The organism is Aromatoleum evansii, assembly GCF_045689615.1.
Taxonomy (GTDB): Bacteria; Pseudomonadota; Gammaproteobacteria; order Burkholderiales; family Rhodocyclaceae; genus Aromatoleum; species Aromatoleum evansii.
This window is the reverse complement of record NZ_CP141259.1, coordinates 3,864,474-3,977,526: the sequence shown is the minus strand read 5'-3', so window position 1 is coordinate 3,977,526 and position 113,053 is coordinate 3,864,474. Positions and strand designations below refer to the sequence as shown.

The following is a 113,053-nucleotide window of genomic DNA, read 5'->3' as shown; positions in this document are numbered from 1 at the left end:
GCGACGCTGGATGTGCCCGAGCCGGAGGTGATGCTGGAACTGGAGGTGCTGGAGGTCAGCCGCAACAAGTTGCTGGACCTGGGGATCGATTTTCCCGACCAGGTCGGTTACGGCCTGCTGACGCCGACGCTGCCCGCATCCAGCCAGATCGTGAATGGCGTCGTGATCTCCGGCACAACGCAGCTCGGTGGCAAGCTGCTTGACGGCAACATCGACCTGCGTCACAACCGCAACGATCTCGTACCCTTCATCGCCAACCCGGGGGCGGTGCTGCGCCTGAAGAGCGAGGACGGCGATTCGCGCATGCTCGCGAACCCGCGCATCCGCGTGCGCAACCGCGACAAGGCGAAGGTGCATATCGGCGACAAGTTGCCGGTGTTCACGACGACCTCGACGGCCAACGTCGGCGTGTCGGCCTCGGTCTCCTATCTCGACGTCGGTCTGAAGCTGGAGGTGGAGCCGTCCGTCTATCGCGACGACGAGGTCGGCATCAAGCTGAGCCTCGAGGTCAGCAGCATCGTCAAGGAGGTGCCCGGCCCCTCCAGTTCGCTCGCCTACCAGGTCGGTTCGCGCAGTGCATCCACTTCGTTGCGCCTGCGCAATGGCGAGACTCAGGTACTCGCGGGCCTGATCAACGACGAGGAACGCTCGTCGGCCCAACGCCTGCCCGGGCTGGGCAACCTGCCGATGGTCGGCAGGCTGTTCTCGGCTCAGCGCGACAGCAACAACAAGACCGAGATTGCCCTGCTGATCACGCCGCGCATCGTGCGCAACGTGCTGCCACCCGTATCGCTGTTGGCTGAAATGCCCGCAGGAACGGAGTCGAACATCGGTGCCGAGCCGCTGCGCATTGGTGCGACCGCGCCTCGCAGCCTGGGGCTGATGGGCGAGGGGCGTCCGAGCCCTGCCACGCCGGTCGCGGCGCCACGCGCGGTGGCTGAGGAGCGTGCAGAGCCGGCCGAAGGGGTGGAGGCGAAGGAGGAGCAGGCGGCGCCCGAAGTCGCGCTGATCCTGCCTGAAACGGCCCGCCGCGGCGAAACGTTCAACGCCATTGTGCGTGTGAGCGGAGCTACCGGAGCGACCGCCGCCGATGTCACGATCGCGTACGATGCCAACCGCCTCGAAGCGGACGGGGCGGTGACCCCGGGGACGGTCCAGCTGCCCGTGAGCCTCAAGGATGGCCGGGCTGATCTGGTCGTGCGCCTTCGCCCCAAGGCCGATGCTTCGGGCGTGGCGACCATGGTCGCAACCGGCATGAAGCTGCGCCGCGAGACGGGCGACGAAGACGTGGCGCTGTCGGCCGGGGGCACGGTGCGCATTGCCGAGTGAGGGGCCAGGTGACGCGCGGATTCACCCTCATCGAGCTCGTCGTGACGGTCGCCATCATCGGCATCCTCGCGGCCGGGGCAATGCCGCTTGCCGAACTCGCCGCCCAGCGTGAGCGTGAGTCCGAGTTGCGCATCGCCCTCCGCCAGATCCGCGCCGGACTCGATGCGTACAAGGCGGCCTACGTCGAGCAGCGTGTCGAGCAGCGCGTCGACGCGTCGGGCTATCCGCCCGATCTCGCAGTGCTGGTGAATGGCGTACCCGATATCACCCATCCGGCGGGCAAGCGCATCTACTTCCTGCGCCGTCTGCCGCGCGACCCCTTTCATCCTGACCCATCGGTGCCCGCGGAACAGACCTGGGGCAGGCGCAGCTATGCGAGCCCGCCCGAGGAGCCGGCCGAGGGGAAGGACGTGTATGACGTCTATTCGAAGTCGCCCCGCAGCGGACTCAATGGCGTGCCCTATCGTGAGTGGTAAGGGCGGCATGAAGAAGACAAGGATCGCTGCGGGCTTCACCCTCATCGAGTTGCTGGTGGTGCTGGCCATCATCGCAACGCTGATGTCGATCGCCGCGCCGCGCTATTTCGAGCACCTGGACCGCAGCCGTGAGGCCTCCCTGCGCCAGACGCTGTCGGTCGTGCGCGATGCAATCGATCGCTACCACGCGGACATCGGCAAGTGGCCGCCCGATCTCGACACCCTCGTGACGAAGCGTTATCTGCGAAAGCTTCCCGTTGATCCGATCACCGAGCGCAGCGATTCGTGGCAGCTCGTAGCGGCGCCGGGCGAGGAGGAGGCGGGGGTGTGGGACCTCCACAGCGGGGCCGAAGGCACAGCAAAGGACGGTACGCACTTTGCCGAGTGGTGAGAACGTGCGCGATCGTGTGCGAACGCATGGCGTGAGGGCGGGCCCCAGTGCCGCCGGGACGCGGCAGGCAGGTTATACCTACCTGCTGGTGCTGTTCATCGTCGCGGGGCTCGGCCTGCTGGTGGCGCAGACCGGACTGGTGTGGCAGCAGGCGGCGCAGCGCGAGCGCGAGGCGGAACTGCTGGTGATCGGCGTCGAGTTCTCGCGTGCGCTGGCGAGCTATGTCAAGGCCGGTGCGGATCACAGCCTGCCCGAAAGCCTGCAGCAACTGGTGGAGGATAGACGCGGGCCGGTTCTCGTCAGACACCTGCGCAGGATCTATCGCGATCCGTTCACCGCGCAACCCATCTGGGGCCTGGAAAAGGCCGGGGGGCGAATCGCGGGCGTCTATAGCCTCGCGCAGGGCGTTCCGATCAGGCAGCATGATCTGCCCAAGGAGCTCGGCGGACTCACGGGCGAAGTCAGGAGCTACGCCGAGTGGATATTCAGGCCGATCGAAGCGGACGATGGCACTGCACCGGGAGTGGCGCCCGGGGCGGGCCCCGCCGCCGCTCGTGCCGGGGGCGGCGCAGCCGTTCCGGGATCAGGCGATTAGCGCAGCACCATGTTGTCGCGGTGGATCAGTTCCGGCTCGTCGATGTAGCCGAGCAGCTGTTCGAACTCGCTGCTGGGTTTGCGCGCCACGCGACGGCATTCCGTGCTGCTGTAATTGACTAGCCCGCGGCCGATTTCCTCGCCTGACGGCGTGCGGCAGGCCACCGCCGAGCCGCGCTCGAAGTCGCCGCGCACTTCCACCACGCCAACCGACAGCAGGCTGCGCCCGCTGCGCAGCGCCGTCGCCGCGCCGTCGTCGATGACCAGGTCGCCTGCAAGCTGCAGGTGGTCGGCGAGCCACTGCTTGCGCGCCTGCAGCGGCGAGCTGGTGGCGTAGAGCAGGGTTCCCAGCGCCTCGCCCTTGCCCAGGCGCATCAGGGCGTCGGGCTCGTTGCCGCTGGCGATGCAGGTGTGTGCGCCGCTGCGGGCGGCACGCTGGGCGGCGCGGATCTTCGTGATCATGCCGCCCTTGCTGATGCCGGTGCCGGCGCCGCCGGCCATCGCCTCGTAGGCGCGGTCCTCGGCGCGTCCTTCGGAAACCAGCGTTGCGGACGGATCCTGGCGCGGGTCGGCCGTATACAGGCCCTTCTGGTCGGTGAGGATGATCAGTGCATCGGCTTCGATGAGGTTCGCGACCAGCGCGCCCAGCGTGTCGTTGTCGCCGAACTTGATCTCGTCGGTGACGATGGTGTCGTTCTCGTTGATGATCGGCACGACGCCGAGTTCGAGCAGCGTCGTCAGTGTCGAGCGGGCGTTCAGGTAACGCTTGCGGTCCGCGAGATCGTCGTGCGTGAGCAGGATCTGGGCGGTGCGGATGCCGTGGCCGGAGAATGCGTCTTCGTAGGCCTCGACGAGGCCCATCTGCCCGACTGCGGCGGCGGCCTGCAGCTTGTGCATTTCCTGCGGTCGCTTCGTCCAGCCCAGGCGCTGCATGCCCGCGGCGATGGCGCCCGAGGATACCAGCACGACCTGCTTGCCGGATTCGCGCAGGGCGGCGAACTGGCGCGCCCAGTCCGCCATCGCGACCTTGTCGAGACCGGTGCCGTTGTTGGTGACGAGGGCGCTGCCGACCTTGACCACCAGGCGGCGCGCGTTGCGGATCTTGTTTCGCATGATCTGTGACGGCAAGCGTGGGCTAACGGGGAGGAGCCGGCGCGAGGCCGGACTCGGGGTCAGTTGCCGGACTTCTCCGGCCGGTCCGCTTCATCGAGATCGTCTTCGTCCTCGTCCGCGTCGTCCTCCGCAGCGAGGATCGCCTGCAGCCTCGCCTGGTAGGCGGCCTCGGCGCGGGCCTCCGCCTCGGCGGCGAGGCGCGCCTCCTCGGCGGCGTGTTCCGCGCGCTCGGCTTCGGCCTGGGCGCGGTCGGCGTCGAGGAAGTCCTGGATCGCGAAGACCAGCGGACGGACGCCGTCGCCGGTGAGGGCGGAGATCTCGAAGTGGCGATCCACCGGGCCGTAGGCCTCGAGGAACGCGGCGATACGCTCGGCGCGCTCCTCTTCGGGGACCAGGTCCAGCTTGTTCAGGGCGAGCCAGCGCGGCTTGTTGTACAGCGACTCGTCGTACTTGCGCAATTCCTCGACGATTGCCTTGGCGTCATGGACGGGGTTGGCGTCCGGGTCGAAAGGCGCGAGGTCGACGAGGTGCAGCAGCACGCGGGTACGCTGCAGGTGGCGCAGGAACCGGTGGCCGAGGCCGGCACCTTCGGCCGCCCCCTCGATCAGGCCGGGGATGTCGGCGATGACGAAGCTGCGGTTTTCATCGGTGCGCACGACGCCCAGGTTGGGTGCGAGCGTCGTGAACGGGTAGTCGGCGACCTTCGGCTTGGCGGCCGAGACCGATCGGATGAAGGTCGACTTGCCGGCGTTGGGCATGCCCAGCAGGCCGACGTCGGCCAGCACCTTGAGTTCCAGACGCAGCATGCGGCGTTCGCCTTCCTCGCCGAGGGTGCGCTTGCGAGGCGCGCGGTTCACGCTCGACTTGAAGTGCAGGTTGCCGAGGCCACCCTTGCCACCGCGGGCGATCAGTGCGCGCTTGCCATCGACGTTGAGGTCGGCGATGAGTTCGCCGCTCTCGAAGTCGGTAATGACGGTGCCGACCGGCATGCGCAGCGTGATGTCCTCGCCGCTCTTGCCGTAGCAGTCCTTGTTGCCGCCGTTCTCGCCGCGTTGTGCGCGATGCATGCGCGTGTAGCGGTAGTCGACCAGCGTGTTGAGGTTGCGGTCGGCCACCGCGAAGATGCTGCCGCCACGGCCGCCATCGCCGCCGTCGGGGCCGCCGCGCGGGATGAATTTTTCGCGGCGGAAGGAGGCTGAACCGTTACCGCCGTCGCCGGCCATGACCTCGATGCGCGCTTCGTCAATGAACTTCATGTGCTGTGCAGTGCCGAGTTGTGCTTATGGCAAAAACAAAAAAGCCCTACCGCAAGGATAGGGCTTTTCGAACCTTGACGCCGGAACTCAGGCGGCTTCGGGCACGATCACGACCGTGCGGCGGCGCAAGGCGCCCTTCACGGTGAACTGCACGGTGCCGTCCTTCAGCGCGAACAGGGTGTGGTCCTTGCCGATGCCGACGTTCTCGCCCGGGTGGTATTCGGTGCCGCGCTGGCGAACGATGATGTTGCCTGCGAGCACGAATTGGCCGCCGTAGCGCTTCACGCCAAGTCGTTTCGATTCCGAGTCGCGGCCGTTACGGGAACTACCGCCAGCTTTTTTGTGTGCCATGACGAATTACCTCCTTGGCTCTGATCAGGCCGAGATCGCTTCGATGCGAAGCTCGGTGTAGTTCTGGCGATGGCCCTGGTGCTTCTGGTAGTGCTTGCGGCGGCGCATCTTGAAAATCTTGACTTTCTCGTGACGGCCGTGGGAAACCACGGTCGCCTTCACTGCGGCGCCGGAAACCACCGGGGTGCCGATCTTGACCGACTCGCCCTCGCCGACCATGAGAACCTGGTCGATGGTGATTTCGGAGCCCACGTCAGCCGGTATCTGTTCTACCTTGATCTTTTCGCCGGCTGCGACGCGATACTGCTTGCCGCCGGTTTTTATCACCGCGTACATGGTGTTGCTCCAGTTGATGGGTTTGCAAAGGAATCGCGCACTTTACACGAGCAGTCGAAGAATCGTCAAGAAAATCAGCGCTTAGGCGCCGACTTGCGAACCTTGCCGGGGCATCTCGCCGGGTGCGGGTATTCCCCAATACTGACATTCGCTCGAAGTGGAACTATGATTCGAATGTTGTCAGACAACTTTGAGGCGCCGGGTACATGGGGGCAAACGAGAAATCAGGGCGCGGACCGCGGCTGAGCGTCGTCGTCGCGGGCCAGCTTGAAGCCTGGATCAGCGAGCAGGGCCTCAAGGCGGGCGCGCAGTTGCCCACCGAGAAGGTCCTGTGCGAGCGCTTCGGCGTCAGCCGGGCGGTGATCCGCGAGGCCATTTCGCGCCTGAAGGCAGACGGCTGCGTGATGACTCGGCAGGGCTCGGGCGCCTACGTGGCGGCGCGGCCGGGGCAGGGCAGTTTCCGTCTGCTGCGCGGGGGTGTCAATGGCGATGCGGTGACGGAGAGCAGCCTGTCCGATCGCGAGATATCTGACATTTTCGAACTGCGCTACCTCGTCGAGGCCGGTGCGGCCGAGCTGGCGGCGCTGCGCTGCTCGCCACAGGAACTCGACCGGATGCGCGACGCGCTCGAACGCATGGCGGTCGCACTGGAGACCGGCGCGGACGCCCACACCGACGACGACGCCTTCCACGTCGCCATCGCGGCGGCGACGCACAATCCGCAGATTGAGCGTTTCCAGGCATTCATGGGACAGCAGTTTTCCGATTCGCGTGCGCCGACCTGGAACGAGGCCGGTCACCGCGCCGGGCGGGCGCGCGATTCGCAGGCCGAGCATGTGAGGATCTTCGAGGCGATCGCGGCGGGCGATCCGAACGCCGCACGTGCGGCTGCGACGGAGCATCTGGCGGGCGCGGTGCGGCGTTTCGGGCTTGACGCGCGGCGTTGGGGCGAGCTGGTGGCAATCAAGGGGAAGCGCGCGGCGGATGCGCGCAACGAGGCGTTGCACGAAGTGGAGAAGGGACGATGAACATTGCGGCGGACCCGGTGGTTCTGGGCGAGCAGGAGGCGGATTTTTCGTCCGTCGACAAGGCTCGGGTGGTGGAGGCGCTGGCGCGGGTACTGCCGGCGGGGGCGCTGATGTACGACGCCGAGGACTTGCGTCCGTACGAATGCGACGGCCTGTCGGCGTATCGCCAGATGCCGATGGTGGTGGTGCTGCCGACGACGGAGGAGCAGGTCGTCGCGGTGCTCAAGGTGTGCAGCGAGATTGGGGTGCCGGTCGTCGCGCGTGGTGCCGGTACTGGTCTGTCGGGGGGCGCGCTGCCGCACAAGTTCGGCGTGGTGCTGTCGCTGGCGCGCTTCAACCGCATCCTGCATCTGGATGCGCATGCGCGCACGGCGGTCGTGCAGCCTGGAGTGCGCAATCTTGCGATCTCGGAGGCAGCTTCGCCGCACGGCCTGTATTACGCACCCGACCCGTCGTCGCAGATCGCGTGCACGATCGGCGGCAACGTCGCCGAAAACTCGGGTGGCGTGCATTGCCTCAAGTACGGCCTGACGGTGCATAACGTGCTGCGTGTGCGCGGGGTCACCATCGACGGCGAGGTCGTGGAGATCGGCAACCATGGCCTGGATGCGCCGGGCTACGATCTGCTGGCGCTCATGATCGGTTCCGAGGGCATGCTCGCGGTCGTCACCGAAGTGACCGTCAGGCTCACGCCCAAGCCGCAGCTCGCGCAGTGCGTGCTGGCGGCCTTTGACGACGTCATCAAGGCGGGTGAGGCGGTCGCCGAGATCATCGCTGCCGGCATCATCCCCGCCGGCCTCGAGATGATGGACCAGCCCGCGACGGCGGCGGTCGAGCAGTTCGTGCATGCGGGCTATCCGCTGGACGCGAAGGCGATCCTGCTGTGCGAGTCGGACGGTACGCCCGAGGAGGTCGCTGAGGAGATCGAGCGCGTGCGTGCGGTGCTTGAGGCTAGTGGCGCGACCGAGATCCGCGTGTCGCGCGACGAGGCCGAGCGCATGAAGTTCTGGGCCGGCCGCAAGGCGGCCTTCCCCGCCGCGGGACGCATCTCGCCCGACTACTACTGCATGGACGGCACCATCCCGCGCAAGCGCCTGGGCGAGATGCTCGAGGCGATCCAGGAGATGGAGGGCAAGCACGGCCTGCGCTGCATCAACGTGTTCCATGCCGGCGACGGCAACCTGCATCCGCTCATCCTGTTCGATGCGAACCAGGAAGGCGAACTCGAGCGCGCGGAAGCCTTCGGCGCGGACATCCTCGAGCTGTCGGTCGCGCTCGGCGGCACGATCACCGGCGAGCATGGGGTCGGGATCGAGAAGATCAACCAGATGTGCAGCCAGTTCACGCGTCCGGAGCTGACGATGTTCTTCCGCGTGAAGGGCGCATTCGATGCGCGCGGGCTGCTCAATCCCGGCAAGGCGATCCCCACGCTCAACCGCTGTGCCGAGTACGGGCGTATGCGGGTGAGCAACGGGCATGTCCCGTATCCGGACATCCCCCGTTTCTGATGGATCGGGGCTGGATCCAGTTTCTTCTGGTGGTGGTGCCGGTCATGTCGCTGATCGGCTCCTGGCTCGCATTGCGGGCGATCGCCGAGCGGCAGGACCGGAAGGTGGGCGCGCCGAAGAGGCCGAAGCAGGCAGCGGGCGGCACCAAGGACAAGACAGGGAACAAGGCGGAGAGCGAATGAGCGATTTGACTGAACAGTGGCGCGAGCGCGTGCGCGCCGCCGCGGAAGCCGGAACGCCGCAGCAGGTGCGTGGCGGCGGCACGAAGGATTTCTACGGGCGCACCCCGGCCGGCGAGGTGTTCGACACCCGCGGCCATACGGGCGTGGTCAGCTACGAACCGACCGAGCTGGTCGTGACGGTGCGCGCGGGCACGCCGCTCGCGGAACTCGAGGCGCTGGTCGCCGAGCGCGGCCAGATGCTCGCGTTCGAGCCGCCGCATTTCGGTGCCGGGGCGACGGTGGGCGGTTGTGTGGCGACGGGCTTGTCCGGTCCGCGGCGCGCAACGGCCGGGGCCTTGCGCGATTTCGTCCTCGGCGTGCGCATCGTCGACGGGCGCGGCGAGGTGCTGTCCTTCGGCGGCCAGGTGATGAAGAACGTCGCCGGCTACGATGTGTCGCGTGCCATCGCCGGCAGTCTCGGGACGCTGGGCGTGATCCTCGACGTGTCGCTGAAGGTGCTGCCGCGCCCGGTTGCGGAGACCACGCTGCGCTTCGCGCTGGGCGAGAAGGAGGCGATCGAACGCCTCAACGACTGGGGCGGGCAGCCCTTGCCCGTTTCGGCGTCGTCCTGGGCCGATGGTGCTCTGCATCTGCGCCTGTCGGGTGCTGAGGCTGCCGTGCGGGCGGCCGAGCGCAAGCTCGGCGGCGAGGTGCTGGCGGACGATGTCGCCGCCGACCTGTGGCAGGACATTCGCGAGCAGACGGACGGGTACTTCGCGAACGTCGCGCCGGGCGAGGTCCTGTGGCGCCTGTCGCTGCCGAGTTCGGCCGCGCCGGTGAAGCTGGCGGGCAGGCAGCTGATCGAGTGGGGCGGTGCGCTGCGCTGGTTGCGTTCGGATGCGCCCGCGGCGACGATCCGCGATCGCGTCGCAGCACTGGGTGGGCATGCGACGGCCTTCCGCGGGTTCGACCGGGCAGGCGACGTCTTCCAGCCGGTTCCCGCGCCGGTGATGGCGATCCATCGTCGCCTCAAGCAGGCCTTCGATCCGGCGGGGATCCTCAATCCCGGCCGCCTCTACGACGGAATCTGAACATGCAGACCCAACTTGCCGATTTCATCAAGGACACGCCCGAAGGGCGCGAGGCCGAAGCGATCCTGCGCGCCTGCGTGCATTGCGGCTTCTGCACCGCCACCTGTCCGACCTACCAGCTCCTCGGCGACGAGCTCGACGGGCCGCGCGGGCGCATCTACCTGATCAAGCAGCTCCTCGAAGGCCACGATGTCACCGAGAAGACGCGCCTGCACCTGGACCGCTGCCTGACGTGCCGCTCGTGCGAGTCGACCTGTCCGTCGGGCGTGCATTACAGCCGGCTCGCCGACATCGGCCGCCACATCATCGAACAGCGCGTGCCGCGCAGCGGTGCCGAGGCGGCCAAGCGTTGGGCGCTGCGCGAGTTCGTGCCGCGTGCCGACGTGTTCGGCATCGCAATGAAGGCCGGCCGCGCGGTGCGCGGACTGCTGCCCGCAGCCCTGAAGGAGAAGGTGCCGGATGCGCGTCCCAGCGGTCCCTGGCCGAAGCCGCGCCACGCCCGGCGCATGATCGCGCTGGCCGGCTGTGCGCAGCCCGCGATGGCGCCGTCGATCAATGCCGCGACCGCGCGCGTGCTCGACGCCGTCGGCGTCTCCCTTGTCGAGCAGCCGGGGGCAGGCTGCTGCGGCGCCGTGCGCTTCCATCTCAACGACCAGGAAGGCGGGCGCGACGATGCGCGGCGCAACATCGACGCGTGGTGGCCGGCGGTCGAGCGTGGCGAGGTCGAAGCGATCGTGATGACGGCCTCGGGCTGCGGCGTGCAGGTCAAGGACTACGGGCACCTGCTCGCTCAGGATCCGGCCTATGCCGAGAAGGCTGCCAGGATCTCGGCGATGACGCGCGACGTGAGCGAGATCGTCGCGGCCGAGGGGGAAAAGCTGCAGGAGTTGCTCAGGACGCGGCGTGGCGAGGCCGTGGCGGTGGCCTTCCAGTCCCCCTGCACGTTGCAGCACGGCCAACAGATCCGCGGTGTCGTCGAGAGCCTGCTGACGACCGCCGGCTTCACGCTCACGCCCGTTCGCGACGGCCACCTGTGCTGCGGTTCGGCGGGCACCTACTCGCTGCTTCAGCCGGAACTGTCGAAACAGCTGCGCGCGAACAAGCTCGCGGCGCTGGGTGAAGGCGGCGCGACGATGATCGCTTCGGCCAATATTGGCTGCATGACCCATCTCCAGGCGGGTACCACGACGCCGGTGCGGCATTGGGTCGAACTGGTCGACAGCCGCCTCAACGGCTTCCCGCTGTAAGCGTCTGCGGCGCGCTCCGTCAGGGGCGCGCCGCCCTTGCCGAGCGGCAATGAACGTGACAGACCGTCGGAGGGGGCGATGTCCCGATTCGGGTGTGAACCTCGTCACGTGCGCATGCAAGGTGGTGCTCCGCGATCTACCGCTAAGTAGGTAGTCACTGTAATATCGGCGCAAAAGAACGAGCCTATTCGCCCATGCCAATCACAGTGGAAACCTGCGTTGCGAGCCATATCGGAGATCGGCGCGAACAGCAGGATCGTGTGGGCGTGTTTGCCCATCCGCGCGAGCGCGGGATGCTCATGGCGGTGCTTGCCGATGGCATGGGCGGGCATACCGGCGGTGCGATGGCGGCGGAGCAGGTGCTGCTCAAGGCGCGGCAAAACTTCGACGACTATTCTCCGCGCTCGGAGGATGCAGGAAGCCTGCTGAACACCATCGTCAACGACGCTCACCTGATCATCCGTCTCACGCGGCTGACGAGCGAGAAGGAGCCGCACAGCACCGCGGTCGTGTTGGTGCTGCAACCCGGCGAGATACGCTGGGCGCATTGCGGGGATTCTCGTCTGTATCACTTTCGCGATAATCGCGTGGTGGCTCGCAGCGAGGACCATTCGGTCGTCGGCGACCTGCAGCGCAAGGGACAGCTGAACGACGCCGGTGCCCGCATCCACCCCCGGCGCAATGTCCTGTTGTCCTGCCTGGGGAGCGAAAGGCCTCCCGAGGTGTGCCTGGGTCAGGCGGTGCAGCCGCAGGCCGGGGACAGTTTCCTGCTGTGCTCGGACGGCTTGTGGGGCCTGCTATCGGATGCGGAGATTTCCGCCGAAGTATGCTCGCGCCGCGCCCGCGACGCCGCCGAGGTGCTCGTCGAACGCGCGCGCAAGCGCGGGGCGGGCGCGGGCGACAACATCTCCCTCGCGCTGATCAAGCTCGTCGAGGCGCCCGCTTCACAGTCTTAGCCAGTTGCGCCGCCAGAACGCTGCGGCCATCGCGGTAGCGACCCCGCCCATCATCGCCAGTGCGATGTAGAAGCCCCGTGCGTCGGCGATCAGGGGCATCCATTCGAAATTCATGCCGAAGATGCCGCTGATGAGCGTCGCCGGCAGGAAGAGTGTCGTCAACACCGTGAGGATGCGGACCTCGACGTTCAGGCGGTTGCTGACGGCTGACAGGTAGATATCCATCAGATCGCCGAGCAGTTCGCGCACGGCATCCAGTGTCTCGATCACATGGATGGTGTGGTCGTAGACATCGCGCAGGTAGAGGCGGGTTTCCGGCTGGAAGAAGGCGCTTTCTCCGCGCAGCAGGCCGTTCAGGACCTCGCGCAGCGGCCAGATCGCCCGTCGTACCAGCTGGGTATCGTGTTTCACCAGATTGATCGTGCGCAGCAGTGTCGGGGTCGGACTGGCCAGCGCATCGTCCTCGAGCTGTTCGGCGGTGTCGCCGAGCCGGTCGACGACGATGAAATACCGGTCGATGACCGCATCGAACAGGGTGTACGCGAGGTAATCGGTGCCGCGTTTCAGCACGGGTGCCTGGGGGACGCGCAGGCGCTCACGGATCGGCTCGAAGATGCCCGTGCGTCGTTCCTGGAAGGTCAGGACGAAGTTTTCCCCCAGGACCACGCTGATCTGGTCGGAACCGAGCGTGCGCGACGCCGCGTCGTACTCAAACACGCGCAGGACGCAGTAGAGGTAGTTGCCGTAGTCCTCGATCTTCGGTCGCTGGTGCGTGTTCAGGATGTCTTCGAGCACCAGCGGATGCAAGTGGAAGCGCCGACCAATCTCGCCGAGGATCTCGGCATCCTGCAGGCCGTGCACGTTGAGCCACAGGCGCCCGTGCGCCGGCTTGTAATCGCGCGATTCGACGATGCTCGCGAAGCGTTTCTCCTCGATTCCGTTTTCGTCGTAAGCGATCAGCGTGATCTCGGGGCGATCGGTCTTCACCGCGCCGACGTGGACCAGCGAGCCCGGCGGAAGGCCCGCCTTCGCCGTCGTGATCGCCATCGTTTTGCGTCTGCGGGTGCTGTTGCGTGACGTCTTCATCGGGAATTTTCTTGCAGGAACAGGTTGCGCTGTAAATGGCAATCGGTATTATCCGTCAAGCGCCCCCTGCAAATTGCAAGGGATTTGCAGTTTGCATCAAGAAAACAGAACAGGTGATGGCGCCAGCACCTGCAGATTCAGTCGCGGATCATCGGAGAGTCGAAAACGGAAATTGCGCTGCGGAGCAGTCGGCCGCAGTGTATCTATGTCCGCCGTCGGAGTTGGCCCGCGCAAGCGTACACATTTACCAACCCAGTCTGGGAGGACAGCCAATGGCTCTGTTGATCGGAGTGCCAGCGGAAGCGATTGCCGGCGAGCGACGTTTGTCGGTCGTTCCCGATGTAGTGAAGAGATACCTTGGACTTGGTGCCAAGGTCGTGATCCAGGCCGGCGCGGGCATGCCGGCGCACCTGCGCGACGACATGTTCGGAGAGGTCCAGCTCGCCTCGAACGGCGTCGAGGTGTGCGCCGCAGCCGATGCCGTGCTGTGCGTGCAGCCCCCCTCGGCGGAGCTCATCGCGGCGATGAAGCCGGGTGCGGTGCTGCTGGGGATGCTGCAGCCTTGGTCTAGTGCGGAGCGCGCCCGACAGCTGATGGAGAAGCAGATCACCAGCTTCGCGCTGGAGTTGCTGCCGCGCATCACGCGCTCGCAGAGCATGGACGTGCTCTCCAGCCAGGGCGCAGTCGCCGGCTACGAGTGCGCGCTGATCGCGGCCGACCACAGCCCCAAGTTCTTCCCCATGCTCACCTATGCGGCCGGTACCATTCGTCCGGCCAAGGTGCTGGTGATCGGCGCAGGTGTTGCGGGCCTGCAGGCGATCGCCACCGCGCGCCGTATTGGCGCGATGGTCGAGGCCTATGACGTGCGTCCCGAGACGCGCGAACAGATCGAGTCGCTGGGCGCGAAGTTCGTCGACACGGGCGTCTCCGCGGCCGGCACCGGCGGCTATGCGCGCGAGCTCACCGACGAGGAGAAGGCGAAGCAGGCCGAGCGCCTCGCGAAAGCGGTGGCCGGATGCGACGCGCTGATCACCACCGCGGCGATTCCCGGCAAGAAGGCGCCGAGGATCATCAGCGCAGACATGGTTGCGCGCATGAAGCCGGGCGCGGTCGTCGTCGACATGGCGGCCGACTCCGGCGGCAACGTTGAAGGCACCGTCGCCGGCGAAAAGACCTGGGTGGGCGACGTGCTCGTGATCGGTCCCACCAACATCGCCAGCCGCATGCCCGTACATGCGTCCGAGATGTACGCCAAGAACCTCTACAACTTCATTTCCCCCTTCATCAAGGACGGCGAGCTCGTGCTCGACTGGGAGGACGAAGTGGTGGCCGGCTGCTGCCTCACCCACGCGGGCGAGCTGCGACACGCGGGTGTGAAGCAGGTTCTGGGACTGTAAGGGGGACGCAAACGTGGAAGGTATTACTGCGCTGTACATCTTCATGCTGGCCGCATTCACGGGATACGAAGTGATCTCGCGCGTGCCGGTGATCCTGCATACCCCGCTGATGTCGGGTTCCAACTTCGTGCATGGTGTCGTGCTTGTCGGTGCGATGGTCGTGCTCGGCCACGCCGACCCGGAGGACCCGACGCAGCTCGTCATAGGCTTCGTCGCGGTGTTCCTGGGCGCTGCCAACGCTGCCGGCGGCTACGTCGTCACCGAGCGCATGCTCGCGATGTTCAAGTCCAAGACTGGAGGTGCGCAATGAGCGGCGTGATCCAGCTGGCCTATTTCGCGGTCGCCGTGGTGTTCATCCTCGGCCTGAAGGCGATGAGCTCGCCCGTCACCGCGCGCAAGGGCATCGTATGGGCCGGCTACGCGATGATCGCGGCCACCCTCGTCACCTTCTACACCCCGGGCATGCAGAACTACGGCCTGATGATCACCGCCATCGTTACCGGCGGCGCGGTCGCGTGGTGGAGCGGCAAGGTCGTCAAGATGACCGACATGCCGCAGATGGTCGCGATCTACAACGGGATGGGTGGCGGCGCGGCGGCGGCAATCGCGGCGCTCGAGTTCGCCCGCGGCGGCACGCACGGCGTCACCGCGACGACGCTCGCGGTCCTGGGGGCGCTGATCGGCTCGGTCGCGTTCTCGGGCTCGTGCGTCGCCTTCGCCAAGCTGCAGGGCATCATGACCAAGACCTGGCGTCTGCCGCAGCAGAACCTCGTGAACATCGTGCTCGCGGGGCTCGCCGTGGTGCTCGGCCTGGCGATCATCGTCACCGAGACTCCGCCCGCCGTCATCGTCATCGCGTTCTTCGTCGTCGCGCTCGTGCTCGGCGCGATCCTGACGATGCCTATCGGCGGCGCCGACATGCCGGTCGTGATCTCGCTGCTCAACGCCTTCACGGGCCTCGCGGTCGGCTTCGAAGGCTACGTGCTCGGCAACCCGGCGCTGATCGTCGCGGGCATCGTCGTCGGCGCGTCCGGTACGCTGCTCACCCAGCTCATGGCCAAGGCGATGAACCGTCCGATCAGGAACGTCATCTTCACGCCGCTCTCGGGTGCAGCGGCAGGCGGTGGCGAGGCGATCGAAGGCACGATGAAAGAACTGTCCGCCCTCGATGCGGCCTCCGTCATGCGCTACGCGTCCAAGGTCATCATCGTCCCCGGTTACGGCATGGCGGTGGCCGGCGCGCAGCACAAGGTGTGGGAGATGGCGCAGTTGCTGGAGGAAGGCGGCGTCGACGTCGCGTTCGCGATCCATCCGGTCGCGGGTCGCATGCCCGGCCACATGAACGTGCTGCTGGCCGAGGCCGGCGTGCCCTACGACAAGATCTTCGACCTGGAGGAGATCAACGCCGACTTCCCGCAGGCGGACGTGGCGCTGGTGATCGGCGCGAACGACGTCGTGAACCCGGTCGCGCGCACCGACAAGACGAGCCCGATCTACGGCATGCCCATCCTCAACGTCGACATGGCGCACAACGTCATCGTCGTCAAACGCGGCCAGGGCGCGGGCTACTCGGGCATCGAGAACGCGCTGTTCTACAAGGACAACTGCCGCATGCTGTACGGCAGTGCGCAGCAGATCATCGGCGAGGTGATCACCCATGTGAAGGCGCTGGAGGTCTGAGCATCCTCTGGAAGCGGCCTGCGGATCCCGAAAGGGGGCAGGTCGCTTCAGTTCCCGGCGTGGCGTGCCGTAATATCGGGAACCGGTGATTGGCGAGGACTGGCCGATGCTGCGGCGTGCCCTGCTTGCGAGTTTTACCCTGCTGTTTTGCGCGGCCCTGCCCGCGCAGAGCGCGACCGCGCAAGCCGACGTGTCGCCACCGCCTGTTGCCGCAACCGATACAGCGAAACCGGATCGCTCCTTCCGCGACACCACCGGCTACCGCTATCCCGCGCTGGCGCGCACCCGGAGCGACCTTCAGAACCTCGCTTACGCGCTGCAACTGCGCGACTATTGCGCCGACGAGCGCGTGCCGGACGATTTCGTGAAGGCGCAGCTCGAGAGCTTCAGCCGCATCACTGGCCGCGCGGAAACCTGCCGCACGCTGCTCGCTTACTGACTGCCCCGCCTCAGGCGAGGAAAGCGCCGAAGGCGCCGGCGGTCATCGGCTGCCCGAAGAGCGGTCCTTGCTGCAGTCGGCAGCCGAGCGCAGACAGGAATGCTTCCTGTGCTTCGGTCTCGACGCCGCGCGCGAGCACCTCCAGACCGAGGATCCCGGCCATGCCGGCGATCGCCTCGACGATGGCCTCGCTGTCTTCGCGGATGCCCACCTCGCGCACCAGAAGGTGGTCGAGCTTCAGCGCGTTCAACGGGTAGCGCTTGAGGCGGGGAATCGACGACAGGCCACGGCCGTAATCGTCGATCGCCAGCCGTACCCCGCTTTCCGCGATGGACTGCAGCATGTCGATCAGGCGGGTGTGCTCGTCATTGAGCACACGCTCGTCGAGATCCAGTTCCAACCGCTCGGCATCCAGGCCAGACGCGCTCAGCGCGTGGTGCACGCGTTCCCCAAGGTTGCCTTGCAGCAGCTGCTCGAGCGCCACGTTCACGACGACGCGCACGTCGCGGCCTTCATGCTGCGGCCATGCCGCCGCCGCCGTGCAGGCTGCGTGCAGCACCCAGTCGCCCATGCGCACGAGCTGTCCAGCATCGCGCGCGACTCCGGCGAAGCGCTGGAAGGGAATCGTCCCGAGTTCCGGATGCTGCCAACGCAGCAAGGCTTCGCCGGCATGTACGGTGCCGTCGCGGACATCGACCAGCGGCTGGAAATGGACGTCCAACTGCCTCAGGTCGACCGCTTGGCGCAAGCGCGTCTCGAACGCCAGGAGGGGCGCCTCGGGCAGGTCGTGCATCACCACCGTGAGGCCCGGGTGGGCGGCCGCGTCGAGCGCATACGTGACGATGTCGACATCGAAGGTGGTCCCGTCGCAACGCCGGTGCTGCCAGATTCCCGGTTCGCCGGCGTGCCGGCCGTCGCCCGGCGTCGTGCGCAGCGCGCCGATCTCCATCGTGCATAGGGTTTCGCGCGAGTAGCCATATACGCGGGCCGCCGCAGCGTTGGCGGCGAGGATGCGCAGCTGCGGCCCCTCGCAGAGCAAGGTCGGCAGGGGGCTATCGACGAACATGCGTTCCAGTACGCTGTCGCCTGGCGCGGCCGGTGCATCTTCCGGTGCCGCGCCGTGTCGTGCGGGCGGCAGGAGCAGGAGACGCCAGTCCGGTTTCGGTCCGGCGAGTACGCGCGCGGTGATCTCGCCTGTGCGGCCCGGCACTTTGAGGCGTGCGATCTGTGCCGCATCCGCGGCTGGCCAGTCGATGCCGAGGCAGTCCGCAACGGCCTGCCCGATCAGGTTTCCGCGGGTGAGTCCCAATGCGCCTAGGGCTGCCGCGTTCGCAGCTGCGATGCGGTCGCGCTCGTCGATGACGATAACCGGCTGCTCCAATGCCGCCGCGAGGCGCGGCCACAGCGCATCCACTGCCGGTGCCTCGTCGAATGTGGTGCTTGCGTACGCCTCGGCGATGACGTCGGGGCTCAGGATCAACGCGTGGATGCCGGGCCGGATGCGTGCCGCGGCGACGAAGCGCAGGTCGCGATGCCGCTCGCCCGGCAAGGACACGCGCAGGCTGCCGCGCATCTCGCCTTGGATGAAGAGGCGGGCGCGTGCATCGAGGAAATCGCGTTCGGAAGGGAAGAGGTCGGCGAGAGGCTTCCCTGCAAGTTGCCGATAGTCGCGTTCGAGCAGGCGGCAGGCCGCACTGTTGGCCTCCAGTACCACCTCGTCGCCCGTGATGATCAGGCCCTCGTCGATCAGTTCGAAGAGGGCAAGGTAGAGCCCCGTCTCCGCGCCTTCGGAGAGATCCGGGATGAAGGGCTCTTCTTCGGGGTTTTCGTTACCCTGCGGGCGACGGGCTGCGTTCATGGGGGCGGTCATTCCACGTATTCGGGCGGCGTTTCGGCGTAGACCCAGAATACTCGAACGTATCGCAACGATTGCCCCGAATAGGCGGCAAGGGAACCCCCAATTCCGCCCGATTGCCGTACGATGCGCATCGGCGCGGCGCCGGGCGGCAGCCGCCCGCGCAAGGGCTTACTTGCGCCCCAGGCCGCCCAGCAGGACCGCGATCGGGCGCGCATGGCGGCGAGGCGGTGCGCCGCGCTTCTCGGCCGCGGTTTCCGTCGACTGCAGGCTTGCACTGGTCGCTGCGACGGGCGTGGTCGGTTCGTAGGGCTTGCTGAAATCGAAACCGTCGGCAGCGATCATGGATTTGCCGCGGCGGCGCGTGTCGGCGTTGCGGGAGGGGGGCGTGCTGCGGACGCTCGGTGCCGGCTCGCGTGGCGCATCTGACGTCTTCCCGGACGGGCTGCGGCGGCCCCTGCCGCGTGTTCCGGTCTCGTGGAAATCGGGCTCCGGATCGAACCCCGGCACCGCTTCCTGCGGAATCTGCAGCTTGATCAGTTTCTCGATCTCGGCGAGAAGGTGCTTCTCCTCGGCGCTCACGAGGGACACCGCGCGCCCCTGTCGACCCGCGCGACCGGTGCGGCCGATTCGGTGCACGTAATCTTCCGCCGTGTGCGGCAGTTCGAAGTTGATCACCGAAGGCAGGTCGTCGATATCCAGTCCGCGCGCGGCAACGTCGGTCGCCACCAGCACGCGCAGCTTGCCCGACTTGAACGCCTCCAGTGTCTCGGTGCGCTGTGCCTGGCCCTTGTCGCCGTGGATCGCGTCGGCAGCGATGTCGTGGCGCTCGAGGAAGTGCGCAAGCCGCCCGCATTCAATCTTCGTTGCGACGAACACCAGCGCCTGGGTGTCCGGTTCGTGGCGCAGGATGTGCGCAAGCAGGTTGCGCTTGAGGCCGGCCGACACGGGGTGCACGCGGTGCGTGATCGTCTCCGACACCATGTTGCGGCGTGCGACCTCGATCAGTTGCGGCTCCTTGAGCATCTGGTCGGCGAGTTTCTTGATCTCGTCCGAGAAGGTCGCCGAGAACAGCAGGCTCTGGCGCGAGGCCGGCAGCAGGTCGAGGATGCGGCGGATGTCCGGGATGAAGCCCATGTCCAGCATGCGGTCCGCTTCATCGAGCACCAGCATTTCGACCTGGTTCAGCACGATCGTCCTCTGCTGCACGTGGTCGAGCAGGCGTCCGGGCGTGGCGACGACGATCTCGACGCCGTTGCGCAGTTCCTGGATCTGCGGCTTCATGTCGACGCCGCCATAGATGCAGGTGCTGCGCAGCGGGACGTACTTGCTGTAGGTCTTCACCGACTCGAACACCTGCATCGCCAGTTCGCGCGTCGGCGCGAGGATCAGCGCACGCACCGGGTGGCGCGCGGGGCTGGTCGAAGTGCTGGCGTGGCGGGAAAGGCGCTGCAACAGCGGCAGCGTGAAGCCGGCGGTCTTGCCGGTACCCGTCTGCGCACCGCCCATCACGTCGCGGCCGGACAACACGACAGGGATGGCCTGCTGCTGGATCGGGGTAGGGGTGGTGTAGCCGGTGTCGGCCACAGCGCGTAACAACTCGGGATTCAACCCGAGGTCGGCGAAGCTCATAGGCGCCTATCTTCCATGGGGGCCTGTCGCGTCGGGCGCGACGCCAGAAGAGGCGACTGGAGGAACGGAGACCGGAACGCAGGGGTTCCGGAAAGGGCTCGCGCCAACCGGCAGGCCGGGTGCTTTAAAACGAGCATTATACATGCACGATCGCGCCCGTTTGTTGCGATGCAGTGAGTGGGCCGCCCCCGACGGCACGCGGCGCTCAAGTACCGCCCGGATTTTTCAGCGCCAGGTAGCAGGTGATCTCTTCGCGGTCGTGGTAGAGGTGCTTCATGCGAAGCTCGAATGGCCCGTGCGGCCCGAGGCGCTTGGCGATGATCGTGCGGCACTGCTCGACCGCCTCGAGGCGCTTCTTCATCGGCAGCTTCAGGTTGAACATCGCGCGGCGGCATCGGCCCGCGCCGATCCAGTCGGCCATCAGCGCAGCGACGCGCGTCGGCTGTTCGACCATGTCGCACACCAGCCACTCCACCGGGCGTGGCGGGCGCCATGTGAAACCGTCCGCGCGCACGTGCTCGACCAGTTCCGTGGCCATCACCGACGGTGCCATCGGGCCGTTGTCGATCGCGGTGACGCGCAGCCCCCGGTGCGCCAGCTGCCAGGTCCACCCGCCAGGTGCGGCGCCGAGGTCCACGGCGCGCAGGCCCGGACGCAGGCTCGCAGTGCGTTCCTCCTCGGTGAGCAGCGTGAAGAAGGCCTCGGCGAGCTTCAGCGTCGAGCGGCTGGCCGCTTCGCGCAGCATGCGCAGGCGCGGGATACCCATCGGCCACAGCGCCGCGCGCCCCGGCAGGGCCGCGCACAGCCAGGCCGTGTGGGCGTCGGAGAACAGCACGTGCAGCGCGGGAAGGCCCTTGGCGCGTTCGCGGAAGGTGTTGGCCTTGTCCAGCTCGCGTTGCAGCGGGGCCGTGAAGCGCTTGCAGAAGCCCGACTGCTGTTTCGCCTCGTCGGTGTCGGGCGTCTCCAGCAACAGGTCGGCGAAGCGCTGGCCGCTGGCACGCGCCGCAGCGACGATCGGCGTCGCGCGGTCGCGCTCGGGCAGGTCGGTGATGCGCGCGAACCAGGGAAGGAGCTGGCGGGCGAAGATCAGGCTGCGCCAGTCGCAGAGTTCGGCCAGTTCCGCGAAGGGCGCCGGTTCGGGCGTTTCGAACACGACGAACGCCTTGCCCGGCTGGGCACGCACGAAACCCATCAGCCCGAGTCCGGCGGCGAATTCATCGAGTTCGGCCGCGGTTTCCTTCTCGAAGCCGGAACGACAGAGTGCAAGAAGGCCGTTGGCGGCAAAGCCGGATCGCGGCGACGGGGACAGGGACATGGGGAGGGACTCGCAGCGGGAAGGCCCGCGCTGTGTGCGGTTATCGAATGGCTGCGGATGATAAGCCGCGGCGGGGGCGCCGCAAAGCGCCGGGAGGCATCCGGCGCTCGTGCGGCATGCAGGGAGTCATCACGACGCGGTCACGGCACCGCGCGCGGGCGTTTCGCCGTGCGGTCTTCCGCCGGCGCTGCGGCTGTGCCGGCATCGGCCGTGGCGCTGGCAGCGACGGCTGCCGGCATGGTTGCTGCGGGAGTTGGCGCCTGGGGGTGGGCGACCTGCGACGGGACGGTCGGCAGGTTGTTCTGCGTCATGTAGTCGTTCATCTCGCGCCAGCCTGCGAAGATGGCTGCCTTCTGCGCCTTGGCGTTGAGTGCATAGCAGTCTTCCAGCGAGCGGCCGGCGTGCCGGCACGCGCCTCCGATCGCCTTCCCCTCGGCCTCCGCCAGGGCGGCCGTCTTCTGCGGGTCGGGCAGGTCGAGCGCGTTGCTCAGCTGCTCGCAGGCGCTGAGGCTCAGGAGCAGGAGGAGAGGGGTTACACGTTGCGCGAGCATGGGCTTACCTTGTACCGGTCAAGGGGTTCTCCCCTTATAACGTCCGTGGAGGAAAAATCTTGACGCAATGTTCGAGTCCCGCCCCGGGCCGACAGGGTGGAAGGGTTTTATAATGTGTTCTTTGGAATTCTACGGTCGTTAAGGAAGCAGGGATGAAGCCTTTGGCTCGCATGTTGCGCAATGGTGTCGTGGCGGGTATTGCCGCGGTGGTGTGTGTTGGATTTCCGGTCGCTGCGCAGGCTGCGAAGGCCAAGCCTGCCAAGGCGGCCGCAGAACCGGCGGGGCCGACCGAGATCCGGCTCGTGCATCAGCTCAGCCCCGAGCGCGAAGAGGCGCTGCAGAAGATCGCAGCGCGCTTCAACGAAGGAAGCAAGGATTATCGTCTCGTCGTCAAGGCTGCGAGCTGGAGCGACACGGACGCGCCGCATATGGCGATCCTGGAGGGCAGCGCCGAAGACCAGTTCCTCGCCGACGGCAAGCCCCGCTACAAGGCCCTCTCCAGCGTGATGCGCGAAGCCGGCGTGCCGCTGCAGACGCTCAAGCCGCCCGCAATGATGGATCGCACCCTCACGGACGCAAAGGGCCAGTTGCTTGCGCTGCCAGTGGGGTTGTCGACGCCCGTCATGTACATCAACCGCAAGGAATTCCAGCGCGCGGGGCTCAATCCCGATACGCCGCCCAAGACCTGGTTCGACCTGCAGCAGGCCCTCGGCCAGCTCTTCGATGCGGGGTCGAAATGCCCCTACACCGTGTCCCAGCCCGGACGCGTCATGATCGGCAATACCAGTGCCTGGCACAACGAGCCGGTCGCGGCGCGCCAGGGAAAGGTCGAGCGCCCCGCCTTTAACGGCATGCTGCAGGTCAAGCACGTCGCGATGATGGCGAGTTGGCATCGCGCCCGCTACCTCCACACCTTTGACGCCCAGGCCGAGGCCGAGCAGCGCTTCGCGTCGGGCGAGTGTGCAGTCATTGCCGCACCGTCGTCGAGCTGGACCGATTTCCGCCGCAAGGCCGGATTCGACATCGCCATCGCGCCGTTGCCGTATCACGAGGATTTCCCGGGCGCCCCGCAGAACACCCTCGCCGACGGTGCCGCAATGTGGGTCGCGGCGGGCAAGAAGCCGGCCGAATACAAGGGCGTCGCCCGCTTTGTCGCCTTCTGGCTGCAACCGGAAAACCAGATCGCCTGGCAGCGCGAATCCGGCTATCTGCCGCTCAACCGCGCGGGCCTGTTTGCCGCCCAGAGCGACGTTCTCGGCGCAGACCTCGAGAACGTCAAGGTCGCCGTCGCGCAGCTCGGCAACAAGCCGGCGACACCGGACTCGAGCGCGTCCGGCTTCATCGGTCGCGCGCGCGTGCTGGGCATCCTCGACGAGGAGCTGAGCGCCGTGTGGGCCGACCGCAAGCCGGCCAAGGAAGCGCTGGACAACGCGGTAACGCGCGTCCAGGCGATGTTCCCGGTTTCGCGCTGAACCAGCCATGCACCGCCCGGAGTTTCCACTCCCCGCGGTGCTGGCGCACCGTTGCGGCGGAACGCTCGCGCCGGAGAACACGCTGGCCGGGCTTGCCGCCGCCGCCGCGAATGGCTGCCGCGGCGTGGAATTCGACGTGATGCTCAATGGCAGCGCGTCGCCCGTCCTGATCCACGACGAAACACTCGAGCGCACCACCAACGGCTACGGACCGGTCGCGCATACGACCGACGACGTCCTGTTCGCCCTCGATGCCGGCTCCTGGTTCGGCCCGCGCTTTGCGGGGGAGCCCGTTCCCTGTCTGGACCTCGCCGCGGCCCGCTGTCAGGCGCTGGGGCTGGCTGTGAACCTCGAGATCAAGCCGTCGCACGGAACCGACGCGGAAACGGCGGAGCGCGTCGTGCGTCGTGCGCGCACCCTGTGGGCCGCCGCGCCCGACATGGTGCTGCTGTCCTCGTTTTCCGAACCGGCGCTCGAAATCGCGGCGAAGCTCGCGCCCGGCCTGCGCCGCGGGCTGCTGGTCGAGACCGTGCCGTCCGACTGGCTCGCACGCTGCCGCCGGCTGCGCGCAGCCGCCCTGCATGTCGACCACCGTCACCTCGATGCAGCTTGCGTCGCTGCCGCGCGCGAGGCCGGACTATGGGTCGTGACCTACACGGTCAACGATCCAGTGCGGGCCGACACCCTGTTCGGTTGGGGTGTGGACTGCGTGATCAGCGACCGCCCGGATATCGTCAGGCCGCCGGGCCGGTGAGCGCCCACCTGCGCTCCGCGTGCGATTCTTGACGGCACGCCGCCCGCCCCCCTACCATCTTCCTTTTGTTCCGCCGGGCGCTTCATCTTGTCAACCAAGCAGCTCTACGCGCCGATCGCCGCCGACATGCAGGCGGTCGATGCGGTCATCCGCCAGCGTCTCCATTCCGACGTCGTCCTGATCCGCCAGGTTGCGGAGTACATCATCCACAGCGGCGGCAAGCGCATGCGTCCCGCGCTGGTACTGTTCGCCGCAGGCGCGATGGGATATCAGGGGACGAACCACCACCAGCTTGCAGCGGTCGTGGAGTTCATCCATACCGCGACCCTGCTGCACGACGACGTCGTGGACGAGTCGGAGCTGCGGCGCGGCAACAAGACTGCCAACGCAATGTTCGGCAATGCTGCTTCAGTGCTGGTTGGCGACTTCCTGTACACGCGCGCCTTCCAGATGATGGTCGGCGTCGACAACATGCGCGTGATGCAGGTGTTGGCCGATGCGACCAACATCATCGCCGAAGGTGAAGTGCTGCAACTGCTCAACTGCCACAACGCGGACGTCGAGATCGACGATTACCTGCGCGTGATCCGCTACAAGACCGCCAAGCTGTTCGAGGCCGCGACTCGCCTGGGGGCGATCCTGGGCGGTGCGGACGAAAAGACGGAAGCCTCGATCGCGGCCTTCGGCATGCACCTCGGTACGGCCTTCCAGTTGATCGACGACGTGCTCGACTATTCGTCGGACGAGGCTGCGACCGGCAAGCACCTCGGCGACGACCTGGCCGAAGGCAAGCCGACACTGCCGCTCATTCACACGATGCGGCACGGCACGCCTGAGCAGGCGGCGCTCGTGCGCAAGGCGATCGAGACCGGCGGGCGCGACGACTTCGAGGCCATCCTGGTCGCGATCCACGAATCCGGGGCGCTGGAGGAGACGCGTCGCTATGCGCGCGCCGAGGCAAAGCTGGCCACCGATGCGCTTTCTGTATTGCCCCCTTCCATTTTCAAAGAAGCGCTGCTACAATTATCGGACTTTGCAGTTGGTAGAGATCACTGACTACCGCAAAGCGTCGGGGAATAGCTCAGCCTGGTAGAGCACTGCGTTCGGGACGCAGGGGCCGGAGGTTCGAATCCTCTTTCCCCGACCAATAATTCCAGACAAGACCGCCGCTCGGCGGTCTTGTCGTTTTCGGGCCCGGAAGATGCAGGCGGGTTCGTTGCGCGTTACCATCGTCGTCAACACGGTGACGCACATTCGGAAACGCCGGTCATCCGATGGTCGGTGTGTGGAAATGACGCTCGATCAGCTTTCCCTGCTGCGGTACGGCGCTCTCGCATCGGAGTCGGGCGAGGATGGGGGGCCGTATGTCGTCCAGGTGGATGGCATGCGCGCGCTGCATTTCGAGGCGCTAACGGTGCAGAGCCAGATGCGGCTTGACGCTCCTGATGCGCTCGAGATCGACTATACGCGGGTGATGATGGGCTTCCTGCTCTTCAATCCGCAGCCGTGCGAGGTCGTGATGATTGGCCTTGGGGGCGGGTCGCTGGCGAAGTACTGTCTGCGCACCCTCCCGAATGTTCGTTTTACCGCCGTCGAGATCGATCCGCGCGTGATTGCGCTGCGCGATGCCTTCGGCGTTCCGCCAGACGGCGAGCGTTTCCGCGTGGTGTGTGCCGATGGTGCCGACTACGTCCGCGCGCGTGAACATGCTCCCGATGTGTTGCTTATCGACGGCTTCGACCGTGGTGGGCAGCCCGAACGCCTGTGTACGGCTGGCTTCTACGACGACTGTCACTCGATGCTCGCCCCCGGTGGGGTCATGGCGGTGAATCTCTGGTCTGGAGATCGGCGTTACGGACTCTACGCGTCGCGCATCCGCGAGAGCTTCGAGGATCGCTTCGTCGCGATCGGCGCCGAGCACGACAGCAACCGCATTGCGTTCGCATGCAAGGGGCGCGACTTTCCGCCGCGGCGCCGACAACTGTCGGAGCGTGCGCGAATGCTCGCCGCTCATCACGCGATTGGGATAATGTCGACGGCGCAACGCATCCAGCAGCGCCTCGAGCGTCGCGCACTTTACCGCCCCGATCTGTGGGACGATGACCGGCGGGGCGACTGAGGGCAGGGCCCGGCAGCAAATCACGCGGACCGGGCGCAAGCGAAGGAGGTCCGATCATGAGCCACAAGCATATCGCGCTGTTGCGCGCGATCTTTCAGGATCCGATCAGCGCCAACATCCATTGGCGCGAAATCGAATCGCTGCTCAATCACCTCGGAGCGACGATCGAGCCGGCGCACGGCGCGCGTTTCCGCATCGTACTCAACAAGGTCGAGGGATTTTTGCATTATCCGCACCACGGCAGCGCCTGCACGAAGCAGGACATCAAGCAGCTGCGTGAATATCTCGCCCATGCGGGGGTCAGTCCTTCGACGTACGAGCGGGACCACGGGGGCTAGTCATCGTGCTCCCGCTTTGCCCGGCGCGGGTAAAGCGCTTGCCGTCTGTCACATGTGTGTCGTGCCGTCTGGGTTATGCTGTCGGGGTCGAGCCCGGACGGTCGGGCCGGCTGTTTTCATAAATACAAAGCCCGTACCGGGCGCAATCGTTGTACCCCACATGGGGAATCAGGGGAAACTGACTGAGATGACTGAACAAACGCGCGATTATTCCGAGTTTCTCGGATACCGGCTCGAGGATCTGAAGGTGGGCATGAGCGCGGCGACCGGCCGCACCGTGACGGATGCCGATATCCTGATGTTCGCGGGAGTATCCGGCGACTGCAATCCGGCCCATCTCGATGACGAGTACGCCAAGGCCTCGATGTTCGGTGGGCGCATTGCGCATGGGATGCTGTCGGCCAGCTACATCTCTGCACTGTTCGCGAACAAGCTGCCCGGGCCGGGCTGCATCTACCTGTCGCAGACGCTCAAGTTCAAGGCGCCGGTGAAGCCGGGCGATACGGTGGTGGCGCGCGTCACGCTGAAGGAGCTGAATACGCCCAAGCGCCGTGCGATCTTCGATACGGTGTGCTCGGTGGGCGGAAGGGTGGTGCTGGAGGGGGAGGCGGAGATGCTGGTGCCCGCACGCGACTGACGCATCCGTGCCCGTCCGCGGGTCGCTGCGAAATAAAGCAAAACGGGAGGTCCGCGGTGAGCGGCCTCCCGTTTTGCATTCGGCTGTCGGCGATCAGGCGTCGCGGCGCTTGTCGCGTTCGATCAGCGCGTAGGCCGAGTGGTTGTGGATGGATTCGAAGTTCTCCGATTCGACGACGTAGCGGTCGATGCGCTTTTCCGCGTTGAGCAGGCCGGCGACGTCGCGCACCATGTCCTCGACGAACTTGGGGTTCTCGTAGGCACGCTCGGTCACGAACTTCTCGTCGGTGCGCTTGAGCAGGCCGTAGAGTTCGCACGAGGCCTGGCTTTCGACGAGCTGCACCAACTCCTCGATCCACAGGAAGTCGTTGGTCTGTGCGGTGACAGTGACGTGCGAGCGCTGGTTGTGGGCGCCGTATTCGGAGATCTTCTTCGAGCACGGGCACAGGCTCGTGACCGGCACGACGACCTTCATCTCGAACACGTACTCGCCGCCTTCGCGCATCTCCGCGAGGAAGGTGACTTCGTAGTCCATCAGGCTCTGGACGCCGGAGACCGGGGCCGTCTTGTTGATGAAGTACGGGAAGCTCATCTCGATGAGCCCGGTCTCGGCCTCGAGGCGCTTGACCATCTCGCGCAGCATCGGCTCGATGGATTCGACCGAGATCTCGCGTTCGTTGCCGTTGAGGATCTCGATGAAGCGCGACATGTGGGTTCCCTTGAAGTTGTGGGGAAGCCCGACATACATGCTGAAGGTCGCGATCGTGTGCTGCACGCCGCCGCTCTTGTCGCTGACGCGAATGGGGTGGCGAATAGACTTGATGCCAACCTTGTTGATGGCCAGCTGACGACTGTCGTTGGCGTTCTGGACGTCAGGGATGGCGTGGCTCTCGTGGGATTTCATGTCGCTTTCTCTGTTTGGTTCAGCCGGGCAATGCTACCATTTCCCGACAAATTCGCTCAGCTATTGCGCACATAGATGCGCTCAATGGCGCTCAGGATCCCCGCGGGGTGCAACCCGACCTGTTCGAACAGCTGGCTTTGGTCTCCATGATCGACGAAATGGTCCGGCAAGCCAAGCCTGAGCAGGCGGGGACGGTGGGGCAGGCTCTCGAGCACGCGCGCCACTTCGGAGCCCGCGCCGCCGATCACCGCGTTCTCCTCCAGTGTCACGATCAGTTCGTGGCTCGTGCCCAATTCTTCGATCAGCGCCGTGTCGATGGGTTTCACGAAGCGCATGTTTGCGACCGTCGCATCGAGCTCCTCGCCGACGAGGAGCGCGTTGGTCAGCAGGCTGCCGAAGGCGAGCAGGGCGACCTTCCGGCCCTGGCGGCGGATTTCGCCCTTGCCCAGCGGCAGTTCGGTCATCGTCGCCTCGGGACGCACGTTCATCCCGCTGCCGCGCGGATAGCGCACGGCCGTGGGGCCGTTGTGCCGGTAGGCGGTATAGAGCATCTGCCGGCATTCGTTCTCGTCGGACGGCGTCATCACGACCATGTTCGGGATGCAGGCGAGGTAGGACAGGTCGAAGGCGCCATGGTGCGTCGCGCCGTCTGCACCGACCACCCCCGCACGGTCGATCGCGAAGACGACGGGCAGGTTCTGCAGTGCGACGTCGTGGACGAGCTGGTCGTAGGCGCGTTGCAGGAAGGTCGAGTAGATCGCGACGACGGGCTTGAAGCCCTCGCATGCTAGGCCGGCGGCGAACGTGACAGCGTGCTGCTCGGCGATGCCGACGTCGTGGTAGCGCTCGGGGAATTCCTTGGCGAATCTCACCATGCCGGAGCCCTCGCGCATCGCCGGCGTGATGCCGATGACCTTGTCGTCACGCGCGGCGATGTCGCACAGCCAGTCGCCGAAGACCTGGGTGTAGGTGAGCTTGCCGCCGCCCTTGCCGCTCTGGATGCCGGCGCGGTGATCGAAGCTGGAGACGCCGTGATAGAGGATGGGATCGGCTTCGGCGAGCTTGTAGCCCTGGCCCTTGCGCGTGATCACGTGCAGGAACTGCAGGCCATTGAGCTTCTTGAGGTTCTGCAGCGTGGGGATCAGCGCGTCGAGGTCGTGGCCGTCGATCGGTCCGTAGTAGTGGAAGCCGAATTCCTCGAACAGGGTGCCCGGCGTGATCAGGCCCTTGACGTGTTCCTCGACCTTGCGCGCGAAGTCGAGCATGGGCGGGGCAACGCCCAGGACTTTCTCGCCGGCGCGCCGCGCGGCGTTGTAGGTGCTGCCCGACAGCATGCGCGCGAGGATCTTGGTCAGCGCGCCGACCGGCGGCGAGATCGACATCTCGTTGTCGTTGAGGATCACCAGCAGGTTCACGTCGCTGGTATCGCCGGCGTTGTTGAGCGCCTCGAAGGCCATGCCGGCCGACATCGCGCCGTCGCCGATGACCGCGATCGAGCGGCGTTCGCTGTCGCCGCGGTCGCGCGCGGCCACCGCCATGCCAAGCGCGGCAGAGATCGAGGTCGAGGAGTGCGCCGTCCCGAAGGTGTCGTACTCGCTTTCGCAGCGCCGCGGAAAGCCCGAGATGCCGCCGAACCGGCGCAGCCCGCTCATCGCTTCGCGGCGCCCGGTCAGGATCTTGTGGCCGTACGTCTGATGGCCGACGTCCCACACGATGCGGTCGTCCGGGGTGTTGAAGATGTAGTGCAGCGCGATCGTGAGCTCGACGGTGCCGAGGTTGGAGGACAGATGCCCGCCGGTCTTCGATACCGATTCGATCAGGAAGGCGCGCAACTCGGTCGCGAGGGCGTGCAGGTCGCGCCGGTCGAAGCGGCGCAGGTCGGACGGTGAGTCGATGCGGTGCAGCAGGGGGTACTGAGGCATTTTGATGTCCGGCAGGGCGGAATTCAGAATCGGCGGTGGACGATGAAACTCGCCAGTTCGTCCAGCCTTGCGGCCGCGGGGCCGAAGGATGCGATGGCGTCGCGGGCGTCGGCGAGCAGGACGTCGGCCAGCGTGCGTGCTTCGGACAGGCCGAGCAGCGTGACGTAGGTCGGCTTGTTGTGTTCCGCGTCCTTGCCGGCGGTCTTGCCCAGGGTGGCGGTGTCGGCCTGGGCGTCGAGGATGTCGTCGACGACCTGGAACAGCAGGCCGACGAGCTTGCCGTAGCGGTCGAGGCGGGCGAGTGCCTCGGGAGCGAGCGGTGCGCCCGCCTGCGCGCCCAGTAGCACCGAGGCCCGGATCAGGGCGCCGGTCTTATGGATGTGCATGAATTCGAGTTCTTCGCGCGTGAGCTGCTTGCCCACTGCGCCCAGGTCGATGGCCTGGCCGCCGGCCATGCCGCGCGAGCCCGAGGCGCGTGCGAGGAGGGTGACCATCTCGAGCTGCACGGCGGCATTGTCGCTCACGCGGTCTTCCGCGATGGCCTGGAAGGCGAGGGCCTGCAGGGCGTCGCCCACGAGCAGGGCGGTGGCTTCGTCGTATTCGACGTGCACGGTCGGCTTGCCGCGGCGCAGGACGTCGTCGTCCATGCACGGCAGGTCGTCATGGACGAGGGAGTAGGCGTGGATGAGTTCCACGGCACAGGCGAGGCGATCCAGGCGTGCGGGGGCGGCGCCGGCCAGCTGGCCCGCCGCGTGCACGAGCAGCGGACGTACGCGCTTGCCGCCGCCCAGTACGGCGTAACGCATCGCCTCGTGCAGGCGCTGCGGGGCGATGGACGCTTCGGGGAGGATGGCGCCGAGGGCGATTTCGGTGCGTTGCTGGATGGCTTCCATCCAGGCGGCGAAATGATTCCCGCTCACTCCGGACTCCTCCTGTCTTCGGGGTTGTCGAGTGGTGCGAGCGCGCCGTTCTCGAGCTGGAGCACGCGCTGCTCGGCTGCCTGCAGGGTCGCCTGGCAGTATTTCAGCAGGCCGGCGCCGCGCTGGTAGTGCTCCAGCGCCTGTTCCAGCGTGATGTTGCCGGTTTCCATTTCCTGCACGATCGATTCGAGTTCGGCGATGGCCGATTCGAAGGATTTCGGCGAGTTTGCCGTCTTTGCCATGACTCGAAGCGGGGCCAGTAAAAGGGAGAAAAGTAACCGATCGCGCTACTGGCGGTCAAATTACTTCTCGCATAAAATGATCTGCTGGTTTTTCCGAATTTCTTGACTTTTCATGGGAGGTTCGGGGGTGTCCGACCTTGCTTCCAAGGCCAAATTGTCCCCGGCGGTGTCTCAGTTGCCGGTGTCGGCGTATTTCGACGAAAGCATCTTCGAACTCGAAAAACGTCTGTTGTTCCAGGCCGGGCCGGGCTATGTCGGTCATGAACTGATGGTGCCGGAGGTCGGCAGCTATCGTTCCCTGGAGTGGCTCGACCATTCCAAGCTTCTGTTTCGTACCGGTGACGGCGTTCATCGGTTGTCGAACATCTGCCGCCATCGCCAGGCGATCATGCTCGAGGGTTCGGGCAAGGCCGACCGCATCGTCTGCCCGATCCACCGCTGGACCTACGACCAGCGGGGCGAACTGCTCGGCGCGCCGCATTTCGCCGAGAACCCCTGCCTCAATCTCAAGCGCGACGCGCTCGAAAACTGGAACGGCCTGCTCTTCGCCGGCCCGCGCTCGGCCGCAACCGATCTCGCCGGCATGAGCGTGGCCGAGCAGTACGATTTCTCCGGCTACAAACTCGATCGCGTCGAGATCCACGAGTGCAAGTACAACTGGAAGACCTTCATCGAGGTCTATCTGGAGGACTACCACGTCGTGCCCTTCCATCCTGGATTGGGCAACTTCGTGACCTGCGACGACCTGACCTGGCAGTTCGGCGACTGGTATTCGGTGCAGCGCGTGGGAATTACCTCGCTCGCGAAGCCGGGGTCGGCGACCTACCAGAAGTGGCACAAGGCGGTGCTCGATTACTACGGTGACAAGCGCCCGCAGCAAGGGGCGATCTGGCTCACTTACTATCCGAACGTGATGGTGGAGTGGTATCCGCACGTGCTGGTGGTCAGCACGCTCATTCCGCAGGAGGTGAACCGCACGACCAACGTCGTCGAGTTCTACTATCCGGAAGACATCGTGGAGTTCGAGCGCGAGTTCGTGGAGGCCGAGCAGGCGGCCTACATGGAGACGGCGATCGAGGACGACGTGATCGGCGAGCGCATGGACCGCGGCCGCTGGGCGCTGCTGCAGGAGGGGCGCAACGAGGTCGGGCCCTACCAGTCGCCGTACGAGGACGGGATGCAACACTTCCACGAGTTCTACCGCCGCATCATGGGCGAACATCTCTGACGGCGGACGGCGCTTCGCCGCGCCGTACATGATTCGCATATGAACGGGCCGCCCGCGGGCGGCCCGTTTTCTGCTCCGCGGTCAGGACCGCAATCCGCGCGCGTCTGCCACCGCATCGCCGTCGCGCAGGGTGGTGCGGCGCTCATGGCCCTTGCGCCAGCGCGCGAGCATGTCGTCGACAATGGAGTAGACGACCGGGATCACGAGCAGGCTGAGGAAGGTCGAGGTGATCAACCCGCCGATCACCGCGATCGCCATGGGGGCGCGGAAGGACGGATCGACCCCCAGGCCCAGTGCGATCGGCAGCATGCCGGCACCCATGGCAATGGTCGTCATGATGATCGGGCGGGCGCGCTTGTGGCAGGCGTCGATGACTGCATCGAAGCGGGACATGCCGTGATCGCGTCGCGCGACGATCGCATACTCGACGAGCAGGATGGAGTTCTTGCTGGTGACCCCCATCAGCATGATCAGGCCGATCAGCGAGGGCATCGAAAAGCTGCTGCCCGCGACGAGCAGGGCGACGAATGCGCCGCCCAGCGCGAGCGGCAGCGCAGCGAGGATGGTCACGGGCTGGGTGAATTCGCGGAACAGCAGGACGAGCACGAGGTAGATGCAGAGCACGCCGGTGAGCATCGCAAGGCCGAAGCTCTTGAACAGGATGCGCATCTCGTCGGCGTCACCGATGGGCAGCCAGATCACGCCCTGGGGGAGCGACCGCAGCGAGGGCAACGCCTGGACTTCGGCCTCGACCTCGCCCATCGGCCGGCTCGTGAGCTCGATGTCGAAGTTGATGTTGCGGCGGCGGTCGAAGCGGGCGATCTCGGACGGGCCACTTTCGATGCTGATGTCCGCGACATTGCCGAGCATGACGTTCCCTTGGCGTGCGGGAACCGGCAGGCGCGCGAGAAGTTCGAGATCGCCGCGCGCCGCTTCGGGCAGGCGAACGACGATGGGGATCTGGCGTTCGGAGAGGTTGAGCTTGGCGAGGCCGAAATCGTAGTCGCCGGCGGTGGCGATGCGCAGCGAATCCGAGATCGCCGCGGCGGTGACGCCGAGGTCGGCGGCACGGGCAAAATCCGGGCGCACGACGACCTCGGGACGCACGAGGCTCGCACTGGAGGTGACGTTGCCGATTCCGCGGATCGCGCGCAGGTCGCGTTCGACTTCCCGCGCCGCGCGAGACAGCACCGCCGGATCGTCGCCGATCAGCGTGAAAACGTACTTCTCGCCGCCGGCGCCGAGTCCGACGCGCACGCGCGCGCCGGGTAGACTGCGCAAGGCCTGACGCAGTTGCTCCTCGATCTGCTGCTTGGTGACGGTGCGTTCGCCGCGCGGGGTCAGGTTGATCGTGAGTGAGGCCTTGCGCACCTCGGGTGCGCCACCCACGTTGAAGGCGTCCGCGCCCGCGCTGCCGCCTCCTACCGCCGTGTAGACCTGCTTGACGTGCGGGTTCTGCGTGATGATCGCGCGGGCCTGTTCGGCCGCACGGGAGGTCTCGTTGAAGCGGCTTCCCGGCGGCAACTCGATCGACACGAGCGTCTGCGCGAGGTCGTCGGGCGGCATGAAGGCCGTGGGCAGGAGAGGAATGAGGGCGAGCGAGCCGACGAAGAAGCCGGTCGCCGCGAGCATCGTGGCCCAGCGATGGTTCAGGCACGCACGCACCCAGCCGAGGTAGGCCGTCGTGAGCCGCCCTTCGTGCGCCCTGGGCGGGACGGGGCGCAGCATGTAGGCAGACATCATGGGGGTGAGCATGCGGGCGACGAGCAGCGAAGCCATTACCGCGAGCGACGCGGTCCAGCCGAACTGCTTGAAGAACTTGCCGGAGATGCCGCTCATGAAGGCCGTCGGAAGAAACACGGCGACGAGGGTGAAGGTCGTGGCGATGACGGCGAGCCCGATCTCGTCGGCCGCTTCCATCGCCGCCTGATACGGGGTCTTGCCCATGCGCAGGTGGCGCACGATGTTCTCGATCTCGACGATGGCGTCGTCGACGAGGATGCCGATCACGAGCGACAGCGACAACAGCGTCACGACGTTGATGGTGAAGCCGAGGTATTCCATGCCGATCAGTGCGGGCAGCACGGACAGGGGCAATGCGGTTGCCGCCACGAAGGTCGCGCGCCAGTCGCGCAGGAAGAACCACACGACGATCACGGCGAGGATCGCCCCTTCGGCGAGCAGCCACAGGGAACCGTGGTAGCCCTCGCGGACCGGGTCGACGAAGTTGTAGGCCTCGCGGAAGGTGATGTCGGGATGCGCCGCGGCAAGCTCGTGGATGCGTCGGGCGACGCCTTCGGCGACCTCGATCTCGCCGGCGCCGCGTGCGCGCACGATCTCGAAACCGACGACCGGCTTGCCGTCCAGGAGCGCTGCCGAGCGCCGTTCGGCCACGGTGTCCTCGATCCTGCCGAGGCTGCCGAGGCGCACATTGCGTCCGTCGCTCAGCGCAATTTCCATGTCCGCAAGTTCCGAGGCGCTCAACGCCGTCGCCAGCGTTCTGACGGCCTGCTCGCCGCTGCCCAGATCGGCACGTCCCCCGGAGGATTCGAGCTGGATCTGCCGCAGCTGGCGGGAAATGTCGGCCACGGTGACGTTGAGCGCGAGCAGCCGGTCGGGGTCGAGTTCGAGGCGCACCTCGCGCGTGGCTCCACCGACGCGCGATACGAGGCCGACGCCCGGCACGGAGAGCAAGGCCTTCGCAACCGTGTTGTCGACGAACCACGACAGCCCTTCCTCGTCCAGGGTTGCAGAGGCGACGGTGTAGGTGACGATCGGCAGGCCGGAGAGGTTGAAGCGCTGGATGACCGGATCGCGCAGGTCGCCGGGCAGATCGGAACGTACGCGCGAGAAGGCATCGCGGACGTCATCGACGGCTTCCTGGGTAGGCTTCTCGAGCCGGAACTCGGTCGTGACCGTCGCGACCCCATCCTGGACGCGCGTGTAGATGTGCTTGACGTCCTGCAGCGTTGCGATCGAGTTCTCGATCTTGCGTGCCACCTCGGTTTCGAGTTGCGCAGGGGCCGCGCCGGGCAGGCTCGCAGTGAGCACGACCATGGGCAGGTCGATGTCCGGGAAGTTCTGCACCTTCATCCGGTCGAAAGACAGCATGCCGAGCATGCTCAGCAGGATGAACAGGAGCACGCCGGGAACCGGGTTGCGGATCGACCACGCCGAGACGTTCATCGCGGGCGCCTCACTGCTGCGGCGAGGCGGCCGGTGTGGCTGCCGCTATGTCGACCAGGTCACCGTCGTTGAGAAAACCGACGCCGCTGCGGACGAAGCGCTCGCCTTCGGCAACGCCGGCGAGGATCTCCACGCTGTCACCCCGCCGCCTGCCGGGCGTCACGCGGACCTGTGCCAGCTTGTTGTCGGGGCCGATCCGGAAGACGTAGGAGAAGCCATCGCGCAGTAACACGGCCGATTGCGGCAGGCTGAGCGCGTGGGCGAGTTCCTGGGCGACGGGGGTGATTTCGCCGGTGGCAAACATGCCCGCCTTGGCCCCGCTTTGGTCGAGATCGACGTAAACGATTCCGTTGCGCGTCTGCGGGTCGATCGATGGGGCGATGCTACGCACACGGCCGGTCACGGTTTCTCCGCCGGCGAGTTTCAGCTTGGCGGCGTCGCCGGAACGGATCTCGCCGATGTCTTCGGCCGCGACCTCGGCGCGCCACTCGAGGCGCCCCTGAAGGATGAGACGGTAGAGTTCCTGTCCCGCCTGCGGGACGGTTCCCACCGTTGCTGCGCGACCGGAGATGAGCGCATCGTCGGGCGCCAGGATGCGGGTCTGGCGGACGCGCAACTCGGCCAGCTGGACGCGTGCGGCGGCGAGCTCGATGCGCGACTTTGCGGTCTGTTCGGCCGTCAGGTATTGCGTGACCTGTTGCTCGCTCATCATGCCCGTCGGCTGGAAACGCCGCGCGCGATCGCCGTTGGCGCGTGCTTCGGCGTGCATCGCGCGAGCCTCCTGAAGTTGGGCGCGCGCCTGGGCGAGATCGGCCTGCACGACGGCGTCGTCGAGCGTCACGAGTATCTGCCCCTTGGTCACGTGATCGCCGACGTTCGCATGCACCTGCGCGATGCGCAGCCCCCCGATCTCGCTGCCGACGATCGTCTCCTGCCATGCGGCGACGTTGCCGGTTGCGGGAGTCGATCGGCTCCATGCGACGGGCTCCGGGTTCGTGACCTCGACCGTGAGGGCCGGCCGGGCAGCGGACGTCGCCGCATTGGGGGCGTTCTGCGGCACATCGGCATTCGGTGCGCTGCACGCCCCGAGGATGGCGAGCGCCATGGCCGGCACCAGTACCGTCAGCCGTTCGGAATGTTTGCGTTTCATCGCGGGAGGGGCTCCCCTGGGGCTGCTGGTCGTCACCCCGGCTCGAGCGACACGCCGGTCGTGGTGTATCCGGACGCGCGATCGGGGGCGGTTATTAACCCGGTGACCGAATACCGTCCGGGCTGAGCCCTTCGAAAGGCTCGGGGCGAACGGAGGTATTTGATTGCCGCCTTAACAGCTGCCGCACGATGCGCGATAACGGCATATTTAGCCCTCTTGTTCGCGGCTTGGCAACACGTGCGCGCAGGCGTGACGGGGCGCCGGCCCGCCCTGGCCCCTTTCCGGAGGAGCCCGGCGGGTTTGCGCTCAGGCGTCGGCCTGCAGCTCTTTCGGTAGCGGGAAGGTGACGCGCTCGGGAACGCCTTCGAGGGTGCGCACCGAGCCGCCGCCGAGGACCTTGAGACGTTCGATGACGGCGCCGACGAGCACTTCCGGGGCGGAGGCGCCGGCGGTCACGCCGATGCGTTTCCTGCCCGCGATCCAGGCCGGGTCGATGCCCTCGGCGTTGTCGATCAGATAGGCGGGCACGCCGAGCAGCTCGGCGACCTCGCGCAGGCGGTTGGAATTGGAGCTGTTGCGCGAGCCGACGACGAAGACGATGTCGACACGCGGGGCCATGAACTTGACCGCGTCCTGCCGGTTCTGCGTCGCGTAGCAGATGTCGTCCTTTTTCGGGCCGACGATCGCCGGGAAGCGTTCGCGCAGGGCCGCGACGAGGGTGGCCGCGTCATCCACCGACAGGGTGGTCTGGGTGACATAGGCGAGCTTTTCGGGGTCGGCGACCTGCAGCGTCGCGACGTCCTCGACCTTTTCGACGAGATGGATGCCGTCCTTCACCTGTCCCATCGTGCCCTCGACCTCGGGGTGGCCCTTGTGCCCGATCATGACGAGTTCGCGGCCCTGTTCGCGCATGCGGGCGACCTCGATATGCACCTTGGTGACGAGCGGGCAGGTGGCGTCGAACACGCGCAGGCCGCGCTTCTCGGCTTCCGCGCGCACCGCCTGGGGCACCCCGTGGGCGCTGAAGATGACGGTGCTGCCCGCAGGCACTTCGTCGAGTTCCTCGACGAAGACCGCGCCCTTGGCGCGCAGGTCATCCACCACGAACTTGTTGTGCACGACCTCGTGGCGCACGTAGATCGGTGCGCCGAAGCGCGCCAGTGCGCGTTCGACGATCTCGATCGCCCGTTCCACCCCGGCGCAGAAGCCACGCGGATTGGCGAGCAGGATTTCGGAATCGTTCATCTTGATCTCTGTGTGGGGTTGGGGCCGGCCGCTTGCGGCGTCAGAGGACGCCGATGACTTCGACCTCGAAGCGGATCGTCTTGCCGGCGAGCGGGTGGTTGAAGTCGACGATCGCGCGGACCGCGTCGATCTCGCGCACGAGGCCGGAGTAGCGGGTGCCATCGGGTGCGCCGAACTCCATGATCGTCATCGGTTCGATTTCCTCTTCCGGCATGTGTTCGCGCTTCACGTGCTCGACGAGTTCCGGATTGTAGGGGCCGAAGGCCTGTTCCGGCGCCAGCGTGAACTGTTGGTGGGTACCGACTTCGAGGCCTTCGAGCACGCGCTCGAGACTCGGGAGGAGGTCGCCGCAGCCGAGCTGCAGGGTCGCAGGCGTGCCCTCGAATGTGCTGATGAGCGGCTGGCCGTTTTCGAGGGCGATGCGGTAGTGCAGCGTTACGAGGCTGTTCGGTTGGACGGTCTGCGTCACGAGGGGTTCTCCGGATTGGTGTTGCTGGTGGTGCGTGGGGCGCGGAACTGCGCCCACAGCATCAGGGCGACCCCGACGGTGATCGCCGAGTCAGCCACGTTGAAGGCCGGCCAGCCGTAGCGACCGACGTGGAAGTAAAGGAAGTCGACGACGGCGCCGTGTACCAGGCGGTCTATGACATTGCCCAGTGCGCCGCCGATCAGCAGGCTGAAGGCCAGCGGCAGGAGGGTCTCGCGGTGGTGCTGGCGTAGCAGCGCAAGGAGCCAGCCGCTGACGCCGAGCGCGAGGATGACGAAGAACCAGCGCTGCCAGCCGGAGTGGTCGGCCAGGAAGCTGAACGCGGCGCCCGGGTTGAACACCAGCACGAGCTGGAAGAAGCCCGTGACCGGGATGGCCTCGCCGAAGTCGAGCTGCGACAGCACCAGCCATTTCGTCAGCTGGTCGAGGACGATCACCAGCGCCACGAGTTCCAGCCAGCCGAAGAAGCGGCGCGTCAGCGCGGGGGCGCCGCCGGCCGCTTGCGGGGCTGCGGCGGAATCACGCATGGATGCGCGTTTCCCCGGCGCCGACGAGATTGTCGTGGCAGCGGCCGCACAGTTCGGGGTGCTCGGCGTGGCTGCCGACGTCGGCGCGGAAGTGCCAGCAGCGGCCGCACTTGGCGTGCTCCGACGAGACCGCGTCGACGCCCTCCGTCGCCTCGTCCGCGGCGCGCACGAGCTCGGCGCGCGAGGTGATCAGCGCGAAGCGCAGGTCGTCGCCGAGGCTCGCCAGCGCATCGTATTTCGCGCCGCTCGCGCGCACGACGACTTCGGCCTGCAGCGAGGAGCCGATCTTGCCTTCGGTTCGCAGGCCTTCGAGGACCTTCTGCACCTTGGCGCGTTCCTCGCGGATCAGCGTCCAGCGGGCGACCAGCGCTTCGCTGTCGGCAAGCGCGGGCAGCTCGTGCCAGGTGTGCAGCATCACGCTGTCGTCCGCGCCCTGGCCGATCAGTGCCCAGATCTCCTCCGCGGTGAAGGACAGGATGGGCGCCATCATGCGGGTGAGGGCCTGGGTGATGTGCCACAGGGCGGTCTGCGCAGCACGGCGGGCGCGCGAGTCCGCTTGCGCCGTGTACAGGCGGTCCTTGAGGATGTCGAGGTAGAACGCGCCGAGGTCCTCGGCGGCGAAGTTCTGCAGTGCCTGCACGATCTTGTGGAACTCGTAGCGTCCGTAGTCGGCGGTCACCTGTTCCTGCAGGCGCTGCGTCAGCGCCAGCGCGTAGTGGTCGATGTCGAGCCACTCGGCGACCGGCACGGCGTCCTTGGCGATGTCGAAGTCGGCGGTGTTGGCGAGCAGGAAGCGCAGGGTGTTGCGCAGGCGGCGATAGACTTCGACGACGCGGTCGAGGATCTCCTTGGAAATCGTCAGCTCGCCCGAATAGTCGGTGGCGGCGACCCACAGGCGCAGGATCTCGGCGCCCAGTTTGTCGGAGACTTCCTGCGGGGCGACGACGTTGCCTTTCGACTTCGACATCTTCTTGCCTTGGCCGTCGACGACGAAGCCGTGCGTGAGCAGGCCGTCGTATGGGGCGCGGCCATCGACGGCGCAACCGGTCAGCAGTGAGGAATGGAACCAGCCGCGGTGCTGGTCGGAGCCCTCGAGGTAGAGGTCCGCCGGCCAGCGGCTGACATCGGTGTGCGAACCGCGCAGCACCGTCCAGTGGGTGGTGCCGGAGTCGAACCAGACGTCGAGGGTGTCGCGCATCTTGTCGTATTGCGCGGCCTCGGCGCCGAGGAGTTCGGCGGGGTCGAGCTTGAACCAGGCGTCGATGCCTTCCTTTTCGACGCGCTTGGCGACTTGCTCCAGGAGTTCGAGGCTCTTCGGATGCGGTTCGCCGCTTTCCTTGTCGAGGAACAGCGGAATCGGCACGCCCCAGTTGCGCTGGCGCGACACGCACCAGTCGGGACGGTTGGCGATCATCGAGTGCAGGCGGGCCTTGCCCCAGGACGGGAAGAACTGGGTGTCGTCGATTGCCTTGAGCGCGAGTTCGCGCAGCGTCGGGGCGCCGGGCTCGACGGCGTCGCGCCCGGGCAGGCGGTCCATGCCGACGAACCACTGGGTGGTCGCGCGGTAGATCACCGGCGTCTTGTGGCGCCAGCAGTGCATGTAGCTGTGCGTGAGGTTGCCCGAGGCGAACAGGCTGCCGACTTCGGCGAGCTTCTCGACGATCTTCGGGTTGGCGTCCCATACCGACAGGCCGCCGAAGAAGGGCAGGCTCTCGTGGAACACGCCGTCGCCCTGCACCGGGTTGAGGATGTCGTCGTTGCGCATGCCGTAGCGCATGCACGACTGGAAGTCGTCCAGGCCGTAGGCAGGCGCGCTATGCACGATGCCGGTACCGGCGTCGGCCGCGACGTAGTCGCCGAGGAAGACGGGCGACACACGGTCGTAGAAGGGGTGGCGGAACTGGATGCGGTCGAGCGCGACGCCGCGTGCGGCGGCGAGCACGCGGCCCTCGAGCTGGTAGCGTTCAAGGGCGGACGCGCGCAGTTCGGCGGCGAGGATGACGAGGCCCTTCGGGGTCTCGATCAGTTCGTACATCAGTTCGGGATGGACGTTGAGCGCCTGGTTCGACGGGATCGTCCACGGGGTCGTGGTCCAGATCACGATGTAGACCGGCTGCTCGGGCAGGGCGGCGAGGCCGAATGCGCGCGCGAGCTTGTCGCGCTCTCCATCGGCGAGGGGGAAGCCGACGTCGATCGCGGGCGACTTCTTGTCCTGGTATTCGACTTCCGCCTCGGCCAGGGCCGAGCCGCAGTCGAAGCACCAGTTCACGGGCTTCAGGCCCTTGAACAGGAAGCCCTTGCGGTACATCTCGCCGAGCGCGCGGATCTCGTCGGCCTCGTTGGAGAACTGCATCGTGCGGTAGGGGTTGTCCCAGTCGCCGAGCACGCCCAAGCGGATGAAGTCCTTCTTCTGACGCTCGATCTGCTCGCCGGCGTACTCGCGGCACAGCTCGCGCGCGCGGTCGGCGGGCAGGTGCTTGCCGTGCTGCTTCTCGATCTGGTGCTCGATCGGCAGGCCGTGGCAGTCCCAGCCCGGCACGTAGGGCGCGTCGAAGCCCGCCATGGTCTTCGAGCGGACGATGATGTCCTTGAGGATCTTGTTCACCGCGTGGCCGATGTGGATGTCGCCGTTCGCGTAGGGGGGGCCGTCGTGGAGGATGAACTTCGGCCGGCCGGCCGAGGCCTTGCGGATCTTCTGGTAGAGCTTCTTCTGTTGCCAGGCGGCGATCCAGCCCGGCTCCCGCTTGGCGAGGTCGCCGCGCATCGGGAAGGGGGTGTCGGGCAGGTTGAGCGTCTTGCGGTAGTCAGCCATGGTGGGTTCGGGCCTCGAAGGCAATCAGGGGCAATTGGTGGGGCAGACGGGATTTTCGGCAAACCAGGCGCGGGCATCGGCCGCGTCCTTGGCGATCTGGGCCTTGAGGGCGTCGAGCGAAGCGAACTTCGTTTCGTCGCGCAGTTTTTTCAGGAAGTGCACACGCAGGTGGGCGTCGTAGCAGTCGCGCGTCCAGTCGAAGAGGTGGACTTCGAGCGTGGGCTTGCCGGCGCCGGTCACCGACGGTCGCACGCCGATGTTGGCGACGCCCGTGACCGGGGTTTCACCAAGGCCTTCGACGCTGACCGCGAACACGCCGGCAAGCGCGGGGCGGCGGTGCTTCATCTGGATGTTGGCGGTCGGAAAGCCGAGCTGGCGGCCGATGCGGTCGCCGCGGACGACGCGTCCGGCGATGCTGTAGGGGCGTCCGAGCAGACGCGCGGCATGGGCAAGATCGCCTTCGGCGAGCGCCTCGCGCACGGCCGAGCTGGAGGCGCGTTCGCCCGCGACGTCCAGCGTGGGCATCGCCTCCACGACGAAACCCTGTTGCACGCCGCGTTGCTCGAGCAGTGCGAAGTCGCCCTGGCGGCGTGCGCCAAAGCGGAAGTCGTCGCCGATGATGAGGTGGCGCACGCCGAGACCGCACACGAGGATGTCGTCGATGAACTGGTCGGCCGTCACGGCCGCGAAGCGGGAATCGAAACGGCAGACGTGGACGCGGTCGACGCCGGCGGCGGCGAGCAGCAGCAGCTTTTCACGCAGTGATGCGAGGCGGGCGGGGGCGTCGTCCGGCGAGAAGTACTCGCGCGGATGCGGCTCGAACGTCATCACCACCGCTGGCAGCGACATTGCGCGCGCGGTGTTCATGAGCATCTGGAGCAACGCCTGATGGCCGCGATGCACGCCGTCGAAATTGCCGATGGTGAGCACCGAGGGGTGTGCGGCGTGCCCGGGAATCCCGCGAAAAACCTGCATAACCGCCTGAAAAAAGCCGTAATTATAACGGCAACGCGCCCGCTCTGGGGCGGGCGCTGAAGGTGTTTGCGGGAACGCCACGAGCGGGAAGCTGCCGCCCGTGCCGGCGTCGCGGCGATCAGTCGAGGCGTGCGACCTTGGTGCGGCCGAGCGGCGGATTTTCGCGGAAATAGGCGCGCAGGCCGCGCAGGATCGCGTTCGCCATCTTGTCCTGGTAGGCCTCGTCGTTGAGCCGCTGCTCTTCCTCGGGATTGCTGATGAACGCCGTTTCCACGAGGATGGACGGGATGTCCGGGGCCTTCAGCACGGCGAAGCCGGCCTGCTCGACGTGGGCCTTGTGCAGCTTGTTGATGTCGCCCAGCTCGCTGAGTACGGCCTTGCCGAGTTTGAGGCTGTCGTTGATCGTGGCGGTCTGCGACAGGTCGAGCAGGGTGCGCGCGAGGTGGCCGTCCTGCTTGGCGAGGTTCACGCCGCCGATGAGGTCGGCGTCGTTTTCCTTCTGAGCGAGCCAGCGTGCGGCCGAGCTCGATGCACCGCTCTCCGACAGGACGAAGACCGAGCTGCCGCGCGCGTCGGGGCGCACGAAGGCGTCGGCGTGGATCGACACGAAGAGGTCGGACTGCACGCGCCGCGCGCGCGTGACGCGCTGGCCCAGCGGCACGAAGTAGTCACCGTCGCGCGTGAGCACTGCGCGCATGTTCGGCTCGGCGTCGATCTTCTGCTTCAGGCGGCGCGCGATCGACAAGGTCACGTTCTTCTCGTAGCTGCCGCGTGCGCCGACGGCTCCCGGGTCTTCGCCGCCGTGGCCGGGGTCGAGCACGATGGTGATGAGTCGGTTGGCAGCCGGGCGTGCGGAACGCCGTGCGCCCGAAACCTGGTCGGCGTTGTCGGGGCGGGCGATCTGCGCCGGCGCGTCCGCCGCCGTCTGTGCGTCGCCCGTCTGGCCCACCGCGGCATCCATCGGCGAGGACTTCTCGATCAGCGCCAGCAGGGGATCGACCGGTGTCGTGGGGTACAGGTCCAGCACCAGGCGGTGGCCGTAGTTGCCGACCGGCGCGAGGGTGAACACCTGCGGGTTGATCTCGCTCTTCAGTTCGACGACGAGACGAACCACGCCGGGGCGGTTGCGGCCGGCGCGGATCAGCTTGATGTAGGGGTCGGACTCGAGGACCTTGGACGGCAGCGACTGCAGCACGCTGTCGAATTCGACCCCTTCGAGGTCGACCACGAGGCGGTGCGGATCGGTGACCAGCAGGTGGGTGAACTTGAGCTGCGAGTTGCCTTCGATCGTGATGCGGGTGTATTCCTCCGCCGGCCATACGCGTACCGCGAGGAGGCTGGTCGCGGCCATGCCGACCGGGCTGACGAGCAGTGCGAGCGTCGCGCCGGCGAATTTCAGCAGGTCGCGCCGCGTCACGCCGGGTGCGGCCGTCATGTCGGGTTCCCGCTCAGCTCCGAATCCAGTTTGCCTATGCATGTGCGTCCTGCCTCCGTCAGTGCCAGCGCTTCGAGGCGCCGGCCCGGGCCGGATACGGTGAGGCGGATCTCGAGGTCCGGCGCGGCGATGTAGGGCGCCGCCTTGTCCGGCCATTCCACCAGACATACCCCGTTTCCGTCGAAATATTCGTCCAGCCCTGCTTCCAGATATTCTTCTGGGACTGCGAAGCGATAAAAATCAAAGTGATATAAGTTTAATCTAGAAACAAGATAAGGTTCAATCAAGGTGTAGGTGGGACTTTTCACCTTTCCGTCGTGACCGAGGGCACGCAGCGCCCCGCGCACCAGGGTCGTCTTGCCGGCGCCGAGGTCGCCGCGCAGGTAGATGACGAGGCCCGCGCACAAGGCTTTGGCAAGGGCTGCGCCCGCGGCTGCAGTGTCGGATTCGTCGTCGAGGTGAGCCGAAAGCGGGCTGCTATCATTTGCCCGGTGATGAACGTGAATCATGATGAAATCCCTGCGGATGTCGCTCCCGACGCGTCCCTGAGCGCGCTCGTCGGGCGGATGAAGGTTTGGGCCGGCGAGCTGGGCTTCGCCGATCTGGCCGTGTCCGACGTGGATCTGTCGTCGGCCGAGCCGGGGCTCGAGGCCTGGCTGGCGGACGGTTTCCACGGAGACATGGATTATATGGCGCGGCACGGCATGATGCGGGCGCGTCCGGCGGAGCTGGTGCCGGGTACGCTGCGGGTGGTGAGCGTGCGCATGAACTACTGGCCGCGGGCGGCCGACGCGCAAGCGGCGCTGGAGGATCCGCAGCGCGCCTACGTGTCGCGCTATGCCTTGGGGCGCGATTACCACAAGCTGATGCGCAACCGCCTGCAGAAGCTCGCGGAGCGCATCGCCGCCGAGGCGCCGCACGGCTTCCGGGTGTTCGTGGATTCGGCGCCCGTGCTCGAAGTCGAACTCGCGAGCCGCTCCGGGCTCGGCTGGCGGGGCAAGCACACCCTGCTGCTGAATCGCCGCGCCGGCTCGTATTTCTTCCTCGGCGAGATCTTCACGGACCTGCCGCTGCCGATCGACGCCCCCGAGGCGCCGCATTGCGGCAGCTGCCGCGCGTGCCTCGACGCGTGTCCGACCGGTGCGATCGTCGCGCCGTACAGGGTGGATGCGCGGCGCTGCATCTCCTACCTGACGATCGAGCTCAAGGGGGCGATTCCCGAGGCGCTGCGGCCGCTGATCGGCAACCGCATTTACGGCTGCGACGACTGCCAGCTCGTGTGCCCGTGGAACCGCTTCGCGCAGCCCGGCATGGAGCCGGACTTCGCGCCGCGCCACCGGCTCGACGAGGCGAGCCTGGTCGAGCTGTTCGCCTGGAGCGAGGGCGAGTTTCGCGAGCGGACGGCGGGCAGCGCGATCCATCGCATCGGCTTCGAGCGTTGGTCGCGCAATCTTGCGGTCGCGCTGGGCAACGCAGCGGGCACGCCGCAGGTGCTGGCGGCGCTGCGGGCGCGAGCGGACGATTCTTCCGAACTGGTACGCGAGCATGTCGCCTGGGCCCTCGCGCGGCACGCGTCACGGCAGGGCTGAGCTTGCGCTAGAATCCGTTTTTGTCCTGACCTGGTTTCTGCATTGGACTCCTCCCGACCCATAGGCGTATTCGATTCCGGCATCGGCGGGCTCACCGTCGTGCGCGCCCTGATGGAGCGCCTGCCGCTCGAGCGCATCGTGTATTTCGGCGACACCGCGCGGGTGCCTTACGGCGTCAAGTCGGTTGCGACGATCGAACACTTCACCGCCCAGATCACCGAGTTCCTGCTGCAGCAGGACGTCAAGATGCTGATCGTCGCGTGCAACACGATGGCGGCGGTGGCGGCCGACGTGGTGCGCCGCCTGGCGCGCGACATTCCCGTGCTCGACGTGATCGAGGCGGGCGCGCATGCGGCGGTCGCGGAGTCTAAGGGGCGCGGCATCGGCGTGATTGGCACGCCGACGACGATCAACAGCAATGCCTACGCGCGGCGCATCCATGCCCTGGATCCCGGCGTGCGTGTGTATTCGCAGGCCTGCCCGCTGTTCGTGCCGCTGGTCGAGGAGGGCTGGCTGGATCATCCGGTGACCCGGCTGACGGCGCAGGAATACCTGAAGCCGGTGCTGGCGGAGGAGGTCGGCAGTCTTGTTCTGGGCTGCACGCACTACCCGTTGCTGAAGCCGCTGCTGCGCGATGTCGCGGGGCCGGGCGTGCGTCTGGTCGACTCCGCGATCACGACCGCGGAACTGGCCGCGGCGAAACTCAAGGAACTCGGTATCGCCAGCACGCACCCGGGGCCGGCCGTATATCGCTTCGTGGTCACCGATGTGCCGCTGCGCTTCCAGACGATCGGCGAGCGTTTCCTCGGGCGCTCCCTCGGTACCGTCGAAAAGGTCGAGTGGTAGGATGCCCGCCCCGGCGGCTCAGCGCTCGGGGCCGGTTGCGACGGGCCGCGCCGGATCGGCGCACCATTCGCTCCACGAACCGGCGTAGAGGCGCGAGCCGGTCAGCCCCGCCGATTCCATCGCCAGCAGGTTGTGGCAGGCGGTGACGCCCGAGCCGCACTGGTGCACGACGCGGTGGGCGTCGCCGCCCTTCAGCAGCGCCCCGAATTCCTCGCGCAGGATCGAAGCCTGTTTGAAGTGCCCGCGGCCGTCGAGGTTGTCGCGGAAGAAGCGGTTGATCGCACCGGGGATGTGCCCGCCGACGGGGTCGAGCGTCTCGTTCTCGCCGCGATAGCGGTCGGGGCTACGGGCGTCCAGCAGCAGCATCTCCGGGTCGTGCAGATGCCCGAGAACCCAGGCGGCATCCACGACTTCCGGACGCAGCGAGACGCGGAAGGTCGCGGGGACCGGTTCGGGGACCTTCGCGGTGAGCGCCTGGCCGGCTTCCAGCCAGGCGACCAGCCCGCCGTCGAGGACCGCCACGCAGTGGTGGCCGACCCAGCGCATCATCCACCACAGGCGCGCGGCGAACATGCCGCCGGCGTCGTCATAAGCGATGACTTGGGTTTCGTTGCCGACGCCGGCACGCGCGATGCGTTGGGCGAAGGCTTCGGGATCGGGCAGCGGATGGCGGCCATTCGTACCCGTCAGCGGGCTGGACAGGTCTTCGTCGAGGTGCAGGAAGCGCGCGCCCGGGATGTGGGCACGGGCGTAGACGTCGCGGCCGAAGTCGCGGTTGGCGAGGTCGTGGCGGCAGTCGAAGATCACCCAGTCGGGGTCGTCGATGTGCTGGGCGAGTTCGTGGGCGCCGATCAGCGTACTGTAGGACGCTGACGAGCTCGATGCGTGACTGCTCACCGTGCGGGCTCCTCGGTCGTCTCGAGCCACGCGCGCGCCTCCGCCTCGTCATCGAACACGAGCACTTCGGCTTCGACGAAGAGCTGCGAGATCCACGCGCTCCATGTCAGCCACTGGTCCTGCGTGAGTACCGCGATGCGGCGGAAGTCATGCGCATGCTTGCGCGAGAAGCGGATTTCCTCCCATGCCACGTCGAGCGTGAAACCGGCCATTTCGCGCAGATCGAAGAGCAGGCTCACCGGACCCTCGAACTGGATCTTGTAATTGACCAGTTCCTCGAACTCCTTGTAGTCCGCGAGGGTGAATTCGCCGAACACGGCAACGGCGACCAGATTGGGGCGATGGTCCGTTGTGATCATGACTGCCTCCGCATGGCGACTGGATTATGCGAACTACTATATCCCCGGGCGCCAGCCGCTTCAATCTCGACCGCGGCCGTCGGGCGCGGCGCCGGGGGGCAGTGCCTGCGGCGCCGGGCGTGAGGCGAGCGACACGGCCGCGCCGCTGGCGATGATCAGCACGACGGCGATCCAGGCGTCGAGCGGTAGGATCTCGTCCCATAACAGGACGCCGAACAGGCTGGAGAAGATCACCGTAGTGTAGGCCAGATTTGCCGCGACGATGGTCTTGCCGAAGCGGTAGGCACGGGTCATCGCGAGCTGGGCGAGTGCTCCGAACAGGCCGACTCCCGCGAGCGCAGCACCGCCCTGCAGGTCGATGGCGCTTAGCTCGCCGGACAGCGCCCACGGGATGCCGAGCAGGGTCGTGATCGCCGAGAACCAGAGCACCGTCCTCGCCTCCGGTTCGCCGGCGCGGCCGAGTTCGCGCACGTTGATGTAGGCAAGGCTGGCGACGAGACCGGAGCCGAGTCCGGCGCAGGCCCCCAGCCACTGCTCCGCCTGGAGCGTCGGCTTGAGCAACAGGATGACGCCGACAAATCCCAGCGCGACCGATGCGATCACCGGCCCGCGCAGGCGCTCGCGAAACCACAGCGCGAGCAGCAGGGCGACGAAAATCGGCGAGGTGTAATTGAGCGTGACTGCCGTCGCCAGCGGCAGGACACTGATCGCATAGAAGTAACACATCAGCGCCATGCAGCCCGACAGGGCACGGGTGATCTGCAGCCGCCAGTGCGGGGTGCGCAGCGACACCCCCTGCATGCGCGCAATGAGCGCCACGACGAGCAGGCCGACGAAGCCGCGGTAGAACACCAGCTCCCCGGTGGAGAAGGTGCCGGCCCCGAGCTTGACGCACACCCCCATGCAGGCGAAGAGCAGGCTGGCGACGATCATCCAGAGCGATTGCATGGCGGTTTGGTGCGGCGCAGCGAAAGGCGACATTGAACCACACGCGCGCCGTGCAAGCGAGCGCGGGGAGGGATGGTCAGGCGCACGGCGCCGGGGTAGGCTTGCGTCATCGCGCGTCTTTGCGGGGGTGGCATGAGCTGGCTGCTGGCGCTGGATCAGGGAACGACGAGTTCGCGGGCCATGGTGTTCGACGCCGACGGGTGCGTGCGCGGAGCTGCGCAAAAGGACTTCGCCCAGTTTTTTCCGCATCCCGGGTGGGTGGAGCATGACCCGGACGAGATCCTCGCGTCGCAACTCGATTGCACGCGTGCGGCGCTGGTCGACGCCGGCATCGCGGCGGCCGACCTCGCGGCGCTCGGCATCACCAACCAGCGCGAGACGACGATCCTGTGGGAGCGTTCCACCGGCCGGGCGCTCGCTCCCGCGATCGTGTGGCAGGACCGCCGCACCGCCGCCGCGTGCGACAGGCTGCGCGCAGACGGACACGCGGACCTGATTCGCGCGCGTACCGGTCTGGAGCTCGATGCCTACTTCTCGGCCACCAAGCTGGCCTGGCTGCTGGACAATGTGCCGGATGCGCGCAGGCGCGCGGAAGTCGGAGAACTGGCGTTCGGCACCGTGGACAGTTGGCTGGTGTGGCACCTGAGCGGCGGGGCGCTGCACGTCACTGATCCGGGCAACGCCGCACGCACGATGCTGTTCAACATCCGCAGCGGTGACTGGGACGACCAACTTCTCGCGCTTTTCGGCATTCCTCGCGCGCTGTTGCCGCGCATCGTCGACAGCAGCGGCCCGTGCGGCGAGACGCATGCCGAGGTGCTCGGGGCCGCGGTGCCGATCGCGGGCATCGCCGGCGACCAGCAGGCTGCCACCTTCGGCCAGGCGTGCTTTACGCTTGGCATGGCGAAGAACACCTACGGGACCGGTTGCTTCCTGCTCATGAACACCGGCGACGAGATCGTCGCGTCGACCAACCGACTCCTGACCACGGTCGGCTGGCGCGCCCGCGGGCGGACTCGTTATGCGCTGGAAGGCAGCATCTTCATGGGCGGGGCGATCGTGCAGTGGCTGCGCGACGGCCTCGGCCTGATCCGGCATTCGGCCGAGATCGAGGCGCTCGCGGCGAGCGTTCCGGACAGCGGCGGGGTCGTGCTCGTGCCGGCCTTCACCGGGCTGGGTGCTCCATACTGGGACGCGTATGCGCGCGGTGCGCTGTTCGGCCTGACGCGCGGCACCGGCGCCGCCCACATCGCGCGCGCAGCGTTGGAGGCAATCGCCCTGCAGACCGTCGATCTGGTCGCGGCGATGGATCGCGACGGGGCCGGTCCGTTGAAGGAGCTGCGCGTCGATGGCGGCGCGGCGGCGAACGACCTGCTGATGCAGCTGCAGGCCGATCTGCTCGGCGTGCCCGTCGTGCGGCCGCAGATGCTGGAGACGACGGCACTGGGCGCCGCCTACCTCGCCGGTCTGGGGGTCGGCGTGTGGTCGTGTGAGGACGAGGTCGCGGCGCACTGGCGCGCGGAGCGGCGGTTCGAGCCCGCGATGGACGCGGATCGGCGCGAGGCGCTGATCGCCCGCTGGCATCGCGCGGTCGGGCGTTCGCGCGGCTGGGCCGAGGCGTGAGCGCGGCGACACGCCGGGACCCGGCGGCCGGGCTGGATCGAGCGTCGCTGCTCGCGCGCCTGCGCGAGACCGGCGCGTGGGACGTGGTGGTGATCGGCGGCGGCGCCACGGGGCTGGGCTGTGCGGTCGATGCGAGTGCGCGCGGCTATCGCACACTGCTGCTCGAGGCCCATGACTTTGCGAAAGGAACCAGCTCGCGCGCCACCAAGCTGATCCACGGCGGCGTGCGCTACCTCGCGCAGGGCAATCTCCCGCTGGTGCATGAGGCGCTCGTCGAGCGCTCGCGCCTGCTCGCGAACGCGCCGCATCTCGTGCACAAGCAGCGCTTCGTCGTGCCGGCCTACCATTGGCTGGATATCCCGAAGTTCGGCACTGGCCTCGCGTTCTATGACCTGATGGCGGGCATGCACGGCATCGGCCATAGCCGCGTGCTCGACGCCGCCAGCTCCATCGTCGCGCTGCCGACGCTGCGGCCGGCGGGGCTGCGCGGGGGCATCGCGTACTGGGATGCCCGGTTCGACGACGCGCGCCTCGCGCTCGCCCTGATGCGCACCCATTTCGACCTGGGCGGCCTTGCATTGAACTATCTGCCCGTCGATGGACTGATCGTCGAGGACGGGCAGGTGAACGGCGTCCTCGCGCACGACGCAGAGACCGGCGAGGCGTTTCGCATCCCCGCGGGCGTCGTCGTCAATGCAACGGGCGTATGGGCGGACGCCATCCGCCGCGCGGAGCTGCCGCAGGCGCGTGCCTTGCTCAAGCCCAGCCAAGGGGTGCATATCGTCGTCGATGCCGGCTTCCTGCCGGGACGCGACGCATTGCTGGTGCCGGAAACGGCAGACGGGCGTGTCCTGTTCATGATTCCCTGGCAGGGCCGGGTGCTGATCGGCACCACCGATTCGCCGCGCCAGGATCTCCCCCTCGAGCCTCGACCGCTTGCCGGAGAAATCGATTTCATCCTCGATGCCGTCACGCCGTATCTTGCGCGGCCGCCGGTGCGCGCGGACATCCGCAGCGTCTTCGTCGGGCTGCGTCCGCTGATCGGCGCGGGCGACAATTCGGCAACGCGCAGCCTGTCGCGCGAGCATTGCATCGAGGTGTCGCCGGGCGGACTCGTGACGATCACCGGCGGGAAGTGGACGACCTACCGCCGCATGGCCGAGGAGACCATCGATACGGCGCAGTCGGTGGCCGGGCTGGCGCGACGACCGTGCGTCACTGCCGAGCTGCGCCTGCATGGGGGTGACGCCGGCCCAACGTCGGATTGCTACGGTTCGGCGCGCACGGCCGTTGACCTGCTGCCCGGCGCCGGACACCTCGTGCATTCGGCTTTCCGCCTGACCGAGGCCGAAGTGCGCTACGCTGCGCGCTGCGAGCTCGCGCGCGGGGTGGAGGACGTGCTGGCGCGGCGGTATCGGGCGCTGTTCCTCGATGCCGCGGAAGCCGCCGCAGCAGCGCCCGCGGTTGCGCGCCTGTTGGCAGAGGAACTGGGAAGGGATGCGGCATGGTGCGAGGGCGAGGTCGGGCGTTTCGGCGAACTCGCCCACCAATACGCCCGACCCGAAGAAAAACAAGAGGGACAGTCGCGCGGCGCAAGCTGATGCCCCGCAACGCCCCATCGAGGAGACCTGTGTGACATCCGTGCGCATCGCATCGCTGACGCTCGTCACGATGATCGCTTTCGCGGCCAATTCCGTGCTGTGCCGTCTCGCATTGCAGCACACGAGCATCGATCCCGCGAGCTTTACCGTGATACGCCTGGTGTCGGGCGCCGTGATGCTTGCGATCCTGCTGCAGTGGCGACGACAGGTTCCGGGCAAGGCTGGCAATTGGGGGTCGGCGCTTGCGCTGTTCGCCTATGCCGCGGGATTTTCCTTTGCCTATGTGTCCTTGCCGACCGGTGTGGGTGCGCTGCTGCTGTTTGCAGCGGTGCAGGCCACCATGATCCTCACCGGGATCGCACGCGGCGAGCGTCTGCGGACACAGCAGACAGCCGGCCTGCTGCTGGCCTTCGGCGGGCTGGTGTACCTGCTGTTGCCGGGGCTGAGTGCGCCGCCGCTTGGCGGGGCGCTGCTGATGATCGGGGCGGGCATCGCGTGGGGCGTGTATTCGCTGCGCGGACGCAAGACATCGGACGCCCTGGCCGCCACCGGGGGGAATTTCCTGCGCACGGTGCCGATGGCACTCGCGCTCGGAATCCTCGGGAGTGGCGAGGTACGCGTCGATGCCGACGGGGCGCTGTACGCGGTGCTGTCCGGCGCCGTGGCGTCGGGGGCCGGTTATGCCGTGTGGTATGCGGCACTGCGCGGGTTGACCGCCACCAGCGCCGCGACCGTCCAGCTCAGCGTCCCGGTGATCGCGGCCGTCGGCGGGGTGCTGTTCCTCGGCGAGGCGGTGACGCTGCGCCTCGTCCTGTCCTCGGTCGCGATCCTTGGCGGCGTCGCGATCGTGTTGCTCGCGCGCCGCGCCTGATCGTCTGACTTCAGCGGGCCGGGCCGCAGCTGATGCGCTCGGCCGAATAGACGGTGGCGTTTGCGACCGTCGCGGCGAAGCGCCGTGTGCTGCGCTCGATTCGTGCGAGCAAACGCTGCATGGTGCTCGCCGGCGGCGGCTCGAGGCGGATGCGGGCGTCGCACTCGACCTCTATGACCATCCGGCCGTCGCCGGGTACGTGGAAGCGGTCGCCCGCGCCGATCCACTTGTCCTGTGAGTATCCCTCAAGTGTCAGCCACGCATGGCCGCTGGCCAGACTCACCACCCAGTCACGCGCATCATCGATCGAGAGGATTCCGCCTGCTTGCAGATCCCATTCAGGGCGAGCATATTTCGTTTCCATGATGCCTCCTGATGCCCCACTGGAGCGACCGTTGTGGCAGCCATTGTCATTGCTGGCGGCAATCGTGAAAATCGATCTTTTCTGACATGTTTGTGAATATCGCTCACATATGGAACGTCCCGGGAAACTTCCCCCATTGCCGGCGCTGCGCGTCTTCGAGGCGGCGGCGCGCCTGTCGAGCGTGTCGCGTGCGGCCGACGAACTGTTCGTCACGCACGGCGCGGTGAGCCACCAGATCCGCACGCTCGAGGAGCATCTCGGTTTTCCGCTCTTTCATCGACAGGGACGGACGGTCGTGCTGACCCCCGCCGGGGAGGAGCTCCTGCACGCCGCAAACGCCGCCCTGCGGCAGATCGCCGAGACCGTGGCGAATCTCAGGCGACGTTCCAACCCGAACCGCCTGTCGATCAGTGTGATGCCGTCCTTTGCGAGCCGCTGGCTTACGCCGCGGATCGGTACCTTCATCGATGCCCATCCGTCGGCGGAAGTGAATATCACCGCGACCGGCGCGCTCGCCGATTTCAGCCGCGACGGCATGGATCTCAGCATCCGCTGGGGACCCGGCGGCTATGGTGGGGTCAGGAGCGAACTGTTGATGGACGACGTCCTCTTTCCGGTCGTCAGTCCCGCCCTGTGCGCGGGGCATCCGCTGCGCGTGCCGGTCGATCTCGCGGGCCTGCCGCTCTTGCGTTCGGAGGGGGAAGACTGGGCGCCCTGGTTCCGTGCTGCCGGCCTCGATTGGCCCGAGCCGGCGAGCGGCCTGATGCTCTCCGACTCCGCCCTGGTGCTTCAGGCCGCACTCGAAGGACGCGGCGTCGCGCTCGCGCGCCGCAGTCTGGCAGCGTCGGCGCTGCGTGCGGGAAAATTGTTGCGCCCCTTCGACATCGCCATCGAGGCCCGTCATGCCCCCGAGGGCATTTGTGCGAACGACTTCCCGTCCGACTTGCCGTTCGCGCAGCGCCCGCAGTGGCATTACTGGATCGTGCTCCCCGAAGGGCGGCCGGACACGCCGCTGCTTCTGGCGTTTCTCGACTGGCTGCGCGCCGAGGTTGCGGCGGACCTGGCGGCGCCCCTGATGCCGCTTCCGGCCGGGCGCGGGAGCTTCGCCTCGCTGTAGGGCACCGTCCGCTCAGGCGGCCGTGGTGTCGCGCTCCCGCGCCATGCGCGTTAGTGTGACGATCGCCTCGAGGCCGCCCTCTGTGCGATTCGCGAGCTGCACCTCGCCGCCTTGTGCCCGCAACAGGTTGCGCGCGATCGCCAGCCCCAATCCGGTGCCGCCCGTTTCCCGGCTGCGCGAGGACTCCACGCGGTAGAAGGGCTCGAAGACCTTGTCCAACTCCTGCGGCGGCAGTCCGGGGCCATCGTCGCGGATGCGAAGCTCGCATGCCGCGGGCCGGGTGTGGAGCGCGATGCGCACGCGCCCCCCGAATTTGTGCCCGTTTTCGATCAGATTCCAAAGCGCGCGGCGCAGTCCGCGGACCTGCCCGCTGCAGGGCGGCACCGGTTCGCCCTCGATTTCCACGTCCCAGCCCATGTCCTGCGCGTCGTCGCGCAATGCCGCGACCAGGGCGTTCAGGTCGATCGCTTGCTTCGCTGCACTCGTGTCCAGACTGCGCGCGTAGTCCAGTCCTTCCTTGGCCAGCGCCTGCATCGCGTCCAGGTCGCTCTGGAACTTCGTGCGCAGGGCCTCGTCCTCGATCAGCTCGGCACGCAGGCGCAGGCGCGTGATCGGGGTCTGCAGGTCGTGCGAAACCGCGGCCAGGATGCGCGTGCGCTCGGCGACATGCTGCAGGATGCGTTCCTGCATGCGGTTGAAGGCGTGCGCAGCCAGGGCCGCTTCGGCGGGGCCATCGGTTGCGAGCGGCGGACGGTTCGGATCCTCGCCCAGCGCATCGGCTGCCGCCGCCAGTCGTGTGATCGGGCGCGTCGCGATGCGCACCGCGAACCAAGTGAGCAGCGTGACACCGACGAGCAGCGCCAGCAGCGAGGTCACCAGGCTGCCGGGCGGAAGCGGCGGCGGCCGCATGCCGAACATCGGCCCCGGCATGCGGATCAGCAGCGGGGTGCCATCGCCGAGCCGCAGGCTGACAAAGGACTGGGTGCGGTGCGGATGCTCCTCGTCCGGTCGCGCGCGCGACAGCACTTCGACGTTGCGGTCGGGCAGGGCCTCGCGGATGGCTGCAGCTAGCGGTGCGGAAGCGGAACTGGCCGTCGCGTCGGAAGGCGGTGGCGCGAGGGCGAAGCGCAGGCGGCGGCGCCCCACCGCGTCGATCCAGTCTTCGCGCTGTCCCGCCGGCATGTGTTCGAGCACATCGACGGCTGCCGCGATCTCGCGTGCGACGCCCTCGAACAACACCTCGCGCGCATAGCGGTCGCGTTCGCTGAGGAACAGCGCGAGGCTCACCGCCAGCACGACCACCATCCCGCCCAGCCAGATCAGCATGAGCCGGGCGAACAGCGTGCGGGTCCAGCGGGTTTTCATGGAGCCTCGCCTTCCGGCGCGACCGGCGACACTGCACATGCCAGCACGTAGCCCTCGTTGCGCACCGTCTTGATGATCTCGGGTTCGCGCGCGTTGTCGCCCAGGCGCTGGCGCAACCGGCTTACCAGCAGGTCGATCGAGCGGTCGAAGACGTCCGCCTCTCGGCCCTGGGTCAGCTCCATCAACTGGTCGCGGTTCAGCACCCGCTGCGGATGCGACAGGAATACCGACAGGAGCCGGTACTCGGCGCCCGACAAGGGCACGACCGTGCCGTCGGTGCCGACGAGGTGACGGCCCACTGTATTCAGGCGCCAGTGGGCGAAGCCCAGTTCGGTCGCGTGCTGCACCTGTGCGGTCTCGAGATTGGGCGGCAGCGCGCGTGCGCGGCGCAGGATCGCGCGGATGCGCGCGAGCAGTTCGCGCGGGACGAAGGGCTTCGGTACATAGTCGTCCGCGCCCATCTCCAGCCCGAGGATGCGGTCCATGTCCTCCCCGCGCGCGGTCAGCATCAGGACCGGGGTGTTCGCATGAGGGCCGGCTGCGCGCAGGTTGCGGCACAGGGTCAGGCCATCCTCTCCGGGCAGCATCAGGTCCAGCACGATCAGGTCGACGCGGTGGCGGTCGAGTGCCGCCTTCATCTCGCGCCCGTCGGCGGCGGTCGTGCAGCGCAATCCCTGCTTTTCGAGGTAGTCGGCCAGCAGCGCGCGGATCTCGCGGTCGTCGTCGACGATCAGGATATGGTCGGGTGCGTTCGTCATGTTCATTAGATGGGTTCGGCAGGGCGGTCGCGCGCCCCCGGGACTTCGGGTCGATCGAATCTTACGGCCGCGTGGCCGCCGGTTTGTATCCCAGAGTATCGCCCACGGCACGCGAAACACAGCCATTCAATCCGCCTTCCTGCGGACAAATCCCGCTTACACGGCGGTGCTGAAATGACTCTGCCGCCCACAAGGGGCGAACCCCCTCACCAACCGGAGAAGGATCATGAAAACGTGGATGAAGAATTCGTTCGCCGCCGCGCTCGTCGCGACGATCGGCATGGGAGCGGGCGGCGCGTTCGCGGCGCCGTGGGGCGATTGCGACGGCCCGCGCGGTGGCATGCACCGGATGCACCGCATGGACCCGGCCGCGATGTCAGAGCAGATGACCCAACGGCTCGCGACTCTGCAGACGGCGCTTTCCCTGAAACCCGAGCAAGCGCTGGCGTGGGAGCAGTTCAAGAGCGTGATGCAGGACAAGGCGCGCAGAATGTCCGAGCATATGCAGGCGATGCGCACCCAGGAGCGTCCGAAGACCGTGCCGGAACGCATGGAGCGCATGGAATCCTTCGCGAAGGAACGCCTGGCCTCGATGCAGGATGTCCGCAAAGCCACCGAAGCCTTGTATGCCGGACTCGATACGACGCAGAAAAAGACCTTCGACGAGCAGTTCCCGATGTTCGGCCCGCGCGGGATGGGGCGAGGCGGCAAAGGCGGCATGGGACCCGGACGCATGGGGCCGGGCATGGCCCCTCAGGGTGGCGGTGCGGGCTGAGTCGCATCCGCTCGGCATGGAGCAATAGAAAAAGGCCGCGTCTTGTGGACGCGGCCTCCAGCTTTGGCGGGCCTGATGGCGGCCCGCCTATGCCCCTTTGATCAGTGGAACTGCTCTTCTTCGGTCGAGCCGGTCAGCGCCTTCACCGAGGACGAACCGCCCTGGATGACGGTGGTCACGTCGTCGAAGTAACCGGCGCCGACTTCCTGCTGGTGCGACACGAAGGTGTAGCCCTGCTCGCGAGCGGCGAATTCCTTCTCCTGGACCATCTCGACGTAGTGCTTCATGCCTTCGCCGCGAGCGTAAGCGTGCGCGAACTGGAAGGTGTTGAACCAATTGACGTGGATGCCGGCCAGCGTGATGAACTGGTACTTGTAGCCCAGCGCCGACAGCTCGTCCTGGAACTTGGCGATGGTCTTGTCGTCGAGGTTCTTCTTCCAGTTGAACGACGGCGAGCAGTTGTACGACAGCAGCTTGCCCGGGCAGGCAGCCAGCACGGCCTGCGCGAACTCGCGGGCGAAGCCGAGGTCCGGCGTGCCGGTCTCGCACCACACCAGATCGGCGTACGGGGCGTAGGCGACACCGCGGCTGATGGCCTGCTCGAGGCCGTTCTTCACGCGGTAGAAGCCTTCCTGCGTGCGCTCGCCGGTGAGGAAGGGCTTGTCGTTGGCGTCGTGGTCCGAGGTGATCAGGTTCGCGGCTTCAGCGTCGGTACGGGCCAGGATCAGGGTCGACACGCCCATCACGTCGGCGGCGAAGCGGGCCGAGATCAGCTTCTCGATCGCTTCCTGCGTCGGCACGAGCACCTTGCCGCCCATGTGGCCGCACTTCTTCACGGCAGCCAGCTGGTCTTCGAAGTGCACCCCGGCGGCGCCGGCGGCGATCATGTTCTTCATCAGCTCGAAGGCGTTCAGCACGCCGCCGAAACCGGCTTCCGCGTCAGCGACGATCGGCAGGAAGTAGTCGATGAATTCCTTGTCGCCCGGGTTGATGCCGCGCGACCACTGGATCTCGTCTGCGCGCTTGAAGGTGTTGTTGATGCGGCGAACCATGGTCGGCACCGAGTCGTAGGCGTACAGCGACTGGTCCGGGTACATGGTCTCGGAGGTGTTGCCGTCGGCGGCGACCTGCCAGCCAGACAGATACACGGCCTCGAGGCCTGCCTTGGCCTGCTGCATCGCCTGACCGGCGGTGATGGCGCCGAAGGCGTTCACATAGCCCTTCTTGGCGCCGCCGTTGACCTTCTCCCACAGCTTTTCGGCGCCGCGCTTGGCCAGGGTGTGCTCGATCGGCAGGGAGCCGCGCAGGCGGACGACATCGGCTGCGGCGTAGCCGCGCTTGATGCCTTTCCAGCGGGGGTTTTCGGCCCAGTCTTTCTCGAGGGCGGCGATTTGCTGTTCGCGGGTCAGGGTCATGACAGTTCCTTCTCGACTGATGGTTTACAAGCTGGTTTCAACTCGGCGGCACGTCCGCCCGGTGTGTCCCGGTCGGGTGAGTCCTGCCGGTACGAGGGGCGCTGAAGCGTCCTCGTGTGGAAAAAAGTATAGGGACGATCTCGCTTTGCAGCAATAAGTCTTATATAAGATATAAGAAATTATTTGCGGCAAGAAAATCAGGTATTTGCGCGTAACTTTTCACATTGTGAGAGCACGATTGGCGTTGTGAAATGAATCGCTGCTGCGACGCGCAAGATCCGCCGCGAGTTTTCCTCATGCGATGCCAGGGACGCGGGCAGGATCGCCGGGCTTGCACGCCGAACGCGCTGCGGGTCCGCGGCGGCCCGCGCGGAGCGAGAGGGAGGGGTGGGGCAGGGGTGGGCAGGGGCCGGTGCATGCACTCCGGCCCCGCGATGCTCAGAGCAGGGACGATTCCGAAACCACGACGCCGTCCTCGTCCGCGTAGACGAACTGTCCGGGCACGAAAGTGACGCCGCCGAATGTCACCGCCAGATCCTTGTCGCCGACGCCCTTCTTGATGCTCTTCTGCGGATGGGTGCCGAGCGCGAACACGCCGATGTCCATGCCGCCGATCGCCTTCGAGTCGCGAATGCAGCCATACACGATCACGCCGGCCCAGCCGTTCTTGACCCCCAGCAGGGCCAACTGGTCGCCGACCAGCGCACAGCGCATCGACGCGCCGCCGTCGATCACGAGCACGCGGTCCTTGCCCGGCCCCTCCAGCGCGGTGCGCACGAGCGAGTTGTCCTCGAAGACCTTGAGCGTCGCGATCTCGCCGCCGAAAGCGGCGCGGCCGCCGAAGCTGCGGAACATCGGGCTCACGATGCGGAGTTTCCCTTCGTGGGCGTCGCAGAGGTCGGCTGTCTGGATTTCCATGCTTGCGTTTCCTTGTTTGCTGGCGGTGGATAGGGGGTGATGACACACGCAAATTCGCGCGTGGTTCGGGGTGGGACGATAAACCAGCACGGCACACAAAAAAAGGGCGACCCGCAGGTCGCCCTTTCCGATTGCGCCGGGTTAGCGGCGTCCGGATGCTCAGACGGTGGCCGCTTCGGTCTGGTCGAAGACCAGCTTCACCTTCCCTTCGCCATCGAGATCGATCGTCACCTTGCCGCCATGCACGAGGCGTCCGAACAACAGCTCGTCGGCGAGCGCCGAGCGGATCGTGTCCTGGATCAGGCGTGCCATCGGCCGCGCGCCCATCACCGGATCGAAGCCCTCGGAGGCCAGCCAGCCCTTGAGCTCGTCGGTGAAGTGCGCCTCGACCTTCTTCTCGTGCAGTTGCGCCTCGAGCTGCATGAGGAACTTGTCGACCACGCGCAGGATGATCTCGTTGTCGAGTGGCTTGAAGGAGATCGTCGCGTCCAGCCGGTTGCGGAACTCTGGCGAGAACATGCGCTTGATCTCGCCCATCTCGTCGCCCACTTCGCGCTTGGCCGAGAAGCCGATCACCGACTTCTGCATCATCTCCGCGCCGGCGTTGGTCGTCATGATGATGATCACGTTGCGGAAGTCCGCCTGCCGGCCGTTGTTGTCGGTCAGCGTGCCGTGGTCCATCACCTGCAACAGGATGTTGAAGATGTCCGGGTGCGCCTTCTCGATCTCGTCGAGCAGGAGCACGCAGTGCGGCTTCTTCGTGATCTGCTCGGTCAGCAGGCCGCCCTGGTCGAAGCCGACGTATCCCGGCGGCGCACCGATCAGGCGACTCACCGCATGGCGCTCCATGTATTCCGACATGTCGAAGCGCACGAGCTCGATGCCCATCGTGAAGGCGAGCTGTCGCGCCACCTCGGTCTTGCCGACGCCGGTGGGGCCGGAGAACAGGAAGCTGCCGATCGGCTTGGCCGGATTGCCCAGGCCGGAGCGCGACATCTTGATCGCCTTGGCGAGCGCCTCGATCGCTGCTTCCTGACCGAACACGACGTTCTTTAGGTCGCGGTCGAGATTCTTCAGCGCGGCCTTGTCGTCGCTCGACACGGTGCGTGGCGGGATGCGCGCCATCTTCGCGACGATGTCCTCGATCTCGCCCTTGCCGATCGTCTTGCGCTGCTTCGACTTGGGCAGGATACGCTGCGCGGCGCCCGCTTCGTCGATGACGTCGATGGCCTTGTCGGGCAGCTGGCGATCATTGATGTAGCGCGCGGACAGCTCCGCAGCCGAGCTCAGCGCTGCGGTCGAGTACTTGACGCCGTGGTGCTCCTCGAAGCGGCTCTTGAGTCCCTTCAGGATCTCCACCGTTTCGGCGACCGAGGGCTCGGTCACGTCGACCTTCTGGAAGCGCCGCGACAGCGCATGGTCCTTCTCGAAGATCTGGCGGAACTCGGAATAGGTCGTCGCGCCGATGCACTTCAGCTGGCCCGACGAGAGCGCCGGCTTGAGCAGGTTGGACGCATCCAGCGTACCGCCGGACGCGGCGCCCGCGCCGATCAGCGTGTGGATCTCGTCGATGAACAGGATGGCGTTGCGCGTTTCGCGCAGCTGCTTCAGCACGGCCTTCAGGCGCTGCTCGAAATCGCCACGATACTTGGTGCCGGCGAGCAGGGCGCCCATGTCCAGTGCGTATACCTGCGCCCCTTCGAGCACTTCCGGGATGCGGCCTTCGACGATACAGCGCGCCAGGCCTTCCGCGATCGCAGTCTTGCCGACCCCAGCCTCACCGACCAGCAGGGGATTGTTCTTGCGCCGCCGGCACAGCGTCTGGATCACCCGCTCGAGCTCGCGTTCACGCCCGATGAGCGGATCGATCTTGCCGATGAGGGCCTGCTGGTTGAGGTTCTGCGTGTAGTTCTCGAGTGCGCTGTTGGCCTGCGCGCCCTCGCTTTCCTGTTCGCCCTGTTCCTGCGGCTCGCTCTTGCCCGCGGGCGGCTGCCCCTGCTGCGGGGACTTCGAGATCCCGTGCGAGATGAAATTCACTACGTCCAGCCGCGAGATGTTCTGCCGCTGCAGGAAATACACCGCGTGCGAATCCTTCTCGCCGAAGATCGCCACGAGCACGTTGGCGCCGGTCACTTCCTTCTTGCCCGATGACTGGACGTGCAGGATCGCACGCTGGATCACGCGCTGGAAGCCGAGCGTCGGTTGCGTGTCGATCTCGTCCGTGCCTTCGACCTTGGGGGTGTGCTCGTTGATGAAATTCGTCAGTTCCCGACGCAGCTCCTCGACGTTCGCTGCGCAGGCGCGCAGGACCTCGGCTGCAGAGGGGTTGTCGAGCAGCGCGAGCAGCAGGTGTTCGACGGTGATGAACTCATGCCGCTTTTGCCGGGCTTCGACAAACGCCATGTGCAGACTGACTTCAAGCTCTTGCGCGATCATTCTCAGTTTTCCTCCATCACGCATGCCAGCGGATGCTGGTGCTGACGGGCGAAGGATACGACCTGTTCCACCTTGGTCGCCGCGACGTCCTTCGCGAAGACGCCGCAGACCCCCATGCCCTCTCTGTGGACTTGGAGCATGACCCGCGTAGCCCGTTCGCGGTCCATGCCGAAAAATTTCTGCAGCACAACGATGACGAAATCCATGGGCGTGAAGTCGTCATTGAGCAACAGCACCTTGTATAGGGGCGGGGGCTTGGTGCGAGAGCGCTCCGCCTCGAGTATGTACTCGCCCTGTTTATGCGTGGCCATGCGGTCCATTCTAATCAAGTGGAGGCGGAGTGCAACAAGTCTCGGGCAGCCCCGGAAGGGCTTCCGTGCTTGTGTGGAAGTGCGCCGATGCGACAAGCGGCATATTGCGGCGCAGCGTATGGCGGGAGGCGGATAACGGCGTTGGAATAGCTGCAGACCGAGTCGAGATCGGCATTTTCAGGACGTTTCCGCCGTTGCGTTGCAGCAATTTCGCGGGTAAGAAATTGTTGACGCTGTGCTGACAAATGCGTAAAAGCAGGACGGGTGCGAGATGCAAAGTTCAATGCACTGGTTCTGTAGTCTCGGCTGCTTTCGGGGTCTCTGGCTTGGCAGTACTGGTAACGCTTCACTGAGCATTCATGCACTGAAGGGGGAGACCCCGCATCGTTTTAAGTAATCTGTTGAAGGATCAAGGCAACATGGCAACTGGTACCGTTAAGTGGTTCAATGACTCCAAGGGTTTTGGCTTCATTACTCCGGACGACGGTAGCGAAGATCTTTTCGCTCACTTCTCCGCGATCAATATGGCCGGCTTCAAGACGCTGAAGGAAGGCGAAAAAGTTTCCTTCGAAGTCACCCAGGGTCCGAAGGGTAAGCAGGCCTCTAACATCCAGAAGGCCTGATGTCCCTTTAGTCCGGAAGGCCGTACGCCGTAGCGAAAGGCCTTCAGGAAAAACAAGAGGCCGCCGGAGTGATCCGGCGGCCTCTTGTTTTGTACGCTGCGTCCCTGGAGCAGGCCGCAGCCTGCAAGGGTGCTTACTTCAGCTTCACTTCCTTGTACAGGACGTGCTTGCGTGCGACGGGGTCGTACTTGTTGAACTCGAGCTTGTTCGGGGTGGTGCGCTTGTTCTTCGAGGTCGTGTAGAAATGACCGGTACCTGCGGTCGATTCCAGCTTGATCTTTTCGCGGCCGCCTTTAGCCATTTGAATCTCCGTTCAGTTGCTGCGCTGTTCGCGCGGTGTCTCAGATTTTCTCGCCGCGGGCGCGCAGCTCGGACACGACGACGTCGATGCCCTTCTTGTCGATGGTGCGCAGTGCAGCGTTGGACACGCGCAGGCGGATCCAGCGGTTTTCAGCTTCGCTCCAGAACCGGCGGTTTTGCAGGTTCGGGAGGAAACGACGCTTGGTCTTGTTGTTGGCGTGGGAAACGTTGTTTCCCACCATCGGTGCCTTACCGGTCACTTGGCAAACGCGAGCCATATGTTGCTCCAGGGAATTCGGATTGCGGAAAACGCAGGATAATAGCCGATGTTCCCCCGAGGGGGCAAGTCTCGAGTGCGATTGCCGCGAAAGGCGGTGTCACGAGGCGGGGGTTACAGCAAGCCGCGTTCGGCGAAGGAGAGCGGGCGCGCGTGGGCGGTGACGATGAAGTGGTCGAGGACGCGCACGTCGACGAGGTCGAGCGCCTGCTTGAGGTTGCGGGTCAGCAACTCGTCGGCGGCGCTCGGTTCGCTGGCGCCGGAGGGGTGGTTGTGCGCGAGGATTACGGCCGCGGCGTTGCGCGAGAGGGCGAGTTTGACCACCTCGCGAGGGTAGACGCTGGTCTGCGTCAGGGTTCCGCGAAAGAGCTCGACGGCCTCGATCAGGCGATTGCGGGCGTCAAGCAGCAGTACGCAGAAGACCTCGTGCGGCAGGCTGCCGATGCGCAGTCGCAGCCAGTCGCGCACCGCGGACGGTGAGTCGAACACGTCGCGCGTGGCCATCTCTTCGCTCAGGGCGCGTCGCGCCAGTTCCATGACCGCCTGCAGTTGGGCATACTTCGCGAGCCCCATGCCGGGCACTGCAGCGAAATCGCCTGCTGGTGCGGCGCACAGGCGGGTGAGTGAGCCGAAGCGCTCGAGCAGGTCGCGGGCGAGATCGACGGCGCTCTTGCCGCGGACGCCGACGCGCAGGAACAGGGCGAGGAGTTCGGCGTCGGAGAGGGCCGCCGGCCCGCGTCCGAGGAGTTTTTCGCGCGGCCGTTCGTCTTCCGGCCAGTCGGTGATAGCCATGTGGGGGGGCAGTCTGTGGGTGAGCGAATAATTGTAAGGCATATGTCATGTGCGAATTGAAAGGGCGCAAGCTGGTCCTCGGCGTGACCGGTGGGGTGGCCGCCTACAAGGCGGCGGAGCTCGTGCGGCTGCTGGGCAAGGCCGGCGCGGACGTGCACGTCGTGCTGACCGAGGGCGGCGCACGCTTCGTGACGCCGGTGACCTACCAGGCGCTGTCGGGCAATCGGGTGTGGACGGACCTGTGGGATGCGCGCATGGACAACAACATGGCGCACATCGATCTCACGCGCGGTGCGGATGCGGTGCTGATCGCGCCGGCGACGGCGGATGTGATGGCCAAGCTGGTGCAGGGGCGGGCCGACGACCTGCTGAGTACGCTATGCCTCGCACGCGAGTGCCCGTTGCTGGTTGCGCCGGCGATGAACCGCCAGATGTGGGAGCACCCGGCCACCCAACGGAACGTGGCGCAGTTGGTCGCTGACGGGGTGACGGTTTTCGGGCCGGCCGCCGGCGACCAGGCGTGCGGGGAAGTGGGCATGGGGCGCATGCTGGAGCCGGAGGAGCTGCTCGAGCACGTGATCGCGTTCTTCCAGCCCAAGCTGCTCGCGGGGCGCAAGGTGGTCCTGACTGCCGGGCCGACCTTCGAGGCGATCGACCCGGTGCGCGGGATCACGAACACCAGCTCGGGCAAGATGGGCTATGCGCTGGCCCAGGCCTGCGTGCGCGCCGGTGCGGAAGTCGTGCTGGTGAGCGGCCCGACGGGGCTGCCCGTGCCGACGGGGGCGCGCCGCGAGGACGTGCGCAGCGCCCTGCAGATGCGCGATGTGGTGATGGCGGCGCTGCCGGGGGCGGACGTATTCATTGGCGTCGCGGCGGTGGCCGACTATCGTCCGGCCGAGGCTGCCGAGCACAAGGTGAAGAAGTCGTCTGCCGAGATGACGCTGCGGCTCACGCCCAATCCCGACATCCTGGCCGAGGTCGCTGCGCGCGAGAATGCGCCGTTCTGCGTCGGCTTTGCTGCGGAGAGCCGCGACCTGGATGCCTACGCGGAAGGCAAGCGGCGGGCCAAGCGCCTGCCGATGCTGGTGGGCAACCTGGTGCAGGATGGTCTGGGCAGCGACGACAACCTGGTGATCCTGTACGACGACGCGGGCCGCCATCCGCTCGAGCGCGCACCCAAGACCGAGGTCGCGCGCAGGATCGTCGAACATCTGGCCGGTCTGCTGAAGACGGCTGCCAACTGAGAGCGAAAATGCACCGAATCGACGTCAAGATCCTCGACGATCGCTTGCGCGATCACAAGCCGTCCTACGCCACGCCGGGTTCTGCCGGGCTGGACCTGCGCGCCTGCCTGAATGCGCCGGTGACGCTTCACCCGGGCGACTCCACGCTCATCCCGAGCGGCCTGGCCATTCACCTCGCCGATCCCGGGCTCGCCGCGATGGTGTTGCCGCGCTCGGGGCTCGGACACAAGCACGGGATCGTGCTGGGCAATCTGGTCGGCCTGATCGATTCCGACTACCAGGGGCAAATCTTCGTATCGGTGTGGAACCGCGGCCGCGCGAGTTTCACGCTGCAGCCGATGGAGCGTATCGCGCAACTGGTCGTGGTGCCGGTGCTGCAGGTCGGCTTCAACGTCGTCGATGAATTCCCGGAAAGCGATCGCGGCGAGGGCGGGTTCGGCAGCACCGGCAAGCATTGATGCATGCGGGGATTCCCGTCGGGGTGCATGTCCTGCTCGAACGCGAGGGCGGGATCCTGCTGATGCGCCGCGCCGGTACGGGCTTCTTCGACGGGCTCTTCAGCCTGCCCGGGGGGCACGTCGAGTCGGGCGAATCGCTGGCCCGCACCGCGGTGCGCGAGATGCGCGAGGAGCTCGGGATCGTGATCGACCCGGCGGCCTTGGCAAACATGGGCGTCGTGCATCGCCGCTCGGACACGAACCGGGTCGATTTCTTCCTTCGCGCCAAGGCGTGGTCGGGCGAGCCGCGCATTTGCGAACCGGACAAGTGCGATGCGCTGGGCTGGTTCCCGCGTGGGGGGCTGCCGGCGAATACGGTGGCCTATGTGCGCGACGCGCTGGCTGCGGGGGAAGGGCCGTGGCTGCTGGAGCTGGGCTGGCAGGCACCCGACCGGGGCGCTATCGAGAGGTAATGAGGGGCGCGCCGGCGTTTCAGGCCAGCATGTCGGCACGGATGTTCCGTGCCCACGCTTCGGCGTAGCGGCCTTCCTCTTCGCTCGCCGCCGACGACAGGCCGCCCGCGCCGGCGACGGGCAGGACGGTTCCTTGGGTGGCGTCGTAACGGTGCACGGTCGCGACGTGGATCGCGTTGCGGTCGTCGACGAAGCTGTAACAGGTGTTCAACAGCGTCGGGACGGGGTTCGGCGTACGGCCGGCGAGGAGCTCCATGATCGCGGCGGCGGCGAGCTTGGCCTGCTGGTTCGCGATGTGGCCCGACTTCGGCATGCCCGGTGCGGCGAGTACCGCGTCGCCGATGGCGTGGATGCCGGGAAGGCCGCGCACTTCCATCGTGCGCCAATCGACATCGATCCAGCGACCGTTGGTCAGGGGGATGCCTAGCGCGTCCGCGAGGCGCCCCGCGCGCATCGGGGGGACGATGTTGAGGACATCGGCGCGGATCCGGTCGAATTCGAGTTCGGCGCTCAGGGTCCGGGCGTCGACCGACAGGAGCGTGCTGTCGGGGCGATATTCGATGATGTCCTTGTATGGTCCGGCAAAGCTCGCGGCGAAGAGCGCCTTCTTGGACTGGATCTCGCTGTTGGCGTCGAGCAGGAGCAGCTTCGCGCGCGGCTTGCGGGCACGCAGATACTGTGCGACGAGGCAGGCCCGTTCGTAGGGGCCGGGCGGGCAGCGGTAGGGCGACTTCGGGACGTGCAGCGCGAACACGCCGCCTTCGGGCATTGCTTCAATCTGCCGACGCAGGAGTTCGGTCTGCGGGCCGGCCTTCCAGGCGTGGGGAATGCGCTCGAAGTTGCCGGCGAGTCCGGTAACCTCCTCGGCGAGGAAGTCCACGCCCGGAGCCAGCACGACGCGGTCGAAGCCGATAGCGCCGTTGCGTGCGAGGCGGAGTTCGCGTCGGGAGACATCCACATGGGAGACTTCGTCGAGGACGATGCGCACGCCCCAGCGTGTGCGCAGGCGTTCGTAGTCTGCGGTGAGCTCGTCGATGTTGCGCAGGCCGGCGAGGACGAGGTTGGACATCGGGCAGGAAATGAAGCGCGCTGCGCGTTCGATCAGCGTGACCTCGATCCCGCCCGCGCTCCACATGCGCAGGTACTTCGCCGTGGTTGCGCCGCCGTAGCCGCCGCCGACCACGACGACGTGCGGTGCGCCTCGGCGCGGCGGGGACGAGCACGCGCCAAGAAGGGAAGCGGCGGGTATGGTCGCCGCGAGGCCCAGTCTGCTCAGGAATCGGCGTCGGTTCATCGCTTGTCGGATGCCGGGATAGCAGGGATGGCGAGATGGTTGGCAATGAGCGCGAGCTCATGGTCGCTGTAGCCGCGCACGATCTGGTGCATGACGGTCGCGGGTGCCTCGCCGTTGCGGAAGGCCTGCAGCCGATGCAGGATCTTCGCCGCGGGCAGGCCGGCGATGCGCGGGATCGCGTTCGGCTCGGGAGTGTCGGCCGAGTGGCAGGGAGTGCAGTTGGCGGCAAGGTTGCGCGCATCGGTGGCGGCGGGGGAGGCGGCATGAGCGGTGCCGGCAAGCAGGCACAAGGCGGCGAGGGTAAACTTGCCGGTCACGGACGTTCTCCATGCGGTGGCGCGAGCGCGGACTGCGCAGTATAGCGCGCGTGTCAGGCGCCTCCGGACGACGTCCGCGGCGGTGAAAGCGAGTGGATTTTCGGGAGCAGGGATGGATAGTCGGCGCAGGGATGTGCTGAAGGCGGGCGGCGCGGTGGGGGTCTGGTCAGTGCTGGCGGCGGTCGGAATCGCAGCGCCGGCGCAGGCTTGGGATGCGAGGAACGGGGGCGTGTTCGAGGCCGCGACCCTCGACGATGCCCTGCGCGCGCTCGGCGCCCAGGATGCAGCGGAGAGCGCTGCGGTCCGCATTGCGGCGCCGGATGTGGCCGAGGACGGCCGTGCGGTGACGATTTCGGTGGCCAGCGACATTCCGCGGACGGAGCAGATCGTGATCCTGATCGAGGAGAATCCGTACAAGGTTGCGGCCAGTTTCCGCCTCTCCGGGGCGATGGCGCCGGCGATCCAGACTCGCGTCAAGATGGCGCGCTCGACGCGCGTGCATGCGCTGGTGAAGGCCGAAGGGCGCCTCTTCGTCGCACGGCGGGAGGTCACGGTGACGGTCGGGGGGTGCGGGACATGAGCGCGCCGACGCGCATCCGCGCAACGCTCAGGGACGGCGTCACGGAGTTGCGCATGCTGATGTCGCATCCGATGGAGAACGGTTTGCGCAAGGATGCCGAGGGCAAGCTCATCCCGGCGCACTTCATCACCGAGGTGGGCGTGCAGCGCAATGGCGAGATCGTGCTGGAGGCTGATTTCGGTCCTTCGGTGTCGACGAATCCCTATCTGGCCTTCAGCATCGCCGGCGGTGCGCCGGGCGACGAGATCGTCGTGAGCTGGCGCGACAACCTCGGCGGTACGCGCAGCGACACCATTCGCGTCACGTAGCTTCAGGCGGCGCTGCTGCGCTCCTGCGCCGCGTGCTGGTGGCAGAAGCGCAGCTCTTCGGGGTAAGGGAAGAAGTCCTCGACGTGACCGCTGCGGATCGACGCCTGGGTGCGCTGCCAGAAGGCCGGCGTCAGCAGGTCGCGGTGGTGTTTCAGGAAGGCCTGGCGCACGCGCGGTGCGCCTAGCAGGAAGGTCGCGAACTCCTCGGGGAAGACGTCCATCGGGCCGGCGGAGTACCACGGCTCGCTCGACATCTCCATCTCCGGATAGGGCGCCTCCGGGATATGGCGGAAGTTCATATCCGTCATGTACTCGATCTCGTCGTAGTCGTAGAACACGACCCGGCCGTAGCGCGTGACGCCGAAGTTCTTCCACAGCATGTCGCCCGGGAAGATGTTCGCCGTCGCCATCTCCCGGATCGCGTTGCCGTACTCGCGCACCGCGTCCTCGACCTGCTCGTCGCTGGAGCGCTCAAGGTAGATGTTGAGGGGGGTCATGCGGCGCTCGATGTACAGGTGCTTGATGATCACCGAATCACCTTCGATCTCGTAGGTCGTCGGCGCCAGGGTGCGCAGCTCCTCGAGCAGTTCGGGGTGGAAGCGCGCCAGCGGCAGGGCCGCGTTGGAGAACTCCAGCGTGTCGGCCATCCGGCCCACGCGGTCGACGCGCTTGACCATCAGGTACTTGCGCTTGATGGTCGCGCGGTCCGTGTTCTTCGAGGAACCGAACACGTCCTTGATGACCTTGAACACGTAGGGATACGAGGGCAGCGTGAAGACGAGCATGACCATGCCGCGGATGCCCGGCGCGATCACGAACTGGTCGTTGGAGTGGCGCAGATGGGCGATGAGGTCGCGGAAGAACATCGTCTTGCCCTGCTTGCCCAGGCCCAGCATGGTGTAGAGCTCCGAGCGGTGCTTGTTGGGCATGATCGAGCGCAGGAACTGGACGTAGCCGGACGGTACTTCCATGTCGACGAGGAAGTAGGCGCGCGACAGCGAGAACAGCACCGAGATGCGCCACGGGTCGAGCAGGATGGTGTCGATCTCGAGCCGCCCCGAGGCGTTGTGGCGCACGGCGATCGCGAAGGGATATTCCTGGTAGCCGTTGATGCCCTTGCCGATGATGTAGGCCGTCTTGTTGCGGTAGAAGGCCGAATACAGTACCTGGATCTGGCAGTTCACCTCCATGTCGGGCCATTCGCCGAGATGGCGGTGCACCGTGTGCAGGATCAGGTCGATGTCGCGGTCGAGGTCCTCGAACGGGCGCTGCCAGTCGAAGTCTTCGACGATGCGGCGCACGGTCGCGCGCAGGCCGACATCGCGCGGGTAGTAGCTGCTGTACACGGGCGGGTAGGACTCCATGTATTCGGTGGAGATGGCCGGGCGCGCGAACAGGTAGTCGTTGTTGAAGTAGGTGCGGTGAAGGATCTTGCAGCACACCGAATTGAAGAAGGTCTCGGCGAGCTCCGGCTGCTTGTGGCGAATGAGGATGCCGATGTAGTGGAGCTTGGCCTGCTGCCAGGTGTCGTCATCGACGGAATCGGCATCGAACTCCTCGTGCAGGCGGCGTACCGTCTCTTCGACGCGGTCGTCGTAGAACTGCACGCGGTCGCGCACCGCGGCGAGCTGCGCCTGCCACTCGGCCGCTTCGAAGCTCTCCTTCGCGCGCCGGGAGGTCTCGCGGAAGATGCGGTAGTGCTTGTTGAAGCCCTCGATCAGGGCTTGTGCGATCGACTGGGCAAGGACGTTTTCTCCCGTCGGAGCTTCCATGGCTACCTCGTCACGGTGATGACCGCGTGGCAACAGGACAACCGCCCTCGATTCTAGCGCGCCCGTCAATCCGCGCCATCGCCGGGCAGGAACGGCTGGTTCCGGCCCGGTGCGATGGCTCTCTGAAACATCTTTTATCTTATATAAGACCTGTTTTATCGGAATTGCGACAAACTGCTGGCGGGGCAGGTTTATAATCACCAACTGTCTTAAAAGGTCCGGGTGCGATCCCCCAGTGAAGGGGCGTACTTCGGTCGGTTCAAGGGTCGGCCTGGCTTCGCGCCATATAGAAATAATCCGGGAGAAATGCATGACAGACAAGAGTTCGACGATCATCTACACGCTCACCGACGAGGCGCCCCTGCTGGCGACCTATTCGCTGCTGCCGATCATCGAGACGTTCACGGCGCCGGCCGGTGTGACGATCCAGAAGAGCGACATCTCGGTCGCCGCCCGCGTGCTGGCTGAATTCTCGGATTGCCTGACCGACGCGCAGAAGGTTCCCGACAACCTCGCCGAACTCGGTCGCCTGACCCAGGACCCGGACACCAACATCATCAAGCTGCCGAACATCAGCGCCTCCGTCGCGCAGCTGATTGCCTGCATCAAGGAACTCCAGTCGAAGGGCTACGCGATCCCGGACTATCCGGAGAACCCGACGACCGAGGAGGAGAAGGCTCTGAAGGTCCGTTACGGCAAGTGCCTCGGTTCCGCGGTGAACCCGGTGCTGCGCGAAGGCAACTCCGATCGTCGCGCGCCTGCGGCGGTCAAGAACTACGCGAAGAAGCACCCGCACTCGATGGGCGAGTGGAAGCAGTGGTCGCAGACCCACGTCTCGCACATGGAGCACGGGGACTTCTACCACGGCGAAAAGTCGATGACGCTCGACCGCGCGCGCAACGTGAAGATGGAACTCATCACGAAGAGCGGCAAGGCCGTGGTGCTGAAGCCGAAGGTCGCGCTGCTGGACGGCGAAATCATCGATTCGATGTTCATGAGCAAGAAGGCGCTGTGCGAGTTCTACGAGCAGCAGCTCGACGACTGCCGCGAAGCTGGGATCCTGTTCTCGCTGCATGTGAAGGCGACGATGATGAAGGTCTCGCACCCGATCGTCTTCGGCCACTGCGTGAAGATCTATTACAAGGAAGCCTTCGAGAAGCACGGAAAGCTGTTCGACGAGCTGGGCATCAACGTCAATAACGGCATGGCCACGCTGTACGAGAAGATCGACACGCTGCCCGAGTCCAAGCGCGACGAGATCATCCGCGACCTGCATGCCTGCCAGGAGCATCGCCCGCGTCTGGCGATGGTCGATTCGGCCAAGGGAATCACCAACTTCCATTCGCCCAACGACATCATCGTCGACGCCTCGATGCCCGCGATGATCCGTGGCGGCGGCAAGATGTGGGGCGCCGACGGCAAGCAGTACGACTGCAAGGCGGTGATGCCGGAATCGACCTTCGCCCGCATCTATCAGGAGATGATCAACTTCTGCAAGTGGCACGGCAACTTCGACCCCGCCACGATGGGTACGGTGCCGAACGTCGGCCTGATGGCGCAGAAGGCGGAGGAGTACGGTTCGCACGACAAGACCTACGAGATCCCCGAAGCCGGTGTTGCCAACATCACCGACCTCGACACCGGTGAAGTGCTGATGTCGCAGAACGTCGAAGAGGGCGACATCTGGCGCATGTGCCAGGTGAAGGACGAACCGATCCGCGACTGGGTCAAGCTCGCGGTCACGCGCGCGCGCAACTCCGGCATGCCGGCGATCTTCTGGCTCGACCCCTACCGTCCGCACGAGAACGAACTGATCAAGAAGGTGCAGAAGTACCTGAAGGATCACGATACGAGCGGTCTGGATATCCAGATCATGTCGCAGGTGCGCGCGATGCGCTTCACCCTGGAGCGTGTGGCTCGCGGCCTCGACACCATCTCGGTGACCGGCAACATCCTGCGCGACTACCTGACCGACCTCTTCCCGATCATGGAACTGGGCACCAGCGCCAAGATGCTGTCGATCGTCCCGCTGATGGCCGGTGGCGGCATGTACGAGACCGGCGCGGGCGGTTCGGCGCCCAAGCACGTGCAGCAGCTGGTCGAGGAAAACCACCTGCGCTGGGATTCGCTGGGCGAGTTCCTCGCGCTGGCGGTGTCGCTCGAGGACATGGGTATCAAGACCGGCAACGCCAAGGCCAAGCTGCTCGCCAAGACGCTCGACGAGGCGACCGGCAAGCTGCTCGACAACGACAAGTCGCCGTCGCGCCGCACCGGCCAGATCGACAACCGCGGCAGCCACTTCTACCTCGCCATGTACTGGGCCGAGGCGCTGGCCGCGCAAAATGAGGATGCGGCGCTGAAGGCCCGCTTCGCGCCGCTGGCGAAGTCGCTGGCCGAGAACGAGCAGAAGATCGTCGCCGAACTCAGCGCGGTGCAGGGCAAGCCGGTGGATATCGGCGGCTACTACTATGCCGATCCGGCCAAGACCGAGGCGGTGATGCGTCCGAGCGCGACGCTCAACGCGGTGCTTGCTGCCGTGAATGCCTGACGTCGGCTTGCGGCGGTCACGCCCCGATCGGGCGTGGCCGGCAATGCGAAAGAACCAGCGCACTGCGCTGGTTTTTTTTCGCCTTGGTTCTCCGTGCACGCCGCGCTGCCGCTGCGGTGCATGGCCCGGATCATCCTCGCGCGGGACCGCTCCGGCATTTTTGCGCCATAATCATGCGCTGGATTGGGGCGGCAGATCCGGGTGGCAGAGCGATTCAATGCTCGGCCTGCGAGATGCCTCCCAGCTGCAAGCCAAGGGTTTTCGGCGACGAGCCGAACAGAGCGAGACACATCCACACGAAGAGGGAGTAGGCATGAGCACATCCAAGATCAAGGTTCCCGCAGGCGGCCAGAAGATCGTTCCCGGCCAGGCAGTTCCCGACCAACCGATCATCCCCTTCATCGAGGGCGACGGGATCGGCGTCGATATCACGCCGGTGATGATCAAGGTCATCGACGCGGCGGTCGCGAAGGCATACGGCGGCAAGAAAAAAATCCACTGGATGGAAGTCTACGCGGGCGAGAAATCGACCCAGCTGTACGGCCCGGACGAGTGGCTGCCGAAGGAGACTTTCGACGCGCTGAAGGAATACTCGGTCTCGATCAAGGGACCGATGACGACCCCCGTCGGCGGCGGCATTCGTTCGCTGAACGTGGCGCTGCGCCAGGAACTGGACCTGTACCAGTGCGTGCGTCCGGTGCGCTACTTCAAGGGCGTGCCCTCGCCGCTGAAGAACCCGGAGCTGACCGACATGGTTATCTACCGTGAGAACACCGAGGACATCTACGCGGGCATCGAGTGGGCGTCCGGCTCGGAGCAGGTGAAGAAGGTCATCGCCTTCCTGCAGAACGAGATGGGCGTGAAGAAGATCCGCTTCCCCGAGACCTCGGGCATCGGTATCAAGCCGGTGTCGGTGGAAGGTACGACTCGCCTCGTGCGTGCGGCGATCAGGTACGCGATCGACAACGACCGCAAGTCGGTGACCCTGGTGCACAAGGGCAACATCATGAAGTTCACGGAAGGTTTGTTCCGTGATACCGGCTACAAGGTCGCGCAGGACGAGTTCGGCGCGCAGCCGATCGACGGCGGACCGTGGTGCAAGTTCAAGAACCCGAAGACCGGCCGCGAGATCGTCATCAAGGATGCGATCGCCGACGCATTCCTGCAGCAGATCCTGCTGCGTCCGGCCGAGTACGACGTGATCGCGACCACCAACCTCAACGGCGATTACATCTCCGATGCGCTGGCAGCCCAGGTCGGCGGTATCGGCATCGCGCCGGGCGCGAACATCTCCGACCAGTACGCGTGTTTCGAGGCAACCCACGGCACTGCGCCGAAGTATGCCGGGCTCGACAAGGTCAATCCCGGCTCGCTGATCCTGTCGGCCGAGATGATGCTGCGCCACCTCGACTGGAAGGAAGCCGCAGACCTGGTCATCAAGGGCATGGAGGCGGCGATCGGCGACAAGGTCGTGACCTACGACTTCGCGCGCCTGATGGAGGGGGCGCAGGAAGTGTCCTGCTCGGCCTTCGGCGACGCGATGATCGCGCGCATGTAAGCCACCGATCTCGAGCCAGGCTCGAATATCCAACCCGACGAGAACCGCTCGCCGCAAGGCGGGCGGTTTTTTTCGTGTGCGCCCAGCATGGGCGCACTCCTGCGGGTGCAAGTCCGGCCGTAAGTTGATCCCCAAGGGACTTCCCGTCAACCTCTTCCTTGCAGATCGGACGCAGGCCGAATCCGCTGTTGATCATGCGGGGCCGCTATCGCCCTCGTGGAGGGTCCGTGCTTGGGATGCCCCGCCGCTTTCGCAAGCGGTCGAGAACGTGCAGTTCAGTTGGCCTGTGGCAGATGCAGGTCGCCGCCTTCCGGAACCATACGGCGCGCGCCGTTGAAGCGCTTGGCCCAGTAGCTCTGGCTCATCTCGTCGATGCGCACTTCGCCGCCGCTCGAAGGGGCGTGCAGGAAACGGCCGTCGCCGACGTAGATGCCGACATGCGAGAAAGCCTTGCGCATCGTGTTGAAGAACACCAGGTCGCCCGGCTTGAGCTCCTTGATGCCGACCTTGTCGCCGACTTTGGCCATGTCGCGCGCAGCGCGCGGCAGGTCGAGGCCGAGGGCGTTGCGAAAGACGTTCTGGACGAGTCCGCTGCAGTCGAGGCCGGTCTCGGGCGAGCTGCCGCCGAAGCGATAACGGATCCCGAGGTACTCCATACCCTGGTTGATGAGGTTCTGCGCCGCCGTACCGTAGCTGCCCAGCGACGAGGACTCCTCGGTGGGCCGGTCAGCGGATGCAGGTGTCTCGACTGCGCCGGCTGGGGGCGTGATCAGCAGGGTTGCTGTGGCGAAAAAAATGATCAGAAGGCTTGTCAGGCGTTGATGCATGGGTCGTGCGGGAGAATAACGATTCATCCGTGGCGCCTCAGTTGTCGACGGCTGTGTTCCAGATCCGCCAGGCTGCGTGGGGTGTTCAGACCGAGAGTGCGTGCGCGCGCCTGTGCGGCCAGCATCAGCTGTGCAATCGCCCAGGCGTCGCCCAGCGCGTGGTGGCGCTGGAAGGTCTCGATGCCGAAGGCCTTCATCCAGTCGCCAAGGCGGGCTGGTCTGTCGATGTGTTCGTCGTAGAGGGCGGGCAGGATCCAGTGCAGATCCAGCCAGGTCCAGTCCGGGGTAAGGCGGAGGTGCTCGTCTAGCGCGCGTTCGAGCAGGCTGCGGTTGAACGACGCGTTGAAGACCACGACCGGGCCCTTGCCGGCAAACGTCAGCAGGTTCGTCAGCGCGGTTGCCGCATCGGGTTCCAGCGGCGCGTAGTAGCTGTCGTGCGGCGAGAGGTGTTCGCGGTCGATCGCGATCGCGGCGACTGCGAGCAGGCGGTCCTTGTCCAGGTCCAGTCCGCTCGCCTCGGTGTTGATGACGACGTAGCGGGTCTCAAAGTGGGCAGTGCCCAAGTCCGGTGCGGCAAGCGCCTCCCAGTTCGCAATGGCGTCGCGCAGCGCGACGTCGAGCGTGGCCGTGTCCGTGCGGTTGCTGAGCAGGCGGGTGAGCCAGTTCATAGCTGGTAGTCGAGCTTCAGCCGCAGTTGCAGCTTGCGGGCCTGCCGGAAAGCTTCCTTGAGGATGCGCCGGTCGAGTTCGTTGAGTGCGTCCGGGTTGATGCGATTGTCACCCGGGGCGTCGTGTTCGGTGTCGAGGTGCTGCGAGCGCAGGCGCAGCAGCTGGATGAAGTGGAAGCCGTCGATCAGCGCGGCGATCTCCTCGGCCGGCATGCCCATGCGGGTGCCCGCCTGACGCAGGCGCTGCACGGTGCTGCTCGATGCGACGTCGGCGCGCAGCGCGAGGATGCGCGCGACGTCGACGAACAGGCGTGCCCCCGACTTCTTCAGATCGATGGTGCCGTTTTCCTCGACGACGAAATCGCGGATGCGCCCGAGTGGCGGCGCGACCTGCAGCGCATTCGACGCCATCAGGCGCAGGAAATTGGAATAGGCCTTGGCGGTGCGGTTGAGCCACGCGCGCAGCTGGTCGCCGAGGCGCTCATTGCCGCACAGCACACGGTAGTCGAAGAAGATCGTCGCATTGAGCAGGGCTTGCGGGTCCGGTTCGCGGATCCAGTCGCCGAAGCGTCCCTTCCATTCCTCGAGCGTGAGGCACAGCTCGGGGTTGCTCGCCATGATGTTCCCCTTGCACAGCGGGAAGCCGCAGGCGGCGAGGTTCTCGTTCACCTCTTTCGCGCAGGCCAGCAGGCGGTTCTTCAGCGCGTCCTGGTCCGCGCCTTCGGGGCAGACATAGATGATGCCGTTGTCCTGGTCGGAGGACAGGGTCTGCTCGTGGCGGCCTTCCGAGCCGAAGGCCAGCCAGGCGTAGTCGATGCCGTAAAGCTCGTGTCGCGCGCGCGCGAGGTCGATGATGCGGCAGGTCAGCGCATCGTTGAGCGCCGAGATGAATTGCGTCAGTTGCTCCGCCCCGATGCCCTGGGCGATGAGGTTGAGCGCGAGCTGGCGGATGTCGCGGCTGGCGCGTTGCAGGGCTTCGAGGTCGTCCGCGCCTTCGATGCTGGAGCGGACTTGGCGCAAGCCGATGCGCTGCAGCGTGAACAGGTCGCGCTCCGACACCACTCCCTTCAGCCGCCCCTCCGAATCGACCACCAGCAGATGGCGCACGCCGTGCGTTGCCATCTCGAGGGCGGCATCGTAGGCCGAATCGGACGCGGACATCACGTGCGGCGTCGCAGTCATCACGTCGCGGATCGGGCGCTGGAGGTCGATGCCCGGCAGCACGACGCGGGGCAGCAGGTCGCTCTGCGTGAGGATGCCGATCGGCTTGTGCTCGGCGTCGGCGATCACCATGCAGCCGATGCGCATCTCCGACATCTTCTCGAGCGCTGCGCGGATCGAGCTGTCGGGCGCGACGAAGATCGGCTCCTTCTTCACCAGTTGGCCGAGCGGCGTCGTCATTGTCTGCTGTTCCGCGGCACGCTGCGCGAAGGTGCTCTGCAGCTGCTGGCGCGACTGGTTGAGCAGGCTGGCGATGTACTGGGTGCAGAAGACGTGGAAGACAGGGCTCATCTGCATGAGCTTGAGGAAGTCTTCCGCCGGCAACTGGAATACGAAGCTGTCCTCGACGGCCACATAGGCGTTGGTCGAGGGGCGCTGCGCCGAGATCGCGCCGATCGGGAAGCATTCGCCCGGTCCGAGCGTCATCGCGGCGTAGTCGGTGACGCTTGTCGGGCCGAGCTGGCGGGCCTGTACCTTGCCGCGCTGCACGATGTGGAAGTGCGTCGGCTGCCCCATCTCCGGGGTCAGGATCTCGCTGCCGCGTGCGTGGAAGGCCAGGGTCGCGCGCTCGGCGAGGAATCCGAGCGCCTCCGGCTCCATCCGGTTGAACGGGGAGAAGCGCGTGAGGAAGTCCGAACTGGCTCCGACCAGCATTTCCGAGGCGGCAGCGGGCATGAGGGCTTTTGCAGGCAAAAAACCTGCGCATTATAGGACGCATCCCGGCTGGCCGGGATGATCCAGGGCAAATTCCATGCGTGGCATGTGGGTATCGACGGGGGCAGGCGGATGCCCCGCCCCGGCTGGTGTCAGAGCACTTCGGCGGCGTGGTCGGCCAGGCGCGAGCGCTCGCCGCGTTGCAGGGTGATGTGGCCGGAGTGCGGCCAGTCCTTGAAGCGGTCGACGACGAAGGTGAGGCCGGAGCTGCCTTCGGTGAGGTAGGGCGTATCGATCTGCGCGATGTTGCCGAGGCACACCACCTTGGTGCCGGGGCCGGCGCGCGTGATCAGCGTCTTCATCTGCTTGGGCGTCAGGTTCTGCGCCTCGTCGATGATCAGGAACTTGTTGATGAAGGTGCGTCCGCGCATGAAGTTCAGGCTCTTGATCTTGATGCGCGAGCGGATCAGGTCGCGCGTCGCTGCGCGGCCCCAGTCACCGCCTTCGCCCGTCGTGCCGTTGAGCACGTCGAGGTTGTCCTCGAGCGCGCCCATCCACGGCGCCATCTTCTCTTCCTCGGTGCCCGGAAGGAAGCCGATGTCCTCGCCGACCGGAACGGTCACGCGGGTCATGATGATCTCGGAGTAGCGCTTGGCTTCGAGCACCTGCGTCAGGGCGGCGGCGAGCGTCAGCAGCGTCTTGCCGGTGCCTGCCTGGCCGAGCAGGGTGACAAAGTCGATTTCCGGATTCATCAGCAGGTTCAGCGCGAAGTTCTGTTCGCGGTTGCGCGCCGTGATGCCCCACACGTTGTTCTTGTTGTGCGCGTAGTCGACCAGCGTCTCGATCAGGACGCTGCGCCCGTCCCGCCCCTTCACCCACGCCTGCAGCGGCGATTCTCCGTCCTGGAAGACGAACTCGTTGACCATCATGCTGGTCGCGAGGGGACCCTTGATGCGGTAGTAGGTCCGTCCTTCCTCCTTCCAGGACTCCATCCCCTTGCCATGGGTGTCCCAGAAGTCCGCCGGCAGTTCGCGCCAGCCGGTGTAGAGGAGGTCGGTATCCTCCAGCACCTTGTCGTTGAAGTAGTCCTGCGCGTCGAGGCCCAGCGCGCGGGCCTTGATGCGCATGTTGATGTCCTTCGACACCAGGATCACCGGCCGCTTGGGGAAGCGCTCGGCCAGATGCATCACCACGGCGAGGATCTGGTTGTCGCCCTTCGCGGTCGGCAGGGCCGCCGGCAGGGCCAGGTTGATCGCCTCCGTCTGCAGGAAGAGCTTGCCCGTCGCAAGCTCCCGCGAGGGCGCCTTGAGGTCGATGCCGTCGGCGATGTCCGCCGGGCAGGAGCTCACGATCTCGTCCATCGTGCGGCTCGCCTGGCGCGCGTTGCGGGCGACTTCGGACATGCCCTTCTTGTTGTTGTCCAGTTCCTCCAGCGTCATGATCGGCACGAACACGTCGTGCTCCTCGAAGCGGAACAGGCTGGTGGGATCGTGCATCAGCACGTTGGTGTCGAGGACGAAGAGCTTGGTGTTCCGGCTGCGGGGCGCGCGTTTGGTCATGGCGTGGTTGAAGCTCGGGTCGTCAGGTTGAACGGGGGAGTTACAGGCTGTTCACGAAATCCAGCACTTCCTGCGCATGGCCGGCCACCTTGACGCCGCGCCACTCGCGGCGCACAACGCCGTCGGCGTCGATGACGAAGGTGCTGCGCTCGATGCCGCGCACCTGTTTCCCATACATGTTTTTCATCTTGATGACGCCGAAGGCGTTGCAGGCAACTTCCTCGGGATCGGAGATCAGCTCGAAGGGAAGGCCGAGCTTGGCCTTGAAGTTCTCGTGCGACTTCAGGCTGTCGCGCGAAATGCCAAACACCTCGCAGCCGGCGGCCTGGAATGCCGTGTGGTGGTCGCGGAAGTCGGCGGTTTCGTTGGTGCAGCCGGGTGTGTTGTCCTTCGGGTAGAAGTACAGCACGAGCTTGCGCCCGCGCAGGGCCGAGAGGGTGATGCTCGCGCCGCCGGTCGCGGGCAGGGTGAAGTCGGCCGCGGAAGCCGTGTTTGTCGTGTTCATGGGGCTCTCCGTTGTCGGTTGTCGCGATCAGCGTAGCGGAGGAGCCGGGGGGATGACAACGGCTGCGTGATGCGGACGGCGCAGCCGGCGGTGTTCCGGCCGCGCCCTCGTCCTCAGGCCGGGTCGAAGAGCAGCGCCGCGACGACCGAGCGGCCCTCGGCCGCGAGGATGTTGTAGGTGCGGCAGGCCGCCGGCAAGTCCATGATCTCGAAGCCGATTCGCGCCTCGATCAGCGGGCGCAGCACCTGCGGCGCGGGGAAGCGCTGGCGGCTGCCGGTGCCGATGAGCACCACTTCGGGCCGCATCTCGCACACCACCGTGAAATCGTCGGCGCTCAGGCCTTCGAAACCGCCCGGCGCCCAGCCGGCAACGATACGGTCGGCGGCGACCAGCGTATTTCCGTCGTGCCGTTCCTTGTTGATCATGAGGTGGTCCGTGCCGTAGCCGGTCAGGACGTTGAGGTCTGCGTTCTGTTGGAGGTTCAGCTTCATGGGATTCGCTCGGTCGGCAAAATTGCCGGGGGATACAGGCTTGGATAAGATACATTCTTTTGGTTTTCCGGCCCACCGGCAGCGGCATGCCCGTGCGGTCCGGGGGCGACGGCGCGCCGGGAGTCCGGCGCGGAGTGGAACATGCGAAAGAAAGGACAGAGTGCGATGAGCGTCGAGCCGAAACTGCGGGTTGCTGTCCCGCCCGAACAAACGAAGGGGCAGGCTGAAGCCCCGCGGCTCCCGCAGGTTCGCAAGTCCGCCAAGCTCGCCAACGTCTGCTATGACATCCGTGGCCCGGTCCTCACCCGCGCCAAGCAGATGGAAGACGAGGGCCACAAGATCATCAAGCTGAACATCGGCAACCTCGCCGCGTTCGGCTTCGACGCCCCCGAAGAGATCCAGATGGACATGATCCGCAACCTGCCGAATTCGGCGGGCTACTCGGATTCCAAGGGCATCTTCGCGGCGCGCAAGGCGGTGATGCACTACACCCAGCAGAAACACATCAAGGGTGTGACGATCGAGGACATCTACATCGGCAACGGCGTGTCCGAGCTGATCGTGATGGCGATGAACGCGCTGCTCAACGTCGGCGACGAAGTGCTCGTCCCGGCGCCGGATTACCCGCTGTGGACCGCAGCAGTTAGCCTGTCGGGCGGCCGTCCCGTGCATTACCTGTGCGACGAGGCCAACGGCTGGCTGCCCGACCTCGACGACATGCGCGCGCGCATCACCCCGAACACGCGCGCCATCGTCGTCATCAACCCGAACAACCCGACCGGCGCGCTGTATCCGGACGAGATCCTGCGCGGCATCATCGATCTGGCGCGTGAATTCGGGCTGATCGTTTATGCCGACGAGGTCTACGACAAGGTTCTCTACGATGGCGTCACCCACACTTCCATGGCCGCGCTGTCGGAAGACGTGCTGACCATCGTGTTCAATGGCCTGTCGAAGAACTACCGCTCCTGCGGCTACCGCGCCGGCTGGATGGTCGTGTGCGGCGACAAGCGCCACGCCCAGGACTACATCGAGGGGCTCAACATGCTCGCCTCGATGCGCCTGTGCGCGAACGTGCCCGGGCAGTATGCGATCCAGACGGCGCTGGGCGGTTACCAGAGCATCGACGACCTCGTTGCCGAGGGCGGGCGCATGCGCCGCCAGCGCGACCTCGCCTACGAGCTGATCACCGCGATCCCCGGCGTGAGCTGCGTCAAGCCGAAGGCGACGCTGTACATGTTCCCGAAGCTCGATCCCAGGATCTACCCGATCGAGGACGACCAGGCCTTCATCGCCGAACTGCTCGAGCAGGAGCGCGTGCTGCTGGTGCAGGGCACCGGCTTCAACTGGCCGCACCCGGACCACTTCCGCCTCGTATTCCTGCCGCACGAGGACGACCTGCGCGACGCGATCGGACGGGTCGCGCGCTTCCTCGAAAGCTATCGCAAGCGTCACGGCACCTGAAGCACCCCGTTTCACCCATTTGAAGACATAACTCAACGAGTTCTTATGAAAGCGATCAATGTTGGCCTGCTGGGCATCGGTACCGTCGGTGGCGGTACCTTCACGGTTCTGAAACGCAACGAGGAGGAAATCACCCGTCGCGCCGGTCGCCCGATCCGCATTACCGCAGTGGCCGACAAGAACCTCGAACTCGCGCGCAAGGTGGCCGGTGAAGGGCCGCGCCTCACCGACGACGCCTTCTCCGTCGTCACCGACCCCGAGATCGACATCGTCGTGGAGCTGATCGGCGGCTACGGCGTCGCGAAGGAACTGGTGCTCAAGGCGATCGAGAACGGCAAGCACGTCGTCACCGCCAACAAGGCGCTGCTCGCGGTGCACGGCAACGAGATCTTCGCCGCGGCGCAGAAGAAGGGCGTGATGGTCGCCTTCGAAGCGGCGGTCGCGGGCGGCATCCCCATCATCAAGGCGCTGCGCGAAGGCCTCTCGGCCAACCGCATCCAGTGGCTCGCCGGCATCATCAACGGCACGACCAACTTCATCCTGTCCGAGATGCGCGACAAGGGCCTGCCCTTCGCCGAGGTGCTCAAGGAAGCGCAGGCGCTCGGCTACGCCGAGGCCGACCCAACCTTCGACATCGAAGGCATCGACGCCGCGCACAAGGCCACGATCATGAGCGCGATCGCGTTCGGCGTGCCCATGCAGTTCTCCGCCGCCCACGTCGAGGGCATCACCGCGCTCGACAGCGTGGATATCACCTATGCCGAACAACTGGGCTATCGCATCAAGCTGCTGGGCATCTCGCGCATGCGCCCCGAAGGCATCGAGCTGCGCGTGCATCCGACCCTGATCCCCGCCAAGCGCCTGATCGCCAACGTCGAGGGCGCGATGAACGCGGTCGTCGTGTTCGGCGATGCCGTCGGTCCGACCCTTTATTACGGCAAGGGCGCGGGCGCCGAGCCGACGGCCAGCGCCGTGATCGCCGACCTCGTCGATGTCACCCGCCTGCACACGGCCGACCCCGAGCACCGCGTGCCACACCTCGCGTTCCAGCCCGACCAGGTGCGCGACCTGAAGGTGCTGCCGATCGACGAGGTCATCACCTCCTACTACCTGCGCATGCGCGTCGAGGACAAGCCGGGCGTGCTCGCGGACATCACCCGCATCCTCGCCGACAGCGGCATCTCGATCGAGGCGATGATCCAGAAGGAAGCCCCCGAGGGCGCATCCCAGACCGACATCATCATGCTGACGCACGAGACGGTAGAGAAGAACGCCAACGCAGCGATCGCCAAGATCGAGGCGCTCCCCGTCGTGCAGGGCAGGATCACGCGCCTGCGCATGGAAAGCCTGCAGTAATCGCCCTGTGCGGACCCGTGCGCCGACCTTCCGGGGCGCGGGCATGACGGCAGGCACGGTCGCATGCGGAAACCTCTGCGGCGCCGTGCCTTTCGTCCTTTGACGAACACATCAATCCAAGGATCTGCCCGTGAAGTACCTGTCCACCCGCGGCCACGCCGCCCGTCCCGAGTTCTGCGACATCCTGCTGGGCGGCCTCGCGCCCGACGGTGGCCTGTACCTGCCCGAGACCTACCCGCAGGTGACGCGCGCCGAACTCGACGCATGGCGCGGCCTGTCCTACGCCGATCTCGCCTTCGCGATCCTGTCGAAATTCATCACCGACATCCCCGCGGGCGACCTCAAGGCGATCTGCGACAAGACCTACACCGCCGACGTCTATCGCTTCGTCCGTCCCGGTGACAGCGCGGCCGACATCACGCCCGTGCATTGGCTGGAACCGGGCCGCTTCGGCCTGCTCGAGCTGTCGAACGGCCCGACGCTGGCGTTCAAGGACATGGCGATGCAGCTCCTCGGCAACCTGTTCGAGTACGTGCTCGACAAGCGCGGCGAGACGATCAACATCCTCGGTGCGACCTCGGGCGACACCGGTTCGGCCGCCGAGTACGCGATGCGCGGCAAGCACGGCGTGACCGTGTTCATGCTGTCGCCGCACGGCAAGATGAGCGCCTTCCAGCGCGCGCAGATGTACTCGCTGCAGGACGCGAACATCTACAACATCGCCGTCACCGGCATGTTCGACGACGCCCAGGACATCGTGAAGGCCGTCTCGAACGACGCCACATTCAAGGCGAAGTACAAGATCGGTGCGGTCAATTCGATCAACTGGGCGCGTGTCGCGGCCCAGATCGTGTATTACTTCAAGGGCTATTTCGCCGCAACCAAGTCCAACGGCGAGCAGGTCGCGTTCTGCGTGCCCTCGGGCAACTTCGGCAACATCTGCGCCGGCCACATCGCACGCCAGATGGGCCTGCCGGTGGCGAAACTGATCCTCGCGACGAACGAGAACGATGTCCTCGACGAGTTCTTCCACACCGGCGTGTATCGTCCGCGCAAGGCCGCGGAGACGCACGTCACCTCCAGCCCGTCGATGGACATCTCCAAGGCGTCGAACTTCGAGCGCTTCATCTTCGATCTGGTCGGCCGCAACCCGCAGCGCGTCGCCGAGCTGTGGAAGTCGGTCGATGCCGGCGGAGCGTTCGATCTCGCTGCCAGCGGCGAGTTTGCCGACATCCTGAATTACGCCTTCATCTCCGGCCGCAGCACCCATGCCGACCGGCTTGCGACCATCAGGCAGGTGTTCGAGACCTACGGCACGATGATCGACACGCACACCGCCGACGGCGTCAAGGTCGCCTGGGACTGTGCCGACTCGGTGCCCGCGGGTGTACCCCTGCTGGTGCTCGAGACCGCCTTGCCGGTCAAGTTTGCCGAAACGATCCGCGAGGCCCTCGGGCGTGAGCCGGAGCGTCCCGCCGAGCTCGAAGGCATCGAGGCGCTGCCGCAGCGGGTCGAGGTCATGGCGCCGGACGTCGAGGCGGTCAAGCGCTTCATCGTCGAGCACCTGGAGGCCTGACGTACGCGCGGGGCCGGCTTCGTGCCGGCCTCGCGCCAGCGGCTTACTCTTCGGTGTGGCGCAGCGACAGGTCGAGGGCGCGGACGTCCTTGGTCAGGCTGCCGATGGAGATGCGGTCCACCCCGGTCTCGGCAATCGCGCGGACCTTCTCCAGGTTCACGCCGCCCGAGGCTTCCAGTTCGGCACGGCCGGCGGTGATGCGCACCGCCTCGCGCATCGTCGCGAGATCCATGTTGTCGAGCAGGATCATCTTCGCGCCGGCAGCCAGCGCTTCCTCGAGCTGTTCGAGGCTTTCGACCTCGATCTCGATGAACACGTTGGAGGGGGCGATCTTCTTCGCTTCCTCCAGCACGCCGGCGATGCTGCCCGCCGCGATGATGTGGTTTTCCTTGATCAGGATGCCGTCGTAGAGGCCGACGCGGTGGTTGGTGCCGCCGCCCACGGCCACGGCATACTTCTGCGCCAGGCGCAGCCCGGGCAAGGTCTTGCGCGTGTCGACGATCTTCGCGCCGGTGCCCGCAACCGCGTCGACGAAGCGGCGGGTGACGGTGGCGGTGCCCGACAGCAGCTGCAGGAAGTTGAGCGCGGTGCGCTCGGCAGTGAGCAGTACGCGTGCGTTGGCGACGACGTCGCACAGCACCTGGCCCGGCTCGACGCGATCGCCGTCGCGCACATGCCAGATGATCGTGGCTGCCGGACTCAGCGCGGCGAAGGCGGCCTCGAACCAGGCCGTACCGCACACGATGGCCTCCTCGCGCGTGATTACGCGGCCGCGGGCGTCGGTGTCGGCGGCGATCAGGCGTGCGGTCAGGTCACCGGTGCCGACGTCTTCGGCCAGCGATGCGGCGACATTGCGCTGAATTTCGATGCGCAGTTGTTGTGACAGGTTCATGGCGGGCACAGCTCGGTATGATTAAACAGAAATTTTAGCCGTTCCGCCGGGGGCCGGGGCAAGCGTGCCCTGAACGCCGTGCGGCGATAACAGGAGTCGAAGTGCGAGCGCGCGACCTGACCGAACTGCTGATCCTCGCCGCCCTGTGGGGCGGGTCGTTCCTCTTCATGCGCGTCGCGGCCCCGGAATTCGGTCCGGCCGCCCTGATCGAGCTCCGGGTGGGCCTCGCAGCCCTGTTGCTGCTGCCCGTGCTCGCGTGGCGTGGCAAGCTCGCCCCCTTGTGGCGCAAGGCCGGGCCCCTGCTGTTTGTCGGGCTGACCAACTCCGCCTTGCCCTTCGTGCTGTATGCGTGGGCGGCCTTGTCGGTCACCGCCGGTTTTGCCTCCATCGTCAATGCCACGTCGCCGCTGTTCGCGGCGCTGGTCGCCTGGGTGTGGCTCAAGGACCGCCTGTCGGCGGCGGCGACCGTCGGCCTGCTGCTCGGCCTGCTCGGGGTCGTGATCCTCGTGTGGGGCAAGGCCTCGCTCCAGGCCGGCGGCTCGGGCTGGGCGGTGGCCGCCTGCCTGGCGGCGACGCTGAATTACGGCATCGCGGCCAATTTCACCAAGCGCTACCTGTCGGGCGTGGATCCGATGGCCATCGCCACCGGCAGCCAGCTCTACGCAGCCCTCGTGCTGGCGCCCTTCGCCGTGTGGCTGTGGCCGCAGGCAATGCCGGCGCGCGAAGCCTGGATCGCGGTGCTCCTGCTCGCCTTCGCGTGCACCGGCGTCGCCTACGTCATGTACTTCCGCCTCATCGCCCACATCGGGCCGGCGCGTGCGATCGCGGTCACCTTCCTGATCCCCGTCTTCGGCATGTTGTGGGGGGCGATGCTGCTCGACGAGGAGATCACCTCGAACATGCTCGCCGGATGCGCGGTGATTCTCGCCGGCACGGGGCTCGCCACGGGCGCCATCCGCCTGCCGCGTCGACCGGATGTCGCGCGGAGCCGTGGCTGAACGCACTGCGCGCGGCGCGAACGCAGCTCAGTTCCTGCTGCCGTCCACGAAATAATCGAGCCGCCCGCGCGGTGCGAGGTATTCGACGGTTTCGACCGGCAGTGTCGCCGGGCTCAGTGCCGCTTCCACCTTCAGGTCGGCATCGCGCAGGTCCACTAGCATGGCTTCCGAGCGTGGGATGTCCGGGTCATGCAGCATCACGAGAGGATGAAGAAGGTTCGCCGGGTTGGTTTCGACCACCATGCCGACGCCGCCGTTCGACAGCGCCACGAAGGTTCCCGGCGGATACACCCCCAGCGTCCTGATGAACAATTGCACGAGCTGTTCATCATAGTGCTTGCTCTCGGCGCGGAAGATCTGGCGCAGCGCCTCGGCCGGCGCCTTGGCCTCGCGCAGGTCGAAGGGGTTGCACAGGTTGTCGTAACGGTTCGCGATCGCTGCGATGCGGGCGAGGCGGGGGATCTTCTCGCCGGCGAGCCGGTTGGGAAAGCCGCTGCCGTCGAAGAACTCGTGATGGCAGGCGATCACGTTGCGCACCGGAACGGGGAGGTCGCGCATGTTGCTGACCGCCTTGATCCCGTAGCCGACATGGGCGCGGTAGAAATCCTCCTCCGGACCCGTACGCCTGGCGTTGCGCAGGATGCGCGGCGGGATCTCCTGCTTGCCGATGTCGTGGAGCAGGGCGCCGAGCCCCAGGTGGCGCATCTCCTCTTCCGACAGACCCAGCGTCTTCCCCAGCATCAGCGACAAGGCCATGACGTTGAGCGCATGGAAGGCCAGTCCGCCTTCGCGGCTCTTCTGGTTGACCAGATGGATCACCATGCTGTCGTTGCCCAGCAGATTCTCCACCAGGCTGCCGACCAGGGCATTGGCCTGCCGTTGTGCATCCTGCGGCCGGCTCAGCAGCGACCGGAACACATCCCCGGCGGCAACCGCCTGCTGCTCGAACAGGCGTTCGCGGCGTGCGAGACCCTCGCGCTGTTCGCGCACCCGCTCGATGCGCGCGCGCTTCTCGTCCTGCATGCCGGCGAGGGCGGCGGTGCCGAAGTCCGGTTCGGGAGCGGGAAGGTTCGCCGCGCGCGGCGGGAGGGGCTCCGCTGTGCTGCGTGCCGGATCCCATTCGATCTCCGTGATGCCCATCTCGCGCAGCGCCTGGATCTGCTTCTCGCTCGACAGGCAAAAGCGGTTGAGCAGGAAAGGGTGTCCCATCCAGCCGAGGGAGACCAGGGAAATGAATACGCCCGGCCGGAGACGGTCGACGCTGATTCGCGGCATTGCTCTGTTACAAAATCGGATCCGGCGATTCTAGCAGCCCAATCGGGCGATGATGGGCGGAGACCCCCGGTTGTTCGTGGAAAATCACCGCCCGTGCTGTGCCGCGCACTCAGAGCCCCTTGGTCGCCTGGATAGTCCACGCATTGAAGATGCCGCGCGAAGCCTCCGCGACCTCGCTTGCCGTCAGGCCCACCGGGCCGATGCCTTCGCGTGCGAGCCTGTCGGCCGCTGCGCCATGCAAGTGTACTGCGGCGATGAGGCCGGACTCGGCCGGCCACCCTTGCGCGACGAGGCTCGCGATCAGCCCGGTGAGGACGTCGCCCATGCCGGCGCTGGCCATGCCGGGATGGCCCGTGCTGTTGATAAGCCAGCGGCCGTACGGCGTCGCGATCACGCTCCCGCTGCCCTTCAGGACTACCACCGCATTGAAGGTCCGGGCGATATCCAGTGCGCTCGCCACTCGATCGCTCTGGACGGCGGCAGTGTCCGAGCGCAGCAGGCGTCCTGCCTCGCCCGGGTGTGGCGTCATCAGCGTGGGCGCCTCGCGTGCAGCGACGAGCGAACGCAGGTTCTCCGAGGCGGCGACGATGTTGAGGGCGTCGGCGTCGAGTATCACGGGGCGCGCTTGCCGGATCGCCCGCTCAAGCAGAGTGGCGGCGACCTCGCCGTCACCCAGTCCCGGCCCCAGCGCGAGAACGGTTGCGTGCTCGATGACGTCGTCCGGACGCTGCAGCATCAGCTCGGGCTGGGTGAAGTCGACCGCAGGGGCCGCGTCGTCCACCAATCCCACGAGCACGCGCCCGCAGCCCAGTTTTAGCGCCGCGCGTCCTGCGAGCAGGGCCGCGCCGGTCATGCCCCGCGCGCCGCCGATGATGCCGACGTCGCCATAACACCCCTTGTGGGTGTTCTGCAGGCGCTGTTTCAGGAAGGGCCTGAGGATGCCCGGCTGGATCTGCAGCCCCATGGGCGGCAGGTAGTTCGGCGGATCGATGTCCAGTCGGTGCACATTGACGACGCCGGCGATGTCCGGGCCGTCGTGTGTGAGAAGTCCCGGTTTTAGGGCCAGGAAGGTGAGCGTCGTCGTCGCATGGAAGACCGTGCCCAGCACCCGGCCCGTGTCGGCATCCAGTCCGCTCGGAATGTCGATCGCCAGCCGGGGGGCGTGCTGTGCGTTGAGCGCATCGATCCATTTGGCATGCCGTCCGGTGACCGGGCTGCGCAGTCCGATGCCGAACAGGGCGTCGACCACGAGCGCCCACCCATTCGCCGGTGCCGCGGGGAAGTCCGAGACCGTCTCGCCTCCGGCCGCGCGCCATGCTGCAAAGGCAGCCGCAGCGTCGCGGGGCAGCTTCGCCGCGTCGTCGGCAAAGGCGACCGTGACATTGCGTCCGGCCTGCAGCAGCCGGCGCGCCATCACGAAGCCGTCGCCGCCATTGTTGCCGGGGCCGCAAGCGATCAGCACATGGCCAGCGCGATCCTGCGTCAGCCGCACCGCTTCCTCCGCTGCGACGCGGCCGGCACGCTCCATCAGGCTAGGTTGCGCGTGCGGTGCGGCCAGTGCTTCGATCGTACGGATGCCGTCTACCGGGTAGATCGGTTTGGGCGGCAGGAACATGGAGCCTCCGACGGGAAGGGAAATGCCCGATTCTAGCCCCAGTCGGATTTATGACGTCAATGTGCAATCGGCAATGGCGGGTAAAAAGGCGTCATGGGAGCGCGTGCGCAAGCAGCCGCCGATCGCGTTCTCCCTGCATGCGGACGTCGATGCCCGCGCTTCCTCGTGAGGGAAGGGCGCCTCGCCGAGCCCTGCACGGGGCAGGCTCGTCTAGTTTTCGGCCTGCCCGCGTCGCTTCTCGAGGCGCGTCTCCTGCACCAGCTCCACCGTTCCGTCCTCATGCTGGCTCTCGAGTCGTACCGTGAAGCCCCACAGTCGCGCCATGTGCTTCATCACCTCGTCGATGTTCCCGCCCAGGGGGCGCTTGCGGTACTGCTGGTGACGCAGCGTCAGCGAGCGGTCGCCGCGCAGGTCCACGTTCCACACCTGGATGTTCGGCTCGCGGCTGCCCAGGTTGTACTGGTCGGACAGGATCTCGCGCACTCGGCGGTAGCCCGTCTCATCGTGGATCGCCGAGACCTTGAGCTTCGCCTCGTGTTCGTCGTCGAGGATCGCGAACATGCGGAAATCGCGCATGATCTTGGGCGACAGGTATTGCGCGACGAAACTCTCGTCCTTGAAGTTCTTCATCGCGAAATCGAAGGTCTCGCGCCAGTCGCTGCCCGCGATGTCGGGAAACCAGGCCCGATCTTCCTCCGTCGGGTCATCGCAGATGCGCTTGATGTCCTGCCACATCGCAAATCCCAGCGCATAGGGGTTGATGCCGCTATACCAGCGATCGTTGTACGAAGGTTGGTACACCACGTTGGTATGCGACTGCAGGAACTCCAGCATGAAGCTGTCCGCCAGCAGGCCCTCGTCGTACAGCTTGTTGATCAGGGTGTAGTGCCAGAAGCACGCCCAGCCCTCGTTCATGACCTGGGTCTGGCGTTGCGGGAAGAAGTACTGCGCGATCTTGCGCACGATGCGCACGACTTCGCGCTGCCAGGGTTCCAGCAGCGGCGCGTGCTTTTCGACGAAGTAAAGCAGGTTCTCCTCGGGCTCGGGCGGAAAGCGAGGGGCGGCGATCTTTCCCGGCTTGGCGTCGTGGGCCGGCAGCGTCCGCCACAGCTCGTTGACCTGGCTTTGCAAGTACTCCGTGCGCTCGGCCTGGCGCAGCTTCTCTTTCGCCAGCGACAGCTTCGGAGGGCGCTTGTAGCGATCCACGCCCAGGTTCATCAGCGCGTGACAGGAGTCGAGCAGCAACTCGACCTCCTCCTCGCCGTAGCGCTCCTCGCACTGCGCGATGTAGTTCCGTGCGAACACCAGATAGTCGATGATCGCGTCCGCGTTTGTCCAGGTGCGGAAGAGGTAGTTGCCCTTGAAGAAGCTGTTGTGTCCGTAGGCCGCATGCGCGATCACCAGCGCCTGCATCGTCAGCGTGTTCTCCTCCATCAGGTACGCGATGCAGGGGTTCGAGTTGATGACGATCTCGTAGGCGAGTCCCATCTGGCCGCGCCGGTAGCTCTTTTCCGTCGACAGGAAGTGCTTGCCGAAGGACCAGTGGTGATAGTTCACCGGCATGCCCACCGAGGCGTAGGCGTCCATCATCTGTTCCGAGGTGATCAGCTCGATCTGTGCCGGATAGGTGTCCAGGTCGAAATTCGCCGCCACGCGCGCGATCTCGGTGTGGTAGGCGTCGATGGCCTCGAACGTCCACTCGGACGTCGCCGGCAGCTGCTTGACCTTCTTTGAGGTGGCGCGCTTCATACGAAATTCTTCTTGAAGAGTTCGCGAAACACCGGATAGATGTCGGCCGGTTCCTCGATGCGCTGCAGGGCGAAGTTCTTGTGCTCGCCCGACAGCTTCTCATATTCCCGCCACAGGTTCTGCGGCTCGCCCGGTGTGATCTCGATGTACGCGAAGTACTGGCACCACGGCAGGATCTGCGAACCCAGCAGTTCGCGACAGATCGGGGAGTCGTTGTCCCAGTTGTCGCCGTCCGAGGCCTGCGCGCCGTAGATGTTCCACGTGCCATGCGCGTAGCGTTCGGCAATCACCTCGTGCATCAGCTTCAATGCGCTCGAGACCACCGTCCCGCCGGACTCGCGCGAATGGAAGAACTCGTCCTCGTCCACTTCCTTCGCCACCGTGTGGTGACGGATGAAGACGACTTCGATCTGTTCGTAGGTGCGTGTGAGGAACAGGTACAGCAGCATGAAGAAGCGCTTCGCCGTCGCCTTCTTCTCCTCGTCCATTGAGCCGGAGACGTCCATCACGCAGAACATCACCGCCTGTGTCGTCGGCTTCGGCACGCGGATGCGGTTGTTGTAGCGCAGGTCGAAGCTGTCGATGAAGGGGATCGCCTCGATCTTCGCACGCAGGCGCCCGATCTCGTCCTTGAGGTTCAGCGCTTCCTCGCAGTCCTCGCCCGACACCTCGATGACCCTGTCCAGTTCCTTCTGCAGCTCGCGCAACCGCGCGGAAAACGGCGAGCCGAGCGCCAGCCGGCGCCCCAGGGCGCCGCGCATCGAGCGCACAATGTTGATGTTCATTGGCGAGCCGTCCGACGTGAAGCCGGCACGCTGGGTCTTGTAGTCCGAGATGCGCGCGAGCTGGGTGCGGACCAGGTTGGGCAGGGCAAGGTCGTCGAAGAAAATGTCGAGAAATTCCTCGCGCGACAGGTGGAACACGAAATCGTCTTCGCCTTCACCCTCGTTGCTCGCCTTGCCCTGGCCTCGACCTCCGCCCCCGCCGGAAGGGGGGCGGTTGATCAGGTCGCCGCTGGCGAACTGATCGTTGCCGGAAAAGACCTGCTCCCAGATGCCGCCCTTGCCATGCTGGAATTGCGGCTCGCTCAGATCCTTGGAAGGGATCGTGATCTGCTCGCCGTTGTCGAGGTCGCGGATCGAGCGATCCTGGATCGCGTCGTTCACCGCGCGGCGAATCTGCTGCTTGAAGCGGCGCATGAAGCGCTGGCGATTGACCGCGCTTTTCTTCTTGCTGTCGAACCGTCGATCGATGATGCGCGTCATGTATGTCTCCGGCAGGGATGCGCAGCGCCGCCCGGACATGTCGTCCGGACGGCGCATCCGTCACGACGACTTGCGGACCCGCAGATACCACTCGCAGAGCAGCCGTACCTGCTTCTCGGTGTAGCCCTTATCGATCATGCGATCGACGAAGTCCTGGTGCTTCTTCTGCTCGTCGGCGCTCGCCTTTGCGTTGAAGCTGATCACCGGCAGCAGCTCCTCGGTGTTCGAGAACATCTTCTTCTCGATCACGCCGCGCAGCTTTTCGTAGCTCGTCCAGCTCGGGTTCTTGCCGTCGTGTTTCGCCCTTGCGCGCAGCACGAAGTTCACCACCTCGTTGCGGAAGTCCTTCGGGTTGCTAATGCCGGCAGGCTTCTCGATCTTCTCGAGTTCGTCGTTGAGCGCCGAGCGGTCGAGGATTTCGCCGGTGTTCGGATCGCGGAACTCCTGGTCCTGGATCCAGAAGTCGGCGTAGGTCACGTAACGGTCGAAGATGTTCTGTCCGTACTCGGAGTAGCTTTCCAGGTAGGCCGTCTGGATCTCCTTGCCGATGAACTCGGCGTAGCGGGGCGCGAGGAACTCCTTGATGTAGCCCATGTAGCGCGCCTCGACTTCCGGCGCGTACTGTTCCTGCTCGATCTGCTGCTCGAGCACGTACATCAGATGCACCGGGTTCGCCGCCACCTCGCGGTGGTCGAAGTTGAACACCTTGGACAGCGCCTTGAAGGCGAAGCGTGTCGACAGCCCCGTCATGCCCTCATCGACACCGGCGTAGTCGCGATACTCCTGGAAGCTCTTCGCCTTCGGGTCGGTGTCCTTGAGGTTCTCGCCGTCATAGATGCGCATCTTCGAGTAGATGCTCGAGTTCTCCGGCTCCTTCAGGCGCGACAGCACGGCGAACTGCGCCATCATGCGCAGCGTGTCGGGCGCGCACGGCGCGTCCGCCAGCGAGCTCTCCACGAGCAGCTTCTCGTAGATATGCACCTCGTCGGAGACGCGCAGGCAGTACGGCACCTTCACCGTGTAGATGCGGTCGAGGAAGGCCTCGTTGTTGCGGTTGTTCTTGAAAGCGACCCACTCGGACTCGTTCGAGTGCGCCATCACGATGCCGTCGAACGGGATCGCGCCGAAACCCTCGGTGCCCTTGTAGTTGCCTTCCTGCGTCGCGGTCAGCAGCGGGTGCAGCACCTTGATCGGCGCCTTGAACATCTCCACGAATTCCAGCAGGCCGCGGTTCGCGAGGCACAGGCCACCCGAATAGCTGTAGGCGTCCGGATCGTCCTGCGAGTACTGCTCGAGCTTGCGGATGTCGATCTTGCCGACCAGCGAGGAGATGTCCTGGTTGTTCTCGTCGCCCGGCTCGGTCTTGGCGACCGCCGTCTGCTTCAGCACCGACGGGCGCAGCTTGACGACGCGGAACTTCGTGATGTCGCCGCCGAACTCGTGCAGCCGCTTGACCGCCCACGGGCTCATGATCGTGTTGAGGTAGCGTTTCGGGATGCCGAAATCATCCTCGAGCAGGCGGCCGTCCTCGTTCAGATCGAACAGACCCAGCGGCGACTCATGCACCGGCGACCCCTTGATCGCGTAGAAGGGTACCTTCTCGATCAGCGATTTCAGCTTCTCCGCCAGCGACGACTTGCCGCCGCCGACCGGGCCGAGGAGGTAGAGGATCTGCTTCTTCTCCTCCAGGCCCTGCGCTGCATGGCGGAAATACGAGACGATGTGCTCGATGACCTCCTCCATGCCGTAGAAGTCGCGGAAGGCCGGGTAGATCTTGAGCACCTTGTTCGAGAAGATGCGCGACAGGCGGGGATCCAGGCGGGTGTCGACCAGTTCCGGCTCGCCGATCGCCATCAGCATCCGTTCGGCGGCGGTTGCATAGGCCGAACGATCCGACCGGCACAACTCCAGGTACTCCTGGATGGACATCTCCTCTTCGCGGGCCGCCTCGAAGCGGGCCTGATAGGCATTGAAGATCGTCATCTGGATTCCTCCTGTCTGGGTCAAGCCGTTCGCCGACACCCGTCAGAGGGCGCTCGCCGGCCCAAGTTCCGTGGTTTTTCTCATTCCATGCGCAAGTTCTCAGGCTTCATTTTGCGGCCTTAAGGACTCTGGAAGGAAGGGGCTCCTGCTGTGCTAGAATCGAAAACCTACTTTTTACGCGCTCCGTTCGCCCGTTTCGGTCGGGCAGGCCTCGCCGGGATCCGGCGGGTGCTCCGTGAGCAAACTTTGACTTGTCAGGGATCGTTACTTAATGCAGACCAACCAGGAAACGCTGGGCGCGCTGGAGCGCCGCATCGACATGTCCGTGTCCATGGCCGAGATCGACAAGGAAGTCGACGCTCGCCTCAAGCGCATGGCGCGTACCGTGAAGATGCCGGGTTTCCGGCCTGGCAAGGTGCCGCTCAAGATCGTCGCCCAGACCTACGAGTCGCAGGCGCGCTCGGAGGCGATCGGTGCTGCGGTCGAAAAGGCGTTCGGCGACTCCGTGCGCGAACAGAACCTGCGCGTCGCCGGCTACCCCCGCATCGAGCCGAAGGACGCCGCGGCCGAGGGCACGCTGTCGTTCAGCGCCGTGTTCGAAGTCTATCCGCAGGTGGAGCTGGGCGACCTGTCGCAGAGCAAGATCGAGCGTCCGGTGCTGTCGGTCGGCGATGCCGAAGTCGACAAGACCATCGAAGTGCTGCGCAAGCAGCGCACCCGTTTCGAGACCGCCGAGCGCGCCGCCGCTGACGGCGACCGCGTCGTGATCGACTTCGCCGGCCGCAAGGACGGCGAGCTGTTCGACGGCGGCCAGGCGCAGGACTTCCCCTTCGTCATCGGCGCGGGCTCGATGCTCAAGGATTTCGAGACGGCCGTGACCGGTCTTGCTGCTGGCGAAAGCAAGACTTTCGACATGACCTTCCCCGAGGATTACCACGCGGCTAACCTCGCCGGCCAGACGGTCCAGTTCGAAGTCACCGTGAAGCGCGTCGAAGCAGCCGTGCTGCCGGAGGTCGATGCCGACCTCGCCCGTGCGCTGGGCGTTGCCGACGGCGACGTCGCCAAGCTGCGCGACGAAGTGCGCGCCAACCTCGAGCGCGAAGTGAAGCGCCGCATCCAGGCCAAGATCAAGGAACAGGTCATGGACGCGCTGCTGGCGGCCAACCCGATCGAAGTGCCGAAGGCGCTGATCGACGCCGAGAGCCGTCAGCTGGCCGAGAACGCCAAGCGTGACCTCGAGATGCGCGGCATGAAGACCAAGGACATCCCGGTCGAGCCCGCCTGGTTTGCCGATCAGGCCGTGCGCCGCGTCAAACTGGGCCTGATCATGGCTGAACTCGTGAAGGCGAAGGAACTCTACGCCAAGCCGGAGCAGGTGCGCGCACTGGTCGAGGAGATGGCCCAGAGCTACGAAGATCCGTCGGAACTGGTACGCTGGTATTACGCGCAGCCGGAGCGCCTCGCGCAGGCCGAGGCCGTCGTGATCGAGGACAACGTGGTCGAGTGGGTCAGCTCGCAGGCCCAGACCAGTGATAACGCGGTTTCGTTCGACGAACTGATGGGTAACAACGCGGCCTGATGCCGCAAAGGTCCAAGGAATGAGCAACATGGCGCCACATTCGGGCAGCAGCTGGGATCCGGTCGGCCTCGGCCTGGTTCCGATGGTGGTTGAACAGAGCGGTCGGGGCGAACGCGCCTACGACATCTATTCACGCCTCCTGAAGGAGCGCGTGGTGTTTCTGGTCGGTCCGGTGAACGACGTCACCGCCAACCTGATCGTGGCGCAATTGCTCTTCCTTGAGTCCGAGAACCCGGACAAGGACATCTTCTTCTACATCAACTCCCCCGGGGGTTCGGTGTCGGCGGGGATGGCGATCTACGACACCATGCAGTTCATCAAACCCGACGTCAGCACGCTGTGCATCGGGCAGGCCGCGAGCATGGGTTCCTTCCTGCTCGCCGCCGGCGCGAAGGGCAAGCGCTTCTGCCTGCCCAACTCCCGCGTCATGATTCACCAGCCGCTGGGTGGTTTCCAGGGCCAGGCGTCTGACATCGAGATCCATGCCCGCGAGATCCTCAACATCCGGGCTCGACTCAACGAAATGCTCGCGAAGCACACCGGGCAGGCCATCGAGCGGATCGAGAAGGACACGGATCGCGACAACTTCATGTCGGCCAAGGATGCAATGGAGTACGGCATCGTGGACAAGGTCCTGACGACCCGCTCCGAAGCCTGACATACGAGAGGAAGACCATGACGGATAAGAAGGCGGGCGGCGAAAAGCTGCTGTACTGCTCGTTCTGCGGAAAGAGCCAGCATGAGGTTCGCAAACTCATTGCGGGACCGTCGGTCTTTATCTGCGACGAGTGCATCGAGCTGTGCAACGACATCATCCGTGATGAGATCGCACAGTCGGCCGAGGCGGAAGGCGGCAGCAGCAGCCTGCCGACGCCGGCCGAGATCTGCGAGATCCTCAACCAGTACGTGATCGGCCAGCAACAGGCCAAGCGCAACCTGGCCGTCGCGGTGTACAACCACTACAAGCGCCTGCGCCACATTTCGGGGCGCAAGGACGACGTCGAGCTGTCGAAGAGCAACATCCTGCTGATCGGGCCGACCGGCTCCGGCAAGACGCTGCTCGCGCAGACGCTCGCGCGCCTGCTCAACGTGCCGTTCGTGATGGCGGATGCAACGACGCTCACCGAAGCCGGCTACGTCGGCGAGGACGTCGAGAACATCATCCAGAAGCTGCTGCAGAAGTGCGACTACGACGTCGACAAGGCGCAGCACGGCATCGTCTACATCGACGAGATCGACAAGATCTCGCGCAAGTCGGACAACCCCTCGATCACGCGCGACGTGTCCGGCGAGGGCGTGCAGCAGGCCCTGCTGAAGCTGATCGAAGGCACCGTGGCCTCGATTCCGCCGCAGGGCGGGCGCAAGCATCCCAACCAGGATTTCATCCAGGTCGATACCACCAACATCCTCTTCATCTGCGGCGGCGCGTTCGACGGCCTCGAGAAGGTCATCCGCAACCGCACGGAGAAGATCGGCATCGGATTCGGCGCGGAGATCAAGAGCCGCCAGGGGCGCGACCTCACCGAGTCCTTCCGCCAGGTCGAACCCGAGGATCTGGTCAAGTTCGGCCTGATCCCGGAATTCGTCGGCCGCCTGCCGGTCGTTGCCACCTTGCAGGAACTCGACGAGGCGGCGCTGATCCAGATTCTCGTCGAGCCCAAGAACGCGCTGGTGAAGCAATACCAGAAGCTGTTCTCCATGGAAGGCGTCGAACTCGAAATCCGTCCGGCGGCACTGCACGCCGTGGCGCGCAAGGCGATCCGCCGCAAGACCGGCGCGCGCGGCCTGCGTTCGATCCTCGAGGGGGCGCTGCTGGACATCATGTACGATTTGCCCACCATGAAAGGGGTGGAGAAGGTGGTCGTCGACGAAGGCACCATCGAAGAAGGCGCCCAGCCGCTGTTGATCTACGCGGACCAACAGAAAGTGTCGGGTTCCAACTAAAACCGAAATCGGTTCTAGGCGCCGCTTGATATTTCATGGTCGGGCCCCCATGTGGGCCTGACCAATCCTTTCGAGGTAAAAACAATCATGTCAGGCCCGCTTGACCTCCCCCACGAGCAAATGGAACTGCCGCTGCTGCCGCTGCGCGACGTAGTGGTGTTCCCGCACATGGTGATTCCGCTCTTCGTGGGTCGCCCCAAGTCCATCAAGGCACTCGAGAACGCCATGGAGGCGGGCAAGGGCATCCTCCTGGTGGCGCAGAAATCCGCCGCCAAGGACGAGCCGTCGGCCGAAGACCTCTACGAGATCGGCTGCATCGCCAACATCCTGCAGATGCTCAAGCTGCCCGACGGCACCATCAAGGTGCTGGTCGAAGGCGTGCAGCGGGCGCGTGTCGATTCGGTCGAGGACCTGCGCAGCGTGTTCGTGGCCAAGGTCACCCCGGTGCCGGTGCCCGAGACCGACAACAACGAACTCGAAGCGATGCGCCGCGCGATCATCGCCCAGTTCGACCAGTACGTTAAGCTGAACAAGAAGATCCCGCCGGAGATCCTTGCGTCCCTGTCCGGGATCGATGATGCCGGCCGGCTCGCGGATACCATCGCCGCCCACCTGCCGCTCAAGCTCGAGCAGAAGCAGGAAGTGCTGGAGATGGCCGACACCGGCGATCGCCTGGAGCGCCTGCTGTCCCAGCTCGAGACCGAGCTCGACATCCTGCAGGTCGAAAAGCGCATCCGTGGCCGCGTCAAGCGCCAGATGGAGAAGAGCCAGCGCGAGTACTACCTGAACGAACAGGTCAAGGCGATCCAGAAGGAACTCGGGGAAGGCGAGGAGGGTGCCGACCTCGAGGAGATGGACAAGAAGATCAAGGCCGCGGGCATGCCCAAGGAGGCGCTCGCGAAGGCGCAGGCGGAGTTCAAGAAGCTGCGCCTGATGTCCCCGATGTCGGCCGAAGCGACCGTCGTGCGCAACTACATCGACACGCTGGTCGGCCTGCCATGGAAGAAGAAGTCGCGTGTGAGCCGCGACCTTGCCGAGGCGGAGAAGATCCTCGACAAGGATCACTACGGTCTCGAGCGGGTGAAGGAACGCATCCTCGAATATCTTGCGGTCCAGCAGCGGGTCGACAAGGTCAAGGCGCCGATCCTGTGCCTCGTCGGCCCCCCGGGCGTCGGCAAGACCTCGCTCGGCCAGTCGATCGCCAAGTCGACGAACCGCAAGTTCATCCGCATGGCGCTGGGCGGCGTGCGTGACGAGGCCGAGATCCGTGGCCACCGTCGCACCTACATCGGCTCGATGCCGGGCAAGATCCTGCAGAACATGAGCAAGGTCGGGGTGAAGAACCCGCTGTTCCTGCTCGACGAGGTGGACAAGCTCGGCATGGACTTCCGCGGCGATCCGAGCTCGGCACTGCTCGAAGTGCTCGACCCCGAGCAGAACCACACCTTCCAGGATCACTACATCGAGGTCGATTTCGACCTGTCGGACGTGATGTTCGTGGCGACGGCGAACACCCTCAACATCCCGGCGGCGCTGCTCGACCGGATGGAGGTGATCCGCCTGTCCGGCTACACGGAAGACGAGAAGGTCAACATCGCGCTGCGCTATCTGCTGCCCAAGCAGATGAAGAACAACGGCCTCAAGCGCGACGAGCTGTCGGTGACCGAGGAAGCGCTGCGCGACGTGTGCCGCTACTACACCCGTGAGGCGGGCGTGCGCAGCATGGAGCGCGAGATCTCCAAGATCTGCCGCAAGGTGGTGAAGTCGCTGGTGCTGAAGAAGCGCACCAGCAAGGTGGTCGTCAACGCGAAGAATCTCGACAAGTACCTGGGCGTGCGCAAGTACTCCTTCGGCATGGCCGAGAAGGAAAACCAGATCGGCCAGGTGACGGGCCTAGCCTGGACCGAGGTCGGCGGCGAGCTGCTGACCGTGGAAGCAGTCGCGCTGCCGGGCAAGGGCAAGGTCATGACGACCGGCAAGCTCGGCGAGGTGATGCAGGAGTCGATCCAGGCGGCGCTGTCGGTGGTGCGCAAGCGTTCGCGCTCGCTGGGCATCCAGGAAGACTTCTACCAGAAGAGCGACATCCACATCCACCTGCCGGAAGGCGCGATTCCGAAGGACGGTCCGTCGGCGGGCATCGCGATCTGCTCCGCGCTGGTGTCGGTGCTCTCGGGCATTCCGGTGCGTTGCGACGTTGCGATGACCGGGGAAATCACGCTCCGCGGCGAAGTGCTGCCGATCGGCGGTCTCAAGGAGAAGTTGCTCGCAGCGGTGCGCGGCGGAATCCGCGTGGCGCTGATCCCTGAAGAGAACGTGAAGGATCTCGTGGAAATTCCCGAGAACATCAAGAACGCGCTCGAGGTGATCCCCGTGCGCTGGATCGACCAGGTGCTCGAGCATGCCCTCGAGCGCACGCCTCAGCCCCTGCCCGAGGCCGTGGTCGAGGAGACGCCGCCGGCGGACTCCGCCGAGGGCAGCGCGAGCGGCAAGACCGTCCGCGCACACTGAGAGCGAGGGACGGGTCCCCGAGTCCCGCGTCGAATACGCGCTGCAACGATGTAAATCGCTGCAGCGCGTATTGACACCCCGGAAGACCGCGCGATATAAAGGCCGTGCTTCTCGCAACGCATTTGGAATCGCCCTGAATGCGGCTCCGGCTGTGGGTTTGCGCATTTCGGGTCATCGCTCTCATATCCAGAAGGGGACTTAAGTGAATAAATCCGAACTGATCGACCAAATCGCCTCGGGAGCAGAGTTGTCGAAGGCGGCCGCGGGCAAGGCGCTCGATGCTGCGATTGCGGCGGTCAAGGACGCGCTTCAGGCGGGCGACTCCGTGACCCTCGTCGGGTTCGGCACCTTCCATGTTGGCGAGCGTGCGGCGCGCACCGGACGGAATCCGCGTACCGGCAAGAACATCAAGATCAAGGCGGCGAAGGTTCCGAAATTCAGGGCTGGCAAGGCCCTGAAAGATGCAGTAAACTGACGGACTTTGCTGGAAGGGCCAAGTACCCGTCCAGTACGGGTGCTTAGCTCAGTTGGTAGAGCGCCTCCCTTACAAGGAGGATGTCAGCGGTTCGACCCCGTTAGCACCCACCAGAACATCAGCCACCAGGTGGCAAGCTGCACGAGAAACCCGCTCGGCTTTAGGCCCGGCGGGTTTTTTTACGTCTGGCGGTGTGGTTGCGGATTTCCCTGGCGGGCGATCGGTGCCGGTACACCTGACGGTACTCCGATAAGCTCGATGTGCCCGGCGTCGATGGTGCTCCGCGCGACGTTGCGGCCGCTCAGGCTGTCTTGCGGAAGGTCAGGTTGATGCGCTGGCGGCCGAGCAGTGCGTGAGCGCCCTCCTTGACGGGGAGGATGCCGTGGAAGCGCAGCCGGGACGGGCCGCCCCACACCACGACGTCACCGTGCAGGAGGAGCACGCGTTCGGCGCGGTCGCTGCGATTCGGGCCGCCGAACAGGAAGATCGCCGGCAGGCCGAGCGATACCGAGACGATGGGGGCCGACAGGTCGCGTTCGTCGCGGTCCTGATGCAGGGACATCCGGGCGCCGGGCTCGTAGCGGTTGATGAGGCAGGCGTCGGGAACGAATCCTGCAAACCCGGCCTCGGCGGCGGCATCCGCGGCGAGTCGGAGGAAGGCGCCGGGCATGGGCGGCCAAGGCTTGCCGCTGTCGGGATCGACGGCTTGGTAACGATAGCCGCGGCGGTCCGATACCCAGCCGAGCGGGCCGCAGTTGGTCATCGCGGCGGACATGCGCTGACCGCCAGGCGTGAGCATGTGACGAAACGGGGCGCGAGCGCAGATTGCGTCGATCTCGGCGACAAGGCCCTCGGCCTGGTTGCGGGCGAAGCCGCGCAGCACCAGCGCGCCCGGTGCCAGCGCTTCGCGGCCGGTGGGGGCTTCGTCGCCATGATCGAAGAGGTCGGGCGTCATCCGGACGATTCGTCGTGAAGCGCGGGGGTTGCGCGCAGGCGCCGCTGATCGGTGTGGGCGATGGTAGCGCAGAAGGTCAGTTCGCGCCGATCCCTGCGTCGGCTGCGCTGCGGTTGCGCCAGTCGGTGAACCAGCTGGCAAACACAGCCTCGACCGCGGCATCGTCGGCCTGTGCTTCGCGGCCGGGGGCGGGGTTGTCATCGAGGTCGATCACCTCGCAGTCGTATTCCAGATATTCGATGTCCATCTTCGGCTCCTCGTCCGTTCGTACCAAACGGTTCGGACATGGGATCAGCTTATCGCCGCGAAGCGGCTGTCGCTGCGTCGATAAGCGTTGGGAAAACCGCTCAATTCGGGGCGATCGCGCCGTCGGAGCCGTGGCCGGGGGGCGGAGGCGGCTTTGATGCGGATCGGGCTCGTCGTACCATTGCGCGCGGGCCGGCGGTCGTGCGGCCGGCGTCCATCACGTCGAAACCGTTCGGGAGCGTGCAATCCATGGCAGTCAGATCCATCCTCCGCATGGGCGATCCGCGCCTGCTCCAGGCGGCCGAGCCGGTGCGCGCGTTCGCCACGCGGGAACTCGATGCGCTGATCGCCGACATGTTCGACACGATGGCCGCCGCGGGGGGCGTCGGGCTGGCGGCTCCGCAGATCGGGGTGGGGCTGCAGGTGGTGATCTTCGGCTTCGAGCACAGCGATCGTTATCCGGAGGCGCCGCCGGTGCCGCGCACGATCCTCGTGAATCCGGTCATCACGCCGCTGGACGGCGACGAGGAGGAGGGCTGGGAAGGTTGCCTGTCCGTGCCGGGGTTGCGCGGGGTGGTGCCGCGCTACCGGCGTATCCGCTACCAGGGGCGCGCGCCGGACGGCAGCCGGATCGACCGCAGTGTGGACGGGTTTCACGCGCGGGTCGTGCAGCACGAATGCGATCATCTAGCGGGCGTGCTGTACCCGATGCGCATGCGCGACTTGAGCAGGTTCGGCTTTGCCGAAGTGTTGTTCCCGGATTCGGGAGACGATCCGGGGGCAGAATGAGCGGGGGATCGCGCGGAGCCGACCTCAGAGTCGAGGGCCGGCTGGCGGTTCGTCCGGAGCGGGCTGGGTGGGGGACGCCGAGAGCGTCAGGCCGAGGCGTTCGCATACGCGCGCCACGATTCGGTCGCAGCGCTGGCCGTCGAAGCTGAATACGTCCTCGAGCAGCGTGCCGAGGTGTTGACCGAGTGATTCTCGTAACTGCGCGCGGGCGCGCAGGAGGCGGACTTTGGTGTTGCTTTCGGAGATGCCCAGCGCTGCGGCCGTTTCGTCGACGCTGAGTCCTTCGACGGCTCGCAGCATGAATACCGTGCGATGGCCTTCGGGCAGGCGGTCGATGGAGGATTCGATGATGCGACGCAGTTCCGCCCGCATCGCCAGTGTCTCCGGCGTCTGTGCGATCTCGTGGTCGCCGTGGTCGGGTAGCGTGTCGAGGTCGGTGTCCGCATCACCGGCCGACCGGCGTGCGCGCCGGTGGGCGAGGGCCTGGTTCACGACGATGCGCGTGAGCCAGGTGGACAGGCGGGACTCGCCGCGGAAGTTGCGCAGGGCGCGGTGTGCTTCGATGTAGCCGTCCTGCACGGCGTCCTCGGCTTCGGCGTCGTCGCGCAGGATGCTGCGCGCGACACGGAACAGGCGGCGATTGTGCTGGCGCATCAGGCGCTCGAAGGCCAGGACTTCGCCGGCGAGGATGCATTCGATCAGGGCCCTGTCCGACTCGGGCGAGGATCCGGTACGTGCGACGGTTGTCATGACGTGCTCCCGTTTTGCCCATTAGATGAGATGGCGCGTGCAAAGGTTACAAGCAGGCGCATATCCCCGGTTTCATCGGGAGTGCTGCATGGCAGCGTCCGCGGGGGCGGGAGGAGCGGATAAATGGGGCGAGCGGGGCTGTGGGAGCACGGCTCGCCGTGTGTGCCGGTGAGGCGTGAGCAGGGTGCGGAGCCGGCCGTGGCCTCAGGGCGTGTTGTCCAGCAGGTTGCGCAGGGCGTTCTGGAACAGGGGAATCACGACGTTGCGATCGATGTTCTCGTTGCGGATCGTCCTGATCTGCAGCCCTTCGAACATCGTGACCAAGACCTCGACCATCGCGGCGAGCTTTGCGTCGTCGTCCTCGTGGCCGGCTGCGCCGCGCACGTCCCGTATCGTCAACATGAGGCTCTCGCGGCAGACCTGGTCGGCCGCGCGCACGATTTCTGCAACATGGGGGTTGCGTGAGGCTTCCGCGACGATTTCCAGCTTCAGACCTGCAGTCAGCGGGTCCAGGCACTGGTCGATGCCTTCGGCCACGCGGGCGAGCATGGCTTCGCGCACGTTGCACGCGGACCTGATTTCGGCCGTGAGGGTGAGGAAGCGTTCGAGGTCGCTCGCGACGATTGCCGAGATGATCGCTTCCTTGTTTTCGAAGTAGTGATAGATATGCCCCGGGCTCATACCCGCCGCCTTCGAGATCTGCGAAATGCTGGCGCCATGGAATCCGTGCTGGCGGAAGCAGTCGGCAGCAGCGTCAAGGATCTGGGCGCGGCGCGCTTCGGCGCGTGAATGTTCGACGGGTTCGGGGCACATCTGGCGGTTCTCGTGGTCGTAATGCGTTTGCAGCAACATTGATCTGCGTTCAAGGCTAACATAGAATGAGCGCTCAATCTAGAATGACCATTCTAATTCTGGCATAATGAATTCCGTTCAGCGCACTGCGACCGGCGGTGCGCGATGATTTCGAGGCGAAACATGCATAGAAACCCCAGCCAGCGTTTCAACGTCCTGATGACCGTGGTCGTTGGCGCATTACTCGTATCGGCCTGCAGTGGTGGCACGTCGCAGCCGGCAGGCCCCGGCGCGGGGCAGGGGGCGCCGGCCGTCACGGTGGTTTCGTTACGCACGGAAGCGGTTCCGATGACGTCTGAGCTGCCGGGCCGGACCGCGCCCTATCTGATCGCGGAGCTGCGGCCGCAGGTGGGCGGAATCGTCAAGCAGCGGCTGTTCACGGAAGGCAGCGAGGTGAAGGCCGGGCAGGTGCTGTATCAGATCGATCCGGCGACCTACCAGGCCGCACATGACAGTGCGAAGGCCAATCTTGCCCGTGCTGAGGCGAATGTCCAGGCGGCGCGGCTGAAGGCGGAACGCTACGCGCAATTGGTCGGCATCGAGGCAGTGAGCAAGCAGGCCAATGACGACGCGGCGGCCGCACTCAAGCAGGCGCAGGCCGAGGTGGCGAGCGCCAAGGCGGCGGTCGACCGGGCGAAGATCGATCTCGATTTCACCCGGGTAAGCTCGCCGATCAGTGGCCGTATCGGCCGTTCGTCCGTGACGCCCGGCGCGCTGGTGACGGCAAACCAGGCAGCGGCGCTGGCAACCGTGCAGAAGCTCGATCCGATCTATGTGGACGTCACTCAGTCGAGTGCCGAGCTGCTGAAGCTGCGCCGCGATCTTGCCGACGGGCGCTTGAAGCGTGCCGGTGGCGATGCGGTTCCGGTCAAGCTGGTGCTCGAGGATGGCTCGCTCTACGGGGCGGAGGGTAAGCTGGAATTTTCCGAGATCACTGTCGATCAGGGCACCGGCAGCGTGACGCTGCGCGCGGTGTTCCCGAACCCGAAGGGCGAGCTGCTGCCGGGCATGTATGTCCGTGCCCGGCTCTCGCAGGGTGTGAACAGCGAAGCAATCCTGGTTCCGCATGCGGCCCTGAGCCGCGATGCGCGCGGGAACGCGACAGTGATGGTGGTCAATGGCGAGAGCAAGGTCGAGTCGCGCATCGTCACGACGGCGCAGTCGCAGGGGGACGCGTGGGTGGTGACGCAGGGGCTGGCGCCGGGCGAGCGCGTGATCGTCGAGGGCTTGCAGAAGGTGCGTCCGGGCGCGGCGGTGCAGGCTCAGGAAGCCGGTGCGGCGGGTTCGCCCGCAGCGGCGGCCCCTGCCCCGGCGGCGGCCAACTGAGGTAGCGGACAATGGCACGTTTCTTCATCGACCGGCCCATCTTCGCGTGGGTCATCGCGATCGTGATCATGCTGTTCGGGGCGCTGTCCATCCTGCGCCTGCCGGTGGCGCAGTATCCGTCGATCGCGCCTCCGACCGTGGTCATCAATGCGACCTATCCCGGTGCTTCGGCCAAGACGGTGCAGGACTCGGTCACGCAGGTCATCGAGCAGAAGATGACCGGTCTCGACGGCCTGTTGTACATGAGTTCGTCGTCGGATTCCTTCGGTCGCGCGACGATCACGCTGACCTTCGATGCGGGCACGAACCCGGACATCGCGCAGGTGCAGGTGCAGAACAAGCTGCAGCTGGCCTTGCCGCTGGTGCCGCAGGCGGTGCAGCAGCAGGGGGTGCAGGTCGCCAAGTCGACGCGCAACTTCCTGATGGTGCTGGGTTTCGTTGCGAAGGACAAGAATCTCGATCGTGCCGACCTCTCGGATTTCCTGGTGTCGAGCGTGCAGGATCCGCTGTCACGCGTGACCGGGGTCGGCGAAGTGCAGGTGTTCGGCGCCCAGTACGCGATGCGTGTGTGGCTGGATCCGGCCAAGCTCAACAACTACCACCTGACGCCGGGTGACGTGCAGGCGGCGATCCGCACGCAGAACGCCCAGGTTTCGGCCGGCCAGCTCGGCGGCGTGCCGGCGGTGTCGGGGCAGGGCTTCACGGCGACGATCACCGCGCAGAACCGCCTGGAGTCGGTGGAACAGTTCGAGAAGATCCTGCTGCGCAGCTCCGCGCAGGGCGGTGAGGTGCGGCTCAGAGATGTCGCGCGCATCGAGATCGGGGCCGAGAACTACGGCATCGTCGGTCGCTTCAACGGGGAGCCGGCCGCCGGTATCGGCGTGAAGCTCGCGGCGGGTGCCAACGCGCTTGAGACTGCGGCCGCGGTGCGGGCGAAGATCGAACAGATGAAGCCCTATTTCCCGGCCGGCATCGAGGTCGTGGTTCCCTACGACACGACGCCCTTCGTGAAGATCTCGATCCAGGGCGTGGTGCAGACGCTGATCGAGGCGATCGCGTTGGTGTTCCTGGTGATGTATCTGTTCCTGCAGAACTTCCGTGCGACGATCATCCCGACCATCGCGGTGCCGGTGGTGCTGCTCGGTACCTTCGGCGTTATGGCGGCGGCCGGCTTCTCGATCAACACGCTCACGATGTTCGGCCTGGTGCTGGCGATCGGCCTGCTCGTGGACGACGCCATCGTGGTCGTGGAGAACGTCGAACGCGTGATGACGGAGGAGGGGCTTTCGCCCAAGGAGGCGACGAAGAAGTCGATGGGGCAGATCACCGGCGCGCTGGTCGGCATCGGCCTCGTGCTGTCGGCGGTGTTCATCCCGATGGCGTTCTTCGGCGGATCGACGGGCGTGATCTACCGCCAGTTCTCGATCACGATCGCCGCGGCGATGGGCCTCTCGGTGCTGGTCGCGATCGTGTTCACGCCGGCACTGTGCGCGACGATGCTGAAACCGGTGGAGAAAGGGCACGAGCATGGCGAGGGCGGGATGTTCGGCCGCTTCTTCCACTGGTTCAACGTGATGTTCGCGCGCAACACGCATCGTTACGAGTCGGCCGTTGCCCGCATCCTCCATCGCAGCTTCCGCTATCTCGTGATCTATGTCGCAATCATCGCGGTGCTGGGATTGATGTTCGCCCGCATGCCGACTTCCTTCCTCCCGGAGGAGGATCAGGGCGTGATGTTCACCCAGGTCACGCTGCCGGCGGGTGCAACCCAGGAGCGCACGGTCGAGGTGCTGAAGAAGGTCGAACAGCACTTCCTCGAGACCGAGAAGGACAGCGTGCGCACCATCTTCACTGCGGCGGGCTTCAGCTTCGGCGGCAGTGGCCAGAACATGGGTCTCGGCTTCGTCGGCATGCGTGACTGGGGCGAGCGCCGCGAGCCGGGGCGCGACGTGAAGTCGGTGGCCGGGCGCGCGATGGGGGCGTTCTCGCAGATCCGCGAGGCGATGGTTTTCGCCTTCGTTCCGCCGGCGGTGCTGGAACTCGGCACCTCGAACGGCTTCAACCTGATGCTGCAAGACCGTGCGGGCCTCGGCCACGATGCGCTGGTTGGCGCGCGCAACCAGTTTCTGGGGCTGGCGGCGCAGGACAAGCGGCTGGTAGCCGTGCGGCCCAACGGCCAGGACGACGTCGCGGAGTATCAGCTCGACATCGATCATGCCAAGGCGGGTGCGCTGGGCGTGTCGATCGCGGACGTCAATGACACGCTCAACACCGCGTGGGGCGGCGTGTACGTGAACGACTTCATCGACCGGGGCCGCATCAAGCGCGTGTACCTGCAGGCGGATGCGCCCGCGCGGATGACGCCGGAAGATCTCGGCAAGTGGTACGTGCGCAACAAGCAGGGCGAGATGGTGCCGCTGGCAGCTTTCACGACGGCACGCTGGGTGTATGGCTCGCCGCGCCTCGAGCGTTACAACGGTCAGCCGTCGATCGAGATTCTTGGCCAGGCGGCACCGGGGCTATCGTCCGGTGATGCGATGGCTGCGGTCGAGGAGATCATGGCCAAGCTGCCGGCGGGGATCGGCTACGAATGGACCGGCACCTCTTACGAGGAGCGCCGTTCCGGTGCACAGGCTCCGGCGCTTTACGCGTTGTCGCTGCTGGTGGTGTTCCTGTGCCTTGCAGCGCTGTACGAGAGCTGGTCGGTGCCGTTCGCGGTGATGCTGGTGGTGCCGCTGGGGGTGCTGGGCGCGATCCTGGCGGCGACCGGGCGCGGGCTGTCGAACGACGTGTATTTCCAGGTCGGCCTGCTGGCGACCATCGGCCTGTCGGCGAAGAACGCGATCCTGATCGTGGAGTTCGCCAAGGCGCAGATGGAGAAGGAGGGCAAGGATCTGATCGCGGCGACGCTGGAGGCCGTGCGCATGCGGCTGCGGCCCATCCTGATGACCTCGCTGGCATTCGGCCTTGGCGTGTTGCCGCTGGCGATCGCCAAAGGCGCGGGCGCCGGCAGCCAGAATGCGATCGGCACCGGCGTGCTCGGGGGCACCATCGCAGCGACCGTGCTGGGCATCTTCTTCATTCCGTTGTTCTACGTCGTGATCAAGCGAATTTTCAAGAGCAAGCCGCAGGACGAAGCGTCCGGCGTGACCGTGCAGGAGACCAAGTGATGACCGAACTCCGTACATTGGTCGTCGCCGTGGCCGCCGCCTTCATGGGCGCGTGTTCGCTGATCCCCGCCTATGAGCGTCCCGCCGCGCCGGTCCCGGCCGCGTTCCCGGATGCGCCGGCGGGCACCGCGAGCGCAAGCGAGGCGCCGGCGTGGCGCGACTATTTCGCCGACCCCCGCCTGCGCGAGCTCGTTGAGCTCGCGCTCGCGAACAATCGCGACCTGCGCATCGCCGCACTCAACATCGAGCGCGCGCGGGCGCAATACGGCATACAGCGCGCGGACCTGTTCCCGTCGATCTCGGCGAATGGCGGGCAGACCGCGCAGCGCCTGCCGGCCGACCTGAGCAGGACCGGCGAAGCGGGCACGTCGCGTCAATACAGCGCGACAGTGGGCTTCTCGGCCTACGAGCTGGATTTCTTCGGCCGCATCCGCAGTCTCAACGAGCAGGCACTGGAGCAGTACCTCGGCACGGAAGAGGCCCGACGCAGCGCGCAGATCAGTCTCGTCGCCGAGGTCGCGAACGCGTGGCTGCGGCTCGCGGCGGATCGCGAACGGCAGACCTTGGCGAACAACACGCTCGCGACGCGGCAGAAGTCCTATGAGCTGACGAAGCGCAGCTTCGACGTGGGGGCGACCTCGGCGCTGGATCTGCGCCAGGCGCAGACGCTGCTCGAAGGGGCGCGTGCCGATGCGGCCCGCTACGCCGCGCTCGTCGCGCAGGACCGCAATGCGCTGGCTCTGGTCGTCGGTACGGACGTTCCGTCCGCGTTGCTGCCGCAGGCGTTCGCGGAGTCGATCACGGCGGTGGCCGAGCTGCCGGCGGGCGTGCCCTCGGAGGTACTGACGCGCCGTCCGGACATCCTGCAGACGGAGCGCCAGCTGCGTGCGGCGAACGCCAGCATCGGCGCGGCGCGCGCCGCCTTCTTCCCGCGCATCACGCTGACCGCCGCGGCGGGCACGGCGAGCAGCACGCTCGACGGGCTGTTCGAGGCGGGGTCGGGGACGTGGAGTTTCGTGCCGCAGATCTCGCTGCCGATCTTCGAGGCGGGACGGCTCACGGCGAACCTCGAGGTGACGAAGGTGCAGCGCGAGATCGCGGTGGCGCAGTACGAGAAGGCGATCCAGTCGGCGTTCCGCGAAGTCGCCGATGCGCTGGCCGACCGCGCGACGCTGGCCGAGCAGCTCGACGCGCGGCGCAGGCTGGTGGAGGCGACCGAGGCGAGCTTCAAGCTGTCCGAGGCGCGCTACAAGGCGGGCGTCGACAGTTATTTCGGGCTGCTGGATGCGCAGCGCAGCCTGTACGCGGCGGAGCTGGACCTGATCGCGGTGCGCCAGTCCGATGCCGCCAATCGCATCGCGCTGTACAAGGCGCTGGGCGGGGGCTGGCAGTAGGCGGGACGCGCGGAGAAGGCGCGCAAACGACAAAACGGCGGACGAGAGGATCGTCCGCCGTTCTAATTTCGTCCTGCGCGGACGGGGGAAGGGTTCCCCGTCCGTGTTCCCCGCTCAGCCTCCGGCGATGATCGGCACGAAGGCAACCCGATCACCGTGGTGCAGGGCAGTGTCGCGCTCGCCTGCCAGCACCATGTGACCGTTGACCGCGATGTTCCACGAGTGGTCGTCGAGCGCCTCGCGGGCTTCGGGCAGGCGGCGGGCCAGTGCGTCGCGCAGCGCGACGACGTTGGCGACCGGTTCGTCGATCACGATCGTCTTTTCCGGGGCGCCGGGCAGCACCTGCGGCAGCTCCACCCTCACCGCGAAGCCGGTGGTCGCGCTCGCCAACCGTTCGTGCCAGTCCGCCTTGGGCACGCCTTCGGCATTGAGGCCGGTGACTTCATAGAAGCGCGCCTTCATCGCCTCGAATTCCTTGCGATCGACCTTCTCGCCCTTGAAGGGGCCGACCTCGATCTCTTCCTCGAACCAGCGCTTCGGCAGGGTGTCGTCCTTGGCGCGCAGGCCGAGGCGGAAGTTGATCAGGCGCTCCAGGCCGGTGATGTTGCGGCCGATCTCGTTGAGCTGCTCGCCGGTGAATTCGTGCGCGGTGGCGGTCGTCAGCTGGGTCGCGAAGTCGCCGCAGTCGGGGGTGGTCGGGGAGTTGAACAGCTTGGTGTTGAAACGGCACATGCCCACCGAGTCGCCGACGGCGAAGGTGTTCTCGCAGCGGCGCACCGCGAATTCCTTGCCGTCGTAGCGGTTCGGCTCGGCGGCGACGGTGCCGCCGTAGAGTTCGGTCTTGAACGGGGCGTCGTCGTTGATGCGGGCGTTGATCTCCAGCGTGACGCGGTTCCTGAGGTGGTCCATGCCGCGCGTGGCGACTGACAGGCCCAGCGCGAAGGCCTTGAGGATGCGGGCGTCGTGCGGGTCCGACTGGAACAGGCCCTTCACCGCCATGCGGTAGTCGAGGGCTGCGGCCGGGTACTTGCCGCGCTCGACTGCGCGGGTGGAGTCGGCGATGGTGTCGCCGAAGCCTTCGCGCTTCGCGGTCATGAACAGCAGTTTCTCGACCGTCTCGTAGTTGCCCCAGGACAGGTCCAGCCCGCCGGTGTGGCTCGCGTCGATGATGCCGCGCTGCCACAGCTCCATCGCCCATGCGATCGCGCTGCCGGTCGAGGCCGAATCGAGGCCGAGGTCGTTGAGGATGTTGTTGAGGCGCAGGATGTGCTCCGGCTCCTTCAGGCCGATCATCGGGCCGAACTTGCCCACGGTGACGTACTCGGGACCGTCGCCCTTGTCGTACTGGTCGAACTTGCCGTCACCATGGATGCCGTTGTAGGTGCGCTGCTTGCCGTGCTCGACGTCGGCCTGGGCCTTGTCGTAGCTGGCGTTGCCCTTCAGGCCCTTGAGCGCGGCCGAGCCCCAGCCGCCCTTGCCCTCGGGGGTCATGTCGTTGAGGTTGCGGCAATGCACCGGGCACTTGAAGCAGCCGTCCATGCCGGGGCGGTAGGGGTCGAAGTTGTCCGCGTCGAGCGTCGGGTGCCAATCCGTCTTCTGGTTGTTCAGCGTACCGAGCGCGCCCAGCACGCGCGAGGGCTTGTACAGGAAGGGCGTGCCGACCTGCTTGAGGGCGTTCTTGATCACCGAGGTCGAGGTGATCTTCTTGCCGATCACCTTGTTGTGCGCTTTGAGCTCGGCCACTTTCGGCGCTTCGTCCGGCTTGCCGTGCACCATGATGGCCTTCAAGCGCAGCGAACCCATCTTCGCGCCGCCGCCGCCACGCGCCCAGATCGCCTTGATGCCGCCCATGATGCCGCTGCACAGCGCGAGGTTCTCCCCCGCGGTGGTGATGCGGGCGAGGGCCATGTCCTTGCGCTCGGTGCATTCGAAGTCGCGTTCGATCGCGCCGGGCAGGTCGAGGTTGTCGAGGCCGACATAGGGTGTCGCGTCGATGAACTGCACTTCCTCATGCGCGATGCGCAGCAACGTCCATTGCGGGGCCAGGCCGTACAGCACGATGTGGTCGTAGCCGTGGCGTTTGACGAAGGACGGGAAGTAGTCGCCGC

At 66.1% G+C, this 113,053-nt stretch carries 104 protein-coding genes and 2 tRNA genes (2 of these 106 only partly in view); 51 read left to right on the top strand and 55 right to left on the bottom strand.

Translation table 11 applies throughout. The features are described from left to right. The 4 genes in view from U5817_RS18620 to U5817_RS18605 are tightly spaced (at most 31 nt apart) and all read left to right on the top strand, a layout consistent with a single transcriptional unit that may run on beyond the window. Positions 1-1,329: the 3' portion of a secretin N-terminal domain-containing protein gene (locus U5817_RS18620; RefSeq protein ID WP_407278386.1), read on the top strand. The gene continues 852 nt to the left of window position 1, outside the view; the window shows 1,329 of its 2,181 coding nt (coding positions 853-2,181); the start codon falls outside the window, past its left edge; it ends in the stop codon at positions 1,327-1,329. An 8-nt stretch (positions 1,330-1,337) separates the two neighbouring features. Continuing rightward, the gene (locus U5817_RS18615) at positions 1,338-1,805 is read left to right on the top strand and encodes a type II secretion system protein (RefSeq protein WP_407278385.1); all 468 of its coding nucleotides are present in this window, start codon (positions 1,338-1,340) and stop codon (positions 1,803-1,805) included. 7 nt (positions 1,806-1,812) lie between these two features. Next, complete coding sequence (locus tag U5817_RS18610) at positions 1,813-2,196, top strand: type II secretion system protein (RefSeq protein WP_407278384.1); 384 nt, start codon at positions 1,813-1,815, stop codon at positions 2,194-2,196. 31 nt (positions 2,197-2,227) lie between these two features. Next, positions 2,228-2,791: a type II secretion system protein gene (locus U5817_RS18605; protein WP_407278383.1), complete on the top strand. Its 564-nt coding sequence runs from the start codon at positions 2,228-2,230 to the stop codon at positions 2,789-2,791. Here the strand turns inward: U5817_RS18605 and proB are convergent. The 4 genes from proB to rplU form a co-directional block, all read right to left on the bottom strand. Continuing rightward, entirely contained in the window at positions 2,788-3,903 is a 1,116-nt protein-coding gene (gene proB / locus U5817_RS18600; protein ID WP_407278382.1) for a glutamate 5-kinase, read from the bottom strand. The two genes, U5817_RS18605 and proB, sit on opposite strands and share 4 nt — an antisense overlap. A 59-nt stretch (positions 3,904-3,962) precedes the next feature. Further along, positions 3,963-5,159 (bottom strand): Obg family GTPase CgtA, encoded by a 1,197-nt coding sequence (cgtA, locus tag U5817_RS18595; protein ID WP_407278381.1) that lies wholly within the window; start codon positions 5,157-5,159, stop codon positions 3,963-3,965. 87 nt (positions 5,160-5,246) lie between these two features. Beyond that, entirely contained in the window at positions 5,247-5,510 is a 264-nt protein-coding gene (rpmA, locus tag U5817_RS18590; protein ID WP_121427261.1) for a 50S ribosomal protein L27, read from the bottom strand. A 24-nt stretch (positions 5,511-5,534) separates the two neighbouring features. Further along, positions 5,535-5,846, bottom strand: coding sequence for a 50S ribosomal protein L21 (gene rplU / locus U5817_RS18585; protein WP_121427262.1), 312 nt, complete (start codon positions 5,844-5,846; stop codon positions 5,535-5,537). A 206-nt stretch (positions 5,847-6,052) separates the two neighbouring features. Between rplU and U5817_RS18580 the strand changes: the two genes are divergently transcribed. The 6 genes from U5817_RS18580 to U5817_RS18555 all read left to right on the top strand — a co-directional run bounded on the left by U5817_RS18580 (position 6,053) and on the right by U5817_RS18555 (position 11,837). After that, the gene (locus tag U5817_RS18580) at positions 6,053-6,874 is read left to right on the top strand and encodes a FadR/GntR family transcriptional regulator (protein WP_169129654.1); all 822 of its coding nucleotides are present in this window, start codon (positions 6,053-6,055) and stop codon (positions 6,872-6,874) included. Continuing rightward, a complete protein-coding gene (locus U5817_RS18575; RefSeq protein ID WP_407278380.1) occupies positions 6,871-8,382 on the top strand; it encodes an FAD-linked oxidase C-terminal domain-containing protein in 1,512 nt (503 codons plus the stop codon). The genes U5817_RS18580 and U5817_RS18575 overlap by 4 nt, the downstream gene beginning before the upstream one ends. Next, positions 8,382-8,564, top strand: a complete 183-nt coding sequence (locus U5817_RS18570; protein ID WP_169129658.1) for a hypothetical protein — start codon at positions 8,382-8,384, stop codon at positions 8,562-8,564. The genes U5817_RS18575 and U5817_RS18570 overlap by 1 nt, the downstream gene beginning before the upstream one ends. Continuing rightward, complete coding sequence (glcE, locus tag U5817_RS18565; RefSeq protein WP_407278379.1) at positions 8,561-9,634, top strand: glycolate oxidase subunit GlcE; 1,074 nt, start codon at positions 8,561-8,563, stop codon at positions 9,632-9,634. Before U5817_RS18570 ends, glcE begins: the two co-directional genes overlap by 4 nt. A 2-nt stretch (positions 9,635-9,636) precedes the next feature. Beyond that, positions 9,637-10,881, top strand: a complete 1,245-nt coding sequence (gene glcF, locus U5817_RS18560) for a glycolate oxidase subunit GlcF (RefSeq protein ID WP_407278378.1) — start codon at positions 9,637-9,639, stop codon at positions 10,879-10,881. Positions 10,882-11,075: 194 nt separating this feature from the next. Then, complete coding sequence (locus tag U5817_RS18555; protein WP_169129664.1) at positions 11,076-11,837, top strand: PP2C family serine/threonine-protein phosphatase; 762 nt, start codon at positions 11,076-11,078, stop codon at positions 11,835-11,837. On the opposite strand, the gene corA is transcribed toward U5817_RS18555, so the two are convergent. Then, entirely contained in the window at positions 11,826-12,923 is a 1,098-nt protein-coding gene (gene corA, locus U5817_RS18550) for a magnesium/cobalt transporter CorA (RefSeq protein WP_407278377.1), read from the bottom strand. The genes U5817_RS18555 and corA overlap by 12 nt on opposite strands. A 272-nt stretch (positions 12,924-13,195) precedes the next feature. On the opposite strand from corA, the gene U5817_RS18545 reads away from it, so the two are divergent. The 4 genes from U5817_RS18545 to U5817_RS18530 all read left to right on the top strand — a co-directional run bounded on the left by U5817_RS18545 (position 13,196) and on the right by U5817_RS18530 (position 16,439). Continuing rightward, the gene (locus tag U5817_RS18545; protein WP_407278376.1) at positions 13,196-14,320 is read left to right on the top strand and encodes an NAD(P) transhydrogenase subunit alpha; all 1,125 of its coding nucleotides are present in this window, start codon (positions 13,196-13,198) and stop codon (positions 14,318-14,320) included. A gap of 13 nt (positions 14,321-14,333) precedes the next feature. Beyond that, positions 14,334-14,630: an NAD(P) transhydrogenase subunit alpha gene (locus U5817_RS18540; RefSeq protein ID WP_169129670.1), complete on the top strand. Its 297-nt coding sequence runs from the start codon at positions 14,334-14,336 to the stop codon at positions 14,628-14,630. Continuing rightward, positions 14,627-16,000 (top strand): NAD(P)(+) transhydrogenase (Re/Si-specific) subunit beta, encoded by a 1,374-nt coding sequence (locus U5817_RS18535; RefSeq protein WP_407278375.1) that lies wholly within the window; start codon positions 14,627-14,629, stop codon positions 15,998-16,000. Before U5817_RS18540 ends, U5817_RS18535 begins: the two co-directional genes overlap by 4 nt. Before the next feature lie 106 nt (positions 16,001-16,106). Beyond that, complete coding sequence (locus U5817_RS18530) at positions 16,107-16,439, top strand: hypothetical protein (RefSeq protein ID WP_407278374.1); 333 nt, start codon at positions 16,107-16,109, stop codon at positions 16,437-16,439. A 10-nt stretch (positions 16,440-16,449) separates the two neighbouring features. On the opposite strand, the gene U5817_RS18525 is transcribed toward U5817_RS18530, so the two are convergent. From U5817_RS18525 to U5817_RS18510, 4 genes are all read right to left on the bottom strand, one after another. Beyond that, a complete protein-coding gene (locus U5817_RS18525) occupies positions 16,450-18,297 on the bottom strand; it encodes an EAL domain-containing protein (protein ID WP_407278373.1) in 1,848 nt (615 codons plus the stop codon). Positions 18,298-18,465: 168 nt separating this feature from the next. Next, positions 18,466-19,926 (bottom strand): DEAD/DEAH box helicase, encoded by a 1,461-nt coding sequence (locus tag U5817_RS18520; protein WP_407278372.1) that lies wholly within the window; start codon positions 19,924-19,926, stop codon positions 18,466-18,468. A gap of 205 nt (positions 19,927-20,131) precedes the next feature. Continuing rightward, complete coding sequence (rlmM, locus tag U5817_RS18515) at positions 20,132-21,241, bottom strand: 23S rRNA (cytidine(2498)-2'-O)-methyltransferase RlmM (protein ID WP_407278371.1); 1,110 nt, start codon at positions 21,239-21,241, stop codon at positions 20,132-20,134. A 140-nt stretch (positions 21,242-21,381) separates the two neighbouring features. After that, entirely contained in the window at positions 21,382-21,792 is a 411-nt protein-coding gene (locus U5817_RS18510) for a hypothetical protein (protein ID WP_407278370.1), read from the bottom strand. A 152-nt stretch (positions 21,793-21,944) separates the two neighbouring features. Between U5817_RS18510 and U5817_RS18505 the strand changes: the two genes are divergently transcribed. The 7 genes from U5817_RS18505 to U5817_RS18475 all read left to right on the top strand — a co-directional run bounded on the left by U5817_RS18505 (position 21,945) and on the right by U5817_RS18475 (position 27,112). Then, a complete protein-coding gene (locus tag U5817_RS18505; RefSeq protein ID WP_407278369.1) occupies positions 21,945-23,264 on the top strand; it encodes an extracellular solute-binding protein in 1,320 nt (439 codons plus the stop codon). A gap of 7 nt (positions 23,265-23,271) precedes the next feature. After that, positions 23,272-24,018: a glycerophosphodiester phosphodiesterase gene (ugpQ, locus tag U5817_RS18500; RefSeq protein WP_407278368.1), complete on the top strand. Its 747-nt coding sequence runs from the start codon at positions 23,272-23,274 to the stop codon at positions 24,016-24,018. Between the two features lie 87 nt (positions 24,019-24,105). Next, positions 24,106-25,074 (top strand): octaprenyl diphosphate synthase, encoded by a 969-nt coding sequence (gene ispB, locus U5817_RS18495; RefSeq protein WP_169129686.1) that lies wholly within the window; start codon positions 24,106-24,108, stop codon positions 25,072-25,074. Between the two features lie 14 nt (positions 25,075-25,088). After that, positions 25,089-25,165 (top strand) — tRNA-Pro (locus tag U5817_RS18490). Positions 25,166-25,309: 144 nt separating this feature from the next. Next, the gene (locus tag U5817_RS18485; protein ID WP_407278367.1) at positions 25,310-26,137 is read left to right on the top strand and encodes a transferase; all 828 of its coding nucleotides are present in this window, start codon (positions 25,310-25,312) and stop codon (positions 26,135-26,137) included. Between the two features lie 56 nt (positions 26,138-26,193). Next, positions 26,194-26,475, top strand: coding sequence for a type II toxin-antitoxin system HicA family toxin (locus U5817_RS18480; protein WP_169129690.1), 282 nt, complete (start codon positions 26,194-26,196; stop codon positions 26,473-26,475). Positions 26,476-26,662: 187 nt separating this feature from the next. Next, positions 26,663-27,112: a MaoC family dehydratase gene (locus U5817_RS18475; protein WP_407278366.1), complete on the top strand. Its 450-nt coding sequence runs from the start codon at positions 26,663-26,665 to the stop codon at positions 27,110-27,112. Between the two features lie 93 nt (positions 27,113-27,205). On the opposite strand, the gene folE2 is transcribed toward U5817_RS18475, so the two are convergent. The 4 genes from folE2 to xseB are packed head-to-tail and all read right to left on the bottom strand — an operon-like array spanning position 27,206 to position 31,099. Continuing rightward, positions 27,206-28,015, bottom strand: coding sequence for a GTP cyclohydrolase FolE2 (folE2, locus tag U5817_RS18470; RefSeq protein ID WP_169129694.1), 810 nt, complete (start codon positions 28,013-28,015; stop codon positions 27,206-27,208). 56 nt (positions 28,016-28,071) lie between these two features. Further along, a complete protein-coding gene (dxs, locus tag U5817_RS18465) occupies positions 28,072-29,937 on the bottom strand; it encodes a 1-deoxy-D-xylulose-5-phosphate synthase (RefSeq protein ID WP_407278365.1) in 1,866 nt (621 codons plus the stop codon). 23 nt (positions 29,938-29,960) lie between these two features. Next, positions 29,961-30,830, bottom strand: a complete 870-nt coding sequence (locus tag U5817_RS18460; RefSeq protein WP_169129748.1) for a polyprenyl synthetase family protein — start codon at positions 30,828-30,830, stop codon at positions 29,961-29,963. Between the two features lie 23 nt (positions 30,831-30,853). Further along, a complete protein-coding gene (xseB, locus tag U5817_RS18455; protein ID WP_169129698.1) occupies positions 30,854-31,099 on the bottom strand; it encodes an exodeoxyribonuclease VII small subunit in 246 nt (81 codons plus the stop codon). A gap of 127 nt (positions 31,100-31,226) precedes the next feature. Between xseB and U5817_RS18450 the strand changes: the two genes are divergently transcribed. Continuing rightward, the gene (locus U5817_RS18450; RefSeq protein ID WP_407278364.1) at positions 31,227-32,327 is read left to right on the top strand and encodes an aromatic ring-hydroxylating oxygenase subunit alpha; all 1,101 of its coding nucleotides are present in this window, start codon (positions 31,227-31,229) and stop codon (positions 32,325-32,327) included. An 81-nt stretch (positions 32,328-32,408) separates the two neighbouring features. Here the strand turns inward: U5817_RS18450 and U5817_RS18445 are convergent, their stop codons facing one another. The 9 genes from U5817_RS18445 to tsaE form a co-directional block, all read right to left on the bottom strand. Next, positions 32,409-35,513, bottom strand: coding sequence for an efflux RND transporter permease subunit (locus U5817_RS18445; RefSeq protein WP_407278363.1), 3,105 nt, complete (start codon positions 35,511-35,513; stop codon positions 32,409-32,411). A gap of 10 nt (positions 35,514-35,523) precedes the next feature. Next, the gene (locus U5817_RS18440; RefSeq protein ID WP_407278362.1) at positions 35,524-36,663 is read right to left on the bottom strand and encodes an efflux RND transporter periplasmic adaptor subunit; all 1,140 of its coding nucleotides are present in this window, start codon (positions 36,661-36,663) and stop codon (positions 35,524-35,526) included. A 306-nt stretch (positions 36,664-36,969) separates the two neighbouring features. Further along, the gene (gene ispH / locus U5817_RS18435) at positions 36,970-37,908 is read right to left on the bottom strand and encodes a 4-hydroxy-3-methylbut-2-enyl diphosphate reductase (protein WP_407278361.1); all 939 of its coding nucleotides are present in this window, start codon (positions 37,906-37,908) and stop codon (positions 36,970-36,972) included. Between the two features lie 40 nt (positions 37,909-37,948). Then, complete coding sequence (locus tag U5817_RS18430) at positions 37,949-38,377, bottom strand: FKBP-type peptidyl-prolyl cis-trans isomerase (protein WP_169129708.1); 429 nt, start codon at positions 38,375-38,377, stop codon at positions 37,949-37,951. Next, positions 38,374-38,922, bottom strand: coding sequence for a signal peptidase II (gene lspA / locus U5817_RS18425; protein ID WP_407278360.1), 549 nt, complete (start codon positions 38,920-38,922; stop codon positions 38,374-38,376). The genes U5817_RS18430 and lspA overlap by 4 nt, the downstream gene beginning before the upstream one ends. Beyond that, a complete protein-coding gene (gene ileS / locus U5817_RS18420) occupies positions 38,915-41,734 on the bottom strand; it encodes an isoleucine--tRNA ligase (protein WP_407278359.1) in 2,820 nt (939 codons plus the stop codon). Before ileS ends, lspA begins: the two co-directional genes overlap by 8 nt. A 24-nt stretch (positions 41,735-41,758) precedes the next feature. After that, positions 41,759-42,709 (bottom strand): bifunctional riboflavin kinase/FAD synthetase, encoded by a 951-nt coding sequence (locus U5817_RS18415; protein ID WP_407278358.1) that lies wholly within the window; start codon positions 42,707-42,709, stop codon positions 41,759-41,761. A gap of 118 nt (positions 42,710-42,827) precedes the next feature. After that, the gene (locus tag U5817_RS18410; RefSeq protein ID WP_169129714.1) at positions 42,828-44,144 is read right to left on the bottom strand and encodes an N-acetylmuramoyl-L-alanine amidase; all 1,317 of its coding nucleotides are present in this window, start codon (positions 44,142-44,144) and stop codon (positions 42,828-42,830) included. Then, positions 44,141-44,653, bottom strand: coding sequence for a tRNA (adenosine(37)-N6)-threonylcarbamoyltransferase complex ATPase subunit type 1 TsaE (gene tsaE, locus U5817_RS18405; protein ID WP_407278357.1), 513 nt, complete (start codon positions 44,651-44,653; stop codon positions 44,141-44,143). The genes U5817_RS18410 and tsaE overlap by 4 nt, the downstream gene beginning before the upstream one ends. Between tsaE and queG the strand changes: the two genes are divergently transcribed. Beyond that, positions 44,639-45,733, top strand: coding sequence for a tRNA epoxyqueuosine(34) reductase QueG (gene queG, locus U5817_RS18400; RefSeq protein WP_407278356.1), 1,095 nt, complete (start codon positions 44,639-44,641; stop codon positions 45,731-45,733). The genes tsaE and queG overlap by 15 nt on opposite strands. Before the next feature lie 111 nt (positions 45,734-45,844). Continuing rightward, positions 45,845-46,579 (top strand): glutamate racemase, encoded by a 735-nt coding sequence (gene murI, locus U5817_RS18395; RefSeq protein WP_407281098.1) that lies wholly within the window; start codon positions 45,845-45,847, stop codon positions 46,577-46,579. Positions 46,580-46,597: 18 nt separating this feature from the next. On the opposite strand, the gene U5817_RS18390 is transcribed toward murI, so the two are convergent. Genes U5817_RS18390 through U5817_RS18380 form a run of 3 tightly spaced genes read right to left on the bottom strand, consistent with a single transcriptional unit; the run spans position 46,598 to position 48,783 of the window. Beyond that, entirely contained in the window at positions 46,598-47,476 is an 879-nt protein-coding gene (locus U5817_RS18390) for a sulfurtransferase (RefSeq protein WP_407278355.1), read from the bottom strand. Further along, positions 47,473-47,835, bottom strand: coding sequence for an STAS/SEC14 domain-containing protein (locus U5817_RS18385; protein ID WP_407278354.1), 363 nt, complete (start codon positions 47,833-47,835; stop codon positions 47,473-47,475). Before U5817_RS18385 ends, U5817_RS18390 begins: the two co-directional genes overlap by 4 nt. 60 nt (positions 47,836-47,895) lie before the next feature. After that, positions 47,896-48,783, bottom strand: a complete 888-nt coding sequence (locus U5817_RS18380) for a DMT family transporter (RefSeq protein WP_407278353.1) — start codon at positions 48,781-48,783, stop codon at positions 47,896-47,898. A 132-nt stretch (positions 48,784-48,915) separates the two neighbouring features. Between U5817_RS18380 and glpK the strand changes: the two genes are divergently transcribed. Genes glpK through U5817_RS18365 form a run of 3 tightly spaced genes read left to right on the top strand, consistent with a single transcriptional unit; the run spans position 48,916 to position 52,878 of the window. Next, a complete protein-coding gene (glpK, locus tag U5817_RS18375; RefSeq protein WP_407278352.1) occupies positions 48,916-50,406 on the top strand; it encodes a glycerol kinase GlpK in 1,491 nt (496 codons plus the stop codon). Then, positions 50,403-52,007 (top strand): FAD-dependent oxidoreductase, encoded by a 1,605-nt coding sequence (locus tag U5817_RS18370; protein WP_407278351.1) that lies wholly within the window; start codon positions 50,403-50,405, stop codon positions 52,005-52,007. Before glpK ends, U5817_RS18370 begins: the two co-directional genes overlap by 4 nt. A 31-nt stretch (positions 52,008-52,038) precedes the next feature. Then, complete coding sequence (locus tag U5817_RS18365; protein WP_407278350.1) at positions 52,039-52,878, top strand: DMT family transporter; 840 nt, start codon at positions 52,039-52,041, stop codon at positions 52,876-52,878. Between the two features lie 10 nt (positions 52,879-52,888). On the opposite strand, the gene U5817_RS18360 is transcribed toward U5817_RS18365, so the two are convergent. Next, a complete protein-coding gene (locus tag U5817_RS18360) occupies positions 52,889-53,242 on the bottom strand; it encodes a DUF2917 domain-containing protein (RefSeq protein ID WP_169129737.1) in 354 nt (117 codons plus the stop codon). A gap of 136 nt (positions 53,243-53,378) precedes the next feature. Here U5817_RS18360 and gcvA point away from each other — a divergent pair, with 136 nt between their 5' ends. Further along, on the top strand, positions 53,379-54,359 hold the full coding sequence (gene gcvA / locus U5817_RS18355; RefSeq protein WP_407278349.1) for a transcriptional regulator GcvA: 981 nt from the start codon (positions 53,379-53,381) through the stop codon (positions 54,357-54,359). A gap of 12 nt (positions 54,360-54,371) precedes the next feature. Here gcvA and U5817_RS18350 read toward each other — a convergent pair whose 3' ends face one another. Further along, on the bottom strand, positions 54,372-55,724 hold the full coding sequence (locus U5817_RS18350; RefSeq protein WP_407278348.1) for an ATP-binding protein: 1,353 nt from the start codon (positions 55,722-55,724) through the stop codon (positions 54,372-54,374). Further along, positions 55,721-56,482 carry a response regulator gene (locus U5817_RS18345; protein WP_169129756.1) on the bottom strand — a complete coding sequence of 254 codons (762 nt, stop codon included), beginning with the start codon at positions 56,480-56,482 and terminating at the stop codon, positions 55,721-55,723. Before U5817_RS18345 ends, U5817_RS18350 begins: the two co-directional genes overlap by 4 nt. A 226-nt stretch (positions 56,483-56,708) precedes the next feature. On the opposite strand from U5817_RS18345, the gene U5817_RS18340 reads away from it, so the two are divergent. Continuing rightward, positions 56,709-57,257 carry a Spy/CpxP family protein refolding chaperone gene (locus tag U5817_RS18340; protein ID WP_407278347.1) on the top strand — a complete coding sequence of 183 codons (549 nt, stop codon included), beginning with the start codon at positions 56,709-56,711 and terminating at the stop codon, positions 57,255-57,257. A gap of 101 nt (positions 57,258-57,358) precedes the next feature. Here U5817_RS18340 and aceA read toward each other — a convergent pair whose 3' ends face one another. The 4 genes from aceA to clpS form a co-directional block, all read right to left on the bottom strand. After that, positions 57,359-58,672, bottom strand: a complete 1,314-nt coding sequence (aceA, locus tag U5817_RS18335; protein WP_169129745.1) for an isocitrate lyase — start codon at positions 58,670-58,672, stop codon at positions 57,359-57,361. 438 nt (positions 58,673-59,110) lie between these two features. After that, entirely contained in the window at positions 59,111-59,590 is a 480-nt protein-coding gene (gene rraA / locus U5817_RS18330; RefSeq protein ID WP_169129846.1) for a ribonuclease E activity regulator RraA, read from the bottom strand. Positions 59,591-59,749: 159 nt separating this feature from the next. Next, positions 59,750-62,026, bottom strand: coding sequence for an ATP-dependent Clp protease ATP-binding subunit ClpA (clpA, locus tag U5817_RS18325; RefSeq protein WP_169129845.1), 2,277 nt, complete (start codon positions 62,024-62,026; stop codon positions 59,750-59,752). Positions 62,027-62,028: 2 nt separating this feature from the next. Further along, a complete protein-coding gene (clpS, locus tag U5817_RS18320) occupies positions 62,029-62,337 on the bottom strand; it encodes an ATP-dependent Clp protease adapter ClpS (protein ID WP_169129844.1) in 309 nt (102 codons plus the stop codon). A gap of 419 nt (positions 62,338-62,756) precedes the next feature. On the opposite strand from clpS, the gene U5817_RS18315 reads away from it, so the two are divergent. Further along, positions 62,757-62,960: a cold-shock protein gene (locus U5817_RS18315; protein WP_018990831.1), complete on the top strand. Its 204-nt coding sequence runs from the start codon at positions 62,757-62,759 to the stop codon at positions 62,958-62,960. Between the two features lie 133 nt (positions 62,961-63,093). Here U5817_RS18315 and rpmG read toward each other — a convergent pair whose 3' ends face one another. The 3 genes from rpmG to radC form a co-directional block, all read right to left on the bottom strand. Beyond that, entirely contained in the window at positions 63,094-63,261 is a 168-nt protein-coding gene (gene rpmG / locus U5817_RS18310; protein ID WP_018990830.1) for a 50S ribosomal protein L33, read from the bottom strand. A 40-nt stretch (positions 63,262-63,301) separates the two neighbouring features. After that, on the bottom strand, positions 63,302-63,538 hold the full coding sequence (rpmB, locus tag U5817_RS18305) for a 50S ribosomal protein L28 (RefSeq protein ID WP_050416864.1): 237 nt from the start codon (positions 63,536-63,538) through the stop codon (positions 63,302-63,304). A 113-nt stretch (positions 63,539-63,651) separates the two neighbouring features. Continuing rightward, positions 63,652-64,329 carry a DNA repair protein RadC gene (radC, locus tag U5817_RS18300; RefSeq protein WP_407278346.1) on the bottom strand — a complete coding sequence of 226 codons (678 nt, stop codon included), beginning with the start codon at positions 64,327-64,329 and terminating at the stop codon, positions 63,652-63,654. 47 nt (positions 64,330-64,376) lie between these two features. On the opposite strand from radC, the gene coaBC reads away from it, so the two are divergent. The 3 genes from coaBC to U5817_RS18285 are packed head-to-tail and all read left to right on the top strand — an operon-like array spanning position 64,377 to position 66,483. Then, complete coding sequence (coaBC, locus tag U5817_RS18295; RefSeq protein WP_407278345.1) at positions 64,377-65,573, top strand: bifunctional phosphopantothenoylcysteine decarboxylase/phosphopantothenate--cysteine ligase CoaBC; 1,197 nt, start codon at positions 64,377-64,379, stop codon at positions 65,571-65,573. Between the two features lie 8 nt (positions 65,574-65,581). Continuing rightward, positions 65,582-66,031 (top strand): dUTP diphosphatase, encoded by a 450-nt coding sequence (dut, locus tag U5817_RS18290; RefSeq protein WP_018990826.1) that lies wholly within the window; start codon positions 65,582-65,584, stop codon positions 66,029-66,031. Further along, positions 66,031-66,483 (top strand): NUDIX domain-containing protein, encoded by a 453-nt coding sequence (locus tag U5817_RS18285; protein ID WP_211167163.1) that lies wholly within the window; start codon positions 66,031-66,033, stop codon positions 66,481-66,483. Before dut ends, U5817_RS18285 begins: the two co-directional genes overlap by 1 nt. A 19-nt stretch (positions 66,484-66,502) precedes the next feature. Here U5817_RS18285 and U5817_RS18280 read toward each other — a convergent pair whose 3' ends face one another. Together U5817_RS18280 and U5817_RS18275 are read right to left on the bottom strand one after the other, a co-directional pair. Beyond that, positions 66,503-67,777 carry an FCSD flavin-binding domain-containing protein gene (locus U5817_RS18280; protein WP_407278344.1) on the bottom strand — a complete coding sequence of 425 codons (1,275 nt, stop codon included), beginning with the start codon at positions 67,775-67,777 and terminating at the stop codon, positions 66,503-66,505. Continuing rightward, positions 67,774-68,094, bottom strand: a complete 321-nt coding sequence (locus tag U5817_RS18275; protein WP_407278342.1) for a c-type cytochrome — start codon at positions 68,092-68,094, stop codon at positions 67,774-67,776. The genes U5817_RS18280 and U5817_RS18275 overlap by 4 nt, the downstream gene beginning before the upstream one ends. Before the next feature lie 112 nt (positions 68,095-68,206). On the opposite strand from U5817_RS18275, the gene soxY reads away from it, so the two are divergent. After that, positions 68,207-68,674: a thiosulfate oxidation carrier protein SoxY gene (soxY, locus tag U5817_RS18270; protein ID WP_407278341.1), complete on the top strand. Its 468-nt coding sequence runs from the start codon at positions 68,207-68,209 to the stop codon at positions 68,672-68,674. Then, positions 68,671-68,982 (top strand): thiosulfate oxidation carrier complex protein SoxZ, encoded by a 312-nt coding sequence (gene soxZ, locus U5817_RS18265; protein ID WP_169129837.1) that lies wholly within the window; start codon positions 68,671-68,673, stop codon positions 68,980-68,982. Before soxY ends, soxZ begins: the two co-directional genes overlap by 4 nt. Before the next feature lie 2 nt (positions 68,983-68,984). Here the strand turns inward: soxZ and aceK are convergent, their stop codons facing one another. Then, the gene (gene aceK / locus U5817_RS18260) at positions 68,985-70,754 is read right to left on the bottom strand and encodes a bifunctional isocitrate dehydrogenase kinase/phosphatase (RefSeq protein WP_407278340.1); all 1,770 of its coding nucleotides are present in this window, start codon (positions 70,752-70,754) and stop codon (positions 68,985-68,987) included. A gap of 310 nt (positions 70,755-71,064) precedes the next feature. Between aceK and U5817_RS18255 the strand changes: the two genes are divergently transcribed. Beyond that, positions 71,065-73,302 (top strand): NADP-dependent isocitrate dehydrogenase, encoded by a 2,238-nt coding sequence (locus U5817_RS18255; protein WP_407278339.1) that lies wholly within the window; start codon positions 71,065-71,067, stop codon positions 73,300-73,302. Between the two features lie 313 nt (positions 73,303-73,615). Beyond that, on the top strand, positions 73,616-74,860 hold the full coding sequence (gene icd / locus U5817_RS18250; protein WP_407278338.1) for an NADP-dependent isocitrate dehydrogenase: 1,245 nt from the start codon (positions 73,616-73,618) through the stop codon (positions 74,858-74,860). A gap of 275 nt (positions 74,861-75,135) precedes the next feature. Here icd and U5817_RS18245 read toward each other — a convergent pair whose 3' ends face one another. From U5817_RS18245 to U5817_RS18220, 6 genes are all read right to left on the bottom strand, one after another. Continuing rightward, positions 75,136-75,687, bottom strand: a complete 552-nt coding sequence (locus U5817_RS18245; RefSeq protein WP_169129827.1) for a C40 family peptidase — start codon at positions 75,685-75,687, stop codon at positions 75,136-75,138. 23 nt (positions 75,688-75,710) lie between these two features. After that, positions 75,711-76,355, bottom strand: coding sequence for a PolC-type DNA polymerase III (locus tag U5817_RS18240; protein WP_169129825.1), 645 nt, complete (start codon positions 76,353-76,355; stop codon positions 75,711-75,713). Then, the gene (locus U5817_RS18235) at positions 76,352-78,250 is read right to left on the bottom strand and encodes a DUF294 nucleotidyltransferase-like domain-containing protein (RefSeq protein ID WP_407278337.1); all 1,899 of its coding nucleotides are present in this window, start codon (positions 78,248-78,250) and stop codon (positions 76,352-76,354) included. Before U5817_RS18235 ends, U5817_RS18240 begins: the two co-directional genes overlap by 4 nt. A gap of 131 nt (positions 78,251-78,381) precedes the next feature. After that, a complete protein-coding gene (locus U5817_RS18230; RefSeq protein ID WP_169129815.1) occupies positions 78,382-79,788 on the bottom strand; it encodes a PhoH family protein in 1,407 nt (468 codons plus the stop codon). A gap of 40 nt (positions 79,789-79,828) precedes the next feature. Next, entirely contained in the window at positions 79,829-80,293 is a 465-nt protein-coding gene (locus tag U5817_RS18225; RefSeq protein WP_169129814.1) for a peroxiredoxin, read from the bottom strand. A 113-nt stretch (positions 80,294-80,406) separates the two neighbouring features. After that, the gene (locus U5817_RS18220) at positions 80,407-80,784 is read right to left on the bottom strand and encodes an Mth938-like domain-containing protein (RefSeq protein ID WP_407278336.1); all 378 of its coding nucleotides are present in this window, start codon (positions 80,782-80,784) and stop codon (positions 80,407-80,409) included. Between the two features lie 165 nt (positions 80,785-80,949). Here U5817_RS18220 and U5817_RS18215 point away from each other — a divergent pair, with 165 nt between their 5' ends. From U5817_RS18215 to thrC, 3 genes are all read left to right on the top strand, one after another. Next, a complete protein-coding gene (locus tag U5817_RS18215) occupies positions 80,950-82,248 on the top strand; it encodes a pyridoxal phosphate-dependent aminotransferase (protein WP_246262324.1) in 1,299 nt (432 codons plus the stop codon). A gap of 45 nt (positions 82,249-82,293) precedes the next feature. Then, the gene (locus U5817_RS18210; protein ID WP_169129812.1) at positions 82,294-83,604 is read left to right on the top strand and encodes a homoserine dehydrogenase; all 1,311 of its coding nucleotides are present in this window, start codon (positions 82,294-82,296) and stop codon (positions 83,602-83,604) included. Positions 83,605-83,734: 130 nt separating this feature from the next. Next, the gene (gene thrC / locus U5817_RS18205) at positions 83,735-85,180 is read left to right on the top strand and encodes a threonine synthase (RefSeq protein ID WP_407278335.1); all 1,446 of its coding nucleotides are present in this window, start codon (positions 83,735-83,737) and stop codon (positions 85,178-85,180) included. A gap of 43 nt (positions 85,181-85,223) precedes the next feature. Here the strand turns inward: thrC and nadC are convergent, their stop codons facing one another. Next, a complete protein-coding gene (gene nadC / locus U5817_RS18200; protein ID WP_169129810.1) occupies positions 85,224-86,072 on the bottom strand; it encodes a carboxylating nicotinate-nucleotide diphosphorylase in 849 nt (282 codons plus the stop codon). 101 nt (positions 86,073-86,173) lie between these two features. Here nadC and U5817_RS18195 point away from each other — a divergent pair, with 101 nt between their 5' ends. Next, the gene (locus U5817_RS18195) at positions 86,174-87,070 is read left to right on the top strand and encodes a DMT family transporter (protein WP_407278334.1); all 897 of its coding nucleotides are present in this window, start codon (positions 86,174-86,176) and stop codon (positions 87,068-87,070) included. Between the two features lie 27 nt (positions 87,071-87,097). Here the strand turns inward: U5817_RS18195 and U5817_RS18190 are convergent, their stop codons facing one another. The 5 genes from U5817_RS18190 to U5817_RS18170 form a co-directional block, all read right to left on the bottom strand. Beyond that, positions 87,098-88,345, bottom strand: a complete 1,248-nt coding sequence (locus U5817_RS18190; protein WP_407278333.1) for an HD-GYP domain-containing protein — start codon at positions 88,343-88,345, stop codon at positions 87,098-87,100. 109 nt (positions 88,346-88,454) lie between these two features. Continuing rightward, a complete protein-coding gene (locus U5817_RS18185; protein ID WP_407278332.1) occupies positions 88,455-89,960 on the bottom strand; it encodes an NAD(P)H-hydrate dehydratase in 1,506 nt (501 codons plus the stop codon). Between the two features lie 210 nt (positions 89,961-90,170). Continuing rightward, positions 90,171-91,709: a SpoVR family protein gene (locus U5817_RS18180; RefSeq protein ID WP_169129804.1), complete on the bottom strand. Its 1,539-nt coding sequence runs from the start codon at positions 91,707-91,709 to the stop codon at positions 90,171-90,173. Then, entirely contained in the window at positions 91,706-92,974 is a 1,269-nt protein-coding gene (locus U5817_RS18175) for a YeaH/YhbH family protein (protein WP_407278331.1), read from the bottom strand. The genes U5817_RS18180 and U5817_RS18175 overlap by 4 nt, the downstream gene beginning before the upstream one ends. A gap of 60 nt (positions 92,975-93,034) precedes the next feature. Continuing rightward, the gene (locus tag U5817_RS18170) at positions 93,035-94,957 is read right to left on the bottom strand and encodes a PrkA family serine protein kinase (protein ID WP_169129802.1); all 1,923 of its coding nucleotides are present in this window, start codon (positions 94,955-94,957) and stop codon (positions 93,035-93,037) included. 271 nt (positions 94,958-95,228) lie between these two features. Between U5817_RS18170 and tig the strand changes: the two genes are divergently transcribed. The 6 genes from tig (at position 95,229) to U5817_RS18140 (ending at position 101,576) form a co-directional block, all read left to right on the top strand. Beyond that, the gene (tig, locus tag U5817_RS18165; RefSeq protein ID WP_169129801.1) at positions 95,229-96,536 is read left to right on the top strand and encodes a trigger factor; all 1,308 of its coding nucleotides are present in this window, start codon (positions 95,229-95,231) and stop codon (positions 96,534-96,536) included. 19 nt (positions 96,537-96,555) lie between these two features. Further along, entirely contained in the window at positions 96,556-97,194 is a 639-nt protein-coding gene (gene clpP, locus U5817_RS18160) for an ATP-dependent Clp endopeptidase proteolytic subunit ClpP (protein ID WP_076601043.1), read from the top strand. A 17-nt stretch (positions 97,195-97,211) separates the two neighbouring features. Next, positions 97,212-98,480, top strand: coding sequence for an ATP-dependent Clp protease ATP-binding subunit ClpX (clpX, locus tag U5817_RS18155; protein WP_169129800.1), 1,269 nt, complete (start codon positions 97,212-97,214; stop codon positions 98,478-98,480). Positions 98,481-98,567: 87 nt separating this feature from the next. Continuing rightward, positions 98,568-100,988, top strand: coding sequence for an endopeptidase La (gene lon / locus U5817_RS18150; RefSeq protein WP_169129799.1), 2,421 nt, complete (start codon positions 98,568-98,570; stop codon positions 100,986-100,988). 202 nt (positions 100,989-101,190) lie between these two features. Then, positions 101,191-101,463: an HU family DNA-binding protein gene (locus U5817_RS18145; protein ID WP_169129798.1), complete on the top strand. Its 273-nt coding sequence runs from the start codon at positions 101,191-101,193 to the stop codon at positions 101,461-101,463. 37 nt (positions 101,464-101,500) lie between these two features. Continuing rightward, a tRNA-Val gene (locus tag U5817_RS18140) sits at positions 101,501-101,576 on the top strand. Positions 101,577-101,764: 188 nt separating this feature from the next. Here U5817_RS18140 and alkB read toward each other — a convergent pair. Together alkB and U5817_RS18130 are read right to left on the bottom strand one after the other, a co-directional pair. Next, positions 101,765-102,418, bottom strand: coding sequence for a DNA oxidative demethylase AlkB (alkB, locus tag U5817_RS18135; RefSeq protein ID WP_169129797.1), 654 nt, complete (start codon positions 102,416-102,418; stop codon positions 101,765-101,767). A gap of 76 nt (positions 102,419-102,494) precedes the next feature. Next, positions 102,495-102,665: a hypothetical protein gene (locus U5817_RS18130; RefSeq protein WP_169129796.1), complete on the bottom strand. Its 171-nt coding sequence runs from the start codon at positions 102,663-102,665 to the stop codon at positions 102,495-102,497. 248 nt (positions 102,666-102,913) lie between these two features. On the opposite strand from U5817_RS18130, the gene def reads away from it, so the two are divergent. Beyond that, positions 102,914-103,453, top strand: coding sequence for a peptide deformylase (def, locus tag U5817_RS18125; protein WP_407278330.1), 540 nt, complete (start codon positions 102,914-102,916; stop codon positions 103,451-103,453). Between the two features lie 24 nt (positions 103,454-103,477). Here def and U5817_RS18120 read toward each other — a convergent pair whose 3' ends face one another. Beyond that, positions 103,478-104,203, bottom strand: coding sequence for an RNA polymerase sigma factor (locus U5817_RS18120; RefSeq protein ID WP_407278329.1), 726 nt, complete (start codon positions 104,201-104,203; stop codon positions 103,478-103,480). Positions 104,204-104,407: 204 nt separating this feature from the next. Continuing rightward, positions 104,408-105,055 (bottom strand): TetR/AcrR family transcriptional regulator, encoded by a 648-nt coding sequence (locus U5817_RS18115; RefSeq protein ID WP_407278328.1) that lies wholly within the window; start codon positions 105,053-105,055, stop codon positions 104,408-104,410. A gap of 123 nt (positions 105,056-105,178) precedes the next feature. Between U5817_RS18115 and U5817_RS18110 the strand changes: the two genes are divergently transcribed. From U5817_RS18110 to adeC, 3 genes are read left to right on the top strand one after another with little or no spacing between them, the layout of a single operon-like run. Beyond that, a complete protein-coding gene (locus U5817_RS18110; protein WP_407278327.1) occupies positions 105,179-106,381 on the top strand; it encodes an efflux RND transporter periplasmic adaptor subunit in 1,203 nt (400 codons plus the stop codon). A gap of 11 nt (positions 106,382-106,392) precedes the next feature. Further along, entirely contained in the window at positions 106,393-109,551 is a 3,159-nt protein-coding gene (locus U5817_RS18105; protein WP_407278325.1) for an efflux RND transporter permease subunit, read from the top strand. Next, positions 109,551-110,945, top strand: a complete 1,395-nt coding sequence (gene adeC / locus U5817_RS18100) for an AdeC/AdeK/OprM family multidrug efflux complex outer membrane factor (RefSeq protein WP_407278324.1) — start codon at positions 109,551-109,553, stop codon at positions 110,943-110,945. The genes U5817_RS18105 and adeC overlap by 1 nt, the downstream gene beginning before the upstream one ends. Positions 110,946-111,059: 114 nt before the next feature. Here the strand turns inward: adeC and U5817_RS18095 are convergent, their stop codons facing one another. Further along, a protein-coding gene (locus U5817_RS18095; RefSeq protein WP_407278323.1) for an aldehyde ferredoxin oxidoreductase C-terminal domain-containing protein crosses the window boundary here: on the bottom strand, positions 111,060-113,053 show its 3' portion. Its footprint extends 331 nt past the window's final position; the window shows 1,994 of its 2,325 coding nt (coding positions 332-2,325); its start codon lies off the right edge, out of view; the stop codon is at positions 111,060-111,062.

Bases quoted from the DNA above. Each gene is read 5' to 3' on its own strand.
- U5817_RS18480 (WP_169129690.1), top strand. From the start codon at position 26,194: ATGAGCCACAAGCATATCGCGCTGTTGCGCGCGATCTTTCAGGATCCG.
- U5817_RS18120 (WP_407278329.1), bottom strand. From the start codon at position 104,203: ATGACAACCGTCGCACGTACCGGATCCTCGCCCGAGTCGGACAGGGCC.
- U5817_RS18525 (WP_407278373.1), bottom strand. From the start codon at position 18,297: ATGAACGCAGCCCGTCGCCCGCAGGGTAACGAAAACCCCGAAGAAGAG.
- U5817_RS18230 (WP_169129815.1), bottom strand. From the start codon at position 79,788: ATGACCAAACGCGCGCCCCGCAGCCGGAACACCAAGCTCTTCGTCCTC.
- U5817_RS18530 (WP_407278374.1), top strand. From the start codon at position 16,107: ATGCTGCGGCGTGCCCTGCTTGCGAGTTTTACCCTGCTGTTTTGCGCG.
- cgtA (WP_407278381.1), bottom strand. From the start codon at position 5,159: ATGAAGTTCATTGACGAAGCGCGCATCGAGGTCATGGCCGGCGACGGC.
- lon (WP_169129799.1), top strand. From the start codon at position 98,568: ATGTCAGGCCCGCTTGACCTCCCCCACGAGCAAATGGAACTGCCGCTG.
- U5817_RS18575 (WP_407278380.1), top strand. From the start codon at position 6,871: ATGAACATTGCGGCGGACCCGGTGGTTCTGGGCGAGCAGGAGGCGGAT.
- U5817_RS18350 (WP_407278348.1), bottom strand. From the start codon at position 55,724: ATGAAAACCCGCTGGACCCGCACGCTGTTCGCCCGGCTCATGCTGATC.
- soxY (WP_407278341.1), top strand. From the start codon at position 68,207: ATGGATAGTCGGCGCAGGGATGTGCTGAAGGCGGGCGGCGCGGTGGGG.
- U5817_RS18175 (WP_407278331.1), bottom strand. From the start codon at position 92,974: ATGACGCGCATCATCGATCGACGGTTCGACAGCAAGAAGAAAAGCGCG.
- proB (WP_407278382.1), bottom strand. From the start codon at position 3,903: ATGCGAAACAAGATCCGCAACGCGCGCCGCCTGGTGGTCAAGGTCGGC.
- U5817_RS18280 (WP_407278344.1), bottom strand. From the start codon at position 67,777: ATGAACCGACGCCGATTCCTGAGCAGACTGGGCCTCGCGGCGACCATA.
- U5817_RS18475 (WP_407278366.1), top strand. From the start codon at position 26,663: ATGACTGAACAAACGCGCGATTATTCCGAGTTTCTCGGATACCGGCTC.
- glcF (WP_407278378.1), top strand. From the start codon at position 9,637: ATGCAGACCCAACTTGCCGATTTCATCAAGGACACGCCCGAAGGGCGC.
- tig (WP_169129801.1), top strand. From the start codon at position 95,229: ATGCAGACCAACCAGGAAACGCTGGGCGCGCTGGAGCGCCGCATCGAC.
- rpmG (WP_018990830.1), bottom strand. From the start codon at position 63,261: ATGGCTAAAGGCGGCCGCGAAAAGATCAAGCTGGAATCGACCGCAGGT.
- rpmA (WP_121427261.1), bottom strand. From the start codon at position 5,510: ATGGCACACAAAAAAGCTGGCGGTAGTTCCCGTAACGGCCGCGACTCG.
- U5817_RS18520 (WP_407278372.1), bottom strand. From the start codon at position 19,926: ATGAGCTTCGCCGACCTCGGGTTGAATCCCGAGTTGTTACGCGCTGTG.
- U5817_RS18445 (WP_407278363.1), bottom strand. From the start codon at position 35,513: ATGAACGTCTCGGCGTGGTCGATCCGCAACCCGGTTCCCGGCGTGCTC.
- icd (WP_407278338.1), top strand. From the start codon at position 73,616: ATGAGCACATCCAAGATCAAGGTTCCCGCAGGCGGCCAGAAGATCGTT.
- queG (WP_407278356.1), top strand. From the start codon at position 44,639: ATGAACGTGAATCATGATGAAATCCCTGCGGATGTCGCTCCCGACGCG.
- U5817_RS18460 (WP_169129748.1), bottom strand. From the start codon at position 30,830: ATGGAAGCCATCCAGCAACGCACCGAAATCGCCCTCGGCGCCATCCTC.
- U5817_RS18380 (WP_407278353.1), bottom strand. From the start codon at position 48,783: ATGCAATCGCTCTGGATGATCGTCGCCAGCCTGCTCTTCGCCTGCATG.
- coaBC (WP_407278345.1), top strand. From the start codon at position 64,377: ATGTGCGAATTGAAAGGGCGCAAGCTGGTCCTCGGCGTGACCGGTGGG.
- aceA (WP_169129745.1), bottom strand. From the start codon at position 58,672: ATGACCCTGACCCGCGAACAGCAAATCGCCGCCCTCGAGAAAGACTGG.
- U5817_RS18440 (WP_407278362.1), bottom strand. From the start codon at position 36,663: ATGAAACGCAAACATTCCGAACGGCTGACGGTACTGGTGCCGGCCATG.
- U5817_RS18340 (WP_407278347.1), top strand. From the start codon at position 56,709: ATGAAAACGTGGATGAAGAATTCGTTCGCCGCCGCGCTCGTCGCGACG.
- xseB (WP_169129698.1), bottom strand. From the start codon at position 31,099: ATGGCAAAGACGGCAAACTCGCCGAAATCCTTCGAATCGGCCATCGCC.
- U5817_RS18570 (WP_169129658.1), top strand. From the start codon at position 8,382: ATGGATCGGGGCTGGATCCAGTTTCTTCTGGTGGTGGTGCCGGTCATG.
- U5817_RS18255 (WP_407278339.1), top strand. From the start codon at position 71,065: ATGACAGACAAGAGTTCGACGATCATCTACACGCTCACCGACGAGGCG.
- lspA (WP_407278360.1), bottom strand. From the start codon at position 38,922: ATGCGTGATTCCGCCGCAGCCCCGCAAGCGGCCGGCGGCGCCCCCGCG.
- U5817_RS18180 (WP_169129804.1), bottom strand. From the start codon at position 91,709: ATGAAGCGCGCCACCTCAAAGAAGGTCAAGCAGCTGCCGGCGACGTCC.
- U5817_RS18545 (WP_407278376.1), top strand. From the start codon at position 13,196: ATGGCTCTGTTGATCGGAGTGCCAGCGGAAGCGATTGCCGGCGAGCGA.
- U5817_RS18210 (WP_169129812.1), top strand. From the start codon at position 82,294: ATGAAAGCGATCAATGTTGGCCTGCTGGGCATCGGTACCGTCGGTGGC.
- clpP (WP_076601043.1), top strand. From the start codon at position 96,556: ATGAGCAACATGGCGCCACATTCGGGCAGCAGCTGGGATCCGGTCGGC.
- rraA (WP_169129846.1), bottom strand. From the start codon at position 59,590: ATGGAAATCCAGACAGCCGACCTCTGCGACGCCCACGAAGGGAAACTC.
- corA (WP_407278377.1), bottom strand. From the start codon at position 12,923: ATGAAGACGTCACGCAACAGCACCCGCAGACGCAAAACGATGGCGATC.
- U5817_RS18105 (WP_407278325.1), top strand. From the start codon at position 106,393: ATGGCACGTTTCTTCATCGACCGGCCCATCTTCGCGTGGGTCATCGCG.
- U5817_RS18360 (WP_169129737.1), bottom strand. From the start codon at position 53,242: ATGGAAACGAAATATGCTCGCCCTGAATGGGATCTGCAAGCAGGCGGA.
- dxs (WP_407278365.1), bottom strand. From the start codon at position 29,937: ATGCCTCAGTACCCCCTGCTGCACCGCATCGACTCACCGTCCGACCTG.
- alkB (WP_169129797.1), bottom strand. From the start codon at position 102,418: ATGACGCCCGACCTCTTCGATCATGGCGACGAAGCCCCCACCGGCCGC.
- U5817_RS18245 (WP_169129827.1), bottom strand. From the start codon at position 75,687: ATGCATCAACGCCTGACAAGCCTTCTGATCATTTTTTTCGCCACAGCA.
- U5817_RS18505 (WP_407278369.1), top strand. From the start codon at position 21,945: ATGAAGCCTTTGGCTCGCATGTTGCGCAATGGTGTCGTGGCGGGTATT.
- rplU (WP_121427262.1), bottom strand. From the start codon at position 5,846: ATGTACGCGGTGATAAAAACCGGCGGCAAGCAGTATCGCGTCGCAGCC.
- U5817_RS18580 (WP_169129654.1), top strand. From the start codon at position 6,053: ATGGGGGCAAACGAGAAATCAGGGCGCGGACCGCGGCTGAGCGTCGTC.
- U5817_RS18170 (WP_169129802.1), bottom strand. From the start codon at position 94,957: ATGACGATCTTCAATGCCTATCAGGCCCGCTTCGAGGCGGCCCGCGAA.
- ileS (WP_407278359.1), bottom strand. From the start codon at position 41,734: ATGGCTGACTACCGCAAGACGCTCAACCTGCCCGACACCCCCTTCCCG.
- clpA (WP_169129845.1), bottom strand. From the start codon at position 62,026: ATGATCGCGCAAGAGCTTGAAGTCAGTCTGCACATGGCGTTTGTCGAA.
- U5817_RS18510 (WP_407278370.1), bottom strand. From the start codon at position 21,792: ATGCTCGCGCAACGTGTAACCCCTCTCCTCCTGCTCCTGAGCCTCAGC.
- U5817_RS18240 (WP_169129825.1), bottom strand. From the start codon at position 76,355: ATGAACTGGCTCACCCGCCTGCTCAGCAACCGCACGGACACGGCCACG.
- U5817_RS18485 (WP_407278367.1), top strand. From the start codon at position 25,310: ATGACGCTCGATCAGCTTTCCCTGCTGCGGTACGGCGCTCTCGCATCG.
- folE2 (WP_169129694.1), bottom strand. From the start codon at position 28,015: ATGAAATCCCACGAGAGCCACGCCATCCCTGACGTCCAGAACGCCAAC.
- U5817_RS18130 (WP_169129796.1), bottom strand. From the start codon at position 102,665: ATGGACATCGAATATCTGGAATACGACTGCGAGGTGATCGACCTCGAT.
- glpK (WP_407278352.1), top strand. From the start codon at position 48,916: ATGAGCTGGCTGCTGGCGCTGGATCAGGGAACGACGAGTTCGCGGGCC.
- U5817_RS18190 (WP_407278333.1), bottom strand. From the start codon at position 88,345: ATGCCGCGAATCAGCGTCGACCGTCTCCGGCCGGGCGTATTCATTTCC.
- U5817_RS18215 (WP_246262324.1), top strand. From the start codon at position 80,950: ATGAGCGTCGAGCCGAAACTGCGGGTTGCTGTCCCGCCCGAACAAACG.
- U5817_RS18115 (WP_407278328.1), bottom strand. From the start codon at position 105,055: ATGTTGCTGCAAACGCATTACGACCACGAGAACCGCCAGATGTGCCCC.
- U5817_RS18315 (WP_018990831.1), top strand. From the start codon at position 62,757: ATGGCAACTGGTACCGTTAAGTGGTTCAATGACTCCAAGGGTTTTGGC.
- tsaE (WP_407278357.1), bottom strand. From the start codon at position 44,653: ATGATTCACGTTCATCACCGGGCAAATGATAGCAGCCCGCTTTCGGCT.
- U5817_RS18220 (WP_407278336.1), bottom strand. From the start codon at position 80,784: ATGAAGCTGAACCTCCAACAGAACGCAGACCTCAACGTCCTGACCGGC.
- U5817_RS18345 (WP_169129756.1), bottom strand. From the start codon at position 56,482: ATGACGAACGCACCCGACCATATCCTGATCGTCGACGACGACCGCGAG.
- U5817_RS18555 (WP_169129664.1), top strand. From the start codon at position 11,076: ATGCCAATCACAGTGGAAACCTGCGTTGCGAGCCATATCGGAGATCGG.
- rlmM (WP_407278371.1), bottom strand. From the start codon at position 21,241: ATGTCCCTGTCCCCGTCGCCGCGATCCGGCTTTGCCGCCAACGGCCTT.
- U5817_RS18225 (WP_169129814.1), bottom strand. From the start codon at position 80,293: ATGAACACGACAAACACGGCTTCCGCGGCCGACTTCACCCTGCCCGCG.
- def (WP_407278330.1), top strand. From the start codon at position 102,914: ATGGCAGTCAGATCCATCCTCCGCATGGGCGATCCGCGCCTGCTCCAG.
- U5817_RS18535 (WP_407278375.1), top strand. From the start codon at position 14,627: ATGAGCGGCGTGATCCAGCTGGCCTATTTCGCGGTCGCCGTGGTGTTC.
- U5817_RS18610 (WP_407278384.1), top strand. From the start codon at position 1,813: ATGAAGAAGACAAGGATCGCTGCGGGCTTCACCCTCATCGAGTTGCTG.
- rpmB (WP_050416864.1), bottom strand. From the start codon at position 63,538: ATGGCTCGCGTTTGCCAAGTGACCGGTAAGGCACCGATGGTGGGAAAC.
- clpX (WP_169129800.1), top strand. From the start codon at position 97,212: ATGACGGATAAGAAGGCGGGCGGCGAAAAGCTGCTGTACTGCTCGTTC.
- aceK (WP_407278340.1), bottom strand. From the start codon at position 70,754: ATGGAAGCTCCGACGGGAGAAAACGTCCTTGCCCAGTCGATCGCACAA.
- U5817_RS18285 (WP_211167163.1), top strand. From the start codon at position 66,031: ATGCATGCGGGGATTCCCGTCGGGGTGCATGTCCTGCTCGAACGCGAG.
- clpS (WP_169129844.1), bottom strand. From the start codon at position 62,337: ATGGCCACGCATAAACAGGGCGAGTACATACTCGAGGCGGAGCGCTCT.
- U5817_RS18385 (WP_407278354.1), bottom strand. From the start codon at position 47,835: ATGATCACAACGGACCATCGCCCCAATCTGGTCGCCGTTGCCGTGTTC.
- U5817_RS18185 (WP_407278332.1), bottom strand. From the start codon at position 89,960: ATGTTCCTGCCGCCCAAACCGATCTACCCGGTAGACGGCATCCGTACG.
- dut (WP_018990826.1), top strand. From the start codon at position 65,582: ATGCACCGAATCGACGTCAAGATCCTCGACGATCGCTTGCGCGATCAC.
- murI (WP_407281098.1), top strand. From the start codon at position 45,845: ATGGAGCGCCTGCCGCTCGAGCGCATCGTGTATTTCGGCGACACCGCG.
- U5817_RS18410 (WP_169129714.1), bottom strand. From the start codon at position 44,144: ATGACGGCCGCACCCGGCGTGACGCGGCGCGACCTGCTGAAATTCGCC.
- radC (WP_407278346.1), bottom strand. From the start codon at position 64,329: ATGGCTATCACCGACTGGCCGGAAGACGAACGGCCGCGCGAAAAACTC.
- U5817_RS18110 (WP_407278327.1), top strand. From the start codon at position 105,179: ATGCATAGAAACCCCAGCCAGCGTTTCAACGTCCTGATGACCGTGGTC.
- ispH (WP_407278361.1), bottom strand. From the start codon at position 37,908: ATGAACGATTCCGAAATCCTGCTCGCCAATCCGCGTGGCTTCTGCGCC.
- U5817_RS18235 (WP_407278337.1), bottom strand. From the start codon at position 78,250: ATGCCCGCTGCCGCCTCGGAAATGCTGGTCGGAGCCAGTTCGGACTTC.
- soxZ (WP_169129837.1), top strand. From the start codon at position 68,671: ATGAGCGCGCCGACGCGCATCCGCGCAACGCTCAGGGACGGCGTCACG.
- glcE (WP_407278379.1), top strand. From the start codon at position 8,561: ATGAGCGATTTGACTGAACAGTGGCGCGAGCGCGTGCGCGCCGCCGCG.
- adeC (WP_407278324.1), top strand. From the start codon at position 109,551: ATGACCGAACTCCGTACATTGGTCGTCGCCGTGGCCGCCGCCTTCATG.
- U5817_RS18415 (WP_407278358.1), bottom strand. From the start codon at position 42,709: ATGCAGGTTTTTCGCGGGATTCCCGGGCACGCCGCACACCCCTCGGTG.
- ugpQ (WP_407278368.1), top strand. From the start codon at position 23,272: ATGCACCGCCCGGAGTTTCCACTCCCCGCGGTGCTGGCGCACCGTTGC.
- nadC (WP_169129810.1), bottom strand. From the start codon at position 86,072: ATGAACCTGTCACAACAACTGCGCATCGAAATTCAGCGCAATGTCGCC.